This is a genomic window from Candidatus Accumulibacter necessarius, assembly GCF_036625085.1.
The window spans coordinates 1-115343 of sequence record NZ_JAZKUM010000009.1 but is presented as its reverse complement, the minus strand read 5'-3'; the positions used below and the strand labels follow the sequence as shown (position 1 = coordinate 115343).

Here is a 115343-nt window from a genome sequence, read left to right as displayed (position 1 = left end):
AAACGTGCGCGGCGACGGACAGGAACTGCATAGAAGACCGAGGGAGCCGAGGCGAGCTGGCACATGACAGCGAAGCCCACCGGTACGGCGCCTAAGGTAAATGCAGCGCTGGTGAGCGGAAACATCTCGTTCTTACCTGGGGAGACCTGATCGGTGAGCGATGTCTCGACGTTTCGCAGGAGCAGTGCGGACCGCTGCTATGGAAGAAGGTCCTGGCGTTGCGGCAAGCTGCCGGCCGCAGACGAGCGAACAGGGCAGCGAGCGAAGCGAAGAGGCCTGGCGCGGCGGCGAGCAATCGTCGTCGTCAGCGGTCAGGAGTCAGCAGAAGCCCTAGTAGGTGGCCGGGAGTCGGGCGGCTGCAGGGCCGAACAACGAAACACAAGGAACAGACGTGACGACCTCGACGGCATTGATGACCCCGACCGGGGGGAGATGGCGCGGCGGCTGGCGCGACCCGAGCCTTGAACCAAGACGAAGTGACCAACGTAACACCCGATCTACTCGACGCCGTACTGGCCCGCGACAACCTGTGGCGGGCGTGGAAGTGGGTGAAGGCCAACCGGGGAGCGCCAGGAATCGATGGCGTTCGCCTTGAGGACTTTCCCGCCTACGCCCGGAACCACTGGCTGGACGTGCGCGAGCAGATCGAACAAGGGCGATACGCCCCGCAGCCGGTGCGTCGGGTAGCCATCCCGAAGCCGGACGGGGGCGAACGGCTGCTGGGCATCCCGACCATCCTGGACCGGGTCATCCAGCAAGCCATCGCGCACGTCCTGACACCGATCTTCGAGCCGACCTTCTCGGCATCGAGCCCCAGGGCGGTCCGCTTTCGCCACTTTTGGCAAACATTCTGCTGGACCAGTTCGACAAGGAACTCGAAAGGCGGGGCCATCGCTTTGCCCGCTATGCGGACGATAGGGTCATTCTGGTCAAAAGCCAGCGGGCCGGGGAGCGCGTGATGCAGAATCTCACGCGTTACCTGGAGACCCGCCTCAAACTCAAGGTCAATCCTGCCAAGACCAAGGTGGCGCCGATGAGTGATTGCCGTTTCCTCGGATTCACCCTGCGCGACACGAAGACCCGCTGGAGCGACAAGGTGCTGTGGTGCAAGGCCCAGGGCTACTCGGCTCAAGTCACTTCGTCGAGCGCGCCAACTCGTTGAACCGCCCACTGCGGACCCGCACGGTGGGTGGTGTGGGGGCCGAAGGAGAGAAACCTCCGGCTACCCGATTGGGCCCCGCTCCGACCGGACGCTATTTTGCCGCAACGGCCAACACTGCTTGCGGATTCGTGCTCGCGATGGCCAGTAATGTACGAGCGGCACCGCTCGGCTGCTTGCGCCCTTGCTCCCATCCTTGCAAGGTGCGAACAGAAACACCCAGCAGTGCCGCAAACTGTGACTGTGACAGGCCGGTTTTCTTACGCGCCTCAATGACCGGCGACGTGACGACGGAAACTTGACCGGCTTTCATCTCGCGCACCGACTGCAAAAGCTCTTCCGCAAGGTCGCGCGTTGCTTCGTAGGCTTCAAGTTCAGCCTTGGTAAGGGGTTTATTCTTCAAGGGCACGGCGGATCTCCTTCAACTTGGGGCCGGTGAGGTTGTCGGTCTTCGCTTTCGCATACAAAGTGAGTAAGACCACCTCACCTTCAGTGAGGCGAGTGAAGTAAATCACCCGCACACCACCCGACTTGCCCGAGCCTGCTTGCCGCGAACGCACTTTGCGAATTCCGCCGGATTCGGGCACGACATCTCCAGCGGCTGGGTTCTCTGCGATGTACGCAGCAAACTCGCCGCGCTCCTCTTCGCTCCAATAGTGACGCCTTTGGCGTTCAAACAGTAGCGTTTCGACGACGCTGAGGATTTGTGGACTATACGCCTAAAGAGCATAGCCATACTTACTTATCAACAGGCCCAACGACTGATTTAACCGGCTGGCGCGGTTATATCGCGCAAGTCCAGGTTGAATGAAAAGTTGGGCCCTTAATCGACCCTGGCCCCTTTTGCCTCCCCTGCTGATGGTCCGGGCTTCGGCTTGGCCGGAGGCTTCGACCCGTCTGGTCTCGAGGTTGCGACTGAGTTCGTAGGTGTAGGTCGTGAGCCTGCCGTTGAAGTCGGTGCGGCTGGCGAGGTTGCCGTTGTCGTCGTAGGTTTGCGTAATTCTCTCGCCAGTGGGTGTGGTGAGTTCGCTATTCCACGGTCCCCTGGACATCCTTCCGGACGCCAGTCTCCCGGTTTGCTAAAAACCAAGAAACAGCGTAAGAACTAACCCGTCCGAAACCGCAAGAACGCCCACTTCTACTGGCCGCATTAGGCCGCGATTTGAGAGCGCCGAAGCTACAGCAACAGGTGGAGCGTCTTGCCCGCCTGCCCAAGGCGCAGCAGCGCGTGGTGATGCAGATGCTCGACGGCGTGCTCGCCCAGGTCGGCAGCCGCTGAACCCAACCGACAGGAGCAGAACGATGAGCGCTACCGAACAGGTGTTGATCGAGAAGATCAGGCAGTTGCCGCCGCAGCGACTGGCGGAGGTCGAGGACTTCGTCGATTTCCTGCGCACGCGCGAGGATGACCAACGCCTCACGCAGGCCGCCGCCCGTGCCAGCGAGGCGAGTTTTTCGGCGGTGTGGAACAACGACGAAGACGCCGCGTACGATCGGCTGTGACGATGGCGCACTCCTTCGGCGATGTGGTGTTGGTGCCGTTTCCGTTCACCGACCAGTCGGGGGCGAAGAAGCGGCCCGCGGTCATCGTGTCCAGAAGCGGCTATCACGCCGGCCGGCGCGATCTCACATCATGGCGATCACCAGCCAAGTGCGCCAGCCGCTGGGCTTCGGCGAGGCGCTCGTCGCCGACTGGCAGGTGGCCGGACTGATCAAGCCTTCGGTACTGAAACCCGTGTTCACAACCATCGATCAGGGGCTCGTCGTGCGCACCATGGGCGCGCTGTCCGCCAACGATCTGCGCTCTTTGCGAGAGGTCATCGGCAGGTTATAGGCTGAGCCAAACGCACGAAGGGCCGCAGCAAGCGGCCCTTCTCAATTCAGCGGCTACCCGCGCAGCGGGTGGGGGTGGCTTTTTACTTCTACTACTGACGATTAACATCCTGAATGGTGTCTTGGAGGGGGCGTCTCTCCGTACCATCTTGAAACGCGACTTCGTCCAGCGACAACCGGGCGGTGGGATGCTTGGCGATCCGTTTCCTGGACAGGGTGCTTTTACCCGCTCCAGCGTTTCCAAGTAGGATGATTTTCATGATGCTACTGGCTCTTCGGTATAGCGTTCGCGTGGAGCCGCTTGCCGAAGGCAAGGCGGCTCGAACGCCGCGTGTGCGCCCAGCATGGGCGCGATGTGATGGGGTGGAAGTCCTCTGTGGGAGTACCGACGTGACTTCATGATGAAGCCATGATAACCACTAGCCGAAGGCACGGGCAAGGTCGCGAGGACTTGTCTGAAGGGTGAACGCGGGGTTTGCAGGCGCACGCGCCTGCCCGCTTGAACGACGCGAGCGCTGTGAGCGGCTGCCAGCCGGAGCGCAAAAGTGCGAGGTGACGGACAGAAACTGCATAGAAGGCCTGTTCTGCGGGCGAGTTGGCACCCCAGACGAAGCCCACCGGATACGGCGGACAAGGTAAATGCAGCCCTTGCGCACGGAAACATCGCGTTCTTGCCTGGGGAGACCTGATCGGCAAGCGATTGCCGACGTTTCGCAAAAGTAGTGGGGATCGCTGCTCAACAGAATGATCCGGGCGTTGCGGCAGGCTGCCGGCCGCAGACGAGCGAACAGGCAGTGAGCGAAGCGAAGGCCGTAGCGCGACGGCGAGCAATCGTCGGCGTGACTGATCAGGAATCAGCAGAGGCCATAGTAGCTGCACCGAAAGGCAACGCGAAGGGCCGAACATGAACAGACAAGGAGGAGCCGTGAGTTACTCGAACCCGACAACGAACCCGACCGGGGGAGCTGGGGATCGGCGTGATCTTGCCCAGCCAGCCTTGCACGACGCCCCGAAGGAAGTTTGTTTGGGGAAGGGCTTGATTGGAAGAAGGAAAGATGAAAGAAAAAGAAAAAGGGGCCTGGCTCACACATCAAGTGACATCTGGTCCTGTGGCCCCATTTCCTCAAGCATTGCCTTCCGTGGCCGACCCCGCGGGCGAATTTCGCGCCGCTGTCCAGTGGCCCGTTCGATACTGTCGATAAACCGCGCATCCCCGAGCGGCTGCCCCTGATCCAGGGCCATGCGGATGTCGCTGATTGCGTCGTTATCCAGCTCGGGGCGGAACAAGGACCGATAGTTCGCCAGCCGGTCAGCCTCGTTTGCCCCCAGACTGGAATACACCGCATGCGGAGTCAGCAATGAGTCAGGTTGCCCCAGTCCGTTCGCCCGATAACTGCTCCAGCGATAATGCGCGGGGTCATCGACCATCGCTGCGCGCACGGGATTGAGTTCGATATAGCGCTGACAAAGAAGTAGATAGGCATCGGCCTGCACCAGAGAAGACTTGTAGCGGCTGTCCCACAAGGTGCCGGTGCGACGGTACGTCTTGTTGATGTACTGCACATAGCGCCGACCCAGCGAAATCATCAGCCGGGAGACAGCCTCGGATTCCGGGGGAGACAGCAAGAGGTGCACGTGGTTGGTCATCTGGACGTAGGCGTGCAGCGCGCAGCCGGTGGCTTTGCAAGCCTTGCCCAGCCATTCGCGGTAGGCAAGGAAGTCGTCCTCAGCGAAGAAGCAGGCGTCGCGGTTATGTCCCCGCTGAACGACGTGCAGGGGAAGACCTGGGAGATGAATGCGGGGGCGACGGGGCATGTCGTTGAGGATAGCAGGTTCTGCCAGTTAAATCGAGCCTGGCCCCTTTAGCTTTAGGCGCTGGGGGTCAACCGGCGGACGGCGATCCTGACGGTAGTCAGCGGCAAGAGCTACTGGCACCTGTCTCGGTCAAAGGCGACGCAAGTCGGGATGACGAACGATTGGTTGAGGGCACAAGGTCTGGTGAGTATCCCGAATCTTTGGATGAAGGCTCACGGGTACGCTTGAGAACGTCGTGTGCGCCCTGTTCATGAACCGCCCGGTGCGGACCCGCATGCCGGGTGGTGTGGGGAGGGCCGGTTAGACGCCGGCCCTTACCCGATTAGCCGTCACCCCGCGCGCTCGAACTGCCAAGCGATTCAATGGCTGCGGCAACTCGTTTGGTTGTTGAATGCTCAGCACCAAAGAGCCTGGTGTAGGTCTGGAGCGCCTCTTCGAAGAGCTGCATCGCTTGATCCTCATCACCCAATGCGTGAAGGACCGCTCCAAGGTTCGCGGTAGCCGCTGCAATTTCTGGCCCGTCTGAGGGGGATCCGCGCACTCTGGTGCGCGCAAGTTCTAGTAGCTCACGGGCCCGCATGTAGTCCCCGCTACGGGCATGCGTCATAGCGAGATTGTTGGCAGCTTGAGCTACTTCGCCGTGATGGGGGCCGTAAAGTGATAAGAGCGACTCAAAGACGCGCTCCTGTAGGTGTCGCGCGTCCAACAAGCGTCCTTGCTCCGTGTACAACGTCGCGAGATTGCTTAGTGTCGACAAAGTGCTCGGGTGATTGGGCCCGAGAACCCGTTCGCGGCCCTCAAGCGTACGCTCGAGAACCCGGGTTGCCTCTTCGAATCGGCCTAGGTCGCTTAGAGTTGCCGCGTAGTTGTTCGCCGAGCTGAGAGACTCCGGGTGATCAGGTCCAAGTGTCCGCAGTCGAGTCTCGTAGACGGTGTGCGCCAACTCGCTGGCCTCAGAAGAACGGCCAAGCCGTCCAAGCGCCGCGGACATGTTGCTCATTGCGGCCAGCGCCACGGGAGAGTCCCGTCTGAACATCGCAACGGTGCTCTGCAACAGATCAAGGGCTTCTTCGACGCGACCGGTTCGCATGGCCACAGTGGCAAGATTCGTGCGGTCGGCCGCGACGATCGAGTCAGCAGGGCCAAACACTTCTGTGTCGACCTCCAATGCCTGCCGAAAGCGGGCCTCCGCTTCTTCTAAGCGGGCGACATCGACCAGGACCGCACCGAGCTTGCGGTGTAGTTGAGCCACGGAGGGGTGTCGAGCGCCAAGGTTGGCCTCCGCCACCTTCAAGGCTTTCTCGTACCAAGGAATCGCACCGTCGGGATCGCCGCCTACCCGAAGCCTATCCCCCACTTCTTCGGGTTCGGCGAGATCACCGGTGCGATCATCCTCCGAGAGCGCGGCCGCCAAGCGGCTGGCTTGAACATGCGCGCTCGATCCCTCGCGAAGATCGATGCCCTGAACAGTTCTAAGTGCTAACGGCAGATCCTCCGGCGAAGACCCAGGCAGAAAGACAGGGATCACTTTCGGGCCAGACGAGTGCCGGTTGCGCGCAAGCGCACGGCGCAACTCCAGTGTCTGGGACTTGCTCGCGGGGGCACTACCCAGCAGATAGAGGACAACGTCGGCTGAGTCGATCGCGGATGATATGGCGCTGTCCCAAGATGACCCCGGGACAAGCGATTGCTCGTCAAACCAAATGTCGACGTCTGTCGACGCCAACATCTGTTGGAGGCGTCGCGCACTCGCTCGCTCATCTGCAGGGTAGCTCAGGAAGACCTTCAGGCCCTTTGTATTAGCCATCATGGAGCTCTTCCGTCAGTAAACCATAAGTCGAGGATTCGTCTTTCGTATTCAACAATTACTTCCTCGTGGACCCCCAGTGTTCTGAATCTCGCTAACTCTCGAATTCTGGCTTCGTACTTTGCAAGGTTGTCTTCCGCGGAAGCGGACTGACTTGGGGGCCAGCGGCCAATCGGCTCGCCTTTGATACCTTGACAGAGCACATGAAACGCATAGTCCTGATCCTGGCCATTGCGAAAGTCTGCCCAAGTCTTCAGTGATACAAAGGCCGGCACTTTGGACGGGTCGGCGTCGGGCAAGAGGACTGGGATTACGCGCAGTTCTGGCTTCCGGGTCTGCAGGTCTAGAGCGCGCTCAATCTCTTGCTGAAACCAACCATCCGGGGTTTTCGCCCCAAGAAAAATGGCACAGCTACTTGCCTCGTCCAGGCCGCGAACCATAGCCTGCTGCCAACTGTGACCGGGGACAAGCACCCACCGATCCAGCCAGACTTTCAACGCACGCTGGTCCTCTAGTCGTCTGGCGAGCGCCTCAACCCACGCTGAGTCGTCGTGTGAGTGGCTGAGAAACGCATCTGTCTTCACGGCGGGTAGTCTAGCGTCGATGGTGACGTGTGACGGCTAACGTTTAACATCACCGGCAGCAAAAAGCATAGCGAGGAACGAGCGGCGCTTTTTGCTGCCCGAGTGCATATGATTGTTAGCCGTATTTAGCGCATGAGTTGCGCATATGCGCCACTAACGACATTTGGAACACTGGCAGGATCAATAACGCTGAGCAATATCTTGAAGTTGCTACGGTAAGAGCCACCAGCCAACACGCGACGCCCCAATGGATTATTGTTGGCACCCGCAGACTGAATTAAAGTGGATATTTCCCTTGGAGAGAAGTTCTGAACCATTTGATCGTAGTACTTTACGGCTGCATTAGAGACACCATATCCGTTACCAACCCGACAACATCCAATAGTTTGAACATATTCTTCTTGTACGGTTTCAGGCACTGCGCCTTGCATTGATAATTCAAGCAAACGTTCAGCAAACGCCGGCTCGTTATAAAAATTATTCATTCCGTTATGAACGTTCCACAACCTTTCGACGGCCCGGGAGAAAATATGATGTTGCTCGGATTCGTTTAACAACCCAAACAAACCTAGCTTTTCGAAGAATTGCAGTGACGCGGCATGTTTGTCTTGATAGCCTTTTGCTACATATTCAGTGTGGCTATTTATTAATTCTGAGCGCATGGAAGCTGTAAAGCTGCTGATTAATCCGCTACAGATATCAAGCGAATTTAGACGTGCCTGCTCTGGAGTATTAGGATCACAATATATTCCATGCGTCATGGTTATAAGCATTTGACGCTGAGCGCTATGAGTTTCTGTCAACCTCTGAATCCAGATGCCACATTGGCTGCTGTTAAAACGCGGCCCTTTGATAGCAGAAATAAAGGCGCCAATATCAACGCCCTTGGGCGAAGCGGAGTCAGCAAGAGCATACCGGACACAACGATTTAGAAAAGCAGTAAATTCCCTGTCGTTAACCTTTCCCAGAGTGGGATGTGCCGCAGAGAAATTGTTTCTGACATCTCGGCATTGATCAAGAAAAAAGAATCCATCCTCGTCAATTATATTGAGCTTCAAACATAGCTCAAGCAGTCTGCTGTCTTGAAGTTCGAGTAAATGCTTTTCTTCGAAATCGTTTTGTCTTATTTGTGCGACAACAGGCAAACCAAATACTCGGATTTTATCCCGAAGGTGAAGGATGGCAGCATTCCATATGTAATTCATTGCTCCATCAAACAAACCTGTGCTCACAGCAACGCACATACGTGCGATTAACTCGCCTCGAAGCCTCTCGGGGATTTCGCGAAGTTCCCGAGGAAGATCGCGCCACGCATATTCAATTTCCTCGGCGCTTGCTAAGGCATTTCTCGGAATTCCCAGTGACTCAACAAGCTGCTCAATCGCAGGTAGAACTGCTGCGGGAAGTGAGGGTAACGTCGGTGCTTCCCTGACAATCAAGTTATTCATTTTTCGCCACCTTCTGTGATGATCTTGCGAACAGCTAACGTCTGCCTTCACCGGTGCGAAACCAGCAAGCGAAGCGCCGCTGGTTGAGCGTCCGGTGCAAGGCATGGTTCGGCGTCACTGCGATCAGGAGCGGAATCACGAATCGGTTTTCAGGTAGCACCTTACGTAGGTTCCCACTTCAGGTCGCAGTCACGATACCCCGGACGGCCAGCATTTATCCCACGCGACCGGAGGCCGTTCCGGACATACTCCATCCCGCTATCCGGATCCAAGTCCTTTAGCACAAGAGTGTGCCGGAAGCCGACATCTCCTACGGCAAAGAACAGCACGCTGCCCGAAGCACACGTCAACACCCGAGATACACCCATGCCTGGCCCAGCATTCCTTTGCGCCTGATCCAAATATATGCCGCCGTATCCCGCAATGGAGATTGCATGCAAAAGATAATCCCCAGGAGCCATCTCCCACATTGCGTACACATTGTCGTGAATTTCCAAGACTTGATTACCGAAAACCGATGGGAGCATCGCAGGATTCGCTGGGAGGCGGGGAATCGGGGAACCAGTCAGGGTTAGGACGACATCGACCCTCCTTGCTCTTCGATCTGTCCAGAGGTCGCTCTCGCGCACGACGTACACAGCACAGTATTCCGGACGCGACGGCAAGAAGCGTCGGGCCTGCTCATGCTCATCGCGAGACGCAATCGGTATGGAATTGTAACGCGCTGTACCTGCGTGCGGACACTCGGACAACCTTGCAGGTGGAACGCTCGTGCAACCGACGAGCATCGCACCTAAGATCACGCTCGGGAGCACATTGGGCCGGGTGGCAAGTAAAGCCAAGGACGAGTAGTGAAGATGAATCACGGGCTAGGCTGACGCCGAACGCAGAGCTAACCGGCGCTGCGCGGCTTTATCGCGCAGCGTCCATCGACCGAAGGGAGCGAGGTTGAGCGCCAGGTTAGGGTTTGTGTGCGTCATATAGTGCTTCCCATGTGAGCTGCCCCACGCCAGTTGCGTTGCTCGTGAATACGGTATCGATTGGGATGAGTTTGCCGAAGCCAAGAAATTTCTCACGATCTATCGACTGAAACGCGCGGCTATAAAATTTCACCGCTGATTCGGGGATCAGAATCGCGTGGCGACAGTTGGATCGATTGGTTCTGCCAGTTTCCTTGAGCAACTCTCCGAATATCTTATGCACCGTGTTGTGCTTATCCTTTGAGTCGTCGCTTTTTGCCTCAATAACCCAGTGCAGGTCTGTTTTGGACTTAAATTCAATATCGGCGAACTTCTTGGATTTGCAGTTCGTGTTGATAACGGAATCAATTTTTACGGTGTCGTCGGCGTGCTGCTCAAGATGAGTAACAAACTCATTGATGAGGTCTTGTTCTGGAGTTCGATTGGCCATCAACTATCCTTGATGAAAACCCTAACGTTTGAATTCACCGGCGCTGCGCGGCTTCATCGCGCAGCGGCCGGTGGAATGATGGGTTGGGCGTCATTGCAAACGGCCTAGAATTTCTTAGCACAGCCAGCGATTAAGTAATTGAGTGGAGAACCCTTCGAAAAGTAGTCGAGTACGTAATTTCGTTCTGCTGCCTTAAGAGATCTGGTTCCCATTGCAGATGTCCATGACAACCAGTCTGACTGTCCTGTCTTGAGAAACTCGTCGCGGATTTCTTTAAAGCCGAACCCTTGCTCAGGTATTTCTAGTACCTTGGCTCTGGCAATCTTGAAGTCCTGTGTTAGCTCAAATATTCGCATCAGAACATCGCCGTAGCATCCATGCCCAATAAGGTGATCCTCCACAATGCACGCTAACCAGAAGAGTTGATATTCCAGGAAGAAGGTTTCTTTTGTTAGATGTTCCAGAAGCACCGCAGCTAGTTCAGCTTTCTCCGATACGGTGGAACAGACAGAATGAATATGCTTGGTTAGGTTGGGAAACTTACGGAGAAGAACGGGAAGGTGTTCGAGAATGCTGTCGCTGTGAGAGCGAAGGAAGCCAAGGATTAGATCAGCATCTGCTTCCTCAAGTGCATCGTCCCTTAGAAGGCCAAGCAAGGCATTAACTTGGTCCTCGGTGAGGTTTGACGCCACTTCATTCTCAACAAGCACAAAATCCACACCTGATGCGCCATGTACCTCATGAATCTCGTCCGCGATTTCGATAAGAGATTCATGTAACGCTGAAAGCGTTTCTTCGACGTCGCCGATGCTCTTGTTGTAATAGGTCTTGCTGGGGTTGACGTTTAATCCAAACTGCCCCAACAACTGCTGTATCCGCAAGAAGTCTTGCCTTAGAACATCAGGGTCATCGTCGAATAAGGTGAAGTCGTCCATGAATCTGACCAGAACAGATGACTTCAATTGCGCAGATAGATCAACGACCTTGAGAAACTCATTACCAATCATTTTAGTCGGGTAGATGCCATGCGGGAGGAAATCAACACTCCTCCCGGCGTTGATTTCCCGGAGGCATTTTCCCAGCGCATTGCTATCGACCTCAGATACCCCCGGTCTCGCGGCAAACCAATGGGAGATGTCATGGTGATACAGGCAGTTGAAATACGAGGCGATATCGAACTGCAAGTTGTGCTTGAACTTTCCATTACTCTCAGCCAAACACAGCTTGTATGCTTTGTATGCGTTGTGGACCGATATATGTCCGCCCCCCATGAATCGATAGCCGAAGCTTCTTCTGGCGTTACTTACCTCAGGTCGAAAGATTGCCCTGTTGCGGTAGGTAATGTCATAGAGAAAATACTCAACGACGGGATCGAGTTTGACAGTGCGTCGAAGGTGGCCGCGTGGCTTTGTTGAGTAAACACGCTGCTGAGGCAAGAAGTTGTCTGCTGCCTGTTTCTCATCGAGGATCTTTTGATAGATGTACTCGGAGACCTCTTTTTCATGCTTTTCCGCGACGAGAAGATTCGTCTTCAATGGAAAGAGCGTGCCGGTGAAGTCAGCTTTGAGGAAGTCAAATGTGGCAGACATACGTTACTCGGCTATTAATGGGTGACGCCCAACGTTCAAGGTCAGGGACGCTGCGCGGCTTTATCGCGCAGCGTCCCTTGGAGCGCAGAGTTAGGCTATTGATTTGCATCTAATTCGACCCTGGTCCCTTTAAGTTCTTTCTGCTCAACGGGCCGGTGGACCGGATTGTTAGCACTCGCCGTTAAGAGCGAAATTGGGTTCATAGATCTGTACTAGGCAAAGCACGAAGTCCTTTGCCTTGGCAATGACATTCGTTGCTTCGGTCTCATCGCAAAATTCACCACGGTGGGCAATAGCGTTGCGTTTGTCATTGACGCTCGTCGCCAACTTGCAGAGTTTGCTAACTGTGGCATGATGCGCTTGCCCCTCAAGAAGTGGGAGCAGCAGTTTTCTGATCTTCCCGTCGAGCCCGTTCGCCCATTTCAGGAAGCTATCCACTAGCTTCGCGTCGAATTGACTTCGCGCAGAAAACTCGCAGCGAATGGCAAGATTTGCCGCAATCTCTGCCGCGGTCGCGGCCCTAATGACAGCAGCAGACCACTCCGCGCGAGTGTGGAGACCGCTCATCTTTCTCCACTGAGATTCGATCCGTTCAAGGTCGGTCCGTTGTTCGTATGGCTTTCGTTTGCTCAACCTAGGCCCCCTTCTTGGAAATGTTCTTCTTTAGGGTGCGTGCCTTACATGTACCGCCAATGGTATCTATAGAATTTCCAATGGCGTCAAGAACTAAGGTGTCGGCCAGAAAATACGCTTTGTAGCAACAGCGTGTGGAGCCGGCCACGACCCACAAATTGCCCTTGGCGTCCCCTGCGCTACAAACGTCATTAGCGAGTTGGTACGCTCCGTCAAGGCGTTTCGTTACAGGTAAGTCTTTGCGCTGATATGTCAGCGCAAAACTGCCTGTGCTATAGAACGTAAATTCTTCCCCCGACCGGCTTTCTGAGTCGCTCCATCGCCCGGCAATAGTTGCGGCATTGGCCGACTCGGCGGCCAGCGATAGTCGGGGGGCGATTGAGAGACAGAGAAGGCAGATGGTCAGATATCTATGCATATTGAGTGCGATCGCTTGAGAGTGCTAACGTAGAGCTAACCGGCGCTGCGCGGCTTTATCGCGCAGCGTCCAGCGACCGAAGGGAGCGAGGTTGAGCGCCGGGTTAAGCCTCACCTTGCAGCCCCCGTGATACACGTGAAGGAAGAACAAACATGATCTGCGCAAGCGTGGCGGCGAAAGACAATACACGTTGAGCGTCTTGCACAGTGGGTAGGCTAGCTGCTTCATCTGCGTGGCGCTGATCGTTTGCATCTAGCCTGACAGCATGAGCCCATGCTGCCATATCGCTTGTAATCACATGGTCAGCGGCTGCCTTATCGATTCGTGCATAGAGGCTTCCTTCCGCGTAGCCCTTCACTTTCAACATGGAATCCACTGCGCTTGCCGCAAGCATGACTGCCCCTGCTGGGGCATGCATGCTTTCTGAAGCTTGTTTTAAGTATGCACGGGGACGCTCTGGAATCTCAAGATCAACCGACTCGAACTTGGGGTAGAAGTCTTGGACTGGTTGATTGTGATTGGCTGCACAAGCGGAAACAACGCTGCCGCAAGTGCCACAAACGTAGATGGCCCAAATGAGTGGGCGTCCACCAGTGTGGTCATGAGTCTGAAGATGATGCTTGCGATGAAGATTCGGATTGGCGGTGCCACAGTGTGGGCAACGTTCGAGCTTCAGATTTTCGGAAAGTGTGAGCATAGGTGTGTGTTGTGTGGCTTAACATTTGGCTTGAGGGGCGGCCGGAGCCCGATGGGCGGAGCGTACCTGCAAGCCCAGCTTGCAGGCCGTCCCCTCGAAGCGATGGTTAGCCCTCACGCGGCACCCAGTACAGACTGAAGCGTTCTTGCGCCAGAGGGCGAAAACAACCAGCCGAGTGCTCCGCAGTTGAGCACAACGGTGACCCAAAAGGTGGCTTGAAAGGAAGCCTTCGCCGACTTGTGCCGAAGCAGCCGCTGTGCCGCCAAGGCGCCGGGCCACCCACCGAGAAGAGCGAATAAGTGCAACGTGCTTTCTTGTGTTCGCCATTGATTTCTTAAGGCGGCTGACTTGTCGAAGGCGTAAGCGAAGAAGGCCACGAGACTTGCAACAAGGTAGAGCGCAAGAACGACAACCGGGAGGCGACCGGCGATAACTGCCCCAACAACAAATGCTAGAAAGCAAACGGCAAATAGCGGGGGGATGTTGCTGCGACCGGGCGGGGCCGACGGAGTGGGCGTTTCACCGACAAACGCAACGGTATTCGCCTGCGCTCGGCCCTTACCGTCTATTTTGAGTTCGTAGGTTACGAGTTCGTTTCCTTTCGGTCGACGCTGGCGATTGGAAAAGGAACTGATGTGTACGAAGACTTTTTCCCCACCACCATTGGGTGTGATGAAGCCGAAGCCTTTGTCATCCGTCCATGTGGTGATACGACCTTGGTAGCGCATGGCAAGTGGGTATGAGGGCTAACGAATGAAAGGGACTTCCCCGTTCCGAGGCTGCGGCGGAAGCCACGAACGGCAACGAGTGCCATGATGGGAATTCGCAATCACATCAAAACCACGAAAGGGGAAGTCCATGAGCATTATCACAGTTGGAATCGATCTGGCCAAGAACGTCTTCGCCGTCCATGGGGTTAATGATAACGGCAAGGCCGCGCTGGTCAAGCCCAAGGTTGCCCGCGACAAACTGCTGGAACTGGTGGCCCAGTTGCCGCCGTGCGTGATCGGCATGGAAGCCTGCTCCGGCGCGCACCACTGGGCGCGGCTGTTTCGGCAGCATGGCCACACCGTGAAGCTGATGGCGCCCAAGTTCGTCAGTCCCTACCGCATGTCCGGCAAGCGCGGCAAGAACGATGCGGCGGACGCCGCCGCCATCTGCGAAGCCGTCACCCGGCCCCACATGCGCTTCGTCCCGGTCAAGGAAGAACACCAGCAGATCATCCTGAGCCTGCACCGCACCCGGCAGGGGTTCGTCGAAGAACGCACCGCCACCTATAACCGTCTGCGCGGCCTCATCAGCGAATTCGGTATCGTGCTGCCGCAAAAGGTCGCCAACCTGCGCCGCGACATCATCCTGCGCCTGGAAGACCTGCCCGGCTATGTTAATCAGTGCGTCGGCGATTTGCTGGCCCACGCCGACGCCCTGGAAGTCCGGATCGCGGACTACGACCGGATCATTGCCAAGGCCGCGCGCGAGGATGCGCGCAGCGAGCGCCTGATGCAACTGCCCGGCATCGGCCCCAATACCGCCAGCGCGATGCTCGCCAGCATCGGCAGTGGTCACGATTTCAAGAACGGTCGCCAGGTGGCGGCGTGGATCGGCCTCACCCCCGGCCAATACAGCAGCGGCGGGACGGCCCGCCTGGGACGGATCACCAAGGCGGGCGACCGCCACCTGCGCAGCCTGCTGGTGATGGGGGCGCGTGCCGTGCTCTGCGGCCTGGGAGACAAACAGGACCGGTTCAGTCGCTGGGCGCGGGCTCTGGTCGAACGACGCGGCTACTGGAAGGCAGTGGTAGCGATTGCCGCGAAGAATGCGCGGCTGGCCTGGGCGGTGCTGAAGTTCGGCGAGGAGTTCCGGCTGAAGCCGAGCACGGCCTGAAGTGCAGAGAAATGCGGCAGCAAAGGAAGAATATGAAAGGAACACAGGCGCCATCGCGGGAGCGGTGGCCAGGAATCACCGATGCACTGCATGCGTTGATGTGAAGCGGGTTGGACCCGCGCCGGGAGAGCCTGATCACTTCACGGGGAGAAATCATTCCCGACTAACGATGGAGGCCCCGGCGCGCGTCTTTCATCAGGGTCCGGGCGACATGCCCAACATGACCGGTTGTAGTTTCGCAGTCCGCCATCTTCTTGCATCAAGCATCAGGGCAGTACGGGTAAGGAACGAGGTCAAGGAAATGAAGCAGAGCTAAGAACGCGTGTCGCCGCTGGGTCTGCGAGGTTGGATGCGGAAAACCGTCGCATCCAACCTCGCACGAGCGCCACCCCCGCGGTTCGCCCATGCAGTATGGCTTTGAGGAAAAAAGCCAAGACAAAAGCTTCAAACCGCTTGCGTAAAGTGGGGAAGCCCTTGTAGTAGAAGTCACCGGCCTGCGCGGCTTTTTGCGCAGTTCCGGTGGACTGCCGGGTTAGCGACCTTAGTCCAGCACTGCAATAAGCCCAAGGTTTGCGAATTGTTCGAGGTACATTGGTGCATTGATAAACTCCGCTACGGTTTGAACGTCCTGCTGTTTTGACTTTCCCTGCGGCTTAAAGTCCAAAGATAAATGGTAGCTCGTGCTGTTAGGAAATTTGCTATTGAAATAGTAATGCAATCCTTGAGCAACAACTGATGCTGGAAAAACGTGAATGCAAGGCTCAACCTCGTTGCTCGACAGATCGACACAGCACACAAACCGCCTTTCGAGTGGGATCGCGTCTTCCCTAGGATGAGCGTATTTGCTTTGAAGGACCCACCGGCGCGGATAAGAAGCAGTTGACTTAACTTCAATGAATGCCACGTTTCCGCATTTATCAAAGGCAAGAATGTCGTAACTAATTGCATTTCCCCATTGCAAACTCACCATGTAGCCGCGTTGTGCAAGTCTTGACGCCACCAAAAATTCGCCCGTAAGGCGATTTAGATTTTTCCGTTCGTTTGAGACTCGCTCAGTAGTTTTCATTGGGCGCTAACGCCGGCGGTAAGCCGCGCCGGAAGGAGCGAAGCGAGTGGAGGGCACCAACCCGGCACGGGTTGGCGTCGGCTTGACCAACCGGTTAGGCTGGGGAGCGGAGGCAGGGTGTTGCACTTCAAATGTTAATCCGCGCCACACTGCTTACGCATCTCTGACTATCTCTGCTAGGTGGATCAGATTTTCCTTGAGTTGCCATGCGCGTTCAATATATGTATGTACGTCCGAGTCGAGGAGGTTGCTGCGCTCTAGTCGTGTTTCTTCGATCAGTTCGATGAACAACGCATAGATGTTGTGCGTCAGGTAGTTGCGCTGCTTGCAGAGCTCATTTAACCAGGTGATTTCGTTCTGGCCGATGGCGTTATGCTTTGCTGCGATCTTTACGAGTTTTCCTAGAGTAAGGCCTTCCACGGCATTGGGCACAGCCTTGCGCAAAAGTAGTCGTATTAATTCTGCCTCAAGCTGACCTGATGCTAAGGTGACTTGACCAAGTTCTGCACAGAACTCAGGACTTTCGTACAAGAGCTTGTAGAACTCAATTCCTCCGGTTGGGCTACCTTGATACACGGTGCTTCCTTGTGTGGCCTAACGTGATGTAGCAATCCTACTTGACGCAAAGCTTTGCGTCAGTATACTGTATGCATGTACAGCAAGCGGAAAATTCTCAGACAGATCAGTGAGGTTCGCCATGGACCCGTCCACTAAAATTTCCGGCAATTGCGTCAATGCCCTCTCGGCTCCGCCACCGCCCCGGCGGCTGCTCGATCAACTCAGCGACCGCATCCGTTTCAAGCACTATAGCATACGCACGGAGCAGGCCTATTGCGGCTGGGTACGACGCTTCATCCTCTTTCACAACAAGCGGCACCCTTGTGAAATGGGGGCGCACGAGGTCGAGGCGTTTCTTACTCACCTTGCGGTCGCCGGGCGTGTTTCGGCATCGACTCAGAACCAGGCGAAGAGCGCCTTGCTTTTCCTCTACAAGGAGGTGCTGGAGACTGAGCTGCCGTGGCTGGATGACGTTGAATCGGCGAAGGCTTCGAAGCGCTTGCCGGTCGTTCTCACGCCTGACGAAGTCCAGCGCCTGCTGGTGCTGATCGAGGGCACCGCCGGGCTGATCCTGCGGCTGCTCTACGGTACCGGCATGCGCATCATGGAGTGTCTGCGCTTGCGGGTGAAGGATGTCGACTTTGCGCGCGGCGAAATCCTCGTGCGCGAGGGGAAGGGTTTCAAGGACAGGGTGACGATGTTGCCCAATACGCTGGCCGCCCCGCTGAAAAGTCATCTGGCAAGGGTGAAGGCGCTGCACGATGAAGACCTTGCCGCAGGTTGCGGCGAAGTCTACCTGCCGTGGGCGCTGGCGAGAAAGTATCCGCATGCCGCATGCGAATGGGCGTGGCAGTATGTCTTCGTCGCCGCCAGGCGATCGGTCGACCCACGCTCCGGAGCGGTACGCCGACACCATGTCGAGGCCCAAAGCATTCAGCGCACAATGCGCAACGCGCTACGCCACGCCGGCATCAGCAAGCCGGCCACTCCGCACACCATGCGCCATTCGTTCGCCACTTGTCTGCTCGAAAGCGGCTACGACATTCGCACCGTGCAGGAGCTGCTGGGTCATTCGGATGTGGCCACGACGATGATCTACACGCACGTGCTCAACCGCGGTGGGCGAGGGGTTCGGAGTCCGCTCGACGCACTGGTGTAGAATGCGCGGGTGTGACTTTTCACGGGCATGCGCGGCCACCTTCGCAGGTCGGGTTGGCGCAGCGTAAGCGGACTTTTTTCCGTGGGATGTTGGCTTACGGCCTGCGGCCTAACCCAACCTACGACGCTACGACCCTAGCGTGCCGCGGCGCCCGGATACCCGTGTACCGGGCGCGACCGTGGAGCCTTGCCGCACAGGTCTGGCTCCTGTCGCCCATTTTCTTCAACCGATGATCCTCAGTCCGCTCCCCTTCTCCGCAAGCGCGAATGCCATCCCTGCCGGCTGACCCCTTCGCCGACTGCCTGGCACTCGATCAGCGCCGTTTGCGGTCGATGGCGCGCGACCTGCGGCACGTTTTCGGCAGCAAGCGCGATGCGCTGCAGGCGCAGCGCGACGAGTTGCTCGGCAGATCGCGCGCGGCCGTCGCGGCGCGCCGGGCGCGCCTGCCAAAACCGGAGTTTGCCGACGACCTGCCGGTCAACACTCGCCGCGACGAAATTGCGGCGCTGATCGCCAAGCACCCCGTGGTCATCGTCTGCGGCGAAACCGGCTCGGGCAAGACGACGCAGATCCCGAAGATCTGTCTCGAACTCGGCCGCGGAACGACTGGCCTGATCGGCCACACGCAGCCGCGGCGGATCGCCGCGCGGGCGACGGCGGCGCGCATCGCGCAGGAGCTGCAGAGCGAACCCGGCCGGCTGGTCGGCTACAAGATCCGTTTCAGCGACCGCAGCTCGCCCGATGCCTTCGTCAAGCTGATGACCGACGGCATCCTGCTCGCCGAGACGCAGGGCGACCCCTGGCTCGAACAGTACGACACGCTGATCATCGACGAGGCGCACGAGCGCAGCCTGAACATCGACTTCCTGCTCGGCTATCTCAAGCAGCTGCTGCCGAAGCGGCGCGACCTGAAGCTGATCATCACTTCGGCGACGATCGATGCCGAGCGCTTTTCGCAGCACTTCGGTGGCGCGCCGGTGATCGAGGTTTCGGGCCGGCTGTTTCCGGTCGAGCTGCGTTATCGCCCGTTGCAGAAGGCGCCAGGCGAAGCGGTGGCGAACGCGCCGAGCAGCGCCGCACCGGACGACGAGCGCGATCTCTACGACGCGATTGCCGACGCCTGCGACGAGCTGCATCGCGTCGGGCCGGGCGACGTGCTGGTCTTCCTGCCTGGCGAGCGCGAGATCCGTGACGCGGCCGAAGCGCTGCGCAAGCATCACCCGCCGCACACCGAGATCCTGCCCTTGTTTGCCCGCCTTTCGGCCGAGGAGCAGAGCCGCATCTTCAAGCCGCATGTCGGCCGCCGCATCGTGCTGGCGACCAATGTCGCCGAGACCTCGCTGACCGTGCCGGGAATCCGCTACGTCGTCGATTCGGGGCTGGCGCGCGTCAAGCGTTACTCGTATCGCAACAAGGTCGAACAGTTGCAGATCGAGAAGATCGCCCAGGCTTCGGCCAACCAGCGTTCCGGGCGCTGCGGCCGGGTGGCGGCGGGGGTGTGCATCCGCCTCTACGAAGAGCAGGATTTCGCCCTGCGGCCGGCGTACGCCGACCCGGAGATCGTGCGCTCGTCGCTGGCCGGCGTGATCCTGCGCATGAAGGCGCTGCGTCTGGGCGACGTCGAGGATTTTCCCTTCCTCGAGGCGCCGCCGCGCAAGGCGATCAGCGACGGTTACCAGTTGCTGCTCGAACTCGGTGCGGTGACGGCCGAACATGCGCTGACGCCGACCGGCCAGGAACTGGCGAAGATGCCGCTCGATCCGCGGCTCGGGCGGATGATCGTTGCCGCGCGCGACGAGGGCTGCCTGCGCGAGGTGCTGGTGATCGCCGCCGCATTGTCCGTGCAGGACCCGCGCGAGCGGCCGCAGGAGCGGCAGGGGATGGCCGACGCCGCGCACCGCAAGTTCGCCGACGAGAAGTCGGAGTTTCTTTCCTGGCTCAGGCTCTGGGACTGGTACCAGGCCGAGGTCGAACACCGCAAGTCCCAGCGCAAGCTGGTCGAGGCGTGCCACGAGAATTTCCTCTCGGCGCTGCGCATGCGCGAGTGGCGCGATATCCACAGTCAGTTGCACGCGCTGGCGGCCGAGCACCATTGGCAGGAGAACGCCTTGCCGGCGACCTACGACGCCATCCATCGCGCGCTGCTCGCCGGGCTGCTCGGCAACCTCGGTTGCAAATCCGAAGAGTCGGCGCATTATCTCGGCGCGCGTGGCATCAAGTTCCTGATCCATCCGGGCTCGGCGCTGCAGAAGAAGGCCGGCAAGTGGATCGTCGCCGCCGAGATCAGCGAGACCACGCGCCTGTTCGCGCGCTGCGTCGCGCGCATCGAGCCCGAGTGGCTGGAACGGGTCGGCGCGCATCTCCTCAAGCGCAGCTGGTTCGACCCGCACTGGGAAAAGAAGGCGATGCAGGCGATCGCTTTCGAGCGGATTACCCTGTATGGGATCGTCGTCGATGCCCGCCGGCGGGTGTGAACTTCGGGCCGCTGAATCCGCCGGCGGCGCGCGAGATTTTCATCCGCCAGGCGCTGGTCGGCGGCGAGGTCAGCGAGGAGTTCGAGCGTCGTTGGGGTTTCTACACGCACAACCAAAAGTTGATGCTCGACATCGAAACGCTCGAGCACAAGTCCCGCCGGCCCGACGTGCTGGTCGACGACGAGCTGATTTTTGCCTTCTATGACCGTCTGATCCCGCCGGATCTCTACAGCGGCGCAGCCTTCGACAAGTGGCGGCGCGAGGCCGAGCGCGAGACGCCGCGTCTGCTCTACCTGCAGCGCGAAGACCTGATGCGGCACGAGGCCGCCGGCGTGACCAGCGAGGCCTTTCCGCATCAGCTGCGGCTCGCCGGGGTCGATTACGAGCTGGCCTACCACTTTGAGCCCGGCAGTCCGCGCGATGGCGTGACGCTGACCGTGCCGCTGGCGCAGTTGAACCAGATTCCGGCCGCGCGCTGCGAGTGGCTGGTGCCCGGCCTGCTCAAGGAGAAGGTGGGGCAACTGGTGAAGACGCTGCCGCAGCGGCTGCGCGCCAAGCTGGTGCCGGTGCCAGAATTCGCCGCCGAGTTCGTGGCGCAGGTGCCGCCGGCAGACAAGCCGCTGGTTCTGGCGCTGATCCACTTCATTCTGCAGTCGCGCGGACTCAACGCGCGCGGCTGGGAAATCACCCCCGACGCTTTTCGCCCGGATGCCTTGCCGGCGCACCTGTCGTTCAACTTTCGCCTGGTTGACGAGAACGGGCGGCAGCTCGGGATGAGCCGCCAGCTGAACGAACTGCGCGCCGAGTGGGGGCGCGAAGCCAAGCACGAGTTTTCGGAGCTGCACGAAACGCCGGGCGAGTATGCGGGGATGCGCGACTGGACCTTCGACGAACTGCCCGAGCTGATGGAGGTGAGCGTCGGTAGCGGCCAGCGGGTGCTCGGTTACCCCGGTCTGGTCGACGACGGCGACAGCGTCTCGCTGCGCGTCTACGATACGCCGGCCGAGGCGCAGCAGGCACACCGGGCGGGGTTGCTGCGCCTGTTCATGCTGCAGTTCCGCGAACAACTCAAGTATCTCGAGAAGAACCTGCCCGGGCTCAACCAGATGGCGATGCAGTTCATGGCGCTCGGCACGCTCGATGAACTGCGGCGACAGTTGATCGACCTGAGCTGCGCGCGCGCCTGCCTGGGCGAACCCTGGCCGACCGATGCCGCGGGTTTTCGCACGCGCTGCCTCGAGGCGAAGCCACGGATCGGCCTGCTGGCGCAGGAGATCTGCCGTCTGGTCGGACAGATCCTCAGCGACTGGCAGGCACTGCAGAAGAAGCTGCCGGCCTTCAAGGCCTTTGCCACGACGGTGCAGGACATCGACGGGCAACTGGCGCGGCTCCTCAACCAGCGCTTCATCATCGAGACGCCTTTCGAGCGTCTGCAGCACTATCCGCGCTATCTGCGGGCGATTGCGCTGCGTCTCGACAAGCTGAAAGCGGGCGGTGCGTTGGGCGCGGCGCGTGATGCGCGCCTGCTGGCCGAGCTGGCGCCGCTATGGACCCATTACGAACGCCGTGCCAGTGTGCTTGCCAGGCAGGGCGTCAGCGACGCGCAACTCGAGCAGTTTCGCTGGCTGCTCGAGGAATTGCGCGTCCAGCTGTTCGCCCAGGAACTGCGGACGCCGGTGCCGGTGTCGAGCAAACGCCTGCAGAAGATGTGGGAAGGCTTTTGAGCGAGATGGTGGCGGGAAAACGCGTTGACCGCCGTCTGCCAGTGGCCAGGAAGGCCGGTCGATGAGGTTGAACTGGCCGCGGCGTATGCTGTCAATTGGACGGGACTGGCAGGTATGACGGTCAATGGCTCGACTGCACGCTGCCGGCAGGTTGATGGTTTCCTCCGCCAGCCATTCGGTGTTAATCCTTGCGGTTTCAATCCTTGTTTTCAACAGCTTTCGGAGAGCCTCATGAAGAGCGACGAAAAAATCATCAACATCCTGAACGCCCTTCTGGCCGGGGAATTGTCCGCCGTCGATCAGTACCTCATCCACGGCGAAATGTATGCCGACAGGGGCTTCACCCGACTGGCCGAAAAGGCGCTGCACGAATCCGAACACGAGCGCCAGCACGCCCTGGCGATCATCCAGCGGATTCTCTTTCTCGAAGGCACGCCCGACATGAGCAAGCGGAGCGTACTCAAGATCGGCAGGACCGTGCCTGAGATGCTCCAGTCGGATCTCGACTACGAATACCATGTCGTCGGCGAGCTGAAGAAGGCGATGGCCGCCTGCGAGAAGGCCCAGGATTACGTCACCCGCGATATGCTCGCCATTCAACTCGAAGACACCGAGATGGACCACGCTTATTACCTCGAAAAGCAGTTGCGCCTGATCGAGCTGGTCGGCCTCAAGAACTATCAACAGAGCCAGATCGACTCTGGCAACCCGGCATAGAGAGGCGCAGCGATGAAAGGTGACAAGAGAATTATCGGCGCCCTGAACAAGGTGCTGAAAAACGAACTGACGGCGATCAACCAGTACTTCCTGCACGCCCGCCTGTTCCGCCACTGGGGCCTGGAGAAGCTCAACGACTACCGCTACAAGCAGTCCATCCGGGTCATGAAGGAAGCCGACAAACTGATCGATCGCGTCCTCTTTCTCGAGGGGCTGCCCAACCTGCAGAGCCTTGGCAAGTTGCTGATTGGCGAAAACGTCGTCGAATGTCTGCAGTGCGACCTCAAGTACGAGGGCGAGCTCCAGCGCCCGCTGCTGATCGAGAGTATTGCGCTGTGCGAAGAGCTCCAGGACTACGTCAGCCGTGATCTGCTGGAAGACCTGATCGAACACTGCGAAGAGGCCATCGACTGGCTGGAGACGCAGCACAGCCTGATTGACGACCTGTCGCTGGCAAACTACCTGCAGGCACACATGGATGCAGGCGGCGACTGAAAGCGCCGGTGCGTGACCGCCCGCTCGTTGACCAGCTCTGCGATTTCCTCTTTTCCTGGAGAACTTCCTTGTATGTCTGCGTCTGCATGGCCGTCACCGACCGCCAGATCCGCGAAGCCGCCGCGGCTGGCGCCCGCAACTTGAAAGACCTGCGGCGCGATCTGGGCGTGACCAGCGAATGTGGCAACTGCGCGACCCATGCCCGGCGGTGCCTGGCAGAGGCGAACGAAAGTCAGCGCAAGGCGGCCAAGCCAAAGCGATTGCCAGAGATGGAGATACCGATAAGCGACAGCCGTCATCCCCGCGGAAGCGGGGAGCCACCGTTCGGCCCGTTGTAGAACAGACCCTGGACTGGATCCCCGCGTGGGCGGGAATGGGTGAACTCCCGCCCGCGGAGGACTGCAATCCCGGCTGTCGCCAAGCCCGAAGGCGCTTCGCGACGCCCTTGCGCCCTGCCGCCGAGCGTCTGACCGCCGTGGCATAATCGGCCGATGTTCTTCGCTTTCCCTCTCAACGGCAAGCCGGACTGGCTCAATCCACCGTGGATGACCATCATGCCGGCAGGATCGTGCGTCCCGATCAGGTCGAATACGCCCGGTGGCTTGAACAGCGGACGCGCTTCGACCAGGTGAAGGGGAGCGGTTTCACGGATCGCTGGTCCTCCAATCGCGCCGACTGGCGACCGGTGACCGCGCTGACCGCGACGTTCCTGCACGTTTCGGCAGCTCATCTGATCGGCAACTTGGTGTTCCTTTTCCTGTTCGGCTATACGGTCGAAGTGGCCCTCGGCCGGCGGCGCTACCTGGCCTACTTTCTCCTGGCCGGAATTGGCGCCGATCTGGCCGATCTGGCTGCCCGTTGGAACTCATTTGGCATAAGCATCGGCGCCTCGGGCGCGATCGCCGGCCTGATGGCCATGTACGTGAGCCTCTACGGCCGCCGGCGCATTCGCTTCTTCTACCAGTTCCTGCTCTACTTCGATTACGTCAAGGCGCCAGCGATCATTCTCCTGCCGGTCTGGATCGCCCACGAATTCCTGCAGCAGCAGCTCGACCGTCAGGGTGGCGTGGCTTACATGGCTCATGCCGGCGGCTTCGTCACCGGCGCGCTGCTGATCGCGTGGTACCGGTGGCGTCATCAGGTGACGATGGTCGAGCTGCCGGAAGCGGCCAGGGACGATGGCTTCAACGACGAAAAGGCCAGGGCCGAAGCCCTGATGCGCAAGATGCAACTTGACGCTGCGCGCGCCGCGTATGGCCGTCTGGTCGTCCTGCGTCCGGCTGACCGGGAATCGCTGACGAAATTCTTCAACCTCGCCAAACTGGTACCGGCGGACGAGGATTTTCACCGCGCCGCCCTGCGCATTCTCTCGCTGCGCGAAACGGATGCCGAAACTGACGAGCTGGTGCACGGCTGCTTTGCCACTTACTGGCGTACCGCCAAGCCGCGGCCGCGCCTGGGGCCCGACGTTTGCGCCCGCCTGGGTCAGCGCTTCGCGCGGATGGGCCGGATCGACGACGCGGCACGCCTTGCCGGCCTGCTGCAGCAAGCCGCACCAGCGCACGACGCCCTGCCGGGCTTGTTGCTGGCGCTGATTCATGGCGAACTGCGGCGCGACAAGCGGGCGCAGGCCAACGAGTATGCGGCGATGCTGGACAAGGGATTTCCAGGTTCCAGCGAAGCAAAGATGGCGGCTGGTCTGCTGCGTTAGGTGACTTCGAAAAGCGTGCATTCCGGAATTGCGATACGGCGACTTGCCGCCAACGCAACGCCGTCCCCTTGCAAGGCGCGGGAGACTGATCACGCGCTAATGATCCATCGCTGGCAATCGTCCTGGCCGGTCAGCCGCGACCGGGCTGCAGTTTCTCCAGGGCGGCCAGATAGGGCGCGGCGGCAGCGGTCACCGGATGCTCGGGGTACTTGTGCTGCAGCCCGCGCAGGATGGTCAGCGCGGTAGGATCCCGGCGCAGCAGTTCGCTCATCAGGCGGGCAGAGAGGAAATAGACGCTCGGGATATCCGGGTGGCGCGGGTGTCGCTTGTCAAAGCCACGAACCAGAGCGACCGTGGTGTTGGCATCCCGCCGGCGGAAGGCCGCCTCGGCCAGCGGCAGGACCGCATCCGGCCGTTCGGGCAAGAATGCCGCGTCCACGCCGCGCAGGCGCTTGAGCAGATCCAGGGCCTGCTCGGCCCGTCCCAGGCGGAGCAATAGGTTCAGATAAGCCTGGCCGTGCGCCAGCGCACGTTCCGTCCTGCCCGCTGCCAGCAACAGCGCCTGGTAGCGCTCCTGGATTGCCAGATCCTCCGGATACTGTCGTCGCTGCTCATCGGCAATATCGATCGCCGCATCCAGCTCACCTGTGGCGACCTTGCTCGCGACCGCCTCGGCCATCGGGTCAGCCTGGGCGATGGCTGGCCTGGCCGCGGGATTGCTTGCCGAGCGGGCGAAACTGATCCGGACCCTGAGCCCGAGCGCCTGATGAAAGTGGTAGAGGACGTAACCCATCATGGCGAACATGATCACGGTGAAGTAAAGCACCGTCCAGGTCAGGGCCGGCAAGATCAGCCAGTCAGCGAGCCGGGGGAGGAGCAGGCGCTGGGCGTAGGGTGCGCCCCCGCTGAGCAGAAACAGATAGAACAGCAGCAGCAGATAGGGCTTGCCCACCTGGCGCATGAGGAAAATCCATCGCACCGGATCCAGCGCCTGTCGCAAGCGGTTGGTGATTGACAGGGTCATGACGCTGGCCGGCAGTCCGACGTAGAAGAAAGCGAGCATCGTCCAGTGCAGGGTGGTGCTGACGGCGCCGACGAGAGCGATCAAGGTGCCCCATGTCAGGAAGATGGCGAGCAGATTCCAGGGCAGGTTCTTCCTCTCGGGGCCCGGCTGGAAGGTGGACCGCTCTCTGGCGGTAAGCCGACCCTGCGACACCGCCTCCATGATGCCGAAAGCCTGCCGTAGTCCCGCCAGCCAGACCAGGCCCCCGACCAGCAGAGCATCCAGAGGCGAGGGCAAAGGAGCGATGGGGGCCAACAGGGTGACCAGCGACAGGAGCAGCAGCTTGATCAGCACGTCCGTCTGGAAGGGGAATAGAAAGAACCAGGGCAGGCGTTGCCAGAAAGGGCTGATCGCCCCCGGGTCTTCGTAGATGACGGCTTGTGGTTCTGTCACGACAGGCTCCCCCTGGCACAGCCTGGCGCACGTCCAGGCTCTCGCGGATGGCAAGGATACACCGGCAGGAACGCTTTCCGTCCCCGTGGGCGGTGGGGAAGCGTCGTTGTTGCCTATCTGCACCTGGCCGGCGCAGGTCCATCCCCGCGGGTGCAGGGATGGGGCCGGAAGTCGCCTCCATGAGCCGGCATCACGTCAGGGCGAATCGGGTTTCCGCTTGAACTGCGTGGCGGCAGGAGACCAGCCGGATGAATGAAAAAATCTCACGCATCGCATGAGATTTTATCGTTTGCCGCCACGGGAACAACCACCTAGATTGGCTACCGTATGCTCGGGCAGACAAAACTGCTCAGGCCACACGGAAACAAGGACCGACCTCGGTTGCGACGCGATCGCTTACGTACAAAAGGAGAAGGAAAGTGGAAACGGGCATTCCGGTTTTGGGCGCAGGTATTACCATTCTTTTCATGGTTGCCTGTCTGGCATCACCCGCCGTCGGCATAGTCGTCGACTGGCTGGCTCGTCGTCGTCAGCAAGGCCTCGGGGTAGGATAAGCTGGCATCCTGTCAGTACTTTACGCGCGCAAAGTAGGTTTTTTCGGACGCATCGAGCGCCTGCCGCAGGGTCACGATTCCCATCTGGGCCAGCAAAGGCAGCATCTTGAGGAACACTTCGCCGGTCGTACAGGCATCGCCTAGCGCACTGTGGCGGCCGCTGATTGTGACTCCCAGCCGTTCAGCGATGGGCTCGAGTTGGTGTGAGTCCTGGTTGGCATGCAGCACGGCCGACAGCAGCAGAGTATCGAGCACTGGCTGACTGAAGACCATCCCGGTCTCGGCTTCCTTCAATTGCAGGAAGCGCATGTCGAAGGCAGCATTGTGCGCGACGAGCACGGTATCGCTGCAGAAATCATGGAAGGCCGGCAGGACGATGTCGATCTGCGGCTGTCCATGCACCATGTCATCGGTGATGCCATGGATCCGGATTCCTTCGGGTCGCAGAAAACGCTGCGGATCGACCAGTTGGTCGAAATTCTCGTGCCGCAACAAACGGCCGTTGACGATGCGTATGGCGCCAATCTGAATGATCTCGTCTCCAGCCGCTGGTTCAAGGCCAGTCGTCTCGGTATCGAATACCGTGTAGGTGAGATCGGCTAACGGTCGGTCAAGATCGATGCTTTGATCTCGGAAATGGAACAGGTCGAAATCGTAGTACTCCGGTCGCGTGGCGATGTCACCGATCATCTCGCTTTGCGGCATGGAGTCCGGCGAGGCAACAGGGAGCACGAAGCGAAAGAACGCACGATGCGCAGCCTTTTCACGCTCGTACCAGATCTCGCCGCCGTGGCGGTCAATGACATCGCGTAGTGACAGGGGCGAGCTTTCCTTGGCGAGGTGCATGGCATCGGTTTCCCAGGTGTAGAAGGTTTCCGACGACATGGCGTGCCCGGCCCAGATTAGATCCAGGTAGGCCAGCTTGCCGACAGGCTGTAGCCGGAAGCGCAGTTCCCTGATCTGATAATGATCGACCAGGCGGGATGCCAGGAAACAGATCGAGAACACCAGTGAGAAACTCTCGGCTCGCAGCCAGACGCCCTCGTCGATCTCTTCGGTCTTGGTGGTGAGTTTCAGATCTTCCTCGATACGGCGCTGGGCGGCGGCGATGATATCCATCCCCTGCACGTCTTCCAGCGGCCAACGCGTCTTCAGTGAATCGGCGAATTCGCTCATCGTTTGATCGAGACGCTGGCTCATTCGCACCACTTCGTCGCTGATGATGCTGACGAAGCGCTCGCGTATGTCTGCTTCCATATCCGGATAGTCCATCAGGTTGCCAACGGCCACTCGGATGTTGGCGAGGCTGCCTCGGCTACCATCGGTCAGCGACTGCAGCACCTGATCGCGACGGGATTCCTGCTCCAGGCTGCGGGTAATGTTCTCAACGGTCAGCACGTAGCCGCTCAGCTCGCGCTCGCGCAAAGGATCCCCGGTCGCCAGCACGGGTACCAGTTGAACACGCAGCAGTTGCCCGCCCCGTGCCGTCGTAATGAAGTTCGCGATCGCAGTCGCTGCGCCCTTGAGCAGGCGCTGGCGCACAACCTCCAGCGCGTGGTCGATCTGATTACGTTCAAGAATCGAGAAGATGGAACGGCCAAGGCCAATCAACGCGCCTCCCGCGACGGTCGTGCTGCCTTGCGCCAAGGCACGAAACTGCAGGCGAGCACGGCTGTTGTAGAGCAGAATACGGCCATCGAGATTGCACACGACCACCGCTTGCGCCAACTCAGACATCAGTGCGGCCAAACGGTTTTTTTCTTCCTCTACTGAGGCCTTGGCAGCAGCGATCTGAGCCTCGACATCGTCCATCAGGCCATCCCGCTGCTGGGCCAGATCGTTGGTTGCCTGGGCCAGCAATTGGACTTCGGGCGGCCCCTCCGCGGTGACCCGGAAGTTGCGGTTCGCCGACAGCATCAGGCGCAGGTTCTCCACCATCTTGAGCAATCCCTGGACGTACTGACGGAAGAGGTAACGGATGACCAGCAAACCCAGGACGAAGCCAAAAGTGGTCATCAGGGCGCCAAGCGACAGGTGTGGGAGAATCAACTGGACGAGCAGGGCTTGCTCGTCGGCTTGCGCACCTACCCAGATCAGGAGCGCCGTAATCACGAAGGGTCCGGTCATCAGCAGGCCGAGAATGATGACCGAGATGACAAAACGGGTACGCGCATTCATGTTCAGGAATCTTCAACGATTATCGGTAGCAGGACACGCATGAGGTTCTTCTCCAGGCAGCCGCATTCTACCGGCTATTGTCTCGAAACCCGTGCCCGGTGTGGACCATGCCGGGCAGAACGAGCCGGCACGCGTGCGGGCGCCTCGCGCTGCCACGGCCTGAAGAAAACCAGTTCGGGGGACTCAGCTCGGGCGGTGTCGGTCGGGCCGAGTCAGAAAGGGCTATTGCTGGCGATCAACGCCCGACATCCTGCCTCTGCAAGGGGATCGACGGCGTGAAGGTGGCGACCGTCATTTGACCATAGCAGGTCAAACTGACTATACTGCGGAAGTTTTTTTCGGTGCGCTCGGCGCAGTGAAGGCGATGCACCAGGACTAGGAACAAGCGACCGGATCGCCGTGGCGCGGCTAGGCTCTGAATTCGCGACCTTCCAGGCGCCGGCTCGAATATGAGGGTATATGGACTATCTTTTCTCAGTGGCTCTGATGGTGCACATCGTGGCGGCGATCGGTGTCATCGGTCTTGTCCTGGTGCAGCACGGCAAGGGGGCCGACATGGGTGCCGCTTTTGGTAGCGGCGCTTCGGGCAGTCTTTTTGGTGCCACCGGTTCGGCGAATTTCCTCAGCCGTGCCACGGCCGTACTGGCGACGATATTTTTTGTGACCAGCCTTTCTCTGGCTTATCTTGCCTCCAGCAAACCAAAAACGGCTGGCAGTGTGATGCAGGATGCGATAAAATCAGCGCCGGTTCCAGCACCTGCCACAGGGGGTGTTGACCAGGGAAAAAGCCCCGCGGATCCTGATTCTAAGGCGAAAGATATTCCCAGGTAATTTGGTTTCAAGGCAGGGGCGGGACGGGCAGTATTCCTCGATCGGATCGTCCTCTGTGTATCGCAGTGCCGACGTGGTGAAATTGGTATACACGCTATCTTGAGGGGGTAGTGACTTCGGTCGTATGAGTTCGAGTCTCATCGTCGGCACCAGGAGGAGCCATCCGGTGCGGGTGGCTGTAGTCTGAATTGAAGCGCTTGTGGGGCGGATCATGCTGGAAGGTTATTTCCCGGTATTTGTCTTCATACTGATTGGCGTCGCTTTCGGTATTGCGCCCGTCGTCACTGGTCTGATCGTTGCGCCGCATCGGCCGGACAGCGAAAAGCTTTCTCCCTACGAGTGTGGCTTCGAAGCCTTCGAAGATGCGCGCATGAAGTTCGATGTGCGCTACTACCTGATCGCCATCCTCTTTATCCTGTTCGACCTCGAAGTGGCCTTTCTGCTGCCGTGGGCGACAATCTTCAAGGAAATCGTCCAAACCGATTCGGTGAAGTGGTTTGGCTTCATCGAGATGCTGGTTTTTATCGCCATCCTGGTCGTGGGGTATGTGTACGCCTGGGCCAAGGGCGCTCTGGATTGGGAGTGAGCGATGGGCATTGAGGGGATTCTCCAGGAAGGCTTCGTCACCACGACGGCGGACAAGCTGATCAACTACGTCCGTACCGGGTCGCTGTGGCCGATGAGCTTCGGGCTGGCGTGCTGCGCCATCGAGATGATTCATGCCGGTTGCTCGCGCTATGATCTGGACCGCTTCGGCATCGTCTTTCGTCCCAGCCCGCGGCAGTCTGACGTGATGATTGTCGCCGGGACGCTGACCAACAAGATGGCACCCGCTCTGCGCAAGGTCTACGACCAGATGGCGGAACCGCGATGGGTGGTCTCGATGGGTTCCTGCGCCAATGGCGGTGGTTATTACCACTACGCCTACTCCGTGGTGCGTGGTTGCGACCGGATCGTGCCGGTCGACATCTATGTTCCGGGCTGTCCGCCGACCGCCGAGGCTCTGATCTACGGCTTGATTCAATTGCAGAACAAGATTCGTCGGAACAGCACCATCGCCCGCTGAGCAAACCCAAACCAACCGAGAGTGAGTCATGTCCGCCAAGCTGGAAGCGCTTAGTCATAACCTGCAAAAGCATCTCGGTGATCGAGTGAAGTCCCTGAAGATCGCGCTCGGTGAAGTGACCATCGAGGTCGATGCGGCCGACTACCTCTCCGTGATGCAGACTCTGCGTGACGAGCCCGAGTTGGCGTTCGAAGAGCTGATCGACCTTTGCGGGATCGACTATTCGGTCTATGCCAACGTGCCGCGAGAGGGCAAGCGCTTTGCCGCCGTCAGTCATCTGCTGTCGATTGCTCGGAACTGGCGACTGCGCGTTCGCTGCTTTGCGCCGGATGATGATTTTCCTTCTCTGCCTTCCGTAAGCTCTATCTGGAACAGCGTGAATTGGTTCGAGCGCGAGGCTTTCGACCTGTTCGGGATTGTTTTCCCGGGGCACGAAGACCTGCGTCGGATTCTGACCGACTATGGTTTTGTCGGACATCCGTTCCGCAAGGATTTCCCGATTTCCGGCTATGTCGAAATGCGCTATGACCCGGAACAGCAGCGGGTGACCTATCAGCCGGTGACTATCGAGCCGCGCGAGGTGACGCCGCGGATCGTCCGCGAAGCCACTTACGGGGATGTCGAAAATGCCTGAACTTCGCAACTTTACCCTGAACTTCGGACCGCAGCATCCTGCAGCACATGGCGTGCTGCGGATGGTTCTCGAGCTTGATGGCGAAGTAGTGATGCGCGCCGATCCACATATTGGCTTGCTGCATCGCGCGACCGAAAAGCTGGCCGAGAACAAGACGTGGATCCAGTCGTTGCCGTACATGGACCGCCTCGACTACGTTTCGATGATGTGCAACGAGCACGCCTATTGCATGGCCGTGGAAAAATTGTTGCAGATCGAGGTCCCACTCCGCGCCCAGTACATTCGGGTGATGTTTGACGAAATCACCCGTATCCTCAATCACCTGCTCTGGGTCGGCTGTCATGGTCTCGACGTCGGTGCGATGACCATGGTGCTGTACGCTTTCCGCGAGCGTGAGGATCTGGTCGATGCCTATGAGGCCGTCTCGGGTGCGCGGATGCACGCGGCGTATTATCGGCCGGGTGGCGTCTATCGTGATCTGCCTGACAGCCTGCCGCAGTACCAGGAATCGAAATGGAAGAGTGCTGCGCAGATCAAGCCCTTCAACGAAGCGCGCAGTGGCTCGCTGCTCGACTTCCTCGACGATTTTGTCAGTCGCTTCCCGAAGTTGCTCGACGAGTACGAGACGCTGCTTACTGACAACCGGATCTGGAAGCAGCGATTGGTGGACGTCGGTATCGTCTCGCCAGAGCGCGCTTTGCAGCGCGGTTTCAGCGGACCGATGCTGCGCGGTTCAGGTATTGCCTGGGATCTGCGCAAGAAGCAGCCCTACGAAGTGTATGACCGGCTGGACTTCGATATCCCGGTGGGTGTCACCGGCGATTCCTACGATCGCTATCTGGTCCGCATGGAAGAAATGCGGCAGTCGAATCGCATCGTCAAGCAGTGTATCGACTGGCTGCGGCAGAACCCGGGGCCCGTGATGTCGGACAACCACAAGGTTGCGCCACCGGATCGCGAAGCCATGAAGTCAAACATGGAAGAGCTTATTCACCACTTCAAGCTGTGCACCGAAGGTATCCACGTACCCGAGGGCGAAGCCTATGCAGCGGTTGAGCACCCGAAGGGAGAGTTTGGCATCTATCTGATGTCGGACGGGGCCAACAAGCCATATCGCCTGAAGATCCGCGCTCCGGGTTACGTGCACCTTTCGGCCATGGATGAGATGGTGCGGGGCCACATGCTGGCCGACGTGGTGACGATCATAGGTTCCCAGGACGTTGTTTTTGGCGAGATTGACCGCTGATGCTGACTTCAGAATCCCTTGCGAGAATTGATCGCGAAATTGCCAAGTACCCGGCTGACCAAAGGCAGTCGGCGGTCATGGCGGCCCTTGCCATTGCGCAGGAACAGCAGGGCTGGCTGTCGAGCGAAGCCATCGAGTCGGTGGCCAACTACCTCGGCATGGAACCGATTGCCGCCTACGAGGTGGCCAGCTTCTATAACATGTATGACCTGAAACCGGTCGGCAAGTACAAGGTCTCGGTGTGCACCAACCTGCCGTGCATGCTGAGCGGCGGCGTCGATGCCGGTGACTATCTGAAGAAAAAGTTGGGCATCGGATATAACGAAACGACGCCCGACGGCCTGATCACCCTCAAGGAAGGCGAGTGTATGGGCGCCTGCGGTGATGCGCCGGTGATGATCGTCAACAACCGTCGCATGTGCAGCTGGATGCAACCCGAGCAAATCGACAAACTGCTGGCGGAGCTCAAGTAATGGCGATCCTCGGTGCACTCAACCCGATGCTCAGCGTCGGTCTGGATGGCGACAATGCCTGGCGCCTGGCAGATTACGTCAAACGTGGTGGCTATACGGCGCTGCGGCGAATTCTTGAAGAAAAACTGCCGCAGGGCGACGTGATCAACGAGGTCAAGAAGTCGGTTCTGCGTGGTCGCGGTGGCGCGGGGTTTCCAACCGGCCTCAAGTGGAGTTTCATGCCCCGCTCGTTCCCGGGCGACAAGTACGTCGTCTGCAATTCGGACGAAGGCGAACCCGGCACCTTCAAGGATCGCGATATTCTGCGCTACAACCCGCATTCGGTGATCGAAGGGATGGCGATCGCCGCCTATGCGATGGGCGCTGCGCGTGGCTATAACTACATCCATGGCGAAGTGTGGGAGATCTATCAGCGATTCGAGGAAGCGCTGGATGAAGCACGGGCGGCTGGTTTTCTCGGTTCTGACCTCCTAGGTTCGGGTTTCAACTTCGATCTCTTTGCGCATCACGGCTACGGCGCCTATATCTGTGGTGAAGAAACGGCACTGCTGGAGTCGATCGAAGGCAAGAAGGGACAGCCCCGGTTCAAGCCACCTTTTCCTGCCTCGTTCGGCCTCTACGGCAAACCGACGACGATAAACAACACCGAAACCTTTGCCTCGATACCTTACATCATCAACCTGGGCGGCGAGACCTATCTCGAAGCGGGCAAGGCGAACAACGGCGGGACCAAGCTGTTCTCGGTTTCGGGGCACGTCAATCGGCCCGGTAACTACGAGATTCCCCTCGGGACGCCTTTCGCCACCCTTCTGGAAATGGCGGGTGGCATGCGCGGTGGCCGGCAACTGAAGGCCTGCATTCCAGGGGGGTCGTCAGCGCCGGTGGTGCCGGCTGCCGCGATGATGGACTGCACCATGGACTACGATTCGATCAGCAAGGCTGGTTCGATGCTGGGGTCCGGCGCGGTCATCGTCATGGACGAGACGACCTGCATGGTGAAAGCGCTCGAGCGGCTCTCATTCTTCTACTACGAAGAGTCGTGTGGACAATGCACCCCCTGCCGCGAAGGCACGAGTTGGCTGTACAAGGTGGTGCACCGAATCGAGCACGGAAAAGGTCGCCCCGATGACCTTGATCTGCTCTCGAGCGTCACCACGAACATCATGGGTCGCACCATTTGCGCGCTTGGCGACGCCGCATCCATGCCGGTACAGAGCTTCATCAAGCATTTTCGCGACGAGTTCGCGTACCACATCGAACACAGGAAGTGCCTCGTGCCCGTTGATGTCCAGCGCGCCGGCAGTGGCTTCTTTACGGCAACGGTTTAGGGTACGAGACGATGGAAATCGAAATCGACGGCAAGGTGGCCCATGTGCCTGACGGCAGTACCATCATGGATGCCGCGCAGCAGCTTGGTGCCTATATTCCGCATTTCTGTTATCACAAGAAGCTTTCGATCGCCGCCAACTGTCGCATGTGCCTGGTGCAGGTCGAGAAAGCGCCGAAGCCGCTGCCGGCCTGCGCAACACCGGTGACCAACGGCATGCGGGTGTTTACGCATTCGGAGCTGGCAGTCAAGGCCCAGAAGGGCGTGATGGAGTTCCTGCTGATCAACCACCCGCTCGACTGCCCAATCTGCGATCAGGGTGGCGAATGCCAGTTGCAGGATCTGGCGGTCGGCTACGGTGGCAGTGCCTCCCGCTTTCATGAAGACAAGCGGGTCGTCTTTCATAAGGACGTCGGTCCGCTGATCTCGATGCAGGAGATGGCCCGGTGCATCCACTGTACTCGCTGTGTTCGCTTTGGGCAGGAGATTGCCGGGGTGATGGAACTCGGCATGGCCAGTCGCAACATGCACTCGGAGATAACGACCTTCGTCGGCCGGTCAGTCGATTCAGAGCTGTCGGGCAACATGATCGATCTCTGCCCGGTGGGTGCGTTGACCTCCAAACCCTTCCGCTATTCGGCCCGCAGTTGGGAGCTGTCGCGGCGCAAGTCGATCAGCCCGCACGACAGTATCGGCGCCAACCTGACCGCGCAGGTCAAGAACAATGTCGTGCTGCGTATTCTCCCCCGCGACAACGAGGACATCAACGAGTGCTGGATCTCGGACAAGGAGCGCTTCTCGTACGAAGCGCTTAATTCGCCGGCCAGGCTGCGGAAGCCGATGGTTCGGGTGGACGGCGCGCTGCGCGAAGTCGATTGGAACGTCGCACTTGACTATGTCTCGCATGCGCTCAAGGACGTCGTCAGAAACAGCGGCGCCGAATCGCTGGCGGCTCTGGCATCACCGCAGGCGACGCTCGAAGAGCTGTATCTGCTGCAGAAGCTGACTCGTGGGCTTGGCTCAGGCAACGTCGACTTCCGGCCGCGGCGACGTGATTTTTCGGCCGACAGCAAGCTTGGCGGTGTGCCGTGGCTCGGCCTGAAACTGTCCGAAATCAAGGATCTCGACGCGGCAGTCGTGGTTGGCAGTTTCTTGCGCAAGGACCATCCCCTGTTCGCCCAACGTCTGCGTCAGCTGGCCAAGAAGTGGGGCAAGGTCAGCCTGCTTTCGGTGAGTGGTGACGATCCGCTCATCAAGTTGCACGCGCAAGTGACGGTCTCGCCTGCTGAACTGCCGCTTGCCCTGGCGGCGGTTGTCAAGGCGGTTGCTCAACTCAAGGGCGAGGCGGTGCCTGCGGGACTCGAAGCCGTCAAACCCTGCCCGACCAGCGAATCAATTGCCAAGAGCCTGCTCGAGGGTAACAAGCGGGCGATCTTTCTGGGTAACGCTGCCGAGCAGAATCCGCATGCGGCCCAACTGCACGCCCTGGCAAGCGAACTTGCCCGGCTGACCGGGGCCAGTTGCGGCTTCATCGGCGAAGCAGCGAACAGTGTCGGCGGTTACGTGGCGAAGGCCTTGCCGACCGCGCTCAACGCTTACGAAATGTTTGCCCAGCCGCGCAAAGCCTACATCCTGCTCGGCGTCGAGCCCGAACTGGATTGCCATCACCCGCAACAGGCGGTTGCAGCGCTCAAGGGGGCGGCACTGTTGGTTTCGCTGACGTCTTTCAGCGACGGTGCTGCGCGTGACTACGCCGATGTCCTGTTGCCGATCGCGCCTTTTACCGAAACCTCAGGCTCCTTTGTAAACACGGAGGGCCGTCTTCAAAGCTTCAATGGTGTCGTTCGCCCACTCGGTGATTCGCGTCCAGCCTGGAAGGTGTTGCGCGTGTTGGGGAATCTGCTCGGGCTGCCCGGTTTTGACCAGGACTCGAGCGAGCAGGTACGTGACGAGATCGTTCCGGCGGGTGAAGGCTTTGTCGATGGTCTGAACAACAGCATCAATGGCGTGCCTTTGTCTCTGCCTGCTGCGGTCGGTTTTCTGCAGCGCGTGGCTGATGTGCCGATCTATTTTACTGACCCCCTCGCGCGGCGTGCTCCGGCACTTCAGAAAACGCACGATGCCGTTGCGCCGACCGCGCGAATGGGTGGGCAAACCTTGCAGACGCTTGGTCTCACCGATGGAGCCACCGTGCGGGTTTGGCAGGGGAGCGGCGAGGCCGTTCTCACGGCACGTGTCGACGAGGCCGTGCCCGCGGCCTGCCTTCGAATCGCCGCGGCACATGTTTCGACGGCAGCGCTGGGTGACATGTTCAGTGCGATCAACGTGGAGCGTGCATGATGGTCGATGCGCTGCAGGAACTGTTAAAGGGTCTTTTTGGGTCGGCTTTTCCTTTGGTATGGACACTGCTCAAGATTGTTCTGATCATCGCGCCGCTTCTGCTTGCCGTTGCCTACCTGACGTTCTGGGAACGCAAGGTCATCGGCTGGATGCAAGTACGTATCGGACCGAACCGTGTCGGGCCCTGGGGACTGATTCAACCGATCGCCGATGGCCTCAAGCTGTTGCTGAAGGAGGTCGTGATCCCGACCGGATCCGACAAGGGCGTTTTCCTGATCGCGCCGATGTTCGCTTTTGCACCGGCGCTGGCCGCCTGGGCAGTGGTGCCGTTCAACGATACGCTGGTGCTGGCGAATGTTAACGCCAGCCTGCTCTACATCATGTCAATCACGTCGATCGGTGTCTATGGGATCATCCTCTCCGGCTGGGCGTCGAATTCGAAATACGCCTTCCTTGGCGGCATGCGTTCTGCGGCGCAGATGATTTCGTACGAAGTGGCCATGGGGTTGGCGCTGGTGGTGGTGCTGATGGTTTCAAACAGCCTCAACCTCGGGGATATCGTGAGGGGCCAGGGCCAGGGCTACTTTGCCGACAAGGGGCTCGGGTTCCTCTCGTGGAACTGGCTGCCGCTGCTGCCAATGTTTGTCGTCTATCTGGTGTCGATCGTTGCCGAGACCAACCGGGCGCCGTTCGACATGGCGGAAGGCGAGTCCGAAATCGTGGGTTTCCACGTTGAGTACTCCGGAATGGCTTTTGCGGTCTTCTTCCTTGCCGAATACGCGAACATGATCCTGGTGTCGACGCTGACGTCGATTCTGTTCCTCGGCGGCTGGCTGTCGCCGATCGGCTTCCTGCCGGACGGCATCCTGTGGCTCTTCCTTAAAATCTCCGCAGTGCTGTTCTTTTTCCTCTGGATTCGCGCCACATTTCCCCGCTATCGCTACGACCAGATCATGCGTCTTGGCTGGAAGGTGTTCATCCCATTGTGCCTGATCTGGCTCGTCGTCGTCGGCTGCTGGATGATGTCGCCGCTGAACATCTGGAAATGAGAGGCTAGCCATGGGTTCGATGAAGGAAATTTTCAACAGTCTCTTGCTCAAGGAGCTGTTCAAGGGGATGTCGGTCACCGGGCGCTACATGTTTGCCCGCAAGATCACCGTCCAGTATCCGGAAGAAAAGACACCGCAGAGCTTTCGCTTCCGTGGCCTCCACGCGTTGCGACGCTATCCGAACGGCGAGGAGCGGTGCATCGCGTGCAAGTTGTGCGAGGCGGTCTGCCCGGCGCTGGCAATTACCATCGAATCGGATCAGCGTGACGACGGTTCGCGCCGCACGACGCGTTACGACATTGACTTGACGAAATGCATCTTCTGCGGTTTCTGTGAAGAGGCCTGCCCGGTCGACGCCATCGTTGAAACGCGGATCTACGAGTACCACGGGGAAACGCGTGGTGACCTCTACTACACCAAGCCGATGTTGCTGGCCAATGGCGACCGCTACGAAGCGCAGATCGCAGCAGACCGCGAACTCGACTCGAAGTATCGCTGACAGGCCGACGCGATGGAATTCAAGACTTTCGTTTTCTACTTTCTCTCGGCAATTCTGGTATTTGCCGGGCTGCGCGTGATCACTGCACGCAACCCGGTGCACGCCGCGCTGTACCTGGTGCTCGCATTCTTTACTGCGAGCGGTGTCTGGATGTTGTTGCAGGCCGAGTTCCTGGCCATCGCACTGGTGCTGGTCTACGTTGGCGCGGTGATGGTTCTCTTTCTGTTCGTGGTCATGATGCTGGACATCAATCTGGATCGTCTGCGCGAAGGGTTCTGGAGCTATTTGCCGCTTGGTTCGATCATCGCGTTACTGATGGTCGCCGAAATGGGACTTGTACTTGGCGGGAATTACCTTGGGCTGTTCGAGAGTTCAGTCCCGCAGTCTAGTGCCGAATACAGCAATGTGCAGGCTGTCGGGCGACTGCTATTCACCGAGTACGTCTATCCCTTCGAGTTGGCCTCGGTGATTCTTCTTGTGGGGATTATCGCCGCCGTAGCGCTGACCCAGCGCGGGAAGCGGAAGAACAAGTCGGTCAGCCCCAGCCAGCAGGTTTTCGTCAAAGCCGGGGATCGCGTACGCGTGCTGCAGATGCCCGCCGAGAAGAGCGACTGACGACGCGTTCGAGGCAATCACCAAGACTCAGAATAAGACGGAGTGGCGGCGGCGACGCCCCACCTCATGAAGAAGGAATCAGGGAGGCACCTTGCTTACACTGTCCCATTTTTTGATCCTGGGCGCGATCCTGTTCGCGATCAGCGTCGTCGGCATCTTCCTCAACCGCAAGAACCTCATCATCATACTGATGTCGATCGAGCTGATGCTGCTGGCGGTGAATCTGAATTTCATCGCCTTCTCCCACTACTTGCAGGATCTTGCCGGGCAGGTGTTTGTCTTCTTCATCCTGACCGTTGCCGCCGCCGAGTCGGCAATCGGGCTGGCGATTCTCGTGGCGCTGTTCCGCAACCTGAAGACCATCCACGTGGATGATCTGGACAGCCTGAAGGGTTGAACATGGAAATGCAAAAGCTCTACCTGCTGGTTCCACTGGCGCCGCTTGTCGGTGCCATCATTGCAGGTCTGTTCTGTCGCGTGATCCCGCGCTGGGTAGCGCATACGGTGACCATCGCCGGCGTGGCGATCGCCTGCATCGCGTCGTTCGTGATCTTCAGGGACGTGATGGCCGGCAACACCTACAACGGACCGGTTTACCAGTGGCTGACCTCGGGCGACTACCATTTCGAGGTTGGTTTTCTGATCGATCAACTGACCGTGACGATGATGCTGGTCGTTACCTCGGTGTCGCTGATGGTGCATATCTACACCATCGGCTACATGCAGGACGATCCCGGCTATAACCGCTTCTTCAGCTACATCTCCCTGTTCACCTTCTCCATGTTGATGCTCGTGATGAGCAACAACTTCATGCAGTTGTTCTTCGGTTGGGAGGCTGTCGGCCTGGTTTCATACTTGCTGATCGGCTTCTGGTATACCCGGCCGACGGCGATTTTTGCCAACCTCAAGGCCTTCCTGGTCAACCGGGTGGGTGACTTCGGCTTCATCCTGGGCATTGGCCTGGTGCTGGCCCACTTCGGCACGCTCGATTACGCCGCCGTTTTTGCCAAGGCGCCGGAACTGGCCGCCCATACCCGGCTTGCGCTGTTTGGCGAAGGCGAGGGGGTCGCGCTGATGACGGCGATCTGCATCCTGCTGTTCATCGGAGCGATGGGCAAGTCGGCGCAGGTTCCCTTGCATGTCTGGCTGCCCGACTCGATGGAAGGTCCGACCCCGATCTCGGCGCTGATCCACGCGGCCACGATGGTCACCGCCGGCATCTTCATGGTCGCGCGCATGTCTCCGCTCTTCGAGCTGTCCGACACGGCGCTATCCTTCGTCATCATCATCGGTTCGATCACCGCGCTGTTCATGGGTTTCCTCGGCATCATCCAGAATGACATCAAGCGGGTGGTGGCCTATTCGACGCTGTCACAACTCGGCTACATGACGGTCGCCCTCGGTGCTTCGGCCTATTCGGTTGCCATCTTCCACTTGATGACACATGCTTTTTTCAAGGCGCTGCTCTTCCTCGCCGCTGGTTCGGTGATCATCGGCATGCACCATGATCAGGACATTCGTAACATGGGTGGCCTGCGCAAGTACATGCCGATTACCTGGATCACCTCCCTGATCGGTTCGCTGGCGCTGATCGGCACGCCGTTCTTCGCTGGCTTCTATTCCAAGGATTCAATTATCGAGGCGGTTGCGCTTTCGCATATCCCGGGCGCCGGATTCGCCTACTTTGCGGTAATGGCGGGAGTGTTTGTTACCGCTTTCTATTCGTTCCGGATGTATTTCCTGGTGTTTCACGGCGCGGAGCGTTTCGGTCTTGCGGCGCCACACCACGAAGACCATGCTGCGCACTCGAAGGCAGAGCAGCATGCCGAGCCCGATGGTTCGCATGCCGACCAGGATCACCATGCGGACGATGCGCATGATGAACACCATCACGGTCTTGCTCCGGGTGAGAAGCCGCATGAGACGCCGTGGGTGGTAACGCTGCCCCTGATCATGCTGGCCATTCCCTCGGTGATCATCGGCTACATCGGGATTGGCCCCATGCTCTTTGGCAACTTCTTCAAGGACGCCATCGTCATTGATGCCGAAGCACATCCGGTCATGACCGAGCTCGCAACCCATTTCCACGGCGCGTTCGCAATGGCTACGCACGCGCTTACCACGCCAGTGTTCTGGCTGGCATTCACGGGCGTGGCGCTGTCCTGGTTCTTCTACATGAAACGTCCGGATATCCCGGAAGCGATCAAGGCCCGTTCCGGTTGGCTTTATTCGCTGCTGGAAAACAAGTACTACTTTGACAAGTTCAATGAGGTGTTCTTTGCCGCAGGCGCGCGCCTGCTTGGGCGGGGCCTCTGGAAGGGTGGCGACGCTGGCCTGATTGACGGCATCATCGTCAACGGCTCCGCACGTTTCGTGGGTTGGTTTGCGACCGTGGTTCGCTTGTTCCAGACCGGCCACATCTACCACTACGCTTTTACGATGATTATTGGCGTGTTCGTCTTGATGACCCTTTGGGTCACGCGCGCCTGAGCTAGAGAAAGACTGGGAACGATATGTCAGGCACGCCGCTTCTCTCTCTTGCCATCTGGGTTCCGATTCTCGCCGGTTTCGTTGTTCTGGCTACGGGCTCCGATCGCAATGCACCGCTGGCAAGGATGCTGTCGCTGATTGGTGCCGTTGCGGGCCTGCTGGTGACGATCCCGCTGTACACGGGTTTTGACATGCGCACCCCGGCGATGCAGTTCGTCGAGCTTGCCACCTGGATCCCACGTTTCAATGTCAACTACCATCTCGGCGTCGACGGCATTTCGATGCCCTTCGTGATCCTCAACAGTTTCATCACAGTCACCGTTGTTCTGGCTGGCTGGCAGATCATCGACAATAAGGTCGCGCAGTACAACGCGGGCTTTCTGATCATGTCCGGTCTGTTGAACGGTATTTTCTCGGCCCTTGACGGCGTCCTTTTCTACGTGTTCTTTGAGGCCTCACTGATCCCGCTATATCTGATCATCGGTATCTGGGGTGGCCCCAACCGTGTCTACGCGGCGTTCAAGTTCTTTCTCTTTACGCTCTTTGGTTCGCTTCTCTTTCTCCTCGCGCTGCTTTACCTGTTCATCAACTCGGGTGGCAGCTTCGCGATCCTTGACTGGCACCAGCTGCCTATCGGGATGAGTGCCCAGACCTGGCTGTTCCTGGCCTTTCTGGTCGCCTTCGCTGTCAAGGTGCCGATGTGGCCGGTGCATACCTGGTTGCCCGACGCGCACGTCGAGGCGCCGACCGGCGGCTCCATCGTCCTGGCTGCCATCGCGCTGAAGCTTGGCGCCTATGGTTTCCTCCGTTTTTCGCTGCCGATTGCGCCGGATGCCTCGCATGAGCTTTCGGGCTTGGTCATTGCACTGTCACTGATCGCGATTATTTATATCGGCTTTGTCGCTCTGGTTCAGGAGGACATGAAGAAGCTGGTTGCCTATTCGTCGATTGCCCATATGGGTTTCGTCACGCTCGGTTTCTTCATGTTCAGCGCGATGGGGATCGAAGGCGCCTTGGTCCAGATGATCTCGCACGGTTTCGTATCGGGCGCGATGTTCTTCGCCATTGGCGTCATGTATGACCGCGCGCATTCGCGTCAGATTGCCGACTACGGCGGCGTGGTCAATACGATGCCCAAATTTGCCGCCTTCTTCATGCTTTTTGCCATGGCCAACGCCGGCCTTCCGGCGACCTCCGGCTTTGTCGGCGAGTTCATGGTCATCCTCGCGGCAGTCGATTACAATTTCTGGGTGGCCTTCGCCGCTGCCTCGACGATGATCGTCGGTGCTGCTTACACACTGTGGATGTACAAGCGCGTGGTGTTTGGCGCGGTGGCAAATCACCACGTGGCCGATCTGACCGACATCAACGCCCGCGAGTTTCTCGTTTTCGTCCTCTTCGCCATCGGTGCGCTGGGCATGGGTCTTTATCCCCAACCGTTTACTGAAGTCATGCACAGCTCGGTCAATGAGTTGCTGCGTCACGTCGCCCTCAGCAAGATCCAATAATTGGTAGCCGCTATGACTCTTGCCGAAATGCAGTTCCAGATGCCGGACCTCCGCCTTGCCAGCGCGGAGATCTTCATGTTGCTGATGGCTTGCCTGATCCTAATCCTGGACCTTTTTGTCAAGGACAGGAAAAGGACGGTGACGTTCGTTGCCACGCAGTTGACCCTGATTGGAGCGGCCGTGGTTACCTTTGCCACGAGTTCGGGTGAAATTGCCTACACGTTCAGCAACATGTACGTCGGTGACCTGATGGGTGACCTGCTGAAGCTGCTTCTTTACCTGACAGTGATTGTGGTTCTGTTTTATTCGCGAGGCTACATCCTCGAGCGGGAACAGATGGCCCGCGGCGAGTATTACTCTTTGGTACTGTTTGCGACCCTCGGCATGATGGTCATGATTTCAGCCAACCATCTGGTCACTGTCTATATCGGTCTCGAGTTGCTGTCGCTCTCTCTCTACGCCCTGGTGGCGATGAATCGTGATTCGGTACCGGCAACCGAAGCCGCGATGAAGTTCTTCGTTCTTGGCGCGCTGGCTTCCGGTCTCCTGTTGTACGGCATGTCAATGATCTACGGAGCGACTGGTACGCTGGAGATCACGACCATCGCCGAGCGCCTTTACACGGGGCAGGCGGACAAGTCAATCCTCGTGTTCGGCTTGGTCTTCCTGGTTTCCGGCCTGGCCTTCAAGCTCGGCGTCGTCCCTTTCCACATGTGGATTCCCGACGTCTATCATGGCGCGCCGACGGCGGTCACGCTTTTCATTGCCACGGCACCTAAGCTGGCTGCCTTTGCGATGGTCATCCGCCTGTTGGTGAACGGGCTGATTGTCCTTGCCCAGGACTGGCAGACGATGCTGATCCTGCTCTCGGTTCTGTCAATGGCCATCGGCAACATTGCCGCCATTGCGCAGACCAACCTGAAGCGGATGCTGGCCTATTCGGCGATTTCGCACATGGGCTTCATGCTGCTCGGAATGGTGACCGGCGTTGTTGGTGGCGACGCGCGCTTTGCGCTCAACGCCTACAGTTCGTCGATGTTCTATGTCATCACCTACGTACTCACCAGTGCCGGCACTTTCGGCATGATCCTGCTGCTGGCGCGAGGTGGTCTCGAATCCGATGAACTCGAAGACTTCAAGGGACTCAACAAGCGCAGCCCGTGGTTCGCCGCCGTGATGATGATGATGATGTTCTCAATGGCCGGGGTGCCGTTCTTCGTCGGATTCTTTGCCAAATTCTCGGTGTTGCAGGCCGTGGTCGCCGCTGGCTACCTTTGGCTGGCCATTGTCGCCGTCCTCTTCTCTCTGATCGGTTGCTTCTACTACCTGCGTGTGGTCAAGATCATGTACTTTGATCAACCGACCAATACAGCGCCAATCGTCGCACCGATGGACATGAAGATTCTGATGTCGGCGAACGGCCTGGCCGTGGCGTTGCTGGGGATCTTCCCGCAGGCGCTGATGTCACTATGCGCTTTCTCGCTCTTGCGGTCGCTCTGATTGGTTTGGCCACTTGATCCGAACGCCCCGCCAGTCGGGGCGTTTTAATTGGGAGTTGCGGAATGCACAACGATGACCGTCACCTCTACGAGGAGCTATTGGAGAGCACGCAGATCTTCCGCGGCAAGCTGCTTGACCTGCGTCGCGACCGGGTACGCTTGCCGGATGGCAAGGAGTGCCAGCGTGAATACGTCCGCCATCAGGGGGCGGTAGCGGTGATTGCGCAACTCGCCGATGGACAGCTCCTTTTTGTCCGTCAGTATCGCTATCCACTAAGCCGGTCCTTCCTTGAGCTGCCTGCCGGAAAGATCGATCCGGGCGAAGAAATCCTTGCCACGGGTAGGCGCGAATTGCTCGAGGAGACCGGATACAGCGCGGCGGAATGGCGTCATCTCGGTGTGATGCACCCCTGCGTCGGGTATTCTGATGAGCGAATCGAGATTTTTCTTGCCCGTGGTCTGCAGCGCGAAGCGGAACCGACGCTCGACAGCAGCGAGTTCCTTGATGTGCTCAGCCTGCCGTTGGCTGATGCGCTGGCAGCGGTGCGCGCCGGGGCGATTACCGATGCAAAGACCATCACCGGGCTTCTCTGGGCGGAAAAGGTGCTCCTTGCCGGCTGGTAACTGACCGATCCGGCAGCAGATTGGCCGTAGCCCCAGGAAGGAAGAACCTCTTCGGCGGTATACCGGAGGCGCCCGCCGCATTGGCCGGCCATGGACCGCGCAAGGCAAATGGCCCAGAATTCATCTCTTGCGGCCGCTGCGAAGCCCAATCGGAGACACCTTGGAGATCCTGACTGCCTATCTTGAGCGACTGACGGTGTCCCGCCGCATGCTCGGCTTTGCAGTCCTCGCCATGCTGGCGGTGCTGGCCGTCGGTCTATCCATCTTTCCTCAGTTGCAGACTCTGGCCGAGATCAACCGTAGTTTCTACCACTATCCACACAGCAGCCTCAGTACCGTCAAGGACATGCAGTACGAACTGCTGAGAATGCGGCACCTCCTGCGTGATCTCCTGCGGGAAGAAGACCAGGAAAAGCGGGAACAACTGGAGCGCGAGCTTGGTCGCTGCGACGCTCGATTCTTCGATGGGGTGCGTGGCTTGCGAGCGTCCTATGCGGGGGAGCAGCAGGACGTGACGGATGCGCAGGCGCTCTATGAAGAGTTGGTGGCGTACCGGGCAGTGACCCTCGAACATTCGGGATCCGGTGCTTCGGATGCCGCACGGCGGCGAACGTTTGATTCCGCTCCGGGTAATCCGGCGCCGCTCCTGGCAGAACGACTTGATCAGATCAGCAAATCCTCGTCTGCGAGTGCCTTGGCCATGCACGAGCGCGCGATCGAAATCTATCGCGACGAACGGCAACAGGCGATCTACTTTGTTGCCGGGTGCCTCATCCTGCTGCTCCTTTCCGCATTCATTCTTGCTCGCTCGATTGCTCTCCCACTGCGGCGGCTTCGCGACAGCATTGTGAGCCTGTCGGAAGGGAAGCTGGGCCAGGCGATTCCCTGCCAGAATCAGCAGAACGAGATCGGCGAGATTGGGCGCGGAGTCGCCATCCTGCAGGATGTTTACCAAAGGATGGCGGCGCAACGCTGGATACGGACAAACATCGCTTCGATCTCCCGCGAACTGCAACAGGCCGGCTCTTTTACCGAGCTTGCCCGGAAGCTCATGGAAAGCCTGAGTCCGCTGCTCCGTGCGGTGGAAGGAGCGTTTTTCATCGTGACTGAAGATCGCCAGATCTTGAAGCTGATCGCCACGTATGGCGCCGATCGCACCCACGAATCAGAGGTGATCAGAGCCGGTGAAGGCCCAGTTGGGCGCTGTGCCGTAGAGGGCACGCCGCTGCTGGTTGGCGACTCCCTTGCGGCCAACGACGGCTTGAGTCCTGGGCAGACGTCGGCGCCGGCGAAGGCCGTTCTGCTGGTACCGGTGATGCGCTCCGGGCGGTCGTTGGCAGTGATCGAGCTGGCCGCATCCAGATCGTTCTCCGAGGATGAAAGGTTGGTCCTCGACGGTTTGCTGCCGATCGTCGCGATGAGCCTTGAAATCATCGAGCGAAGCACACGCACCCAGAGGCTGCTGGAGGCGAAGCAGGAACAGGCGGCACAACTGGAAAAGCAGGCTGTCGAACTGGCAGCCATGGAGGAGCACAGTAGACTGATCCTGGGGTCGGTGAGCGACGGCATTCTCGGTCTCGATGGCGACGGGCGCCTCATCTTTGCCAACCCGGCCGTTCTTGGCTTGCTCGGCTATGGCAGGGAAGAGCTTCTCGGTACGCCTTTTCACGCGCGGGTACACTACGCGTACCCTGACGGAGCGGCCTTTCCCTATGAGCGCTGTCCGATGTATCTGACGTCGCTGGACGGGCTAGCTCGCAAGGTGGATAACGAGGTGCTGTGGCGCAAGGATGGTACGCCGCTGCTGGTTGAATATGCCACGACTCCCTTTTACAAGGCCGGTGTTCTGGTGGGTACGGTGGTGGTCTTGCGCGACATCACCGAGCGCCGGGCAGCCGAGGAACGGATCCGCCAAGCCCATGAAGAACAGACCGCAATCTTTGCCACCGCAAGCCTCGGCATCGCCTTTATCAGGAATAATACCTTCGTCAATGTCAACCGGCGGCTTGAGGAACTGCTCGCCTATGCTCCCGATGAACTGATTGGTCAGGCGACCCGGGTTTGTGTGCCCGACGAATACCCTGACAGTATCGGCGAGTCCGACGACGACCTGATGCGCGGTGACATCATCAAACGCGTGATGGAACTTCAGCGCAAGGACGGGTCGCGCTTCTGGTGTCGAATCAGCGGCCGAGCGGTCGATGCTGCGAAGTTGGCGCAGGGAACGGTATGGATGTTCGAGGATGTGACCAAGGAGCGCGAAGCGGCCGAGGCGATGCAGCGCTCAAAGGAACTGGCTGAAGAAACGACCAGGATGAAGAGCAGCTTTCTGGCCAACATGAGCCACGAGATTCGCACTCCGATGAATGCCATCATCGGCATGTCGCATCTGGTTCTCAAGACTGACCTCACGCCGCGCCAGCGCGACTACGTGAAAAAAATCCAGGATTCCGGCCAGCATTTGCTCGGGATCGTCAATGATGTCCTCGATTTTTCCAAGGTTGAGGCCGGCAAACTGACGGTTGAGCAGACGGAGTTCGCGCTCGAAGAGGTGCTCGACACCGTCGCCAACCTGATCGTTGGCAAAGCGAGCGCCAAGGGTCTTGAAGTGGTTTTTGACGTCGATCCCGCGGTGCCGTCGCTGTTGATTGGCGATCCGCTGCGTCTGGGGCAGGTGTTGATCAATTACACCAACAACGCGATCAAATTTACCGAGGAGGGTGAGGTTGATATTCGCGTCAGCGTTCGCGAAAACGGTGGCGAGAACCTCTTGCTGCACTTTGCCGTCCAGGATACGGGGATAGGGTTGACCGAGGAGCAGATGGGGCGCCTGTTCCAGAGCTTTTCCCAGGCAGATATCTCGACCACCCGGCGATTTGGCGGTACTGGGCTGGGCCTAGCGATTTCCAAAAAGCTCGTTGAACTGATGGGCGGTGACGTCGGTGTGCGCAGCGAACATGGCAAGGGCTCGACATTCTGGTTTACCGTCCGCGTAGGCCGGGCCGTGCAGGCAACACGAACGCTCCTGCCCAGTCCTGACCTGCGCGGTCGGCGAGTCCTGGTGGTTGACGATAACGATAGCGCGCGGGGCGTCATCCGCGATCTACTGACGGCGATGACTTTCGTCGTCAGCGATCGCTCTTCTGGCCAGGCGGCCGTTGAGGCCGTATCCATGGCGGCAGCAGCGGAACCGTACGAGATCGTTTTTCTCGACTGGCTGATGCCAGGAATGGACGGCATCGAGACCGCTCGCCAGATTCTCTCACTGGGGCTGTCGCCCTCTCCGCATCTGGTCATCATCACCGCCGACAGCTCTGAGCAGTTGCTCGGGCGCGCCACGGCAGCCGGCATCAGGGACATTCTCCTCAAGCCAGTCAATGCCTCCCTGCTGTTCGACAGCGCCATTCGCCTGATTGGTGGCGGGCAGGGCGAGTCACTTGGGCAATTGACCTCTCCGGCGCTGGCAGACCCGCGCCTCTCTGCCATCGAGGGTGCGCGCGTCCTCCTGGTCGAGGACAACGAACTGAACCAGGAGGTTGCAAGCGAGTTGCTTGCCAGCGCCGGTCTTGTCGTCGACCTGGCCGAGGACGGTGCGGTGGCGGTCAATAAGGTCCGTGAGGGCGCCTACGACATCGTGTTGATGGACATGCACATGCCAATCATGGATGGGGCGACGGCAACGCTGGCGATCAGGAAGCTCGCTGAGTACTCGGACCTGCCGATCGTCGCCATGACGGCCAACGCCATGCCGTCTGACCGGCAAAAATGTCTCGCGGCGGGCATGGTCGATTTTGTTGCCAAGCCGATTGAGCCGGACGAACTCTGGGAAGCACTGCTCAGATGGGTCAAGCCGAAGCATCCGGCGCAGCGGCCGCCTGGAAGCACGGAATCCGATCGGCAATTCGAAGCGGCGCGGCATGTTCGTGGCCTCGACACGGTCAATGGCCTGCGACGTGTGCTCGGCAAGAAAGATCTCTACTTGTCGATGTTGCGCAAGTTTGCCGCCGGACAACAGCATGTGGCCGCCGAAATCGCCGCCGCTCTCGACGCTGGCGACTGGGGCACGGCTGAGCGTCTGACGCACACGCTCAAGGGCCTTGCCGGCAATATCGGCGCCAACGGACTGAGAGCCGAGGCGGAACGACTGGAATCAGCAATCAGCCAAAAACGAGAGCGAATCCACGTGGATGTGCTGCTTGAATCTGCCGCTAGAATGCTGAGGGTACTGATCAGCGACCTGGTCGCCTGGCTGCCGTCGGAAGCGATCGGCGAGGAGGCGACAGCCGTCGATCGGTGGCGGCTGAGTCGGGTGTGTCGCCAGTTGGCGGCGTTGCTCGCCGAAAGCGATGCCGAAGCGGGCTACGTTCTTGATGCCGAGGCAGCGTTGCTGAAGGCCGCTTTTGGCGGCAGCTATCGGACGCTTGAGAGTGCTGTTCGGGGCTTCGAGTATGAAGCCGGCCTGGCAGCGCTACGGGCGAGCGCCGGTGCTGCCGGGATCGCAATTTGAACAGGGTAGATGCTGGTATGGATACTCACTACTTCAACGATAGGGCCACCGTCCTCGTGGTCGATGACACGCCGGATAACCTGTCGCTGATGTCGGCGTTGCTCAAGAATAGCTACAAGGTCAAGGTCGCCAACCACGGCGACAAGGCACTCAGGATTGCCGCGTCGGCAACGCCCCCCGATCTGATTCTGCTCGATGTCATGATGCCCGACATCGACGGCTATGAGGTGTGTCGACGGCTGAAAGCCAGCCCACGGACGCGCGACATCCCCGTCGTCTTCCTGACCGCGAGATCGGAAGTGGAGGACGAGCAGAAGGGCCTGGCGCTGGGTGCGGTTGACTACATTACCAAGCCCATCAGTCCGCCGATCCTGATGGCGCGCGTTGCGACGCAGTTGTCGCTCAAAGCCAGCGCCGATTTCCTGCGTAGCCAGAACGACTTCCTTGAAGCCGAAGTGGCCCGACGAACCAGCGAACTCGAGGCGATTCAGGACGTCACTATTCTTGCCATGGCATCGCTGGCCGAGACCCGGGATTCGGAAACCGGCAAACATCTCCTGCGCACCCAACGGTACGTGAAGGCTCTGGCGGAGAAGTTGCGGCCCCATCCACGCTTCTCGAATTTCCTCACCGATCAGAATATCAAGGTGCTATTCAAGTCGGCACCCTTGCACGATATTGGCAAGGTCGGCATACCGGACCGCATTCTGTTGAAGCCGGGGCGTTTTGAGCCGCAGGAAATGGAGATCATGAAAAACCATACCCTGCTTGGTCGGGATGCCATTCAGCTTGCTGAGGACTGGCTGGGCAAGCCTGTCGAGTTTCTCACCATTGCCAAGGAGATCGCCCTTTGTCATCAGGAAAGATGGGACGGCAGCGGCTATCCGGGAGCCATTGCCGGTGACACGATCCCGGCGTCCGCTCGCCTGATGGCGGTGGCCGACGTCTACGATGCTCTTATCAGCCGGCGGGTCTACAAGGATCGAATGACACACGAGCAGGCGACCCAGATCATCGTCGAGGGTCGTGGAAGCCATTTCGACCCCGACGTCGTCGATGCCTTTGTTGAGATAGCGGACGAGTTCTGGTCGATTGCCCAGCGCTATCCCGATTCGGACGACGATCTGCAAAAGAAAATAGACTTTCTGGCGCAGGCTGTTGCGGTGGATGCCTGACGGACAGGGAAACTCTCTCCACCCCGGCCAATGGGTAGTCCAGCCGTGCGGCAACTCTGGCCAAGGCGCGCAGTGCCTGCGAGGGCGCCGGGTAACGGCGACGCCCGCAGCGAGTGGCGATCCTTCCGTCAGCCGCCGTGCTGAAGTTTGTCCCCCCGATCTGCGAGTTCGCCCGGTTGGCCAAGGAGTACCTTGAGAGCTGTCCGGAGTTCGGCAACCTCGAGTTCCAGCCGGGCGACTCTCTCAACCAGTCCGGTCTGTTCCTCGACATCCGTGTGCGAGGCGGCCCCACACAACAGATGTGCCCAACGATGTTCGCGCGAGCCTGCCTGCCGGGGCAACCTGATGACCAGCGCGCCGCTGCTGCGCCCGGCCAATTCTTCCAGGTAAGCCTCCACCGATGAGCTGTCGTCGAAGCGGTAAAGGCGCTCGCTGTTGGCGCGCAATTCGCTGACGGTTTGCTCGCCGCGCAGTGCCAGGGTCGCGAGTAACGCGACGCTCGCTGCGGGAAGGCCATACACCCTGCCGAAGTTCTGCGCATAGCGCAATACGCGACCGGAGGCCCCATAGGTTTCCAGCACCAGAACGCGGCTGCGCAGATCTTCGAGTGCCGCCTGGACCTCACTTTCCGCTACGCTGATCACCGGGTCGCGTGCGGATTTCTGATTGCAGCCGGCGGTCAGACTGTTCAGTGTCAGAGGATAGGTGTCAGGGGTCGTCTTTTCTTTTTCGATCAGCACGCCAAGTATCCGCGCCTCAAGAAAACTCAGTACTCGTGGACTATCGGGAGATTCCGCCATGGCTGGCTCCGTTTCGGGTTGGGCAGAGTCTGACGGGCCGGTCCAGGCGCCCAGACTTCCGCTTTGCGGTGGCCGGGGTTGACTGCAGCAACGCTGCAGGACTTCGGAGCTCTGGCAGCGTCCTTGTTCAAGCGAACAACTGCCCGTGCTCCCGCGAGTCATGGAAGCCGACACGGCCCCACTTCTCGCTCGTCACCTCGAGGTTGTAGCGCGTGCTCGCCAGGTAAACCGGATTGCCGTCCACATCCTTGGCCATGCGGTGGAGTTGCTCGCGCTCGAAATTGCGTCGCGTGGTGTCGTCGGGAAAAGTCAGCCAGCGCGCAGTGTAGATGTCGGCCGACTCGAAAATCGCGTCGACCTTGTACTCGGTCTGCAGACGCTGGGCGACCACCTCGAATTGCAGGTTACCTACCGCGCCGAGCAGCAGCGCGCCGCTGGCGAGGTTCTCGAATACCTGGATCGCCCCCTCTTCGCCGAGCTCCTTCAGGCCCTTGAGTAACTGCTTGCTCTTCAGAGGGTCACGCAGCCGCGCAGCGCGGAAGAGTTCGGGCGAGAAGTAGGGGATGCCCTTGAAGCCGAGAGTCTCGCCTTCGCTCAGGCAGTCTCCGATGTGCAGGTTGCCATGGTTGTGAATGCCGATGATGTCACCGGCGACGGCGTCCTCCATCAGGAGACGTTCGTTGGCCATGAAGGTCAGCACGTTGCCCAGCTTCATCTCACGATCGAGACGAATGTGTCTGACCTTCATGCCCGGCGCGTAGCGACCGGAGCACACGCGGAAGAAGGCAATGCGGTCGCGGTGTTTCGGGTCCATGTTGGCCTGGATCTTGAACACGAAGCCGCTGAAGGCAGCCTCCCCGGGTTGCACCAGGCGCGTACCGCCGTCGCGCTCCTGTGGCGCCGGAGCCCAGTCGAGCAGGGCCTGCAGGATCTCCTGGACGCCGAAGTTGTTGATTGCCGAGCCGAAAAACACCGGGGACTGCCGCCCGGCGAGAAAGCCGACCAGGTCGAAAGGGCTGCTCGCGCTCTGAATCAGGTCAACATCCTCGCGCAGCTTGTCGACCTCTGCCGGGAACTGGGTATCAAGCAGCGGATTATCCAGGCCATCGAGCCGCTGCGATTCGCTACGGCGCTCCTCGCCGGCGGCAAAGTGCAGCAGGCGGTCATCGAGAAGATGATATACCCCGCGAAAAGTCTTGCCCATGCCAATCGGCCAGGTGATCGGTGCGCACTCGATGCCGAGCACGGATTCAATTTCCTCGAGCAGTTCGAAGGGCTCGCGCACTTCACGGTCCAATTTATTGACGAAAGTGATGATTGGCGTATTGCGCATGCGACAGACGTTGAGCAGCTTGATGGTCTGCGCCTCAACGCCCTTGGCGGCGTCGATCACCATCACCGCCGCGTCGACGGCGGTGAGGACGCGGTAGGTGTCCTCGGAAAAATCCTCGTGGCCAGGGGTGTCGAGCAGGTTTATGGTGTGCTGTTGGTACTCGAACTGCATCACCGAGCTGGTCACCGAAATGCCGCGTTGCTTTTCCACTTCCATCCAGTCCGAAGTGGCATGGCGGGCGCTCTTGCGCCCCTTGACCGTACCGGCGAGCTGGATGGCACCGCCGAAAAGCAGTAGCTTTTCGGTCAGCGTTGTCTTGCCGGCGTCGGGGTGCGAAATGATCGCAAAGGTGCGACGCCTGGCGATATCACGCAGGATTTCGGGTGGGAACCGGCTTTCGTTCGACGACTCGCTGAGGGTGGTACTCATGAGGGGACTTTCATGCGGCAACAAAGCAAAAGCCGCCGGTCGGGACCTTGAAGGCTGGCCCGCTGGCGGTGCGCAGGCCGAACTATAGCAGACTCGGCTCAGGCTGGAGCGGCCCTGCCTGTTGGCAAAGGGCATGACTTTCTGCGGCCGGTCGAGTGATGAAGGTTGCTCGGATTACCGGTCTCGCCTTATCGCCGGTCCAGGTTACACGCCAATGAAGCGATAGCCAACGCCCACTTCAGTGAGAATGTGCTTCGGTCGCGTGGGGTCCTCTTCGACCTTCTTGCGCAAATAACCCATGTAAACGCGGACGTAGTGGCTGTCTTCGACATGCGAGGGGCCCCAGACGTTCTTCAGCAGTTGGCGATGGGTCAAAACGCAATCAGGATTGCCGATCAGATAGCTGAGCAGCCGATATTCGATCGGCGTCAGGTGAATGGGCACGCCGTTACGCTCGACTGTACGGCGCACCAGGTCCACGCGAATCGACCCGAATTCGGCGAGTGGTGTGCCGGTGGCGCCTCGGCTGCGACGGCGCAATTGCGCACGTACGCGGGCGAGCAATTCGGCGGTACCAAAGGGTTTCGTCAGATAGTCGTCAGCGCCGCCATCGAGCGCGGCTACCTTGTCGGTCTCGGCGCTGCGTGCCGAAAGCACGATCACCGGTATCTCCGACCAAGTCCGCAGATCACGGATGAAGTCGACGCCGTCACCGTCGGGCAGACCCAGATCGAGCACCACCAGGTCAGGGCGTCGGGTGCCGGCCTCGATCAGGCCGCGCTGCAGGCTGTCGGCCTCGAATACCTGGAACCCCTGGCTTTCGAGCGCCAGCTTGATGAAGCGGCGAATGTTGTTTTCATCTTCAACGACGACGACGGTGACCAGTGGCTCTGTCATGACGTTATCTATCTGCTAGCATCAAAGTCGTCGATGTTGATCATCGGGTTGGTCGGTCAGGGCGTGCCGCCGTCTGCCGGAACCACGATTTCTTCGGCGGTCGTCGGCGGCATGCCGCGCGGCAGCGAAAAGACGAAACGAGCACCGCCGCCAGCCCGGTTCTCGGCATGAATGCTGCCGCCGTGCGCCGCGACGATGGCGCGGCAGATGGCCAGACCAAGACCTACGCCCGGTGTCGCGCTCTCGCGTGCGCCACGTTCGAACTTCTCGAAAATGGCTTCCTCCCGCCCTTTTGGAAAGCCCGGACCGCTGTCGTCCACCCACACGTCGACCTCGCTGCCGCGCACCGCCGCGTTGATGCTGATGTGCGTGCCGGCCGGGGTAAACTTGGCGGCGTTTTCAAGAAGATTGCACAGCACACGCTCGATCAGCACGGCATCGATCTCGATCAGTGGCAGGTCATCGGGCAGGACGGCGCTCACAGAATGTGCCGCGAGGGGTGCCGCGGTAGCCATTAGCGCGCTTCCGACGATTTCCTCCAAGGGCTGCCACTGGCGGTTGAGCTGAATCTTTCCGGCCTGCAGGCGCGCCATGTCCAGCAGTTTGTTGACCTTGACGCTCATGCGCAGCGCTTCCTCCTTCAATGTTCCGGCAAGCCTGGCCTGGTCATCGGTTGGCGGCGGCTGCGTCAGCCTGATCGACTCGGCCAGCCCCACCAGCACACTCAGCGGCGTTCGCAGATCGTGCGAGATCGCCGCCAGCAGCGAGTTGCGCAGGCTCTCGGATTCCATTTGCAGCAGCGTGGACTGCGCCACCTCGACATAGTGCATGCGCTCGACGGCAATCGCCACCAGACTGGCAAAGGTATCGAGCTGCCGGCGGGCTTCCGGTCCCTGCACGCGCAGCGGATCACGCGGCGCGATGGCGAGCACGCCGCGCGTCCGCATCGGCGCCTTGAGTGGCAGGTAAAGCAGTGGGCTGCCCGGCAAGGTGTCGGTGGACAGTCCTGCCGCCTCGCCGTGATCGAAGGCCCAGCGTGCGACGCCCTCGTCGACGATCGGTGGGCTGCCGCTGCGACCTTTGGCGCTGACCGTCTCCACCTGCAGGTGATCCCCCGCATCGGTCAGGAGCAAAGCGGCCTGGGCACCGAACTCGACCGACAGAAAGCGATCACAGGCCTCGGCGATCTGCATCGGTAGCAGAGCTGCCGAAAGATCCCGTGCCATTTCGTAGAGCGCGCGGGCGCGCGCTTCGCGCTGGGTCGCCACGTCGGCGTGCTGCTTGTAGCGGGCGGTCAGCTGGCCGGTGATCAGCGCCACGCTGAGCATCACGGCGAAGGTCATCAGATACTGAGCATCGCTGACGGCGAAGGAAAAACGCGGTGCCACGAAGAAGAAGTCGAAGGCGGCAACGGCCAGAAACGAGCTGGCGACCGCCGGGCCGCGGCCAAGACGCATGGCCACGATGAGTACGGCAAGCAGGAACAACATCGCAATGTTGGTGAGCTCGATGACTCCGGCAAGCGGCGTTGCCAGCCCCGTGGCAACGGCGCAGATTGCCGCTGCCTTGAGATACGCCAGCCAGTTGCCGGGCGCCGGTGCGGCGGTCGACGGCGAAGCGGCTGCACGCGCGTCTTCGTTGCGCGCCACCTGAATCACGTCGAGGTCGGGCGCGGCTTGGCCAATCCGGTCGGCCATCGAACGGTACCAGGGTCGCCAGGGTCGGGGGTGATCGCGTCCGACCAGCAGGCGCGACAGGTTCTGCTCGCGAGCGTAATCGACAAGCGCAGCGACGGGGTCGTCAGCCGAGAGCGTCGCTGTTTCAGCACCGAGGGAAGCGGATAGTTCGAGCGCGCGGAGGATGCGCTGCCGTTCCACCTCAGGCTCCGGTCCCGAGGTTTGCGTGTGCACATGAATGGCGTGCCAGGGGGCCTCCAGGCGCCCTGCCAGGCGCGCCCCGGTGCGCACCAGTCGCTCCGCCCCCGTGCCCGATCCGATGCACACCAGCAGTGCGTCGCGCGTTTGCCATACCGTGGCCACCGAGGTTTCGCGGCGGTAGGCCAGCATTTCGTCGTCCACGCGGTCGGCCGTGCGGCGCAGGGCCAACTCGCGCAGGGCGATGAGGTTGCCCTTGCGAAAAAAGTTGCGAATCGCCCGCTCAGCCTGTTGCGGCAGGTAGACCTTGCCCTCCTTCAAGCGCTGCAGCAGGTCGTCGGGCGGTAGATCGACCAGTACCACTTCGTCTGCTTCGTCAAAGATCCGGTCGGGTACCGTCTCCCATACACGAATGCCGGCAATCCCGCTGACCACGTCGTTGAGGGTCTCGAGATGCTGCACGTTGACCGTGGTGTAGACGTCGATCCCTGCCGCGAGCAAGTCATGGATGTCCTGCCAGCGTTTGGGATGACGAGAGCCGGCAACGTTGGAGTGAGCCAGTTCGTCCATCAGGATCAACGCCGGGCGCCGCGCCAGCGCGGCGTCGAGATCGAACTCCTTCAGCACACTGCCGCGATAGGGGATCTCACACAGGGGAAGCCGTTCGAGACCGGTGATCAGCGCCTCGGTTTCCTTGCGGCCGTGGGTCTCGACGACGCCGATGACCACATCGGTGCCAAGTTCCTTTTGCCGTCGCGCGGCACCGAGCATGGCGTAGGTCTTGCCGACGCCGGCAGAGGCGCCGAAGAAAATCTTCAGCTTGCCGCGGGCAGCTTTGGCTTCCTCCTCCTGAACACGCGCCAGGAGTTGATCGGGGTCAGGACGCCCGTCGCTCGTCATAGCCAGCCCATGCGCCGAAAGCGGAGGTAAAGAAATGTCGTGGTGCTGGCGATGATCGTTAGTGCAATGGGATAGCCGTACTCCCATTGCAACTCGGGCATCCACTTGAAATTCATCCCCCAGATGCCGGCAAAGGCGGTGGCGACGGCAAAGATCCCAGCCCATGCGGCGAGGCGTTTGGCGACATCGTTCTGTTCGATGGCCACCGACGAGAGGCTGACCTGGATGGCGGTGCCGATGGTGTCGCGCAGGGTGTCGAGTTGGGCATTGATGCGTGCCAGGTGATCATGGACGTCACGGAAATAGTGGCGGCTCTTGGCGGAGACCGGCGGCACGCGGCCGGCGGTGAGCTTGGCAACGGCTTCCAGCAGCGGCGCGACGGCGTGCTTGACGATCGTCAACCGACGTTTGAGGTCATACAGCCGTTGGATATGCAAGCGCGCCGCCCCCCTGTCGAAGATGTGCTCCTCGATGTTCTCGAGTGCCGACTCGATGGCATCGACGATCGGGAAGTAGCGGTCTACCGCCGCATCCATCAGGGCGTAAAGGACGAAACCCGAGCCCTCCTTGAGGACCTCCGGCTCTCGTTCGCAGCGTTCGCGTACGCCCAGCAGGTGCTGCTTGCTGCGGTTACGGACCGACAGGATGAAATTGCGACCGACAAAGATAGCCACTTCGCCGACGGTGATCTCGCCATGCTCCATTTCGAGCAGGTGAATGACGGCGAACAGGTCGTCGCCATACTCCTCGATCTTCGGCCGCTGGTGACCGTGGTTTGCGTCTTCGATGGCGAGTGCATGCAGGTCGAATTCCTCGCGCATCTTGTCGAGTTCGGCCAGCGTTGCATCGCGCAGGGCAACCCAGACGAAGCAATCGGGCTCCTTGAGGTAGTCACTGATTTCATCAATATCGATATCGGCAAGCTTCTTGCCTTCGCGGTAGGCAACGCAGTTGATCAGCATGGGCTGGACTCCATCGAAAGGCTTCCTGCATTTTCCGCGTTTTCAGGGCCATACGGTCATGTATCTCGGGCGAGGTTGAGCCCGTTCAGCGCTTTATCGCGTCAAGGGCGAGGTTGAGCCTGAGGACATGTACGCGTGGCTCGCCGAAGACGCCGAGGTCGAGGCTTTCGCTGTGCTGCGCGATGAGCTGACGCACGGTCTGCGGATCAAGCTGGCGGGAACGCGCGACGCGCTCCGCCTGGTAGTCGGCTGCCGCCGGGCTGATGTGCGGGTCGAGACCGCTCGCCGAAGCGGTGACCAGGTCAATCGGTATCGGCCGCGGGTTGCCGGGGTCGGCGGCGCGCAGCGCCTCGATTCGGGCCTTGACCGCGGCAGCCAGCGCCGGATTGAGCGGTCCGAGATTGGACCCGGACGAAGCGGCCGCGTTATAGGGCTGCGGTGCGGTTGCCGATGGCCGGCCCCAGAAGTACCTCGGCTCGGTGAAGTTCTGCCCGATCAGTTCGGAGCCTATTGGTTTGCCTTCCCTGATGATCAGGCTGCCGCTGGCGGCAGCCGGGAAAGCCAGTCGGGCAACGCCGGTGACCAGCAGCGGATAGAACACCCCGGTAATGATCGATAGTAGAACGAACAGCGAAATGGCGGGACGAAGCAGCTTTTTCACGACTATCTCCTCAGGTAAGACCGGCGGCGGCCAGTGCCATGTCGATCAGCTTGATGCCGATAAAGGGTGCGACGAGCCCCCCCAGGCCGTAGATGGCCAGGTTGCGGCGCAGCAGGCTGGCGGCGCCGACGGCGTGATAGCGGATCCCCTTCAAGGCCAGTGGAATCAGCGCAATGATGATCAGGGCATTGAAGATGACCGCCGAGAGAATAGCCGAGGACGGACTGGCCAGCCCCATCACATTGAGCGCCGACAGCGCCGGGTAGGTACTGACGAAGGCGGCGGGAACGATCGCGAAATACTTGGCCACGTCGTTGGCGACGCTGAAGGTAGTCAGCGCACCGCGGGTCATCAGCATCTGTTTACCGGTCTCGACGACTTCGATCAGCTTGGTCGGGTTCGAGTCGAGGTCCACCATGTTGCCGGCTTCCTTGGCCGCCTGTGTGCCGGTGTTCATCGCCACGGCAACATCCGCCTGCGCCAGTGCCGGGGCATCGTTGGTGCCGTCGCCGGTCATCGCTACCAGGCGGCCCTCGGCCTGGTACTGGCGGATCAGCGCCAGCTTGGCTTCCGGCGTGGCTTCGGCGAGAAAATCATCGACACCTGCCTCGGCGGCGATCGCCGCGGCCGTCAGACGGTTGTCACCGGTGATCATCACCGTCTTGATCCCCATCTGGCGCAGTTCGGCGAAGCGCTCCTTGATGCCACCCTTGACGACGTCCTTCAATTCGACGACGCCGAGCACGCGCTTGTCATCGGCAACGACCAGTGGTGTGCTGCCACGCCGCGCCGCAGCTTCGACCGCCGTCAGCACCGATGCTGGCATGGCGCCGCCGATGGCCTCGACATGCTGGCGGATGGCGTCGGTGGCCCCCTTGCGAATCTTCCGGCCATGCACATCGACGCCGCTCATCCGGGTCTGCGCCGAGAAATGCACGAACTGCGCCTCGAGCGCGTGCACATCGCGCTCGCGCAGATTGAAGCGCTGCTTGGCGAGAACGACGATGCTGCGGCCTTCCGGCGTTTCGTCGGCGAGCGACGCCAGTTGCGCGGCGTCGGCGAGTTCGCTCTCGCTGACCCCGTCGGCGGGCAGGAAGGCAGCCGCCTGGCGATTGCCCAGGGTGATCGTGCCCGTCTTGTCGAGCAGCAACACGTCGACGTCGCCGGCGGCTTCGACCGCGCGGCCCGAGGTGGCAATGACGTTGGCCTGCATCATGCGGCTCATGCCGGCGACGCCAACGGCCGAAAGCAGGCCGGCGATGGTCGTCGGAATCAGGCACACGAGCAGCGCGATGAGGACGGTAATACTGACCGGCGAACCGGAACCGGCAACGTGCACGCTGAACTTTGAAAACGGCAGCAGGGTTGCGGTGACTCCGAGGAAGACGATGGTCAACGCCGCCAGCAGGATCGCCAGCGCAATCTCGTTTGGCGTCTTCTGCCGCTTCGCCGTTTCGACCATGGCGATCATCCGGTCGACGAAGGTTTCGCCGGGATTGACGGTGACGCGCACGACCAGCCAGTCGGAGAGCACGCGCGTGCCACCGGTGACCGCCGAGAAGTCGCCACCTGATTCGCGGATCACCGGCGCCGATTCGCCGGTGATTGCTGACTCGTCGACCGAGGCGACGCCTTCGATCACCTCGCCGTCGGCGGGGACGGTTTCGCCGGCAGTGACCAGCACGACGTTGCCGACCCGCAGGTCGTCAGCGGGTACCGTGTGCCATTCGGCGTCCGGGCGCGGCGCGTGCAGCCGCTTCGCCCAGGTTTCCTTCTTCAGTCCGCGCAGCGACGCCGCCTGCGCCTTGCTGCGTCCTTCGGCCAGAGCTTCCGCGAAGTTGGCGAAGAGCACCGTGAACCACAACCAGATCGCAACGCCGAGGATGAACGCCGTCGACTCCTGACCCGGACCGCTCAGCGCGGGGATTGCCGCCAGCGTTGTCAGCAGCGACCCGATGAAGACGACAAACATCACCGGATTGCGCCACTGCACGCGCGGATCGAGCTTGCGGAATGAGTCGGCGATGGCCGGTATGAGCAGCGCTGGGTCGAACAGGGAAAACGTCTTGCGTGTCATGAAATTCTCCAGCGAATCAGGGGGCCGACCACAAAACCAGGTGCTCGACCACCGGTCCGAGCGCCAGCGCCGGCACATAGTTGAGCAGACCGACCAGCAACACCACGCCGATCAGCAGCGTGACGAACAGCGGGCCGTGCGTCGGTAGCGTGCCGGCGGTCACGAAGATCCGCTTCTTGGCTGCCAGCGACCCGGCCATCGCCAGCACCGGGATGATCACCCCGAAGCGGCCGAACCACATCGCCGTCCCGAGCAGGCCATTATAGAAAGGCGTGTTGGCGGACAGCCCAGCGAAGGCGCTGCCGTTGTTGTTGGCTGCCGACGACAAGGCATAGAGAATTTCGGCAAAGCCGTGCGCACCCGGGTTGGCGATACCGGCGCGGCCGGCCTCGGTCATCACCGCGACAGCCGTGCCGACCAGCACCAGCAGGGGCGTGGCGAGAATGGCGATCGACGTCATTTTCATCTCGTGCGCCTCGATCTTCTTGCCCAGGTATTCGGGTGTACGCCCGATCATCAGGCCGGCGATGAATACCGCCAGCACGGCGAAGATCAGCATGCCGTAGAGGCCGGAACCGACACCGCCGAACACGACCTCGCCGAGTTGTATCAAGACCAGCGGCACGGCACCGCCGAGCGGCGTGAATGAATCGTGCATGGCATTGACCGCACCGCAGGAAGCGGCCGTGGTGATGGTTGCGAAGAGGGCCGAATCGGCAATGCCGAAGCGCGTCTCCTTGCCTTCCATGTTGCCGTCGGTCAAGGCGGTAGTACTCACGCTCGCCGACTCGTCGGCGCCGAACTTCGCCAGCAAGGGATTGCCCTGCTGCTCGAAGCCGATTGCGGCGATGGCAAAGGTGACGAAGAGCAAGACCATCGCGGCCAAAACCGTCCAGCCTTGGCGTTCGTCACCGACGATGCAGCCGAAGGCAATGCATAGCGCGCCGGGAATCAGGAAGATCGACAGCATCTGCACAAAGTTCGTGAGTGGCGTCGGGTTCTCGAAGGGGTGGGCCGAGTTGGCGTTGAAGAAGCCACCGCCGTTGGTGCCGAGGATCTTGATCGCCTCCTGCGAAGCGACCGGACCCATGGCCAGGGTTTGGATGGATGTGGACGCTGGCTCCGTCACCGGGTTGCCGTTCTCGTCTTTCAGCGCTTGGCCGTCGGTGCCGAGTCTGGGTGTCTCGTAGTTCGTTACTTGCAGCGTCGTCACGTCCTGATAGGCGGCAAAGTTCTGGATCACGCCCTGGCTCGCCAGAAAGAGCGCGAAGAGCAGAGACAGCGGCAGCAGAATCCAGGTCGTGGCGCGGAACAGGTCCGTCCATGCATTGCCGATGCCAGCCGCCGAATGGCGCGCAAAGCCACGAATGAAGGCAATCGCGACAACGATGCCGGTGGCCGCGGAAAGAAAGTTCTGCACCGTCAGGCCCAGCATCTGGACCAGGTAGCCCATCGTCGACTCGCCGCCATAGCCCTGCCAGTTGGTGTTGGTGACGAAACTGACTGCCGTGTTGAAGGACGAATCGGGGCTGACATTGGCCATCTCCTGCGGATTCAACGGTAGCCAGAGTTGCAGGCGCTGCAGGGCATAGACGGCGAGCAGGCCAAGCGCGTTGAACAACAGCACGGCCAACGCGTATTTCAGCCAACCCATGTCTTCATCGCGCCGGACACCGCACACTCTGAAGACTGCGTCTTCGAAGCCGCTGACAAGGGTCTGGCGACGCTCCATCATCATCACCCTGGAGATGTAGATTCCCAGTGGTCTGACCAGGAGCAGCAGTACGGTCATGAAAAGACCGAGCAACAACCAGGCATGGTTGTTCATGAAAAATCCTCCGGAAAGAGCAGTGCCGCAATCAGGTAGATCAGCAGGCTGCCCGCAGCGATGCCGGCGAGAAGGGTCAGCAGGCTCACGCGCGTTCTCCCGTCAATCGCGCGCAGCCCTTGGCGAATGCCGCGGCGAGCCCGGACAGGGTGGCCAGTGCGACAAGATAGACGACGTCCATTACAGTGCTCCATTTAGGTGTTTCGACAGTTGAATGCTAGGGTGGTGGGCATCAAGATGGTCGAAAAAGGAGTGTGGCCGTTGGTAAAGAAACCATAAAAATTCTGGGGCAGGGCGCTCGTCAATGGGGAACCACGTCCCTCTAAAGGCAGTGTCGGCCTCGCCGTTGGCCAATGCGAGCGATCGACGATGCGCACCGTTCGACCGGGTGTTCCGGCGTGCGGGAGAGACCAGTCGCCAGCGGGCTGCAGATAGCTGTTCTTGCCGCGTTGCTCGAAGTCTCGGGATCATTCGTCCGCTGGCGGGCGGGTGTCTGATGGCGTATACACAAGCTGGACGTGCGGGAGGTGGTCGACGTTCTCGGCAGCTGGCTGCTGTCGATCCTGGATGGGCAGCGCTACCTCTACAAGCCCGAGCAAACGTCTGCAGTCAAGGGTCTGATCGAGCGGCTCTGGCGGCGAGGCGACTGGCAGGGCGTGGGCCAGGGCTTTGACGACAACGCTCAGTCCTTACTCCGGACGATCCAGCTTGGTCGACAGCACGATGGTTGAAAAGGTGTCGACCACGCCCTTGATGGCGCGAATCTTGTCGATGATCGCATCGAGTTCCTGGGTCGATTCGGTCGTCAATATCGCGCACAAATCGTAGCGCCCACTGATCGAATAGAGCTTGACGATCTCATGCCGCCGGGTCAGTCCCTTGATGACGTCGAATTCGGTCTTGGAGTCGCTCGAGATCAACACCATCGCCCGAATGCTCGAATCTTTCTGCCGTTTCTTGACGCTCACCGTGTAACCCGAAATGACGCCGCTGTCCTCCAGCGCCTTCAGGCGCAGTTGCACGGTGCTTCTGGCACAACCCAGTGACTTGGCTAGCGTGACCACCGGCAGGCGGGCATTGACCTTGAGCAGTTCAATCAGCTGCTGATCGAGGTTGTCCAGGGTTCTTGCCATTCGTTTTCCTTCACATTGCCGCAGGATCAGTCAGTATGACTGATTTTTTTGCAATGTTTCAGGCAAATTGCCTGTTTCTGCCGGCGCGACTCGTCCCTAAACTGCGCCTCTGTCGTCGCCTTGATCGAAATTCAATCAATCGCACCGGAGAGGAAACTCGCATGCTGCAGACAATCGAATTCAATATCCAGAACAAGTTGCTCACCCGGGAAGCTCTGGCTGCCTACGATCCGTCGGCAGAATCGTGGCAGAAGCAGTTTGCGCGCCGTTACACGCACCACTGTGAACTCAACGACATCCTCAACAACGTCGAGAACGTCGATCAGACCGTCTATGGCAAGTTCGCCGTGTCGATCACGCCTTACGTGGCGCAGCTGATGGATCGCGAGGATCCGGCGTGCCCCATCCGTCTGCAATACATGCCGACTTTTGCCGAAGAGACGAAGCCCGGCTTTGTCACCATGCTTGATCAACTCGGCGAAGAAGGCGATACCGTCCCCGGTACCAGTATCGTGCACCGCTACCCGCGCCGCGTGCTGTTCCTCGTTTCCAATGCCTGTGCCACGCTGTGCCGCTTCTGCACTCGCAAGCGCATGGTGTCGCAGCCCACCGGTTCCGTGCACAAGGACGAGATCGAACGGTCGATCGACTACATCGCTGCCAACACGCAGATTCAGGACGTGCTGCTCTCGGGCGGTGATCCGCTGACCTTCAGCGACGAGCGACTCGACTACATCCTCGGCGAAATCCGCCGTCGCGCGCCACACGTCCGCTTCCTGCGCATGGGCTCGCGGATGATCGTTCAACTGCCGACCCGGATCACGCCGGAACTCTGTGCCGTGCTCGAAAAGCACCGTTTGCAGATGGTCAATACGCACATCAACCACCCCAAGGAAATCACCCCGCTGCTGCGCGAGCGCGTCAAGCTGCTGCAGAAGGCCGGCATCATGATGGGTCTGCAAACTGTCTGCCTGAAAGGCGTCAACGACGATGTTGACGTAATGCGCGAACTGTTCCTGCAGGCGATCGAAATGGGTATTCGTCCCTACTTCTACTTTGTCAGATTCGTATTCGCCTTCCTGTGATCTGCGTTTGTCATGTGCTAGAATGCCATACGTCGTGATTGTTTAATCTATTCATGGAGTTGTAAATGACAATGTCAACTCCATTACGTCGATAGCATATCTTCGCTGGTCGCTTCGGCACTCGAGCACTTCGATTCGCACTTCGCGCCCTATCTCCATTGCTTTCGAAGCCGGACCCGTTCGGTAGAAGACACCGCGCGCCGGTATCTGCACGGGCTGTTCCAGAGTTCGCGCCGTAACCTGGAGTGCATGGCGGAAACCGTATCCGACAGCCGCTATCAGCCACTGCATCATATGCTTAGCGAATCCAATTGGGATCGGCGCGCGGTGCGTCGGCAACTGGTGGTCGATGCCAACGCCCACTTCGGCTATCCCAGCGCTCTACTCCTGGACGAGAGCGCGTTCGGGAAGAAGGGAAACATGTCCGCGGGCGTGGCGCGGCAGTGGAACGGTCGCTTGGGGAAGGTCGATAACTGTCAGGTGGGCGTCTTCGCGGCGGTGACGCGCGATGGCGTAGCAAGCGTGGTGGATGCCGACTTGTATCTGCCGGAGAAGTGGGCCAAAGATACGACACGTTGCGAGGCGGTGGGGGTGCCTGAGGAGGCGCAGACGTTCCGCACCAAGGGCGAGATCGCTCTGGACATGGTAATTCGCCTGAGGCGGGAAGGCTTGCACTTCTCTTTCGTCGCCTTTGATGGCGGCTACGGGCACTTGCCCTGGCTGCTCGGGGAACTGGATGTCGAGGGAGAGATCTTCTTCGCTGAGGTGCATTCGGATCAGGCGATCTATCTCCAGGATCCCGCACCCGCGGTGGCGGCTCGTCGTTCGTCGAAGGGTCGAGCGCCCCGTCGGCTGCGGACCACGGCGGTGCCCATGACGGTGGCCGCGTGGGCAGCCACGCAGTCGGCATCCGCCTGGGGGCGTCTGTCGATCCGTGACGGCGAGAAGGGCGAGGTGATGGCCGACTATCTCACCCAGCGGGTGTGGGTCTGGGACGGCGAGGCGCCGTTGGCGAGCCGTTGGCATCTCCTGGTACGACGGGAACTCGATGGGACGAAACTCAAATTCGGCCTGTCCAATGCCAAGCCCAGGGCGTCTTTGCGCCGCTTGGCGGAAATGCAGGGAGCGCGCCATTTCGTCGAGCAGTCCTTCCGAGAGGCCAAGAGCGCCTGCGGCATGGCCGAGTATCAGGTCCGCCGCTGGCAGGCGTGGCACCATCACATGGCCCTGGTCATGATCGCCACCATGTTCCTGGCCAAGGAGCGCCTGGCCCATCGCGAGACGGCTGAACTGCTCTCCTGCCGTGACTTGATAGAGATCATGCGCCATCGGCTGCCTACCAAGATCGTCACCGACGAAGACCTCGCGGCATCCATCATCGATAGGCATCGACGGCGGCACAAAGCCATGGAATCCGCCTACAGAAAGCAAGCCGCCATGCTCTCAGCATTAGATTGAAAGACAATCTGACAAAGTAGAACTACTACGTCTACTCGACCGACATGGTTGAAGGTGCCCACCACTTCATCGTGCCGTACCAGCGCATGCTGGAACTATACGAAGGTCTCCGTGGCTGGATCAGCGGTCCGGCGGTTCCGACGTTCATCGTCGATGGTCTCGGAGGCCTCGGCAAGCTGCCGATCATCCCGAGCTACGTCAAGGAAGAAGAGTTGCCGGATGGATCGGGCACGACCGTGAAGTGTCGCAACTATGCCGGCAAAACGGTCGAGATGCCGGGGCTGGGCCGCGACTACGCGCTACCGACGCACAGCAACTGATCGCCGCCAGACACCGGTCGCGCCGCTGCGACCGGTTTGGCGATGCTCCCCTTCTTGAGGTCTGACGAGCTTTACTACCAGGTCTACTACCATGCAACACGGCTCCCCCTACGGCACGCATCGCGTGCTCGAACCGATCGGCGTGCTCCCCCAGGGCGCGTGGAGGATCGACAATTCAATGGCGATCTACGACAACGAAATCCTGATTGACGTTACGGCCCTGAACATCGACGCAGCCAGTTTCAGCCAGATCAAGCAGGAAGCTGCCGGTGACCTCGCGAGGATCGCCAGCACTGTGCTTGGCATCGTTGAACGGCGTGGCAAACATCATAATCCGGTCACCGGATCGGGCGGCATGCTGATCGGGCGGATTGCCCAGATTGGCCCGGCACTGGCCGGCAAGGTGGACCTGCGCGTGGGCGACAGGATCGCCACCCTCGTTTCACTGTCGCTGACGCCGCTGCAAATCAAGACAATCAGGAAGGTCCACCTTGACAAGGACCAGATCGAGGTCGAAGCGCAGGCGATTCTTTTCGCAACCGGCCTTTACGCCAAGCTGCCTGACGACATTCCCGAGAAGGTCGCCTTGGCGGTTCTCGACGTGGCGGGGGCGCCGGCGCAAACCGCGCGCCTCGTTCGCCCCGGCGACACCGTGGTGGTGGTTGGCGGTGGTGGTAAATCGGGTATGCTATGCGTGTACGAGGCGCGAAAGCGCGCCGGCCCGGCGGGCTGCGTGATCGGCGTGTCGCCATTTGCAACCGACTGTCAGCGCATGCGCGAACTCGGCTGGGTTGACCACGCCGTGCAGGTTGATGCGACCGATGCCTTGGCCATGATGGAGGCGATCGCCAAGGTGACTGCTGGCCACATGGCCGATGTGGTGATCAACTGCGTCAATATCCAGAATACCGAAATGGGCAGCATTCTGGCCACCCGCGACCGCGGCAAGGTCTACTTCTTCTCGATGGCGACAAGTTTTACTGCTGCCGCACTCGGTGCCGAAGGTGTCGGCAAGGATGTAGACATGATCGTTGGCAACGGCTACGCCAGGGACCATGCAGTGTACGCACTGGCCCTGCTGCGCGAAAGCCCGAAGCTGCGCCAGCTATTCGAAGCGTCGTACGTCTAGGCGTCGCGTGGGCCAACAAGCTTTTCAGTTGAACCGACAGGCGGCCATGAGCACCAGCGCCCTCTGGAACCAGATCCGAGAACGTGGCCTGGCGACGCTGGCCGTCGTGGGAATGACCAAGAACACCGGCAAGACGGTGGCCTTGAACCATCTTCTCGCTTGCGCTGCCGAGACTGGCGTGGCTATTGGCGTGACCTCGATCGGGCGTGATGGAGAAGACCGCGACCAGGTCTTCTTCACTCCGAAACCGCCGGTACTGGTCTGGTCGGGTAGCGTCATCGCCACCGCCCGCGACACGCTGCTACGTGCCAAAGTGCGCTGGAAGCTCCTTGCCGCCACCGGAGTGGGCAGCCCGATGGGCGAAATCGTCATCGTCCGCGCGCTGGACCACGGCGAAATGGAGATAGCCGGCGCGTCGCGCAGTTCCGATCAGCAAGAAATCATCGCGCAATTGAGACAGTGCGGTTGCGCGCTGATCATCGTCGATGGGGCTCTCGGTCGCAGCCAGCACGCCTCGCCGGCCATCGCCGACGGAATCATTCTGGCCACCGGCGCAGCCATCGGCGGTGGCGTTCGAGACGTCATCCGCAAGACCCGCGACCGACTGGTGATGCTGACTATCCCCCAGGCCGCGCCGGAAATTCTGGCGCGCTGCCAGGCCGTGTTTGAGTCAGGCGGCGTTGGTATCTGGGACCGCAGCGGCGGACCCCTGTTCCTCGCCGATATCGCTACGCTCAACGCCGGATCGACGCTGGTCGAATTTGCCAACCGGGAACTCGGCACGATTGCGGTCAGCGGCGCGGTAGGTAAGGCTCTCTGGCTGACGGTCGACGCGCTCCTCGCGCGACACCCCGGTCTGACGCTCGTGGTTGCCGACGGCACAAAGCTGTTCATCGAACACGCCGATGTCCAGCGGTTTCGCCAACAAGGTGGCAGCTTGCTGGCTTGTCGCCGGATCCATATTGCCGGCATCACCTTGAATCCATGCTCGCCGCATGGCCACCATCTCGTTGCTCAAGAACTGCTCGGCGCCGCCCGCCTGGCCTTTCCCGAATACGAGGTCAGTGACGTGATTCTCGAACGAGTACTGACCGAAACAGGAGTCTGTTGATGACGCGTTTGCATCTGGATCAGGCACAAATCGACCGCGCGCGTGACTCGGCGCGGCGCATTGCCCGCAGTGTCTTCGAGCAAATGAAGCCGTTCACCACGACGACGGTCGAGCGCGCCACGCTGCGTCTGCTCGGCATCGATGGCGTCGATGAAAACATGGTGCCCCTTCCGAATCGTCTGGTCAGCCATTTGCAGGAGCAGGATTTGCTGCAACATGGTGCCGCGCCCATCGTGGTCGGTGCCATGATCGAACGTGGCTGTACGGCGCAGCAGGTCGCCGAAGCCGTGGCCGACGGCAAGCTGACGATGCGGCGCCACAAGGGTGAAGAGGCGATCCGCGCAGCCACCGAAGCTGAAGCCCGCAAGATGTGCGAGCATATCGCTCGGCAGCGCGCACGGCGCGACAGCGAAATCAAATCGGTTGGCGAAAGCCGCAGGCCGTGGCTCTACCTGATCGTCGCCACCGGCAACATCCACGAAGACGTGATCCAAGCTCGTGCGGCTGCAGAGCAGGGTGCCGACGTCATCGCGGTGATCCGCTCGACCGGCCAGAGCCTGCTCGACTATGTGCCCCACGGCGCGACCACCGAAGGTTTCGGTGGCACCTACGCTACCCAGGAAAACTTCCGCCTGATGCGCGCGGCGCTTGACGAAGCGGGCGCCAGGGTCGGTCGCTACATTCGCCTGACCAACTACTGCTCGGGTTTGTGCATGCCGGAAATCGCGGCCATGGGCGCGATGGAACGGCTCGACATGATGCTCAACGATTCGATGTACGGCATCATTTTCCGGGACATCAACATGCAGCGGACTTTCATCGACCAGTTCTTCTCGCGGATGGTCAATGCCTACGCCGGGATCATCATCAACACCGGCGAAGACAACTACCTGACAACGGCGGATGCCTGCGAAGCAGCGCACACCGTGCTGGCTTCGCAACTGATCAACGAGCAGTTTGCCTATCTGTCCGGCCTCAAGCCGGAGCAGATGGGGCTGGGGCACGCCTTCGAGATCAATCCCGAGATGGAGAACGGCTTCCTCTGGGAGATTGCCCACGCGCAACTGGTCCGCCAGGTCTTTCCCGAGGCGTCGCTCAAGTACATGCCGCCGACCAAGCACATGACCGGCAACATTTTCCGGGGCCACATCCAGGATGCGCTGTTCAACGTTGCTAGCACGCTGACGCAGCAGGATATTCACCTGCTTGGCATGATGACCGAGGCCATCCACACGCCGTTCATCCAGGACCGTTTCCTCGCCGTGCAGAACGCGAAGTACGTCTTCAATACCATGCGCGATCTGCACGCCGAAGTCGAATTCAGGCGCGGCGGTCAGATCGAGAGGCGCGCACAGAGCGTGCTCAGCGAGACCGAACAGATTCTGGCCGACATCGAAAGGATGGGTCTGCCGCAAGCGATCAGCAAAGGCATGTTTGCCGAAATCTCCCGCAAGCCGGACGGTGGCAAAGGTCTCGACGGGGTGATTGCCAAGTCCGGCGACTACTTCAACCCGTTTCCGAACCTGATGCTTGAAGGAGGGCTCTGAGATGGCCGAAAATCTGGTCAAGCCCTATGGCGATACCCTCAACGACGGCCGCGTCCAGCTCTCCTTCACCCTGCCCGTCGCCCTCGATGACGCCGCCAAGGAAGGCGCCAGGCAACTGGCGATGATGATGGGCCTCGCAGAACCCGCGGTCGTGCACGCCGAAGACATGGGTCAGGACTTCAGCTTCTTCATCGTCTATGGTCAGTGCAAGCACCAGGTCGACCTGTCAAGCATCAAGGTTTCCCGGCCGGAGTTCGAGACCCTCGACAAGGACGGCATCAACCGGCTGATCGCCGAGAAAATGCGCCGCAGGATGGTCGTCATCGGCGCCTGCATCGAATCCGATGCCCACACCGTCGGCATCGACGCGATCATGAACATGAAGGGTTACAACGGCCACAAGGGTCTGGAGAGCTATCACGAAATGCGCGCCATCAACCTCGGCGCGCAAGTCGATTCGGAGGAGCTGGTCAGCAGGGTCATTGAAGAAAAGGCCGACGTCATCCTGGTATCTCAAATCGTGACGCAGAAGAACATCCACCTCGACAACCTGACCAGGCTTGCCGATCTGCTCGAAGCCGAAGGTTTGCGTGACGGGGTCATCCTGATCGTCGGCGGTCCGCGCATCAGTCACGAGCTGGCCAAGGAACTCGGTTACGACGCCGGCTTTGGTACCAGAACCTACGCCGAGGATGTGGCGTCGTTCGCCATCCATGAATGGATCAAGAGAAACTCAGCCTGAGGAAATCACCATGCAAGAACTGACCAGCCTGATACGTTTGCGCATCAGCGCGCACGACGCCCACTACGCCGGCGGACTCGTCGACGGGGCAAAAATGCTGCATCTGTTTGGCGATGTCGCCACCGAGCTACTGATCCGCAGCGACGGCGACGAGGGCTTGTTCGTCGCTTACGACAGTATCGAGTTTCTCGCCCCCGTACATGCCGGTGATTTCATCGAAGCCACAGGTCGCATCGTGTCGATCGGCCATACCTCGCGCAAGATGGCCTTTGAAGCACGCAAGATCATCGCAGCTGCCGGCATCGCCGGTCAGCCGTCGGCCGCCGACGTCCTGGCCGAGCCCGTCATCGTTTGTAGAGCCTCCGGCACCTGCGTGGTTCCGGCGGACTGCCAGCGTATTCGACGCTGATCAAGGCGCTACAATGGAAAAACTGATCATTACCGCCGCCCTGACCGGCGCCGAAGTGACCAGGGAACAGCAGCCGGCCTTGCCAGTCATGCCGGACGAGATTGCCGCTGCCGCCGAAGCCTGTGTCAGGGCAGGTGCGTCCATTGTTCATCTGCACGCACGTCGTCCCGACGGTACACCGACCCAGGACAAGGCGGTCTATCGCGAGATCATCGCGGCCATTCGTGCCCGTTGCGACGTGATCATTCAGGTGTCGACCGGCGGCGCAGTCGGCATGACGCCCGCAGAGCGACTTGCGCCGGTGACACTGGCTCCCGAAATGGCTACCCTATCGATGGGCTCAGTCAATTTTGGCAGTGATGTTTTCCTCAACCATCCGGCAGACATGACGGTGTTCGCGCGCACGATGAGGGAACACGGCGTCAAACCGGAACTGGAGATTTTCGATTCGGGCATGCTCACCACTGCAGAGCGCTGGATCAAGCAAGGATTGCTTGATCCAGCTGTGCATGTCGACCTCGTGCTCGGCGTTCCCGGCGCCATGGCCGCCACGCCCGAGTCGCTGATGTTCCTCCGCGCGCAACTGCCGGCCGGTGCGACGTGGACAGTGGCCGGCATCGGGCCGGCCCAGCTGCCGCTCGGGGCGATGGCCATCCTGCTCGGTGGCCATGTCCGTGTCGGCTTCGAAGACAACATCTTCTTCCGCAAGGGTGAACTGGCGGTCAGCAATGCCCAGCTGGTCGCTCGCATTGCCAGGATCAGTCACGAAATGGAGCGTCCCGTGGCGACGCCCGACGAAGCTCGGGCCATCCTCGGACTCGCGCGTCGGCTCAACCATTAGACTGCGTTAGCCGGTTCAGCGACCACCGTCAGCGCAGAGAAGATGCGCTTGGCCAAATCTGTTTCAGCTTCCTGGCACGACTCCCCTGGCCGGCCGGCACTTCACGCTTTCTTCAGTGGGTTGCGATGTGCATGGTGGCACTCCTGTAACACGGCACCGTGCGCAAAGAAAAGCGTTGATTAAGGCTGGCTTTTTTGCCACCATTGGCCTGTCTAAACCATGGAGGAGTAAGAAAAGGTGAAAAAAGCTCTGCTGTTGTCGGCGCTGCTGGCGCTCACGTCTATCGGTGTGTCGGCCAAAGATTGGACTGTAATCCGCATGGCATCCGAAGGCGCCTACCCCCCGTTCAATGAAACGGGTTCCGATGGCGCGTTGAAAGGCTTCGACATCGACATTGGCAACGCCTTGTGCACCGAGATGAAGGCGAAATGTACCTGGGTGAAACAGGAATGGGATGGCATGATCCCCGCCTTGATCGCGCGCAAGTTCGACGCCATCGTCGCCTCCATGTCGATCACCGAGGAGCGAAAGGCCAAGGTCGACTTCACCAACAAGTACTATGCCTCGCCGGTCGTTCTGATCGCCAAGACCGGGTCGCCGCTGAGACCGGATCTGGCGAGCCTGAAAGGCAGGAAGGTCGCGGTTCAGCGTGGCACCGTTTCCGACAATTTCGCCACCAAGTACTGGGCTGGCCAGGGTGTGGAAATTGTCCGCTATGCCAAGCAGGATGAGGCCTACCTGGATCTCAAGTCGGGCCGGGTCGATGCGACCTTTGCCGACTACTGGGAAGCCTACGGCGGCTTCCTGACCAAGCCGGAAGGTTCTGGCTACAGCGTGGCCGGCGACCAATACTTCGGCAAGAACGCCGAAGAGCGCGCCGTCATCGGTGAAGGCATCGGCATCGCTGTCCGCAAGAAGGACCAGGACCTCAAGGCGCAACTGAACAAGGCACTCGCCACGTTACGCTCCAGTGGCAAGTACGATGAGATCCGCAAGAAGTACTTCCCGATGGACATCTACGGCAACTGATGTCCCTCATCGAAACGCCGGCCGCTGACGCGGCCGGCGTTTCTTATGCTTCCGCCCGGCTGTAGCACTCGCGTAACCCGAGGGAGAACTCGCCGATGGATGTCCTGATTGAATACTCGCCGAGCCTGCTGGCCGGCGCCTGGGTTACTCTCAAGGTTGCCATTCTGTCGCTGATGCTTGCTGTCTGCACTGGCCTGTTGGGCGCCGCCTGCAAGTTATCCAGGCTGGCGCCGTTACGCTGGTGGACCGCGCTCTATACCACGGTCGTACGCGGTGTTCCCGATCTGGTGATGATGCTCCTGGTTTTTTACGGTGGCCAGGTCTTGATCAATCAAGTCAGCGACTATCTCGAATGGGAGATGATTGAACTCAACGCCTTTGCCGCCGGCGTTTTGACCATCGGGTTCATTTTTGGCGCCTATTTCACTGAAACCTTTCGCGGCGCCTTCCAGGCCGTCCCGGCGGGTCAGATGGAGGCCGGCCGGGCCTACGGGATGAGTGGCTGGCAGACCTTCTGGCGTGTCCTTTTTCCGCAGATGCTGCGTTACGCGCTCCCGGGCATGGGCAACAACTGGCTGGTCCTGCTGAAGAGTACCGCCATCGTATCGATGATCGGCCTCTCGGACATGACCTGGCTGGCTGACCAGGCGGGGCGCTCGACCCACCAGCCATTCACGTTCTATCTTGCGGTCTGCGTCCTGTACCTCGCGATGACCAGCGTCTCGAATGCTGTGCTGCAACGGCTGGAACGGCGCTACAACGTCGGCGTCAGAGAAGCGAACGTCTAGGAGCGACTCATGGAATGGTTTGATCTGACAGTCGTGACCGGCAGTTTGCCCGAATTCTGGCGCGGGCTCTGGATGACGCTCCATCTGACCGGCATCGCACTGATCGTCGGTTTCGCCTTTGCGGTTCCGCTGTCGATCGCTCGCGTGTCGAAGAACCCCTGGGTGAGTGCTCCGGTGCGCGCCTACACCTACTTTTTCCGCGGCACGCCAATGCTCGTCCAGTTGCTGCTGGTCTACTACGGCATCGGTCAAAGCGAATGGATGCAACGAATGTGGGAGACTGGTAATCCATTCTGGCTGCTCTTCCGCGATGCGTATTTCTGTGCCCTGTTGGCGTTCAGCCTCAACACCTGCGCCTACCAGCTCGAAATGTTTGCCGGGGCGATCCGCAATACGCCGAATGGCGAAGTCGAAGCTGCCAAGGCAATGGGCATGACGCGCAGCACCGCGTTGCGCAGGATCATTCTGCCGTCGGCCTTGCGCCGGGCGCTTCCGCCCTTCAGCAACGAAGTGATTCTGATGCTGCAAGGCTCGGCGATTGCCAGCGCAGTGACCCTGGTTGACCTGACCGGGGCCGCACGCAACGTCTACTCGCGTCATTACGCGCCGTTCGAAGCCTTTATTTTTGCCGGGCTCCTCTACCTTGTTGTGACCTTTGTTCTGGTTGGCCTGTTCCGCGTCGCTGAAAACCGTTGGCTGGCCCACCTGCAACCGCGCCGCAGTGCCAGCAGCGCGAAGAAAGACTGATCGGAAAGACTGCCATGACCAACACGGCGAGTAAAGAACTCCTGCGCATCGAAAACCTGTACAAGCAGTACGGCGATAACGAAGTACTCAAGGGTGTGTCGCTCAAGGCGAACTCCGGTGACGTCATCAGCATCATCGGATCCTCCGGTTCCGGTAAGAGCACCTGGCTGCGCTGCATCAACTTCCTCGAGCAGCCGACTTCCGGCAAGATCATTGTCGCTGGCGAGGAAGTCAAACTGCTGCCCGGCACCAGGGATGCCCTCAAGGTTGCCGACCAGAAGCAACTGCAGAAGATCCGTACCCGTCTGTCGATGGTTTTCCAGCACTTCAATTTGTGGGGCCACATGACGGTGCTGGAGAACGTCATCGAGGCGCCGATCCACGTGCTTGGCCTGTCGAAAAAGGAGGCGATGGCACGTGCCGAGCGCTATCTCGAACGTGTTGGCGTCTGGAGATTCCGCGATACCTATCCGGCGCACCTGTCAGGCGGCCAACAACAGCGGGTGGCGATTGCGCGTGCTCTGGCGATGGAACCGGAGGCGCTACTGTTTGACGAACCGACCTCGGCACTTGATCCGGAACTGGTTGGCGAAGTCCTCAAGGTGATGCGGTCGATCGCCGAGGAGGGTCGCACCATGCTGGTCGTGACCCACGAAATGGGCTTTGCGCGCGAAGTCTCCAACCACGTCATCTTTGTCCATCAGGGGCGGGTTGAGGAAGAGGGCGACCCCAGGGAAGTGTTGACCAAACCTGCCAGCGAACGTCTGCAACAGTTCCTGTCAGGCAACCTCAAGTGACGGGAATAGCTGGCGCCGGGCTTCCGCGACCAGGCGACGGGCTTTACGGGTAACACCAACCGCCGATCGAGAGCGGTGGATACACGTGGGTGGCGCCCCTTTTCTTGCAAGTCGGCTGAGGACCATCGTCGGTACAGCAAGACCGCGTGAGCGGGAAAGCCATTACCCCCGTACGTCTGCAAATGAATACTCGTCTCGGTGGTCTGAATCCCTTTGACTGCTGACCAACACCCGGCCCGCCTCGACTCATGACGGGACGCGGTTGATGGTTTCGAGCAGTGCGCGGCCAGAGCGGAAGGCGAAGGTTTCAGTGCCCGACGCCCCAGCTCATGCATACAGCACGGCAAGGATAATAAAAAATGGCGCAATACACTGTTTAAACGTTGTTTTGTTGAAATCTACTGCCCATTATCCAGGGGCATGGAAATTGACGAAGCGGCATTCGCCTCGCCATCCGCCAGCGGCTTACGATACACGGTATGGCGTTTCCCGCCGGAATCGTCGCGGGTCAACACTCCCTGTTCAACCCAGCGCTTGAGCATTTTCGAGGCCTTGAGGGTGTCGACCGCAGCAATCCGGCAAAGATCGCTGTTCGCTAGGGCGCCGTTGCGCTCCATCCAGTCACTCACCTGCTCCCAGACCGGCGGACGCTCCTCGTTGAGCAGGCTGACGACGACGGCAGGTTGCGCCGCGTCGCGGTTCTCGCTGTAGAACGGCGGATAGAGATTGGCCGCGCGCATCTCAGCGAACATCATGCGTACGCCTTCGCCGGCATCGACATTGGGGGGCTCGGGAAACTCGCGCAGGTTGCGCGCGATGAGGGGGTTGCGCGCAAAAGAGCCAGCCCGGTTGACATTGGCCGGCGTGATCGTCCCGGGGAACAGGCCGGGACTTTCGATCTCGATGCGGTTGTCGAGAATGCGAATGTGAATGTCGCGGTTGAGTCGGTAGTCGCGGTGGATCACGGCATTGGTAATCGCTTCCTTGATCACCCGCTCGGGATAGCGATGCACGGTCCTGAAGCCGGACGCCGCGAGGGTAAGGCCGGCCGCCAGTTCATCCAGCACGTACGCGCTGGTCTGGGCGATCTGCAATGGCAGGGGGCCGGAGATGGTCTTCGGTGCCTTGATCAGGTTTGGTACCGCACCGGGTTCGATACGGCTACCCCGGTAATGAAACACCCGCACGTCCGCGCGGGTCTGCTGAGCAGCCAGCAGGCAGAGGTGGCACCCCTTTTTCCCGCAAGTCGGCTGAGGACCATCGTCGGTACAGCAAGGCCGCGCGAGCGGGAAAACCATTACCCCCGATACGTCTGCAAATGAATACTCGTCTCGGTGCTCTGAATCCCTTTGATCAACCGGACCCGCTCGAGGACCGACGACAGCTCTGACAAATTGGCCGCGCGCAGGCTGGCGAGCAGGTCCCAGCGCCCGTTCGTATCGTGGATGCCGGCAACGCCGGGTTCGCCCAGCAGGCTGGCGATGACGGCGCGAGTTTCGTTGCCTTCGACGGCAATGCTCATCCAGGCGTTAATCTCGTTCGGCTGCGCGTCGGGCCGCAGGCGAACCGTGTAGCCGACGATCACGCCGTCATCCTCGAGTCGCCTGATGCGGTTGGTGATGGTTCCGCGCGACACTTTGAGCCGGTGCGCCAGTGCGGCGACCGTGAGGCGAGCATCGGTACGCAGCAGGCCGATGAGTTGCTGGTCAAGTGCATCCATTTTGATCAGTCCGTCAGTCTATGTCGTCATTCTGCTAATAATCTCACGGAATCGATACAAATTTGGTGATTCTGTTTGGCGTCGTCTTCCTTCAATATTTGCTCATCGCAATAGCCAAACAAAGGAGACAGCCATGTTGAACCACACCACGCTCAAGAAAGAAGCCGGCCGACGCGTCAACACGCAATTTCTGAGCGCCGAGCGCGTGGCCGAAATCATCAACAGGAAGGGCATCGCCGAATGTATTGCCGGTGTCGCGACATACATCGAAGAGGATTTCCTGCGCTGGAACGATTTCGACAAATGCGCCCGTGTTGCCAATCACTCTGCCGTCGGTGTGATCGAACTGATGCCGGTAGCCAATGCCAGAACTTATGCCTTCAAGTATGTGAACGGCCACCCCGCCAACCATCGCTACAACCTGCCGACCGTGATGGCCTTTGGTGTTCTCGCCGACGTGGAAACCGGGACTCCGGACCTGGTCAGCGAACTGACACTCACCACGGCGATTCGCACGGCTGCCATGTCAGCCGTCGCGGCCCGTGCCCTGGCCCGTCCGGAGAGCAAGACCATGGCCTTGATCGGCAATGGGGCGCAGAGCGAATTTCAGGCCCTGGCCTTTCATCACCTGCTCGGTATCGAGACATTCCATCTCTTCGACATCGATGCCAACGCCACGGACAAACTCGTCGCCAACCTGACCCGTCTCGGCCTCAAGACCAGGCGCTTCAGCGATACCAGGAAGGCTGTCAAAGGTTGTGACATCGTGACGACAGTCACCGCAGACAAGACCAACGCCACCATCCTGACGCCGGACATGATCGAACCCGGCATGCACATCAACGGCGTCGGCGGCGATTGCCCGGGCAAAACTGAACTGCACGCCGACGTGCTGCGCCAGGGTCCGGTGTTCTGCGAGTTCGAGCCACAGTCGCGTATCGAAGGCGACATGCAACAGATGCCGGCTGACTTCCCGGTCACCGAACTGTGGCAGGTCTTGTCCGGTGAAAAGGTCGGTCGCAGCTACGCGGACCAGGTCACCATTTATGATTCAGTGGGTTTTGCCCTCGAAGACTACTCCGCGCTGCGTTACATGCGCGATGTGGCGGCCGAACTCGAAATGACGGAGACCATCTCCCTCATTCCGACGCTGGCCAACCCGAAAAACCTCTTCGGCTTCATCGCCGACAAGCGCGACGCGCAAGGTCCGGTTCGGGCCGCCGTGGCGTTGGCCGCCTGATCGATTGCCCAGGACCCTGCAGGCCTCAATGACCACACTTCCCGTCAGCCCCATCGGCATTCCCGCCGCCGTTGGCATTGACCATCGAGTTCATCGTCGAGTCCTCGTTCAGTTCGACGGCCGTCACGGAATTGAATGCCAGTCCGGTGGCGTTGACTCCGATCCTGCGGCGAGCTTCCTTGCAGCCCATGGCCTCGCCGACGAGCGCAAAAAGCCGACCGTGAGGGCCTGCAGACGGGCCTCCTCGTTGATGCGCACGGTTTCGCATCTCCCGGACTCGCGGCCACGGCCAGGACGGCGCGAGTCACGGTACACCATTGCATGATCCGCATGCCTTGGGTAGTATCGGATCGGTGGTCGTCATGATGTCTGAGTTAAGCAGTCCATCATTTGGAAGTGGTCAGGCGGCCGCCGGTGTCCCCCGCGTTCGCCTCGGCAAGCATACAGTCGCCTGTGCCGGACGAGTTCTGCGGGAGCTTCCATTGGCCCGTCAAACCCGCATGGAAGACCACGATAGCGAATATGCCCACCGCCCTGCAGATTCGGAGGCCCCGGATGAAACTGACTGCTCGCTGCTTCGCCGTGCTCGTTCTGATGCTCTTGGCCTTGCCGCAGGTCGAGGCCGCAGAGGTCTTGAACGGTGTGAAATCGCGTGGCCAACTGCGCTGCGGGGTGAGCGAGGACATTCCCGGCTTCTCCGAGCGGGACGCCAATGGACAGTGGCGCGGGCTGGAGGTGGACTTCTGCCGTGCGGTCGCTGCGGCGGTGCTGAACGACCCGGAAAAAGTGGACTTCGTACCGCTCCAGACCAGCGCACGGTTTCCCGCGCTGCAGACGCGCAGGGTCGACCTGTTGCTGGCCAACACCACGTGGACCCTCACCCGCGAGGCCGTATTGAGGGTGCGCTTTCCCGGCATCCTCCTTTACGATGGCCAGGGCTTCATGGTCGCTGCTGCCGTCAAGGTGGCAACGCTCGCCGACCTCGATGGTGCGACCATCTGCGTCGAGAAGGGAACGACGCACCAGCGTACCCTGGAGGCCCACTTCAAGGAGAACGGCAGGTCGGTCAAGCCTCTGCTCATGGCATCGGCCCAGAAAGCGGCGGCAGCCCTGTTCGCCGGCCAATGCCAGGCCTATACCGCGGACTCTGGCGAACTGGCGGCCATGCGTCTGCGTGCGCCCGGTGGTCCAGGGTCCTTCGTGATCCTGCCCGAACGTATCTCCCGGGAACCGCTCAGCCCGGTCGTCTGGGGCGGCGATCCGGAGTGGGCGACGGTGATCCGTTGGGTTCTGAACATCCTGATCCTGGGGGAGGAATACGGCGTCACCCGTGACAGGCTCGATGTGGCGATCAAGGAAAACAGAAATCCGCTGCTGCGGCAGAACCCCTACGAGGGCGAGATGATCGCACGGTCGATGGGGATCGAGCCACAGTGGGGGATCCGGGTCCTGCGGGCGGTCGGCAACTATGGCGAGGTCTACGAGCGCAACGTCGGGCGTGACAGTCCGCTCAAGATCGAGCGCGGTCTCAACCGCCTGTGGACGCACGGAGGACTCCACTATTCTCCACCGATCGACTGAGTGATGTACGGATGACAGATTTTCAGATCAATCTCACCATCGCTGTCTTTGCCGCAGTCATCCTCTGCATCGCCTTCGATCTTGTGGACATGGTGGTCGCCGCACTGCTCGGGGTGAGCACCCTGATCGTGTTCGGGATCCTCGAAGGTAGCGATCTGATGCCGATCGTGCACACCGCCGGCGGGCCGCTCTCCCTGCTTTTCGGTGGCATGGTGGTGGCGCGGGTGATCGGCAAGACGGGAATCTTCGAGCGGATCGGTGATTTGTTCCTGCGCGCCACAGGCGGCAGCGGCAGGCGGCTGCTTCTGCTGATCGTCGTGCTGGTCGCGCCCTTATGCGCCGTTCTGCCGAATGCCACCGCCGTCATCCTGGTGGCGCCGATCATCGTCAGCGTCTGCCGAGGCGCTCAAGGTCGACATCGTCGGGCCCCTTATCATCACGGCCATCGTCAGTAACGCCGCCGGGATGCTCACCCTGGTAGGCGACCCCGCCACTTTTCTGGTCGGCAGCGCGATCGGGCTGTCCTTCCTCGACTATCTGCGGATGGTCAGCCTGGGTGGCGTGCTGGCCGTGCTCGCGGTTGTGCCGCTGCTGCCGTTGTTGTTACCGAAGATCTGGGAGGCGCGGGTGATCCTGCCGGAGGAGCGTCCACCCGTTACCATCGAGCGACCCGGTTTCCTGGTACTGTCGCTGCTCGTGCTGTTGCTCATGGTGACCCTGTTCATGATCGGGGAGTCCCTGCCGACGCGCATCGTCCCGCCCCAGGTGGCGATCATCGGTGCGGCCCTGGCGCTGCTCGTGGTCTATGGTGTGCGCATCGAGCCGGTCGGCGAGGTGATCCGCGCTGTCGACTGGAAGACGATCCTGTTTCTCGGCGCCATCTTCACGCTGGTCCAGGCCTTCATCAAGACCGAGTTGCTGCAGGGCTTGTCGATCCAGGTCTACCAGTGGTTCGGTGCCGATTTGATGCCTGTGGCTTTCGTCTTGCTGGCCGGCATCGGAGTCCTGTCGAGCCTGCTGGCCAATATCCCGGTGGTCGCCGCCGCACTGGTCATGGTCACCGGCTACCTGGTGGCGGCCGGTGCCGCTCCGGAGGTCGCGCTGGCTCCCGGTTTTGTCCATTGGCCGACGGCCACGCTGCCGGTGTTCGTCGCGATGATGTTCGGTGGCACCCTCGGTGGCAACGCGACACTGATCGGCGCCTCGGCCAATGTCGTCGCCATCGGCATCTGCGCCTCGCATGGCAGTCGCGTGAGCTTCATGCAGTTCCTGCGGATCGGGCTGCCCATCGCGGCGCTGCAGTTGTCGGTCGGCGCGCTCTATGTTCTGGCGCTGGCCGCAGTTCTGGATTAGTTCCGCAGCCCAGATAGCGCGGAGGGGATGTACCTGAGCTTGCGCCTGCGCGTCCGGACTCTCCATGACCTTGCTCATGATGTACCTGCCGAAGACAAGGCACAGGTCTTCCCCACGCGTGTAGCCGTGAAAGGTGCAGTGTCGAACATCCGCAGGACGAACATGGCATGGCCCTGCACATGGCCTGGGGGAGCACGTTGCCGGCGCCCACGCGCTCCATCGCGCGCCCGTGCCGGTCAGTCAAGTTCCTGCCTCGACCGCGGTGCCCGCCTGTCTCAGTGCAGCGCTCGAACGAATAATGAATTTCTCGAAAGTGAAGCGTCGAGCAGGAAGCGGCTGTTGAGCAGGTAGAACTCATGCGGATCGAAACAGATAACCGGCCCGAACGTTAGCGAGGTCACCCTGTTGCCCCACAGCACCTGCTGCGCGGCGATTGGCAGCGTGAAGCCGAGGAAAATCGCCACAGCGGTGACCAGGGCCTGCGCGAAATTGGTCGGAACGAGAAACAGGATCGCCTTCACCAGGCGGAGCTTGTGCTCGGGGCTGGCGCGAGAACACATCGACGTCGCTCACCGCTTTCTCCAACGCTGCCTGATTCATTTCCTGGATCTCGGCGCCGGCTGTCTACCCACGGTCTGCTGTCGGTCGCAGTTGTCCACGATGACTTCCGGCGCTCCCTTTACGAACAGCACTTCCCTGCCGACGGCCGTCGCCAGACCTGTTGTCGGCGGTACCGTTACTCAGTAATGATTTGGGCACGCATCATTGAATCCGTTGCGATACTCGAAGCAGCCCCAGGGAACCCGGACGCCAGGATTTTCAGTATCACTCGCCGCACAACAGGCGAATGCGGCGCTCGGCGAGCGTGAAGGCCTCGTCGGTGTCGGCTTTCAAGGCCTGCTGTTTTGCCTGGTCGCAGGCACTGGCGGCCTGCACGTCGTCGACCGTGGTGGCCGTAGCACCGGGTTGTCCCGTCGGCATGGCTGCGCAGCGGTCGTCGGACACCAGCCGGATGTTGCTGAAGTGGCCCTGTTCGATCGCCACGCAGTCACCGACGCGCTTGCCCGCCTGGTCGGAAATGATGCGGGTGCTTGTCATGCCGCCAATCAGGACCGTGTATTCGAAGGCCTGCGATCGGCCAGCGAGGTGGCCGACCCCCCGACCGGCGGCTGCACCACCGAGGGTGCGCAGGGCACGGTTGCTACCGGACTGCCCGCTGCCCGTGGCCAAGCCGATGCCGCCGCCCAGGATGGTGCCGACGTTCTGGGCGGTGGTGTCGGTGACGGTGGTGGCAATAACCTTGGTGATGCGTCCGTACTGCACGCGCGATTGGGCGTCGGCAACTGTTGGCAGCAGCGCCAGTGCCAGTGCGGCAGCCGCCGCCGGGGCATGGATGAATGGAATTCGGTTCATTGACTTGCTCCAGAGTATTTGAGGGTGAGGGGAAGGAGCCGAGGCGGCCCGCTGGCACCGCCTGCGGGGCTGCGTTCAGGGGAGGGACTCTTGAGCCTGGCGAACTCTTGCTGCTTGATCGTGTCGGCATCGAGCGGCGCCTTGGCGTCAGCGATCTGTTCGGCGGGCGATGTCCCGGCTACCTGCTTTATGTAGGACTCCGCCGCGGACCGCGAGCGCTCGGAGGAGGCGGGCTGCCGTTCGGCCATCCCTTGGCCACGAGTGACCATATACACCAGTGCGGTCACCATCGGCACGAAAGCAGGCAAATGCGCCACAGGGGCTTGGAGCCACCGCCGAGTGCGCTGTCCTGGAAGAGGTCGGAAATGATCCGGAAGAGGATCAGGAGACAGGCCACGAAAAGGAAGGTCGACGCGATCAGCCAGATGAAATCCCCAAAATTGCTCATTGCGAAAACCACCTTTCCATCAAGGAAAGCAAGAAATCGAAGGTGAGCTCCGCGGAATGCGGGCCCGCGTATTGTGCCTTTGATGCAGCCGCGCAGCAACTTGGGTCGGGGACTCGCGCAAGACACTCGCACCCCGTCGGTGCGAGTAAGGCCGGCCGGGTCAACGCGCCGGCCACGCAGCGCTACAGCGCCGGCTGTACCTGGCGCGGGAACCTCTCGAAGCCGATTACCCACTCCGGGGAGCATCAATGTGCTTCCCCTGCGAGCGTCTCGTGCTGCGGAAAGGGTAACAGGCAGGCCATGGCGATTTCTGGAAGCGATCTCGGGGGGGCTTGGCGCCGCACGCGGCTTCCCTGGCCGAGCTGTTGGGGTGTCGCTATTCGTTCGCGAGCACTATTGCGGGTAGACAAACTCGACACGCCGCATCTTGGCGCGGCATTCACTCGAACGACAAGCCCGCGCCACCTTTTCTCGCCCGACGGCGTAGCGAAGCAACTGTTTTCTTGGCACACCGTGTTTGCGTAGGAGTTGATAAACGCTACTCACCCGCTGCTCCGCAATCGCCAGATTGTACGACGCGCTACCCAGATCATCGGTATGCCCGACCAGTGTCACCACCAGTTTCGGGTCGGCCAGCAGGCGCTGCGCTTGCTGCCGCAGTTTGTAAAGCTCCGCAGGATCGACCGCCGTCGATCGCCTGGCGAAGAAAATGCTGCGCTCGATGTCGACAGTGCTGATGAGTTGCTCGTCAGTGACTGCCGGTGCCGCTTGATCGGGCAGCGTTGACGGTGGCTCAAGCGAGGGTGGTTCGCCCGGCAGCGTACCGGCGCAAGCGGCCAGGATCAGGACCGACAGTGTCGACGAGCGAAGTCCGGTGCGCGCCATGCTAGGCACCTTCTGCCCCGGACCGCCTCACCATCTCCGCCAGCGGCACGCCAGCACAGGACTCATCCTTGCCGGGCAGGTGGACAATCAACTCATCCAGGTTGATATGCAATGTTTTCAACACCACACTCGGCAGCCGGGAAAGGGCGTCCGGCAGGATACCTTCCGCAGGTCCCGGCAACAGGGAAAGGGCCGAGATACCCTTCGGCGCCAGGCGCAAGCCCACCCGGCGCTGGTCCCCATGGTGGCGGCTCTTCGTCAGACATTCCTGCCCCACCAGCTTGTCGACCAGCAGACTGCAGGTGGATTGATGAATCCCCATGCGAATTGCCAAGTCGCTGATCCCGATCCCCGGGTGGCGCTCGACTTCCTGGAGAACCCACATCTGGGAACCGGACAGACCACAACGCTCCTCGACCAGACGGAAATGCTGGCGCAGGGATCCAAAAATCAGCCGGAATTGCTGCAGCACTTCCATTGTCAGCAGCGACGGCGGGGTATCAGGGTTCGTTTTCAAAGTATAGATCGAGAATAGGGTTGCACCAGTCGGGGACATGAATTACATTGAAATACAATGTTGTTTTTGCCGATTGCCCTAGTGTATTTCATTTCAACGAGGATTCAGTGGGCCTAGCCCCTCCTTTCTGCTGCTTTTTCATGCTCAACTCCGTCCAGCTCTTCGGTCTGGTTCTGCTCGGCGGCCTGGCTGCCGGTGAGCTGTCACGACGCCTCCTTTCCCTGCCGCGCACGACGGGCTATGTCGTCTTTGGATTGCTGATCGGCCAAAGTGGCTTGAACTGGATCACGCCGCTCCACGTAGACTCGGCACAACTGTTGATTGACCTCGCGCTTGGTCTGATCCTGTTCGAACTCGGTTATCTGGTGCCACGCACCGGTGCTCGGGACGGCCTGAACCGTCTGCTGGCCGGAATCGGGATCGCCCTGGCATCCGGCCTGCTGATGTTCGCGGTCTTCACCTTCTGGGGATTCAGTCCCCGTGCGGCCATCTTTGTCTCGGCACTTTGTCTGGCCACCTCGCCAGCAATCACCATAGCCACCTGCAGCGACGTCGGCGCCAAGGGGGAACGCACCGGGCTGCTGTACACCATGGTGGCGATCAACGGCGGGGTCGCCTTCACCGCTGTCGCACTGATGACGCCTTTCCTGACCGATGCAGCGACACTGGGCGACGCAACACGTCTCGCCGATGCGCTGGACAGCATCGGCGCCTCGCTGCTGCTCGGCGGCGTCTGCGCCGGTCTGGTCCTGGTCGCCGCTGGGAGGCTTGGCAGACAGGTCGAACACCAGCATCTGCTGATTCTCGGTTGCATCGTGCTTGGCGTCGGCACCGCCATCCACCTTGAGGTTTCCGTATTCCTGCCGATGTTGATCTTCGGCATCCTGGTGCAAACCTGCGACCGCAAACAAAAGGTCGTCGCCATCCGTATTGCCAGCGATGCACGGGTCTTCATGGTCGTCACTTTCGTCCTTGCCGGTGCTGCGCTCGATATTGTCTACCTGCAGCAGTTCTGGCCGGAGGCGCTGCTGATTGTGCTGATTCGCCTCACCGGTCAGTTTCTGGCAGCACGGCTCGCCGGCAGGCGTCTGGGGCTCTCGCAGCGAGAGAGTCTGCTGCTGAGTGTCGGCCTGCAGCCAATGTCGAGCGTCGCACTGGTGTTGCTGGTCAACACCCAGATGCTGTATTCGGGCATGCCGCCGATGCTGGTCGGTATCCTGATGGCCACCATCCTGCTGATGCAGTTGTTTGGGCCACTGGCTACTCAAACCGCCATCAAGGGCTTTGGTGAAGCGACCCGGCTCGTACCAAAGCGCCTTGATACGCCGGCTACGCCGTCCACCTGAGGAGAATGATCGCCATGAGCAGACGTCCACTTCGCATCGGGCTGTCGGCCCGCATCTACCACCCGCAACCCGGCGCGACCGGACTGCAGTCCAAGTCGTTGCAATACCTGGAGCAATCGGTCGCGCACTGGGTCATGTCGCGCGAGGTAATGGTCTTCATGATTCCCTCGGTCAGTGGCGACGGCATTGTTCACCGCAGCAGCATCCGCCTCTCGGACTATCCACAGTATCTCGACGGCCTGGTGTTGCAGGGCGGCGCGGACATCTGCCCGCAGTGTTACGGCGAGGAACCGCTCCACCCGGACTGGGCCGGCGACCGCCTGCGTGATGCCTACGAGATGGAGCTGTTCCACGAATTCGTCGAAGCCGGCAGGCCAGTTCTCGGAATATGCCGTGGCGCGCAGTTGATCAATGTCGCGCTGGGCGGCACCCTCTACCAGGACATTGCCACCCAGGTGACGCCGGCAGGCGTTCACGTACACGCCGATTACGACCGCCACTTCCACGACATCGTTTGGGACGCCGGTTCCGGTCTCGCACGCCTGTACCCGAAGATGACGCGCGGCAGCACCGTCTCCATTCATCATCAGGCGATCCGGGCGCTGGGCCGGGGTCTGCGTGTCGAGGCGCGCGGTGCTGATGACGAAATGGTCGAGGCCGTCCGGCTCGAAGGCAAGCCCTACGTTCTCGGTCTCCAATGGCACCCTGAGTTTCATCCGCCCGGCTCCCCGACGCTGCTCGACTGCACGCCGATTCTGGACGAGTTCCTGAACGCTGCGCGAGGCCGGCTATGGTGATTAGCGCTCGCTCGCCCAAGACCCGACGAGTTCCCGTGTCGCGCGCTGACCAGGGCCATTCTGGCGACTCCCTCGGCCATGCCTGACGACCTGCTCGCCCCCCTGCGCAGAGGCTGGGAGGCCCTGCTCGAACGTCTCTTCTTCCTGCCACCGTTTCCGGAAAGCATTGACTCGCTGGCCTTGTTCAGTCTGCTACTGGTCGTTGGGCTGCTGATCGGTGAGTGGTTGCACGCCCGCGTCGGCTGGCCGAGGGTGATCGGCTATGTGCTCGCCGGTACCATCTTTGGGCCGTCACTGCTTGGCTGGATCAGCATTGAGGCGTTGGCGCAGGCGCGGCCGATAGCGGATGCGGCCCTCGGGCTGCTGATGCTCGAGGTCGGCCGACGCCTCGACCTCGGCTGGCTGCGACACAATCCGGAACTGCTACGCAGCACGCTGATCGACATCAGCCTCTCCTTCAGCCTGATCTTTTCCTTCGCCCTCCTGCTTATCGGGCAAAGCCCCGCCTGGGCGGCCGCCACGGCCGCAGTCACGATGGCTTCAGCGCCCGCCGTCGTGTTGCTTACGATCGAGGAGTCCAAAGCGCAGGGCGTGGTAACGGAACGGATCGTCCTGCACACGGCGATCGCTTCAGCGGCCTCCTTCGTCGTGTTCACGCTTGTCCTCGGCGTCATCCACGCCGAGCAAAGCGAGGACTGGCTGAATGCCGTGGTCCACCCGCTGTGGGTTGCCGTCGGCGCGCTGCTCATCGCCTGGCTGGTTGCCGGTCTGGCGCTGCTTATCGCCCGCTTGCTGCCGAAGCGTTCGCTGGCCCAGGTCTTCACCCTTGTCGCCAGCGCCTTGCTGGCCGTTGGCCTGGCCCGCATGCTGGCGGTCCCGGTCTTTCTGACGCTGTTCCTGATGGGTGTCCTGCTGGCGCAGATCGATGAGCGACAGACGCTGCGCTACACCGCACTCCCCGAAGGCCACTGGCTGCTCGCCATCATTCTCTTTGTCATCGTTGGCGCCTCGCTGCCGTGGCAGGAGTTCACCTGGCTGACCGGGCTGCAGGCGATTGGACTGCTGCTGGTTCGTGCCGCGGCCAAGGCTGCAGCGCTGGCTGCTGCCGGCGGCAGCCTGCCGCTGCCAAAGCGGCTGCTGGTCGCCATCGGCATCCAGCCGCTGTCGGCAACGGCTGTCTTCATGGCCTATGAAATCGCCGCACTGTACCCGGAGATCGGTCGTTCGGCGCTGGCTCTGTCGCTCTTCGCCGCAGCGCTCATGGAACTCGCCGGACCGGCGCTGTGCCGCATCGCGCTGCGCAAGTCAGGGGAAACCGCTGGTAGCGAAAACGGCAAGGGAGGTATCGGATGAGCAAGTCTCTGGGGGAATTCAGGCATAGCGAACCGCTGACGCTGGGCGTCGAACTGGAACTGCAACTGCTGTCCCGGCGTGACTTTGACCTGACCCGTGGCGCGACCGACCTGCTGGCCAGCCTCGACTACGACGGACGTTTCGGCGAAATCAAGCTGGAGATTACCGAGAGCATGATCGAAGTCAGTACCCTGCCACAGGCAAGCGCAGAGGGGATCGCCGCCGATCTCGCGGGCCTGCGCGAGATCCTGCGGGTACATTGTGCGCGCAACAACATTGCCGTCAGTGGTGGTGGCACGCATCCCTTCCACCGCTGGCCGGAACGGCGCATCTGTAGCGGCGAGCGCTTTGACGCGTTGTACCAGCGCTACGGCTACCTCGCCAAGCAGTTCACTGTCTTCGGCCAGCACATCCACGTCGGCTGCACTTCGGCCGACGACGCGATCTGGCTGACGCAGGCGCTCGGCGTGTATGTACCGGTATTTGTCGCTCTCTCGGCTTCGTCGCCATTCGTTGACGGTGTCGATACCTTTTTCCAGTCGGCCCGTCTCAACGCCGTCTCGGCCTTTCCGCTCAGCGGGCAGTGCCCGCCGCTCGCCAACTGGGAGGAGTTCGTCCGCTATTTCGGCATGCTGCAAGCCTGCGGCATCGCGGCCAGCATCAAGGACCTGTACTGGGACGTGCGGCCCAAGCCGGAATTCGGAACGGTCGAGATTCGCGTCTGCGACACGCCACTGAGCATCGAGAGTGCCACCGCCCTGGCGGCACTGGCACAGGCGCTGAGCCGCTGGCTGCTGCGCACGCGGCCGGATCTGCAGGTAGCGCGGCAGGTGCATGTCGCGCGTTACAACAAATTCCAGGCCTGCCGATACGGCATGGCGGCGATGATTTCCGATCCAGTCGCGCTCGGCCAGCGGCCGCTGCGGGAAAGTCTCGCCGAGCTGCTGGAATTGCTGGCCGCAGATGCCCGCGAACTCGGCTGTACGGCATGGCTCGATCACCTGCAGCCACTGCTCGCCGACGATGCGACCGACGCCGCCTGGCTGCGCGGCATGCAGCGACTGCACGGCAACCTGAATGACGTGGTGCGCGAAGCAGCCGAACGATTGCTCGCCCGCCCAGCAGCGAACGAACCCCGGGAGATCTCACGATGAAACGTCGGCTGACGATGCTTGCGCTCCTCCTTGCCACTACCATTTCTACCACCGGGGCAGCTCCGAGCTGCCAGTTTGACGTGGTCGCGGCTGGCAGCGGAGAGATCGGTCAATGGATCGACAGAGACAACTGGCTGGCAGTCGATAATCAGCGCGTCAGCCTGCAGGCAGCCGACGTATTCATGCCCGCCCGGCGGGTTCGCCCGGCCGCCGGCGGCGAAGCCCTGCGCGCCGCACCGCGCCCGCTCGATATCGACCGCCTGGAGACCACCGACCCCTTTGATGGCCGCAAGCGCGACCTCGGCTTCCTGCTCGACAGCCGCCTCGAGGCCGACGGGGTCCTTGTCCTTCACAACGGAAAAATCCTCAGCGAACGGTACCGCAACGGCTTGAGCGCCGGCGAGCCACGCCTGCTGTTGCAGACGACGAGACCGTTACTGGCCCTTTTGGGCGCGATGAGTGTCGCCCAGGGCAAACTCACGGGAGACAAGGCCGTCACCCGTTTCGTCCCGGCCCTGAACAGCCAGTCGGGCTTGCGCAAGCTCTCGGTTCAGCGCCTGCTGCAGGGTCAGGAACGGCACGCCTGGGCACCGCAAGAGCTGGCGCAGTGGCGCCAGGCCGGGGGCTGGACAAGCAGTCAGCGGGCGACAGGCATCCGTTCGTGGCTCTCTCAGCCCGGCCGCTGGGACAAGCCACTGGTCGAGCAGGAAGTTCCCCCATTCGCTGGCAGTCCGGACGACGACCTGCTGGCTTGGTTGCTGGCCGAGAGTAACGCCATCCCGCTGGCCCGTCTGTTCTGCGAGCAGTTGCTGATACGCAGTCGGCATGAACATCCGGTGTTCTGGTTGACAGACTCACAAGGTATCGAACTTGCCGACGGTCTGGGTCTCTCGCTGCGCGACTTTGGCCGCCTGGGCCAGTTGCTCCTCGATGCCCGCGTCAGCCGCAGTCGCAGCCGAATCCCCGCCTGGTTCGTCGAGACGCTCACTGCCTCGTCAGGCATCCGCAGTCAGGAAGTGCCCGGCCTGCAGAAGGGCAGCGAGCAACGCTATGGCTTCATGCACCTCGGCGGCAAACCCAACCGGGTGGCCATCATCGGTCCCCATGGCACCAGCCTGTATGTCGATTTCGACCGACGGCTGGTAATCGCGGTGTACGCCACCTACCCGATAATGGGCGCGCCGGCGCTGCTGGCGACCCTTGAGCAGTTCTGGAAAGTCGTCGACCAGGCGGCCAGCCAGACACGGCAACGCTGAGCATGATGCGTACCTGTCGCGGTCGGCTACGAAAAACCGGCTGCGCTGCCTGCGCGATGTGGCGGCCGAACTCAAAATGACGGAGACTACTCCCTCATTCCAATGTTGGTCGACCAGAAGAACCTGTTCGGCTTTCTCGCCGACAATCGCGCTGCGAAAGACCCGGTTCTGGCCGCCGCGGCGTTGACCTTATCTGATCCATTGCCAAGGAGTCTCAAGACCTCGATGACCATACTTCCCGTCAGCCTGATCGGCGTTCCCACTGATGTGGGCGCTGGTACCCGGGGCGCCAGCATGGGGCCGGAGGCGCTGCGCGTTGCCGGCATCGCCAGGGCGATCGCCCAGTTTGGCGTCGAGGTCCGGGACTGCGGCAATCTCGGCGGGCCGGCCAATCCCGACCTGCCGGCGGTCAATGGTTTCCGTCACATGCGCGAAGTCGTGGCTTGGAACCGCAGCGTGCACGCTGCGGTCCATGCCGAACTGAAAGACGGGCGCCTCCCGATCATGCTCGGCGGGGACCACTGCCTGGCCATCGGTTCGATCAGCGCCGTGGCGCGGCACTGCCGTGAAACCGGAAGGCATCTCCGCGTGCTGTGGTTCGACGCGCACGCCGATTTCAACACCGCGACGATGACCCCCAGCGGCAACATCCATGGCATGCCCGGCGCTTGCCTGTGCGGTCATGGCCCATCGCAACTGACGGAAATTGGCGGCCACGTCCCCGCCATGTCGCCGCAGGATATCCGCGAGATCGGCATCCGCAGTGTAGACGAAGGGGAAAAGCGCTTCCTGGCCGAAATCGGCATTGAAGTCTTCGACATGCGCTATGTCGACGAGGTTGGCATGCGCCAAACCATGGAGCAGGCGCTGGCCGGCGTGGGTCCGGCAACGCACCTGCACGTCAGCCTCGATGTCGATTTCCTTGATCCGGAAATTGCACCGGGAGTGGGTACCACGGTACGCGGTGGTCCGACCTATCGCGAGGCGCAGCTGTGCATGGAAATGATCGCCGATACGGGACGGCTGTGCTCGCTCGATATCGTCGAACTCAACCCGGCGCTTGATCTGCGGAACATGACGGCCGAACTGGCGGTGGATCTCGTCGAGAGCCTGTTCGGCAAGAGCACGCTGATGCGCATGCACAAATAGCTTCTGCTCAAACCCCGGGCACGATCACGCCAAGGCCTTGCCGTCAGAGCGTCGGCCAGGTCGCTGTTCAGGAAGGGCTCGCGAGGTGGCGAAAACCGCTCGTCAACCGCCGCGCGCTCGTCCGTTTGTCCGGGCCTGATGTGCAGCCAGAGTCATTGGTGCAACCTGGACGACGATGATGCAGACAAGAATTAGGGCACAGCCAGCAACACCGCTTGCGTTCAGGCGATCCCCCATGAGGAGGAATCCGAAGAGCGCAGCGAAGACCGTTTCGGCCGACAGGATGATCGCGGCGTCGGCCGGCTGCGCGTAGCGCTGCCCGACTACCTGGGCAGTGAACCCGATGGCCACCGAAACCGCGCCGGCATAGACAATCGGCAGCAAAGCCTGGCGAATGCCGGCCAGGGTGATCACTTCGCTCAGCCCGGCGCAGAGCAGGCTGATCAGTCCGCAGACCAGGAACTGTCCGCAGGCGACCAGGAATGGCGCCGCGATGCGGTCGGCGATGCGTCCGACAAAGAGCAGGTGCAAGGCCCAGAAAACGGAGCTGGCAATTACCCAGGCATCGCCGACCAATGGGTCGAGCGCTTCGGCGCCGGAGAGCAGCCAGGTCCCGCCCAGGCAGCCGAGCGACGTCGGCCATACCGACCAGTGGGGTCGCGTCCTCAGAATCAGCCAGGCCAGCAGCGGTACCAGCGGCACGTAGAGCGCGGTGAGAAAGCCGGCGTTGGTGACCGTGGTGCTGGCGATGCCGATCTGCTGCAGAGCCGCGCCGAGCATCAGGAGCAAACCCAGGGCACTGATGCCAAGCGCGTCTGCGGGCACTAGTCGGGCCCCTCGCGCGGCAAGCAATTGCCACTCCCGCCAGGCGAGCGGCAGCACGATGGCCGTTCCGAGAAGGAAGCGGATGCCAGTGAAGGTTAGTGGCCCGACGCCGGCCATTCCCTCAGCCTGGGCGACAAAGGCCGAACCCCAGATGACGGCGACGGCGAGTAGCAGGAGATTGGCCTGAGAGCGATTCAAGATGGCACTTCCGCGACGAAACCAGCCAGTCTAGCCGATAACGCTTCGGGAATCCTGTCGTCGCTTACAGACCCAGGGTCATTGCACTGACGGGGTCGCCCCCTGCGGCGAGAATCTCTTCGAAGCGCCTGACGTAGGGCGTGCACTCGTGGACGTCGTCGATGATCAGTCTGGCGCGTGGCTGCTCGCGGTGGAAGCAAACGAGTGCGTGCTTGCCATCGGCGATCAGCAGGGAATCCTTGAGCGTATCCAGATGTGGCGGCGATTGAGTGATCGTCAGCGTCGGCGCATGGACCTTCAGCAGATCCATCAGCTGCGGGCTGTATTGCCTGACGAAATCGGGCTTCTGTACGACGATTGCCAGTCGCTTGTGGTATTCGTGCGCAGTCAGCACTGCCCGCAGCGGAGCAATCCTCTGCGGGCGTTCAAGCTTCAGTGACGACAGGTCTTCATCGAAGATCTGCAGCGTGCTGGTGGACAGTTCCAGGACTTCCTGTACCGCGTTGTCGTATTCTGTCCAGGTGGTTATCAGTCTGCTGGTCATCGTTGGCGGTCCATTTGCCCCTGCCGGCAACGGCTGCTCGGGCGCTTGGTACTGTGCTTCCGGAATCACATCGCCGTCACCCCATAACTGTCTGATGTGGCCGGTGCCGTTCAGACTCGCATCATACACATGCACTGAGTGTACGCAAGCGCGATGCGGCGGCTGATCGGCTCGTGCCTGACCCTCTGTAGGTTAGCCACCATCGACTGGATGTGAATCTCGCCAAGAGAGCCGACCAGACATTCGGGATAGAATCACACGTTTTCTCTGCGGAAGTGTCGCATGCCTACTGGAATCATTGAATCGCTCGATCACGAGGCGCGGGGAGTTACCCGGCTGGATGGCAAGACGGTTTTCGTCGAGGGCGCCTTGCCGGGCGAATCCGTGGAGTATGCAAGCTACCGCAGGAAACCCACCTATGAGCTGGCACGGACGCTGCGGGTTCTGGCCTCGTCGGCGGAGCGGGTGACGCCGCGCTGCCCGCACTTCGGTGTCTGCGGTGGCTGCAGCATGCAGCATCTCGATCCGGCGGCGCAGGTCGCAGCCAAGCAGCGCCTGCTCGAGGACAATCTCTGGCATCTTGGCCGGATCAAGGCGGATCAGCTCTACGCGCCGATTTACGGTCAACCCTGGGGCTATCGCTATCGAGCCCGCCTTTCCGTCCGTTTCGTGCTCAAGAAAGGCGGCGTACTGGTCGGCTTCCACGAAAGGAAAAGCAGCTACGTTGCCGACATGCGGCAGTGCGAAATACTGCCGCTGCATCTGTCGGTGCTGTTGCTGCCGCTGCGCGACTTGATCGGCCAGCTATCGATTCGGGACCGCCTGCCACAGATCGAGGTGGCGGTGGGGGAGCGCATGACGGCATTGGTGCTGCGCATCCTCGAAGCGCTGAATCCGGATGACGAAGCCTTGCTGCGCGGCTTCGCCGATCGCCACTCGGTGGTTTTCTACCTGCAGCCGCAGGGTCCGGCTACGGCCTATCGCTTCTATCCGTCGTGGCGGGCCTCGGCTGTCCTACCTCCTCCCGGACTTCGCGGTCGAACACTACTTTTCGCCGACCGAGTTTACCCAGGTCAATCACGCGATCAACCGCGTGCTGGTGCGCCGCGCTCTGAGCCTCCTCGATCCGCAGCCGGGCGAGCGCGTTGCCGACATGTTCTGCGGGCTGGGCAACTTTACGCTGCCGATTGCACGTTCCGGTGCGTGTGTGATGGGTGTTGAGGGCAGCCCGAACTCGTTCGCCGTGCGACCGAGAACGCTGCTGCGAATGGCCTCGACGGTCTGGCCGAGTATCGCGTCGCCAATCTGTTCGAGACCACGACGGAAACCCTGGCCGCCCTTGGGCGTTTTGACAAGATGCTGATCGACCCGCCGCGCGAAGGGGCTCTGGAGCTGATCAAGGCGCTCGACAGCGACGGGCCGCGGCGTATCGTCTATATTTCATGCAGTCCGGCGACGCTGGCGCGCGACGCTGCCATACTGGTTGCGCAGAAAAACTACCAGCTGCGCGGCGCCGGCGTGATCAATATGTTTCCCCATACCTCGCACGTCGAGTCGATCGCCCTTTTTGAACGCAGCGCAGCCATCTGAGCTGCTCAGGCCGGGCGCGGCCTGAGCCAGCCGCCGAATGGCCGCGCCAAATTACCAGGAGCGCACCCTGCCGGTGTCGAGATGAACGAATTGGCTGCGCGTAGAAGCCGACTCCGCCGACACCCTGAGATGGCGGCGTCGCGCAGATCGTCAAGCGGCACGCCGGCAATGCGGATGTCGATGGCCTTGCCCAGCATGTGCAGACTCTGCTTTGCCACACCGCCACCACCCGTGTGCGCAGCCTGGTATTGGTCTCGGCGCAGCGGTAGCCGGAAATGACCTGGAAAGGCTGCTCGCAGGCAAGTTCCTGTTTTACCTTGAAAAGCAGGTCGAACAACTGCGGGTCGATGCTGCCGACCTCGCCCGAGTAATGGTCGCGCAGGAAAAAAGTTCAGGCGGTTCAGTGCCTCGGGGAGATAGCTGCTCGCCGACTGCGAAAGCGACGGAGAGACGTTCGCCGGTATGGGTGTGATCGAATGCGAGGCTGGCGGGCATTCGGCAGCGACGCCAGTGCCGGCTTTGCCAGCGGCAGCGCGGCGCCGGCAACCATCAGTCGGCGGCGTGACCGAGAAACAGGCGGCGCGAGTGCTTGAGGTTTCAGCATGACTGCTCCATGTCAAGGCTAATCGGTTGATTCTGCTGCAATTTCGCTTTCATGGGAAGCCCGGACGGCGATTTGCCGCTGGCGCAGGGCAGTCGTCGAGAAGCGGGTCCTGGCCGTAGATGTCCGGGAAGAAATGACACTCGCCCGTCCCGGACGACGCCGTGCTGTAGGCGATGATCACCGGCAAGGCTTCCTGCAGGCGGATGGTCGTGGACTTGCCTTTGCGCATCGCCTGCACGATGCGCGCTTCGGTCCATTCCGGTTCATCGGCGAGGACGAACTTCGCCAAAGCCACAGGCGCCTCGACGCGAATGCAGCCGTGACTGAAGTCGCGCCGGTCGCCGTTTGAAGAGTTGCACGTGTCGGTGTGTGATGGAGATAGATGTTGTCCTGGTTGGGAAAAACGAACTTGATGTCGCCGAGGGCATTGCCTGCCCCCGGTCGCTGGCGGATGCGCATCTGGCCACGCTGGACAGCGTCGAGAGCCCCCGCCGAGAATCCACTGACGACGCGGCCGTCGCTGCCGACGAATTCGAAGCCCTGGCGGTCGAAATAGCCTGGGTCGCGGCGCAGCCTGGGCAGGGTCTCGCCCCGGGCGATCGAGGGGGCACGTTCCAGTAGGGGCTGAACTCGATGAAGCGCATCTCGGCATCGAAGAGCGGCGTAGGGTTCTTGCGTGCCGTGCCGACAATGACCTTCATCGCGACGCTGATCTCGATCCTGCCGTCACGCATTCGTAGGCCGCAGCATGAACTCCGGAAGGTTGACCACGATCGCCCGCGGCGCTGCAGCAGGGCGTCCAGCGCAGCCGCTCGAGCGCCAGTTCGAGCTGCCGGGCGCGGGTTGCGGGTGGTACATTGAGTTGCTCGTAAGTATCCTTCGCGATTACGCCATCCGGCCTGATCGCATGTCGTTCCTGGAAGGACTTGACGCCCGCGACCAGCGCTCCTTCGTACAGTGCTGGCAGCGCGGTGGCGGCGGGCAGGTCGCCGAGCAGTCGCAGCCGCTCGCCGAGTGCCGCGATGCCGCCGTATTTCTGGCCGGGGGATAGCTTGCCGGCGGGCAACGGCGGCAAGCTTTTCTGCCAGGCGGGATGGCTGATCAGTTCCTGGTAGCGGGCAAGTGCCTCCCGCAAGCCAGTGTATTGCTGCAGGGCGGGTGCAACGCAACCCGTCCCGCATGCAGATCGGCGAGATAGCGCCGTATGGCTGAGGTCAGCGCCTGGTCCAGCCGGATCAAGCTGTCTCCCGTCAGGGGCGACCCACGGCTGGCGCTCTCGATTGCGGCGCGCAACCACTCGGCGTGGTAGTCACCCGCTTCCAGCCCCTCCTGGGCGGCATTGGCCAACAGGTTGACGGCCTGATAGGCCGCCACCCGCGGGCGCTCTTCAACGAACCATAGCGGCGCCGCGGAAGCGGCAGGGAAACTGCTGGCCGACGTTGGCTCGGTGCTCGCTTCGGCTGCCAGTTCCGATGCGAGTCCGATTGCCAGGGCTGCGGCCAGCGAAAGCCATGGCCGGCGGCGGTGAGTGAAGGGCTTGGAGACCGGCGGCGAGGTGGCTGGCATAGGGTTTGGCGGAGTATTGCAAGCTGCGCATTATCTACCATCGCCAGCGCATTCGTTCAATCCACGCGGTTGATTTCCTCAACCCGGGCCCTTTTCCCTGTGGCGGGAAAAGGGCCGTTGATCAGTCGCTGAAGCGATCCTCGCATCAAGCGCTGACGCCAAGTGCAGTTCACTTCTTCCTGACTTCTGACGACGGCGAAGCTGCGGTCGACGATGTTCCACTGAACGGCGCTGCCGGTACGGCTGGTTTCTGAGGTTGCTTCGGCTTTTTTGCTTCGCGGTTTCCGCGTAACTGACTCTTGGCCATGGAGGGACTCCTGTAAGCTGCTGCAGTTGCATGCCGGATGGCCTGGACCAGCATACGCGCTATTGCACCGGACAGGGGGCTGAGCTGATCTTTTCCGGAAATTTCCGCCGCGCCTTCGCCCTGGTCTTCGCGACAGGATCAGCCCTGGACGCCAGTGTAGGCGACGTAAGCCTGGTACGCTGCAACCACGGCCAGAACCAGGAAGAAGGCGCCACTGATCCGATGCAGCAAAACCAGCGGAATTTTCTGCAGGATGGTGCGCCCCGCCACAATTCCCAGGGCCGAGGTCGCGGCCAGCGCCAAGGTGGCGCCCAGCCAGACCGCAGCCGGCACGTGTACGCTGCTCAAGGCAACGACGGCGAGTTGCGTCTTGTCACCGAATTCAGCCACGGTCAGCAAGACGAAAGTGGTGAAGAAAATGCCATGCCCACTTTTCTCCTCGACTGCTTCATCGTCATCGTCCGCTTTGGCACGCAGGGCATGGATGCCAAAGGCAGCAAAGAGGATGGCCACCGTCACGCCCACCACATATTCCGGCAACCAGGTGGCGATGGCGACGCCGAAGACGACCGCAAGCGTATTCAACACCGCAAAAGCGGCCAGCGCGCCAAGCATGACCGGCATTGGCCGATGTCGGGAGGCCAGGGTCATGCAGACCAGCTGACTCTTGTCGCCGATTTCGGCGGCGGCGATCAAGGCAAAGCTGGTTAATGCCGTAGCCGAGAGCTCGACCATGCTGCCGGTGCCCAGCAGCGACGAGACGTACGGTAGCAGTCCCTGTGGATTGTCCATCCGATTCTCCAGGAGAATTCCCTTTCGGTGCCTGCGCGAAAGGGATGGCTCGGGTGGCGAATGCAGGTAGGAACGCCATGAAAAACCGCGTGATTATAAGCCCCGTGTCGTCTCGAGGGTGGGCGGCACGGTCCTGATTCGTTCTTTTGGCCTCGTGGCGCAGCGGTGGTCGCCGCGTCCTGTCAGGCGGGTCGGGTCTCGATATGCTCGATCATCAACTGCGGCGTCTGGACGCCGTTGAAGTCGTTGATCGCCAACCGGTAAGCCGCGCGGATGCTGCTCCCCGGTGCCTGGGCGAAGTTGAACTGGATGGCATCGAGAGTCTGTATTCCTTTGCGCAGGCGCAACTTGAGGTGTTTGTCCTTGAGAATACGCTGGCTCTCAACGACGAACTCATCCTCGAAAAGCGGTGCCGGAAAGCCCTGGCCCCAGACCTCGGCTTCGAGCAGTCGTGCCGTGGCGATCGAGAAGTAGGCGGCTTCCAGGCCGCCGTCGGTTTCCAGCGTCCGCGCGCGATCGGCGGCAGCCAGCAACTCGTCGGCGACGTGCGCAAACAGCTCGCGAAAGCGCGCAAAGTCGCTTTCTCTCATGGTCACGCCGGCGGCCATGGCGTGGCCGCCAAAGCGTAGCAGCAGTCCCGGCGCTCGTCTGGACACCAGATCGAGGGCATCGCGCAGGTGGAGACCCGGGATCGAACGACCTGAGCCCTTGATTTCGCCGCCCTCGCCGCGGGCAAAGGCAAATACCGGACGATGCAGCTTCTCCTTGATCCGCGCGGCGACGATGCCGACGACGCCCTGGTGCCAATCGCCATTGAACAGCGACACAGCAGCGCCCGTTGCCGCCTCGCCAGCCAGTTCGCCGGCAGCTTGTGCGAGCTGGGTCAGCGCCTGCTCCTGCATGCCCGCTTCGATTTCTCGTCGCTCGCGGTTGAGCGCGTCGAGCTGTTGCGCGATGTTCATCGCGCGCCCGTCGTCGTCGGTAATCAGGCATTCAATGCCCAGCGACATGTCGGACAGGCGACCGGCGGCATTGAGCCGCGGGCCGATCATGAAACCGAGGTCCAGACTTGAAGCCTGCGCCGGGCTGCGTCCGGCCGCGCGAAAGATGGCGCGCAGGCCGGTCGTCAGTCGTCCCTGGCGGATGCGCTGCAGGCCCTGGCTGACGAGTACACGGTTGTTGTGGTCGAGTCTGACGACATCGGCGACCGTGCCGAGTGCGACGAGGTCGAGTAGCGAGGCGAGCTTGGGTTCGGAGCGTCCGCTGGCTTCCGAGAACCACTGGCGGTTGCGCAACTCGGCGCGCAGCGCCAGCATCACGTAAAACATCACACCGACGCCGGCCAGGCACTTGCTCGGGAAGCTGCAGGCGGGCAGATTCGGGTTGACGATACAGTCGGCCGCCGGCAGGTGGTCACCCGGCAGGTGGTGGTCGGTGATCAGCGTGGCGATTCCGAGCTGCCGGGCACGCGCAACGCCCTCGACGCTGGCGATGCCATTGTCGACGGTGACGATCAGGTCCGGCCTCTTGGTGGTTGCTGCCAGTTCGACGATGTCGGGCGAGAGGCCGTAGCCGTAGGTGAAGCGGTTCGGCACCAGATAATCGACCTCCGCGCCGAAGGCACGCAGCGCTCGAATGCCGAGGGCGCAGGCGGTCGCGCCATCGCAGTCGTAGTCGGCGACGATGAGGATCCTCGCCTGTCTGGCGATGGCGTCGGCGAGCAACACCGCCGCCTCGGCAGTATACGCCAGCCTGGTCGGCGGCAGCAGCGACTGGAACTCGTAGTCCAGCTCGCTCCGCGCGACGATGCCGCGCCCGGCGTAGATGCGGGCCAGCAGCGGGTGCAGGCCCTGTTGCTCGAGTTGCCACTGGATGCGCGGCGAGATGGCGCGGCGGCGGATGTCGGTCACTGCTCGCCCCTGGCCAGCGCTTGCGCGGTGGCCGCCAGTGAACGCGGCCGACGCCACAGTTGCCACTGGGCACGGCGGTCGCTATGCCAGGTCAACGCGGCATAAGCCGTTGAGGCTACGAGACGCAGGCCCTGGATCTTGCCGCCGGCGAGCGCTTTCTGCAGCGGCGCGAACCAGCGGGTCTCGAGGTTGAGCAATCCTGCGCGGTAGGCGTCGGCGTCTTCGTACTGCACTGGCGATTGCAGCGAATCGAGGACGAGCAACTGGCGGCTGCCGCGAGGTGCCTGGGCCAGTAACGTGCCGGCGTTGCCAGGGACGGCATGCACCGGTACGTTGAAAGCGCGACCCAGGCCGCGGGCCAGCACGTTGTCGCTCCAGACGCCGGCGAAGCCTCTGCTGGCGCCGGCCGGCAGCTGGCCAGCGCCCCACAGCCAAAGGCTGTTGATCGTCGACCGGCCTTCGTCCTCGCGCCTCTCATTGGCTGGATGCTGGTGCAGGACCATCTGCGCCTCGTTGAGCAGCTGGCGCAGCCAGCGTGCCTCTGGGGTTTCCGGCAATTGCCGGCCGACGCTGCGGCCGGCAACGGCGGACAAGGGCAGAACGTCGAAACGGCCGAGGTCGGTGCCAGCAGCCAGCTGCAGATACCAGCGATCGGCGGCGGTGGCGTGGAAAGTGCCGACATCGGCGAAGTGACGGTTGAGTTCGCCGACGATGGCACGCGCCTCGGCGAGTTCAATGCCGAGGCTGCCGCCATCCGCAAGAATCAGGCGCTCCTGGTGCAAGCGCAGATGCACCGGGTCGGCGCACAGCCAGCAAGCGTCGACGGTGGTCGGGCCGCAGCTCTCGCCGAGCACCCGGAAAGCGCCGTAAGCGGCGTTTTCGGCGACACCGAAGGCATCGCAGAGCGTCGCTTCCATTGACTGTGGTGGACAACGGCTCAACTGGCTGCGTGCGATCAAGGTGCCCAGGCCCGCGCAGGGCAGTCGGTCGAGGCTATCGTGGTCGTCGGGTTCGGGCCAGACGAGTTCGGGAACAACCAGGGTGAGCTGCATGCGCGTGGGTGGATTGGACGGTCGCTGAAGGGGATTGGCGGGGTATCGGCGGTAGACCTCTGCGTGCTGTCAGCGATGAACCAGCCGCTGTCGGAAGAGTGTAGCATAGCGGCCTTGTCGCTTCGGCGCTTCGAACTGCCCCCCACTGAGATGAGTTTCTCCCGCTGATGGCCCTTCCCTACGAGTTGCTGATCGGCCTGCGCTATACGCGAGCCAAGAAGCACAATCACTTCATTTCGTTCATTTCGCTGATCTCGATGTTCGGCATCGCCCTCGGCGTTGCCGCGCTGATCGTCGTGCTGTCGGTGATGAATGGATTCCAGACCGAGCTGCGGTCGCGCATCCTGGCCGTCGTCTCGCATGTCCAGATCACCGGCGCCGGCGGCGAGATGGTTGGCTGGGAAAGGGTTGCGTCGATGGCAGCGGATGAGCCGCACGTCATCGCCACCGCGCCTTTCGTGCAGGCACAGGGCATGCTGGCGTATGGCGAATCGGTCCGTGGGGCCATGGTGCGCGGCATCCTGCCGGACCAGGAAGACAAGGTCGCCGACTTCCGTCCGCACATGAAGAGTGGCGAACTCGACGCCTTGCTTCCCGATAGCTTCAACATCGTCCTTGGCTCGGAGCTGGCGCGTGCGCTCGGCGTCTTCGTCGGCGACCGGGTGACGCTGATCGCGCCGCAGGGGGTGGTGACGCCAGCCGGCGTCGTGCCGCGCCTGAAGACCTTCAACGTGGTCGGCCTGTTCGAGGTCGGCATGTACGAGTACGACAGCGGCCTGGCGCTGATCCACCTCGCCGATGCGCAGCGCCTGTACCGCATGGCTGACCGGGTTTCCGGTGTGCGCCTGAAACTCGACGATCTCTTCGTTGCCCCACGCGTCGCACGATCGCTGGCTGGCAAGCTGGACATCAATGCCTTCATCAGCGACTGGACGCGCAGCCACGCCAATTTCTTTCGCGCCGTGCAGATCGAGAAGAACATGATGTTCATCATCCTGTCGCTGATCGTTGCGGTGGCGGCGTTCAACATCGTCTCGACACTGGTCATGGCGGTGACCGACAAACAGTCGGACATCGCCATTCTGCGTACGCTCGGCGCCAGCCCGGGCAGCATCATGGCGGTGTTCATCGTGCAGGGCGCGTTGATCGGCTTCATCGGTCTCGGGCTCGGTGTAGCCGGCGGCGTCGCCCTGGCGCTCAATGTCGATGTCGTCGTGCCGTTCATCGAGCGGATCCTCGGCACGCAGTTCCTGGCCAAGGAGGTCTATTACATCTCCAACCTGCCTTCCGAGCTGCAGTGGCGTGACGTGACGACGATCACCGGCGTCGCCTTCGTCCTGGCGCTGGTGGCGACGATCTACCCGAGCTGGCGGGCGGCACGGGTCAATCCGGCGGCGGCGCTGCGCTATGAATGACCTGGTTCTCGCCTGTCAGGGGCTACGCAAGATTTTTCGGCAGGGCGACACCGACGTCCCCGTACTGTTGAGTGTCGATCTGGAAGTTCGCGTTGCCGAGCGGGTGGCGATTGTTGGCTCGTCCGGTTCGGGCAAGAGCACGCTGCTGCACCTGCTGGGCGGCCTCGATGCAGCCAACGGCGGGCAGGTGCAGCTGATGGGGCACGACCTGGAAGCGATCGATGACGCGCAGCGCGGCCAGTTGCGCAATCGCCACCTCGGTTTTGTTTATCAGTTTCATCATTTGCTGGCGGAGTTCACGGCACTCGAGAACGTCGCCATGCCCTTGTACATCCGGCGCCTGCCGAAAGCCGAGGCGGAAGCGCGTGCGGCGGCAGTGCTCAACGAGGTCGGACTTGGCCACCGCTTGCGGCATACCCCGTCGGAGCTGTCAGGTGGTGAGCGGCAGCGGGCGGCGATCGCCCGGGCGCTGGTCACTGAGCCGGCGTGTGTGCTGGCCGACGAGCCGACCGGCAATCTCGATCGGCAAACTGCGGCCGGTGTTTTCGAGTTGATGCTGGCACTCAATCGTTCGCGGCAGACGAGCTTCGTGATCGTCACCCACGACCCGGCACTGGCGGCTCGCGCTGAGCGTATCCTGACGCTGCGCGACGGACGTTTGTATTTGTCCGGCGATTGATCGGCGGGTTTCCGCTCCTCAAGTTCCGGCGCCCGATGCCGATCACCCTAGCTGACGACCTCAGAGACCTCTCACCATGAAGACTCTTTTTGCCCCGGCCATTGCCCTGCTCAACCGCGTCGGCTACACGAAAAAGTTTGCGATCATGGGTGCGCTGGCCCTGGTGGCGAGCGCCGTCCTGGTGCTCAACCTTTACCAGAGCCTGTATCGGGTGATCGACCGTTCGCAGCAGGAGCTGGCCGGCGTCGAGATGATCAAGCCGATCGCCCGCGTGGTGCAGTACCTGCAGGTGCATCGTGGACTCTCCTCTGGCGTCCTCAGCGGCAACGAGGAGATGAAGGAGCAGCGTGCAGCCAAGGAAAAGGAAGTCAGCGCAGCCTTCAAGGCGGTTACTGCCCGGCTGGCGCCCGAGCTCGCCGCGAGCACAGCCTGGAAGACCGCGGTGGAAGCCTGGGCTTTACTGGAGAAGGAGGGGCTTGATCTGATCCAGCGCGAGAATTTTCTGGCGCACAATCGCCTGATTGACGATCTGCTGGCTTTCCAGGCGGCTATCGCCGATCAATACGCGCTGACCAACGATCCGGACATCGACTCGGCCTACCTGATCGATACGGCGGTCGACAAGTTGCCACAGGCGCTTGAGCGCATGGGCCAGTTGCGGGCGCTGGGGACCGGCGTGCTGAGCAGGAAGCAAGCGTTGGTGTTGTCGCAACAGGTCGAGTTTACGGTTCTTCTGGCGGAACTCAATGCCTCGGTCAACGGGCTGCGCCGCAATCTCGAGAAGACCTCGCGCTACAACCCTGGCCTGCAATCGGCACTCGCCGCTTCGATCCGGGACATGGGCGAGGCGGCCGACAAGGTCAGCGCGCTGGTGAACCAGGATATCCTTTCGGGGACCTACGCGACCCCTCCAGAGGACTACTTCGCCCTCACCACCGGCTCGCTCGAGAAGGGCTACAAGGAAATGTTCGAAACCCTTTTCCCGACGCTCGAGCAACTGCTGCAGCGGCGCATCGACCGCGCGCAGCGCAACCTCACCCTGAGCATCGCGCTGGCAGGGGTGATCCTGCTGCTCTACGCCTATGTCTCGATCGGCTTCTATTACGCGACCATCAGCAGCCTCAACCGCCTGGTCGAGAATACCCGCACGATCGCCACCGGTAACCTGGACGTGCGCGTCGACCTGGGCACCCGGGATGAACTGAAACTGGTTGGTGACAGCCTGAACGAGATGGTGGGCGCTTTTGGCGCTGTCATCCGAAAGGTGCACCACGGTGCCAACGAAGTGCTCGAGGCGACCACGAAGCTTGCCGGATCGGCAGCGGACATAAATCGTGGCAGCGAGAAGCAGAGCCAGGCTGCCTCGACCATGGCCGCCGCGATCGAACAGATGAGGTCATAGAGCATCTGTCGGCCAATGCGCAGGATGCCAACCGGATATCAGATGAGGTCGGGAATAGAGCATCTGTCGGCCAATGCGCAGGATGCCAACCGGATATCCGGTCGGGCGGGGGAGTTGTCGGCCGATGGCAGTCGTGTCGTCGGCAATGTCGTGCACGAGATCGAGCGGATCGCCGAGGTGGTCAACCAGTCGGCGGCTATCGTTGCCGATCTGGGCGGGCGCTCGGAGAGGATCTCGGCGATCGTCAACGTGATCAAGGAAATCGCCGACCAGACCAACCTGCTGGCGCTCAACGCGGCCATCGAGGCGGCGCGGGCTGGCGAGTCGGGTCGCGGCTTCGCGGTGGTTGCCGACGAAGTGCGCAAGCTGGCCGAGCGGACTGCCCGTTCGACACAGGAGATCTCGCAGATGATTGCGGCCATCCAGAGCGGCACGCGCGATGCCGTGGCGAGCATGAATCTGGGCGTCAGCCGGGTCGCCGAAGGCGTTGCGCTGGCGACGCAGGCGGGCCAGTCGATCAGCGAGATTGGCAGCAATGCGGCGCAGGTGGTGGAAAAGGTCGCCGATATTTCGAAGGCGCTGCATGACCAGAGCGTAGCGAGTACCGGGATCGCTCGCAACGTCGAGAGCGTCGCCCGCATGGCCGAAGAAAACTGCGCTGCCGTGGCCGGCAATGCCGCCACGGCCGTGCAGCTCGAGCGCCTGTCGGCAGACCTGCAGGGCGAGGTGCGTCGTTTCAGGCTTGGCTGAAGAGGGTTCGCGTCGGTAGACGCGATGCTTGTATAGCCTGTAGTGCATGTTTTCTAATGCGACATGCGCAGCAATATCCTCGCTTTCGCCATCGGCATTGGTCTGCTTCAGATGCAGGCGACGTTACCGGCCTTGTCGCCTCTCGCCGGTGTTGTGCTGGCTGCGCTGGTCCTGCTCTGGCTTGGCCGCCGGCAGCCCAGGGTGGCGCGGGTGATCGCGGCGGTGGCCTGCACGCTGGCCGGGTTCTTGTGGGCGACAGTGCTGGCCGAGCACCGGCTGCGTGATCGACTGCCGAGCGAGTGGGAGGGCCGTGACGTGCAGGTGGTCGGTGTCGTCGCCTCCCTGCCGCACGGCTTCGAACGTGGCGAGCGGTTCGCGTTTGACGTCGAGGCGGTGGAAACCCCCGGCGCCCGTTTGCCACGGCGGATCATGCTCTCCTGGTATCACGGCTGGCTTGAAGATGAATGGCGCGACGGACTGGCGATTCGCCCGGCCGAGCGCTGGCGGTTCACGGTTCGCCTGAAACGTCCGCACGGCAACGCCAATCCGCACGGTTTCGACTACGAGGCCTGGCTCTTCGAGCGCGGCCTGCGGGCCACGGGGTATGTGCGCCCGCGGGCCGTCGCGCAGCGTCTCGACGACTTTGTCGCGCGGCCAGCCTACGTCATCGAACGATTACGCGACCGGCTGCGCCGGTCTTTTTCCGAAGCGCTGGGCGATGCCCCCTATGCCGGGGTGCTGGTCGCACTGGCGGTCGGCGACCAGCAGGCGATTCCGGCCGAACAGTGGCGTTTGTTCAGGCAGACGGGCGTGATCCACCTAATGTCGATCTCCGGCCTGCACGTGACCATGGTGGCGGCGCTGTTTGCTGCCGTCATCGGCTGGCTCTGGCGGCGCGGTGAGTCGCTGATGCTCCTCGTGCCAGCACAGAAAGCAGCGATCGCTGCGGGCTGGCTGGCGGCTTTCGTTTACGCGATGATCGCCGGTTTTTCGGTGCCGACGCAGCGGACGCTGTACATGCTGACGGTGGTAGCGCTGGCACTTTGGTCGGGCCGCAACCTGGGCGCCAGTAGGAGCCTGTTGCTGGCGCTGCTGCCGGTGCTGTGGCTCGATCCGTGGGCGGTCCTGGCGCCCGGCTTCTGGCTCTCCTTCGCTGCTGTTGGCCTGCTCTTCTTCGTCGGCACGGCACGAGTGGGTGTCGCACGTGGCTGGCGATCGGCACTTGCCAACTGGGGGACGACGCAGTGGGCGGTGACGATTGGCACGCTGCCGTTGCTGCTGTTGATGTTTCAACAGTTCTCGCTGGTATCGCCACTGGCCAATGCCGTCGCCATCCCGCTGGTCAGCTTCGTGATCACGCCGCTGGCGCTGCTGTTCGCCGTCATTCCCTGGCCGCTGCTGCTGTCCATCGCTCATTGGCTGCTCTCGGGTCTGATGGCTTTTCTTGCCTGGCTGGTGGTCTGGCCGGTCTGGGAACAGCCGGCGCCGTCGCTGGCCGCGACCCTGCTGGCCGTGTTCGGCGTCATTTGGCTGCTGCTGCCGCGCGGCTTCCCGGCACGCTGGCTCGGTCTGAGCCTGCTGTTGCCGGCGCTGCTCTGGCGGGCCGAACGGCCGGCAGCGGGCGAGGCCTGGGTGGACGTGCTCGATGTTGGCCAGGGGCTGGCGGTGGTCGTACGCACGGCCGGGCATACCCTGCTCTACGACACCGGGCCACTGTACAGCGCCGAGTCGGACGCCGGCCAGCGGATCATCGTGCCCTACCTGCGGGCGCACGGGGTGCAGCGAATCGACACGCTGGTCGTGACGCACCGCGACAAGGACCATTCGGGCGGCGTCGTCGCCGTTGAGGAAGCGCTGCCGATCGGTCGCCGCCTGTCGTCGATGCCGGAACTGCAGCCCGAGCCCTGCGTCGCCGGTCAGACCTGGGAGTGGGACGGCGTTCGCTTCACCATGCTGCATCCGGCCGCCGCCGATTATGAGCGCCCGGCCGTCAGGAGCAACCACATGAGCTGCGTGCTGCGGGTAGAAAATGCCTTCGGCGGCGTGCTGCTCAGCTCGGATATCGAGGCGCGCGACGAACAGGCCTTGCTCGGCCGGGCGCCGGCCCTGCTGCGCAGCGAGATACTGCTGGTGCCGCACCATGGCAGCGGCACGTCGTCGACCGCCGAGTTCATTGCCGCTGTCGGTGCCCGGGAAGCGATCATACCTGTCGGTTATCGCAACCGCTTCCAGCACCCACGGCCTGATGTCGTCGAACGCTATGCCGGCAGCCGGGTGTGGCGAACGGATCGGGACGGTGCTGTGCAATTGAAGCTGGCCAGCGGGTTGCCGCTTTCCTCGTATCGAACGGCGTATCGCCGCTATTGGCATGGGCAGTAACGGACGCGGCGGGGGCGCTGGCTGTCGGTTTGCATTGTTTTCGTCGCTCTTGCCCCCGGATCCGCCAAACGCCTTCTGTAGACAGCGGTTTCACACAGGCTTGAGCTTCGCCAAGTAATCCTGATGGAATTCGCTGTTTGATGCCTCACCGGTCGGACACGCTTGAAGCGCGAGAGTGCTATCGGGTTGAATCGACCACGGTCTTACCTGCCTTGCCATCACGTCATGATCGCCTGAGCAATCGGTGGGGGTTGCTCCTCCAAAATCACAAAAGGCGGTGGTGCTGCTGCAATATCGCAGGGTTGTCGATAGGCGCTCGCGAGCGAGCGTGTGGGCAACCCGCGTTCATGCCGCCGACGGTTCATGGCCGGGCTGATAGTCCCGCGCGTGGGCCAGTAGCGCCCAGACGAGTCCATTCGACAGCGTCGATCAACCGATAGTGGGACCTCGAAGGTGTGACTCTGCCGGGGATGCGAAGCCGGACACTACGAAGCGAAGCCGTTCTGACACCGAACGCTCCTCTTGTTGCCGAATGTGGGAAAATAGAACGGCAACGACCAGATCAAGTCACGTCCTTGATCCGCAGAGTCGCCAGCGGATTCGGCGATAGTCGATCACGTATACGCACAGGTTGCCAACAGCTGCCGCATGGATGCTGCTTTGCGACGCGTTGTGGATAATTGTTGGATGCTGCGTTGAGCCGATGCGGGTTCCTGACACCAACGAAGTGCAAGAGCAGGTGCTGCCGAGGGCATCTCAAGGATCCCGGTCTTTTCTGGTCTTGTCACCAATAATGCCTCTCACAAGCCGCTTCCTGCCAGGTTGGCTCAGGAACTACCGACGGGAAAGACTCGGCGCCGATCTCTTGGCGGGCTTGGTCGTGACGGTGCTGGTCATACCGCAAAGCCTGGCCTACGCCTTGCTGGCAGGTTTGCCACCACAGGTGGGGCTTTATGTCAGCATCTTGCCGGTGATCGCCTATGCCTTGTTGGGCAGCAGCATGGTGCAATCGGTCGGGCCGGTGGCCATTACCGCCATAATGACCTATGCCGTCCTGAGTCCGCTGGCTGCGCCGGGGTCGCCCGAGTACATCGGACTGGCCGCCGCCTTGTCGCTGGTTTCCGGCGCGATGCTGCTGGCCTGCGGGGCAATGCGTCTGGGCTTTCTTTCGCAGTTGCTGAGCCGGCCGGTGGTCAGCGGTTTCATTTCCGGTTCGGCCGTATTGATCATCGTAAGCCAGATGAAGCACCTCCTGGGGCTATCGCTGCACGGGGCCAATGCCTGGCAACTGCTTGCCGATCTGCTTCGCCTGTTCCCCGGCAGCCACTGGCCGACGCTGGCGATCGGCACGGCGGCACTGCTGACGCTGGCCTTCGTCCGCAGCGGGCTGACCGGGACGCTTGTCCGGCTGGGGGTCAGTATCGGCAAGGCGACGTTTGTCGTTCGCCTGATGCCATTGCTGGTTGTCCTGCTGGCGACCGTGGTGGTGATTGCTCTTGACCTCGATCGCCGTCAGGGCGTGGCTGTCGTTGGCACGGTGGTCGAAGGGCTGCCGGGTTTCGAGTTCGTCTTCCCCGCTTTCGATACCTTGAAGAGGCTCCTCGTCCCCGCCGCGGTGATGGCACTGATCGGTATGGTGCAGGGGATTACGCTGGCACAGACCATGGCGATCAAACGCCGGGAGCGGATCGATGCCAACGCCGAGCTGCTGGGGCTTGGCGGCGCCAATGTCGTCGCGGCTTTCTCGGGTGGAATGCCGGTCGGTGGGGGTCTCTCCCGCTCGGCCATCAACGTGGCTGCCGGTGCCCAGACGCCTTTGGCGAGCATCGTATCGGCCGTGTCAATGATCGCCGTGGTGGCGGGGGCAGCCCATTGCTTTGCCCGCTTGCCGCTGGCGGTTCTCGCCGCGACCATCGTGATGGCAGCTTACACGATGATCGATATCCGGGGCCTTCGCCAGGCCTGGGCTTACGATCGCGCCGACGGACTGGCCTGGCTGGGCACGGCCGGTGGCGTGCTGGCCTTCGGGCTGGAAGCCGGCATCGGGTTGGGCGTCTTGCTTTCCATGGGGACCTTGCTGCTGCGGGCCAGCACGCCGCATATCGCGGTGATCGGCAGGATTCCCGGTAGCGAACACTTCCGCAACGTCGAACGGTACCAGGTGCAGACGATTCCCGGCGTGCTCTTCCTGCGCATCGATGAAAGCCTGTTCTTCGGCAATCTCGGGGCCGTCGAACTGCGCTTGAATCAGGTACTGGAGCAGTCGTCCGGGATCCAGCACCTGGTGCTGGTGATGAGCGCGGTCAACCGGATGGATGCGACGGCGGTTGAGGTGCTGGCCGAAGTCAACCGTGACCTCGCCGAACGGAACACCCGGCTCCACCTGGCCGAGGTCAAAGGGCCGGTGCAGGATCGATTGGTGCGTTCCGAGCTGTGGGCGTCGCTTTCCGGCGAAGTCTTCCTGTCAGCCAATGAGGCCTTTGAGAAGCTCGGCGGGCAGCTTGAGTGATTTTCTTCCCGAACGCCGTGATGGCGAAAGGTGACCGGCAGATGACCTGGAACCCCGAGCAATACCTGAAATTCGCTGCCGCCCGCCAGCGGCCGGCGCTCGACCTGTTGGCGAGACTGGCAGGTGAGCCGGCACGGATCGTTGATCTCGGCTGCGGCGCCGGAAACATCACCCGGTTGCTCGCCGAACGCTGGCCCCACGCGCAGATCACGGGGGTCGACAGTGATCCGGCGATGCTTGCGAAAGCCGCTGCTGCGGTCTCGGCGATCCGGTGGCAACGCGCCGAAATTGCCGGTTGGCGGGCAGAGCAGCCGCCCGACCTGATTTTTTCGAATGCGGCCTTGCACTGGTTAAGCGATCACCCGTGCCTGTTGCCCGAGCTCATTGGGCAACTCGCCGCCGCTGGCGTGCTGGCGGTGCAGATGCCGTCCAATTTCTCCGCGCCGTCGCACCTAATCCTGCTCGCGCTGGCTGCCGAGCCTCGCTGGCGCGAGCTGCTGGGCGACGTCTGCATGGGCAGCGTCCTGTCGGCCGTTGAATACCAGCGGTTGCTGATGCCGCATTGTCGCCATCTGGAACTGTGGGAGACCACCTATTGGCAGGTACTCAACGGAAACGATGCCGTCATCGAGTGGATGAAGGGTTCGACACTGGTTCCCTATCTGGCGCGGCTTGCACCGGCGACGGCCGACGATTTTCTCGCCGCCTATCGGGAAAGGCTGCGCGCTGCCTATCCGCCAGCGGCGGATGGACAAACGCTTTTTCCTTTCAAGCGAATCTTCTTCGTGGCGCAGCGCTGAGCAGGGATGGCGGGCCTCGATCACTCGCTGCTGCTCGGCCTGGCGCTGGCCGCGCTGTTTGCCGGCTTCATCGATTCGGTGGTCGGCGGAGGGGGTCTGATCCAGATTCCGGCCCTGTTCAATGCCCTGCCGCAGGAACTGCCGGCGACCCTTTTCGGCACCAACAAGTTTTCCAGCGTTTTCGGCACCAGCAACGCTGCCTGGCGCTACGCTCGTCGTGTCGAGATGCCCTGGCGCACGACGTTGCCGGCAGCTCTGGCTGCCTTCGCCTGTTCCTATCTCGGCGCCATGGCAGTCGCCTGGTTGCCACCGGCGATGTTGCGCCCGCTGATCCTGCTGCTGCTCATCGGGGCTGCCGCCTACACTTTCGGGCGCCGCGATTTCGGGGCGCTTCATCAGCCCCAGCACAAGGGCCGGCAGGAGTTTGCCTATGCCCTGTTGCTGGGCGGTGCGATCGGTTTCTACGATGGTTTCTTCGGGCCGGGAACAGGCAGCTTCCTGATTTTTCTTTTCGTTCGCTTTTTCGGCTTTGACTTCCTGCACGCCTCGGCCGCTTCGAAAGTGGTCAATGTCTCGACCAACCTCGCTGCGCTCGCTTTTTTTATCCCGCATGGCCACTTCCTGCCCCTGCTGGCCGTTCTGATGGCGGTCTGCAACATCCTTGGTTCCTTTCTCGGCACGCATCTCGCATTGCGCCATGGCAGCGGTTTCGTCAGGAAGGTTTTCCTGTGCGTCGTGAGCCTCTTTATCATCAAGTTTGCCCACGATACCTTCGTTTAGTCTTGTCTCGCGGTCGCTGCGGCCGCACAATGATTGCTTGCCGAACGCCATGTCGGGCTGACGGCTTTACACCGAGAATAGTGTTGGGGGGACGATGAAAATCAAACTATCGATCAGCAAGCTCTTTGTTCTTGTGGCGGCCGCCTTTGCCTCTGGCGTCCACGCGGATATCAACGTCGGCGTGACGCTTTCCGCAACCGGGCCAGCTGCCTCGCTGGGTATCCCCGAGAAGAACACCGTGGCGCTGTTGCCAGCGACCATTGCCGGTCAGAAGGTGAATTACATCGTTTTCGATGATGCTTCCGATACCACCACGGCGGTCAAGAACACCCGCAAGCTGATTGCCGAGAACAAGGTCGACGTGGTCATCGGCTCGACGACCTCGCCCAATTCGCTGGCGATGATCGATGTGGTCGCGGAAGCCGAGACGCCGATGATCGCCATGGCAGCTTCGTCGCGAATCATCGAGCCGATGGATGGCAAACGTCACTGGGTCTTCAAGACGCCCCAGAACGATGCCCAGATGGCAACGGCGATCGTGCAGCACATGACCGACAACAACGTCAAGACGGTGGCCTACATCGGTTTTGCCGACGCCTACGGTGAAGGCTGGTGGAACGAGTTCTCGAAGATTGCCGAGGCGCGCAAGATCCAGATCGTCGCCAACGAGCGCTTCAATCGCGCCGATACGTCGGTGACCGGCCAGGTACTGAAGACCATCGCCGCCAAGCCCGATGCGGTGCTCATCGGCGGCGCCGGTACGCCGGCCGCCTTGCCGCAGAAGTCGCTCAAGGAAAGGGGTTACAAGGGCATCATTTACCAGACGCATGGGGTGGCCAACGCCGACTTCCTGCGGGTCTGTGGCAAGGACTGCGAGGGCACCTTCCTCCCGGCGGGTCCGGTGCTGGTGGCCGCACAATTGCCTGACAGCAATCCGATCAAGAAAGCGGCACTGGAGTATGTCGTCAAGTACGAGGCGGCAAACGGCAAGGGCACGGCATCGACCTTCGGCGCTCACGCCTGGGACGCCAGCAAGCTGCTCGTCAATGCCGTACCGGCAGCGCTGAAGAAGGGACAGCCGGGGACGCCGGAGTTTCGCAAGGCGCTGCGTGACGCGCTCGAAAACACCCGAAACCTCACTGCCGCGCACGGGGTTTTCAACATGAGCCCGCAGGATCATCTCGGCTTTGACCAGCGGTCGCGGGTAATGGTCAAGATCGAAGGGGGCAACTGGAAGCTCGTGCAGTAAGGTTTCGGCTTTTGCGCGCTGCCGGCTGTTGTCTCCGCGGTTGACCGAGGTCAGCAGCGGGGCTGGCAAGCTTGTCCCGATCCCCGTTGGCGACGACGTCTGGCGGCCCGGCAGCCGGCAGCCGGGCTTGCGGTGGCTGGGGTATCGACTGGAACAGTTCTGATGGATTTGCAGATTGCATTGCTGCTGGGGCAGGACGGCCTGTCCAACGGCGCCATTTACGCGCTGCTCGCGCTGGCCCTGGTCCTGGTTTTTGCCGTGACGCGAGTGATTTTCATCCCGCAAGGCGAGTTCGTTGCTTTCGGCGCCCTGACGCTGGCCAGCCTGCAGGCTGGCAGGTTGCCGGGAACGATCTGGTTGGTGCTGGCCCTGGGCACGGTGATTGCCTTGATCGACGGTTCCCGGGCGCTGCGTTGTCGGCAGTTCAGGCGGATTCCCTGGATTGTCCTGGTAAATTGCGGGATACCGTTGCTGCTCGCCGGCGTCCTCTTCGCCGTTTCCGCGGCCAGCTTGCCCTTGCCGGTGCAGGTGTTGCTGGCGCTGATGCTGGTCGTTCCACTCGGGCCGATGATCTATCGCCTGGCCTACCAGCCGGTTGCCGAAGCCTCGGTGCTCGTCCTGCTGATCGTCTCGGTCGCGGTGCACGTGACCCTGATCGGTATCGGGCTGCTGTTCTTCGGAGCCGAGGGCTCGCGCACGCCGGCGTTCACCGACGTCAGCTTCGAACTCGGCGATACGCTCCTGCAGGGGCAAACGATCCTGGTCGTGGTCGCCAGCGTGGTGCTGATTGTCGCGCTCTATTTCTTTTTTGAACGGACCATTTACGGCAAGGCGCTGCGCGCCACGGCGATGAACCGAACCGGCGCGCGCCTGATGGGCATTTCGGGGACCCTGGCCGGGATGCTGTCGTTTACGCTGGCGGCATCGATCGGGGCGTTCTCCGGCATTCTGATTTCGCCGATCACGACGATCTACTATGACTCGGGTTTCCTGATCGGTCTCAAGGGCTTTGTCGGCGCGATCATTGGCGGCCTGGCGAGCTATCCGGTGGCCGCCGCCGGCGCCATCCTGGTCGGCCTGCTGGAATCCTATTCGTCCTTCTGGGCCAGCGCCTTCAAGGAGGTGATCGTCTTCACGCTGATCATCCCGGTATTGCTCTGGCGCTCGCTGAAGACACGGCACGTGGAGGAGGAATGAGGCATCCGTCGCACGACACGGCTTTCCTGTTTCTGTTCATCGCCGCCCTGGCGGTAGCACCGCTGTTCCTGCCCGAATTCTACGTGACACTGCTCAACTACATCGGCCTTTACGCAATCGTTGCGCTCGGACTGGTCATGCTGACCGGTGTCGGTGGTCTGACGTCATTCGGGCAGGCCGCTTTCGTCGGCCTTGGCGCGTACACTTCCGCGTACCTGACGACCGTTCATGGCGTTTCGCCATGGCTGACGCTGCCGGCGGGCCTGCTGGTCACGGCCGTCGTCGCGGGCTCGCTCGGCCTCGTGACGCTGCGCCTTTCCGGGCACTTCCTGCCCTTGGGGACGATCGCCTGGGGGATCAGTCTGTACTATCTCTTCGGTAACCTCAATGCGCTCGGTGGCCATACCGGCATTACCGGCATTCCGCCGTTGCAG

105 protein-coding genes, 1 tRNA gene and 4 pseudogenes are annotated in these 115343 nt (G+C 61.2%); 66 read left to right on the top strand and 44 right to left on the bottom strand.

The genetic code is table 11. From position 1 onward, the window contains the following. The first annotated feature begins 461 nt into the window (after positions 1 to 461). Positions 462 to 959: a hypothetical protein gene (locus V5B44_RS21600; RefSeq protein WP_434735513.1), complete on the top strand. Its 498-nt coding sequence runs from the start codon at positions 462 to 464 to the stop codon at positions 957 to 959. Then, positions 848 to 1162, top strand: a complete 315-nt coding sequence (locus tag V5B44_RS26880) for a reverse transcriptase domain-containing protein (protein WP_434735511.1) — start codon at positions 848 to 850, stop codon at positions 1160 to 1162. The genes V5B44_RS21600 and V5B44_RS26880 overlap by 112 nt, the downstream gene beginning before the upstream one ends. Positions 1163 to 1253: 91 nt before the next feature. Here V5B44_RS26880 and V5B44_RS21595 read toward each other — a convergent pair whose 3' ends face one another. Then, entirely contained in the window at positions 1254 to 1568 is a 315-nt protein-coding gene (locus tag V5B44_RS21595; protein ID WP_332361115.1) for a helix-turn-helix domain-containing protein, read from the bottom strand. Further along, a complete protein-coding gene (locus V5B44_RS21590; protein WP_332361184.1) occupies positions 1552 to 1863 on the bottom strand; it encodes a transcriptional regulator in 312 nt (103 codons plus the stop codon). Before V5B44_RS21590 ends, V5B44_RS21595 begins: the two co-directional genes overlap by 17 nt. A gap of 598 nt (positions 1864 to 2461) precedes the next feature. Between V5B44_RS21590 and V5B44_RS21580 the strand changes: the two genes are divergently transcribed. After that, a complete protein-coding gene (locus V5B44_RS21580; RefSeq protein WP_332361113.1) occupies positions 2462 to 2662 on the top strand; it encodes a toxin-antitoxin system, antitoxin component, Xre family protein in 201 nt (66 codons plus the stop codon). 130 nt (positions 2663 to 2792) lie between these two features. Further along, on the top strand, positions 2793 to 2993 hold the full coding sequence (locus tag V5B44_RS21575) for a toxin-antitoxin system, toxin component, MazF family protein (protein ID WP_332361112.1): 201 nt from the start codon (positions 2793 to 2795) through the stop codon (positions 2991 to 2993). Between the two features lie 1082 nt (positions 2994 to 4075). Here the strand turns inward: V5B44_RS21575 and V5B44_RS21570 are convergent. From V5B44_RS21570 to V5B44_RS21530, 9 genes are all read right to left on the bottom strand, one after another. Continuing rightward, positions 4076 to 4807 carry a transposase gene (locus tag V5B44_RS21570; protein WP_332361111.1) on the bottom strand — a complete coding sequence of 244 codons (732 nt, stop codon included), beginning with the start codon at positions 4805 to 4807 and terminating at the stop codon, positions 4076 to 4078. 322 nt (positions 4808 to 5129) lie between these two features. Beyond that, entirely contained in the window at positions 5130 to 6617 is a 1488-nt protein-coding gene (locus V5B44_RS21565; protein WP_332361110.1) for a tetratricopeptide repeat protein, read from the bottom strand. Continuing rightward, positions 6614 to 7198, bottom strand: a complete 585-nt coding sequence (locus V5B44_RS21560; RefSeq protein WP_332361109.1) for a toll/interleukin-1 receptor domain-containing protein — start codon at positions 7196 to 7198, stop codon at positions 6614 to 6616. Before V5B44_RS21560 ends, V5B44_RS21565 begins: the two co-directional genes overlap by 4 nt. Before the next feature lie 125 nt (positions 7199 to 7323). Continuing rightward, a complete protein-coding gene (locus V5B44_RS21555) occupies positions 7324 to 8646 on the bottom strand; it encodes a hypothetical protein (protein ID WP_332361108.1) in 1323 nt (440 codons plus the stop codon). A 960-nt stretch (positions 8647 to 9606) separates the two neighbouring features. After that, positions 9607 to 10056, bottom strand: a complete 450-nt coding sequence (locus V5B44_RS21550) for a hypothetical protein (protein WP_332361107.1) — start codon at positions 10054 to 10056, stop codon at positions 9607 to 9609. A 104-nt stretch (positions 10057 to 10160) separates the two neighbouring features. Beyond that, the gene (drt5, locus tag V5B44_RS21545) at positions 10161 to 11645 is read right to left on the bottom strand and encodes an antiviral reverse transcriptase Drt5 (RefSeq protein WP_332361106.1); all 1485 of its coding nucleotides are present in this window, start codon (positions 11643 to 11645) and stop codon (positions 10161 to 10163) included. A 168-nt stretch (positions 11646 to 11813) separates the two neighbouring features. Beyond that, positions 11814 to 12212 carry a hypothetical protein gene (locus V5B44_RS21540; protein WP_332361105.1) on the bottom strand — a complete coding sequence of 133 codons (399 nt, stop codon included), beginning with the start codon at positions 12210 to 12212 and terminating at the stop codon, positions 11814 to 11816. A 587-nt stretch (positions 12213 to 12799) separates the two neighbouring features. Next, positions 12800 to 13393 (bottom strand): DUF4145 domain-containing protein, encoded by a 594-nt coding sequence (locus V5B44_RS21535; protein ID WP_332361104.1) that lies wholly within the window; start codon positions 13391 to 13393, stop codon positions 12800 to 12802. Between the two features lie 113 nt (positions 13394 to 13506). Then, complete coding sequence (locus tag V5B44_RS21530; RefSeq protein WP_332361103.1) at positions 13507 to 14121, bottom strand: cold shock and DUF1294 domain-containing protein; 615 nt, start codon at positions 14119 to 14121, stop codon at positions 13507 to 13509. A 130-nt stretch (positions 14122 to 14251) separates the two neighbouring features. Between V5B44_RS21530 and V5B44_RS21525 the strand changes: the two genes are divergently transcribed. Next, a complete protein-coding gene (locus V5B44_RS21525; protein WP_332361102.1) occupies positions 14252 to 15277 on the top strand; it encodes an IS110 family transposase in 1026 nt (341 codons plus the stop codon). A gap of 541 nt (positions 15278 to 15818) precedes the next feature. On the opposite strand, the gene V5B44_RS21520 is transcribed toward V5B44_RS21525, so the two are convergent. Together V5B44_RS21520 and V5B44_RS21515 are read right to left on the bottom strand one after the other, a co-directional pair. After that, positions 15819 to 16343, bottom strand: coding sequence for a hypothetical protein (locus V5B44_RS21520; protein ID WP_332361101.1), 525 nt, complete (start codon positions 16341 to 16343; stop codon positions 15819 to 15821). Positions 16344 to 16496: 153 nt separating this feature from the next. Continuing rightward, positions 16497 to 16919, bottom strand: coding sequence for a hypothetical protein (locus tag V5B44_RS21515; RefSeq protein ID WP_332361100.1), 423 nt, complete (start codon positions 16917 to 16919; stop codon positions 16497 to 16499). Positions 16920 to 17040: 121 nt separating this feature from the next. Here V5B44_RS21515 and V5B44_RS21510 point away from each other — a divergent pair, with 121 nt between their 5' ends. The 6 genes and pseudogenes from V5B44_RS21510 (at position 17041) to V5B44_RS21485 (ending at position 25181) form a co-directional block, all read left to right on the top strand. Then, the gene (locus tag V5B44_RS21510) at positions 17041 to 18060 is read left to right on the top strand and encodes an integron integrase (protein ID WP_332361099.1); all 1020 of its coding nucleotides are present in this window, start codon (positions 17041 to 17043) and stop codon (positions 18058 to 18060) included. A 266-nt stretch (positions 18061 to 18326) separates the two neighbouring features. After that, a pseudogene (hrpA, locus tag V5B44_RS21505) lies at positions 18327 to 22258 on the top strand (ATP-dependent RNA helicase HrpA). Positions 22259 to 22489: 231 nt separating this feature from the next. Next, a complete protein-coding gene (bfr, locus tag V5B44_RS21500; RefSeq protein WP_332361098.1) occupies positions 22490 to 22975 on the top strand; it encodes a bacterioferritin in 486 nt (161 codons plus the stop codon). A 12-nt stretch (positions 22976 to 22987) separates the two neighbouring features. Beyond that, complete coding sequence (bfr, locus tag V5B44_RS21495) at positions 22988 to 23470, top strand: bacterioferritin (protein ID WP_332361097.1); 483 nt, start codon at positions 22988 to 22990, stop codon at positions 23468 to 23470. Between the two features lie 8 nt (positions 23471 to 23478). Then, positions 23479 to 23808: a (2Fe-2S)-binding protein gene (locus V5B44_RS21490; protein ID WP_434735506.1), complete on the top strand. Its 330-nt coding sequence runs from the start codon at positions 23479 to 23481 to the stop codon at positions 23806 to 23808. A gap of 203 nt (positions 23809 to 24011) precedes the next feature. Next, positions 24012 to 25181, top strand: a complete 1170-nt coding sequence (locus V5B44_RS21485) for a rhomboid family intramembrane serine protease (RefSeq protein ID WP_332361096.1) — start codon at positions 24012 to 24014, stop codon at positions 25179 to 25181. Between the two features lie 130 nt (positions 25182 to 25311). Here the strand turns inward: V5B44_RS21485 and V5B44_RS21480 are convergent, their stop codons facing one another. Beyond that, positions 25312 to 26637 (bottom strand): hypothetical protein, encoded by a 1326-nt coding sequence (locus V5B44_RS21480; RefSeq protein ID WP_332361095.1) that lies wholly within the window; start codon positions 26635 to 26637, stop codon positions 25312 to 25314. A 419-nt stretch (positions 26638 to 27056) separates the two neighbouring features. Here V5B44_RS21480 and V5B44_RS21475 point away from each other — a divergent pair, with 419 nt between their 5' ends. Beyond that, a complete protein-coding gene (locus V5B44_RS21475) occupies positions 27057 to 27191 on the top strand; it encodes a hypothetical protein (protein ID WP_332361094.1) in 135 nt (44 codons plus the stop codon). A 12-nt stretch (positions 27192 to 27203) separates the two neighbouring features. Here V5B44_RS21475 and V5B44_RS21470 read toward each other — a convergent pair whose 3' ends face one another. Then, positions 27204 to 29369 carry a 3'-5' exonuclease gene (locus V5B44_RS21470; protein ID WP_332361093.1) on the bottom strand — a complete coding sequence of 722 codons (2166 nt, stop codon included), beginning with the start codon at positions 29367 to 29369 and terminating at the stop codon, positions 27204 to 27206. 459 nt (positions 29370 to 29828) lie between these two features. Here V5B44_RS21470 and secG point away from each other — a divergent pair, with 459 nt between their 5' ends. The 19 genes from secG to V5B44_RS21375 all read left to right on the top strand — a co-directional run bounded on the left by secG (position 29829) and on the right by V5B44_RS21375 (position 51252). Then, entirely contained in the window at positions 29829 to 30200 is a 372-nt protein-coding gene (gene secG / locus V5B44_RS21465; RefSeq protein WP_332361092.1) for a preprotein translocase subunit SecG, read from the top strand. A 67-nt stretch (positions 30201 to 30267) separates the two neighbouring features. Next, a tRNA-Leu gene (locus tag V5B44_RS21460) sits at positions 30268 to 30352 on the top strand. A 59-nt stretch (positions 30353 to 30411) separates the two neighbouring features. Further along, a complete protein-coding gene (locus tag V5B44_RS21455; RefSeq protein WP_332361091.1) occupies positions 30412 to 30786 on the top strand; it encodes an NADH-quinone oxidoreductase subunit A in 375 nt (124 codons plus the stop codon). A 3-nt stretch (positions 30787 to 30789) separates the two neighbouring features. Continuing rightward, a complete protein-coding gene (locus V5B44_RS21450; protein ID WP_332331874.1) occupies positions 30790 to 31266 on the top strand; it encodes a NuoB/complex I 20 kDa subunit family protein in 477 nt (158 codons plus the stop codon). Between the two features lie 28 nt (positions 31267 to 31294). After that, a complete protein-coding gene (locus V5B44_RS21445) occupies positions 31295 to 31900 on the top strand; it encodes an NADH-quinone oxidoreductase subunit C (protein WP_332361090.1) in 606 nt (201 codons plus the stop codon). Further along, positions 31893 to 33146 carry an NADH-quinone oxidoreductase subunit D gene (locus V5B44_RS21440; RefSeq protein ID WP_332361089.1) on the top strand — a complete coding sequence of 418 codons (1254 nt, stop codon included), beginning with the start codon at positions 31893 to 31895 and terminating at the stop codon, positions 33144 to 33146. Before V5B44_RS21445 ends, V5B44_RS21440 begins: the two co-directional genes overlap by 8 nt. Beyond that, positions 33146 to 33619 carry an NADH-quinone oxidoreductase subunit NuoE gene (gene nuoE, locus V5B44_RS21435; RefSeq protein WP_332361088.1) on the top strand — a complete coding sequence of 158 codons (474 nt, stop codon included), beginning with the start codon at positions 33146 to 33148 and terminating at the stop codon, positions 33617 to 33619. Before V5B44_RS21440 ends, nuoE begins: the two co-directional genes overlap by 1 nt. A 26-nt stretch (positions 33620 to 33645) precedes the next feature. After that, entirely contained in the window at positions 33646 to 34947 is a 1302-nt protein-coding gene (nuoF, locus tag V5B44_RS21430) for an NADH-quinone oxidoreductase subunit NuoF (protein ID WP_332361182.1), read from the top strand. A gap of 11 nt (positions 34948 to 34958) precedes the next feature. Further along, positions 34959 to 37286: an NADH-quinone oxidoreductase subunit NuoG gene (gene nuoG / locus V5B44_RS21425; RefSeq protein WP_332361087.1), complete on the top strand. Its 2328-nt coding sequence runs from the start codon at positions 34959 to 34961 to the stop codon at positions 37284 to 37286. Next, complete coding sequence (gene nuoH, locus V5B44_RS21420) at positions 37283 to 38335, top strand: NADH-quinone oxidoreductase subunit NuoH (RefSeq protein ID WP_332361086.1); 1053 nt, start codon at positions 37283 to 37285, stop codon at positions 38333 to 38335. The genes nuoG and nuoH overlap by 4 nt, the downstream gene beginning before the upstream one ends. Positions 38336 to 38345: 10 nt before the next feature. Next, positions 38346 to 38834 carry an NADH-quinone oxidoreductase subunit NuoI gene (gene nuoI, locus V5B44_RS21415; RefSeq protein ID WP_332361085.1) on the top strand — a complete coding sequence of 163 codons (489 nt, stop codon included), beginning with the start codon at positions 38346 to 38348 and terminating at the stop codon, positions 38832 to 38834. A gap of 12 nt (positions 38835 to 38846) precedes the next feature. Beyond that, complete coding sequence (locus V5B44_RS21410) at positions 38847 to 39449, top strand: NADH-quinone oxidoreductase subunit J (protein WP_332361084.1); 603 nt, start codon at positions 38847 to 38849, stop codon at positions 39447 to 39449. Between the two features lie 91 nt (positions 39450 to 39540). Further along, positions 39541 to 39846 carry an NADH-quinone oxidoreductase subunit NuoK gene (gene nuoK, locus V5B44_RS21405; protein WP_332361083.1) on the top strand — a complete coding sequence of 102 codons (306 nt, stop codon included), beginning with the start codon at positions 39541 to 39543 and terminating at the stop codon, positions 39844 to 39846. 2 nt (positions 39847 to 39848) lie between these two features. After that, positions 39849 to 41939 carry an NADH-quinone oxidoreductase subunit L gene (nuoL, locus tag V5B44_RS21400; RefSeq protein ID WP_332361082.1) on the top strand — a complete coding sequence of 697 codons (2091 nt, stop codon included), beginning with the start codon at positions 39849 to 39851 and terminating at the stop codon, positions 41937 to 41939. A 23-nt stretch (positions 41940 to 41962) separates the two neighbouring features. Then, the gene (locus V5B44_RS21395; protein WP_332361081.1) at positions 41963 to 43447 is read left to right on the top strand and encodes an NADH-quinone oxidoreductase subunit M; all 1485 of its coding nucleotides are present in this window, start codon (positions 41963 to 41965) and stop codon (positions 43445 to 43447) included. A gap of 27 nt (positions 43448 to 43474) precedes the next feature. Beyond that, complete coding sequence (nuoN, locus tag V5B44_RS21390; protein ID WP_332361181.1) at positions 43475 to 44947, top strand: NADH-quinone oxidoreductase subunit NuoN; 1473 nt, start codon at positions 43475 to 43477, stop codon at positions 44945 to 44947. A 62-nt stretch (positions 44948 to 45009) separates the two neighbouring features. Next, entirely contained in the window at positions 45010 to 45570 is a 561-nt protein-coding gene (locus tag V5B44_RS21385; protein WP_332361080.1) for an NUDIX hydrolase, read from the top strand. Between the two features lie 160 nt (positions 45571 to 45730). After that, a complete protein-coding gene (locus tag V5B44_RS21380) occupies positions 45731 to 50077 on the top strand; it encodes a response regulator (RefSeq protein WP_332361079.1) in 4347 nt (1448 codons plus the stop codon). Positions 50078 to 50094: 17 nt separating this feature from the next. Beyond that, a complete protein-coding gene (locus V5B44_RS21375; RefSeq protein ID WP_332361078.1) occupies positions 50095 to 51252 on the top strand; it encodes a response regulator in 1158 nt (385 codons plus the stop codon). 128 nt (positions 51253 to 51380) lie between these two features. On the opposite strand, the gene V5B44_RS21370 is transcribed toward V5B44_RS21375, so the two are convergent. The 9 genes from V5B44_RS21370 to V5B44_RS21330 form a co-directional block, all read right to left on the bottom strand. Then, positions 51381 to 52052 (bottom strand): YceH family protein, encoded by a 672-nt coding sequence (locus V5B44_RS21370; RefSeq protein WP_332361077.1) that lies wholly within the window; start codon positions 52050 to 52052, stop codon positions 51381 to 51383. A gap of 127 nt (positions 52053 to 52179) precedes the next feature. Beyond that, positions 52180 to 53814, bottom strand: coding sequence for a peptide chain release factor 3 (locus V5B44_RS21365; protein WP_332361076.1), 1635 nt, complete (start codon positions 53812 to 53814; stop codon positions 52180 to 52182). Between the two features lie 204 nt (positions 53815 to 54018). Next, positions 54019 to 54711 (bottom strand): two-component system response regulator KdpE, encoded by a 693-nt coding sequence (gene kdpE, locus V5B44_RS21360; protein ID WP_332361075.1) that lies wholly within the window; start codon positions 54709 to 54711, stop codon positions 54019 to 54021. A 56-nt stretch (positions 54712 to 54767) separates the two neighbouring features. After that, a complete protein-coding gene (locus tag V5B44_RS21355; RefSeq protein WP_332361074.1) occupies positions 54768 to 57485 on the bottom strand; it encodes a DUF4118 domain-containing protein in 2718 nt (905 codons plus the stop codon). Next, positions 57482 to 58447, bottom strand: coding sequence for a magnesium/cobalt transporter CorA (gene corA / locus V5B44_RS21350; RefSeq protein ID WP_332361073.1), 966 nt, complete (start codon positions 58445 to 58447; stop codon positions 57482 to 57484). The genes V5B44_RS21355 and corA overlap by 4 nt, the downstream gene beginning before the upstream one ends. 85 nt (positions 58448 to 58532) lie before the next feature. After that, positions 58533 to 59108 carry a potassium-transporting ATPase subunit KdpC gene (kdpC, locus tag V5B44_RS21345; protein ID WP_332361072.1) on the bottom strand — a complete coding sequence of 192 codons (576 nt, stop codon included), beginning with the start codon at positions 59106 to 59108 and terminating at the stop codon, positions 58533 to 58535. A gap of 10 nt (positions 59109 to 59118) precedes the next feature. Continuing rightward, positions 59119 to 61185 carry a potassium-transporting ATPase subunit KdpB gene (gene kdpB, locus V5B44_RS21340; protein WP_332361071.1) on the bottom strand — a complete coding sequence of 689 codons (2067 nt, stop codon included), beginning with the start codon at positions 61183 to 61185 and terminating at the stop codon, positions 59119 to 59121. A 16-nt stretch (positions 61186 to 61201) separates the two neighbouring features. Beyond that, positions 61202 to 63013 (bottom strand): potassium-transporting ATPase subunit KdpA, encoded by a 1812-nt coding sequence (gene kdpA, locus V5B44_RS21335; RefSeq protein WP_332361070.1) that lies wholly within the window; start codon positions 63011 to 63013, stop codon positions 61202 to 61204. Further along, positions 63010 to 63102: a potassium-transporting ATPase subunit F gene (locus V5B44_RS21330; protein WP_332361069.1), complete on the bottom strand. Its 93-nt coding sequence runs from the start codon at positions 63100 to 63102 to the stop codon at positions 63010 to 63012. Before V5B44_RS21330 ends, kdpA begins: the two co-directional genes overlap by 4 nt. A 429-nt stretch (positions 63103 to 63531) precedes the next feature. Between V5B44_RS21330 and V5B44_RS21325 the strand changes: the two genes are divergently transcribed. Further along, a complete protein-coding gene (locus V5B44_RS21325; protein ID WP_332361068.1) occupies positions 63532 to 63744 on the top strand; it encodes a hypothetical protein in 213 nt (70 codons plus the stop codon). Here V5B44_RS21325 and V5B44_RS21320 read toward each other — a convergent pair. Continuing rightward, positions 63703 to 64146 carry an Lrp/AsnC family transcriptional regulator gene (locus V5B44_RS21320; RefSeq protein ID WP_332344220.1) on the bottom strand — a complete coding sequence of 148 codons (444 nt, stop codon included), beginning with the start codon at positions 64144 to 64146 and terminating at the stop codon, positions 63703 to 63705. The two genes, V5B44_RS21325 and V5B44_RS21320, sit on opposite strands and share 42 nt — an antisense overlap. Before the next feature lie 161 nt (positions 64147 to 64307). On the opposite strand from V5B44_RS21320, the gene V5B44_RS21315 reads away from it, so the two are divergent. From V5B44_RS21315 to V5B44_RS21255, 13 genes are all read left to right on the top strand, one after another. Continuing rightward, complete coding sequence (locus V5B44_RS21315) at positions 64308 to 65231, top strand: KamA family radical SAM protein (protein WP_332361067.1); 924 nt, start codon at positions 64308 to 64310, stop codon at positions 65229 to 65231. 96 nt (positions 65232 to 65327) lie between these two features. Next, positions 65328 to 66689 (top strand): IS701 family transposase, encoded by a 1362-nt coding sequence (locus V5B44_RS21310; protein ID WP_332360054.1) that lies wholly within the window; start codon positions 65328 to 65330, stop codon positions 66687 to 66689. A 44-nt stretch (positions 66690 to 66733) separates the two neighbouring features. Then, positions 66734 to 67009: a hypothetical protein gene (locus V5B44_RS21305; RefSeq protein WP_332361066.1), complete on the top strand. Its 276-nt coding sequence runs from the start codon at positions 66734 to 66736 to the stop codon at positions 67007 to 67009. A 91-nt stretch (positions 67010 to 67100) separates the two neighbouring features. Further along, positions 67101 to 68138, top strand: coding sequence for an L-erythro-3,5-diaminohexanoate dehydrogenase (locus tag V5B44_RS21300; protein WP_332361065.1), 1038 nt, complete (start codon positions 67101 to 67103; stop codon positions 68136 to 68138). A 46-nt stretch (positions 68139 to 68184) separates the two neighbouring features. Next, entirely contained in the window at positions 68185 to 69249 is a 1065-nt protein-coding gene (locus V5B44_RS21295) for a hypothetical protein (RefSeq protein ID WP_332361064.1), read from the top strand. Continuing rightward, the gene (locus tag V5B44_RS21290; protein WP_332361063.1) at positions 69249 to 70796 is read left to right on the top strand and encodes a lysine 5,6-aminomutase subunit alpha; all 1548 of its coding nucleotides are present in this window, start codon (positions 69249 to 69251) and stop codon (positions 70794 to 70796) included. Before V5B44_RS21295 ends, V5B44_RS21290 begins: the two co-directional genes overlap by 1 nt. 1 nt (position 70797) lies before the next feature. After that, positions 70798 to 71538, top strand: a complete 741-nt coding sequence (locus tag V5B44_RS21285) for an OAM dimerization domain-containing protein (protein ID WP_332361062.1) — start codon at positions 70798 to 70800, stop codon at positions 71536 to 71538. A 10-nt stretch (positions 71539 to 71548) separates the two neighbouring features. Continuing rightward, positions 71549 to 71947, top strand: a complete 399-nt coding sequence (locus V5B44_RS21280) for a hotdog domain-containing protein (RefSeq protein WP_332344214.1) — start codon at positions 71549 to 71551, stop codon at positions 71945 to 71947. Between the two features lie 13 nt (positions 71948 to 71960). Then, the gene (locus V5B44_RS21275) at positions 71961 to 72788 is read left to right on the top strand and encodes a 3-keto-5-aminohexanoate cleavage protein (protein ID WP_332361061.1); all 828 of its coding nucleotides are present in this window, start codon (positions 71961 to 71963) and stop codon (positions 72786 to 72788) included. A gap of 237 nt (positions 72789 to 73025) precedes the next feature. Continuing rightward, the gene (locus tag V5B44_RS21270; protein WP_332361060.1) at positions 73026 to 73817 is read left to right on the top strand and encodes an ABC transporter substrate-binding protein; all 792 of its coding nucleotides are present in this window, start codon (positions 73026 to 73028) and stop codon (positions 73815 to 73817) included. A gap of 95 nt (positions 73818 to 73912) precedes the next feature. Then, positions 73913 to 74605, top strand: a complete 693-nt coding sequence (locus V5B44_RS21265) for an ABC transporter permease (protein ID WP_332361059.1) — start codon at positions 73913 to 73915, stop codon at positions 74603 to 74605. Between the two features lie 9 nt (positions 74606 to 74614). Further along, positions 74615 to 75352 carry an ABC transporter permease gene (locus V5B44_RS21260; RefSeq protein ID WP_332361058.1) on the top strand — a complete coding sequence of 246 codons (738 nt, stop codon included), beginning with the start codon at positions 74615 to 74617 and terminating at the stop codon, positions 75350 to 75352. A 14-nt stretch (positions 75353 to 75366) separates the two neighbouring features. Continuing rightward, positions 75367 to 76149, top strand: coding sequence for an ABC transporter ATP-binding protein (locus V5B44_RS21255; protein WP_332361057.1), 783 nt, complete (start codon positions 75367 to 75369; stop codon positions 76147 to 76149). A gap of 398 nt (positions 76150 to 76547) precedes the next feature. On the opposite strand, the gene V5B44_RS21250 is transcribed toward V5B44_RS21255, so the two are convergent. Then, on the bottom strand, positions 76548 to 77336 hold the full coding sequence (locus V5B44_RS21250) for an ATP-binding protein (protein ID WP_332361056.1): 789 nt from the start codon (positions 77334 to 77336) through the stop codon (positions 76548 to 76550). Positions 77337 to 77446: 110 nt separating this feature from the next. Beyond that, on the bottom strand, positions 77447 to 77869 hold the full coding sequence (locus tag V5B44_RS21245) for an Lrp/AsnC family transcriptional regulator (protein ID WP_332361055.1): 423 nt from the start codon (positions 77867 to 77869) through the stop codon (positions 77447 to 77449). Between the two features lie 133 nt (positions 77870 to 78002). Between V5B44_RS21245 and V5B44_RS21240 the strand changes: the two genes are divergently transcribed. Further along, positions 78003 to 79109 (top strand): ornithine cyclodeaminase, encoded by a 1107-nt coding sequence (locus V5B44_RS21240; RefSeq protein ID WP_332361054.1) that lies wholly within the window; start codon positions 78003 to 78005, stop codon positions 79107 to 79109. Between the two features lie 25 nt (positions 79110 to 79134). Here the strand turns inward: V5B44_RS21240 and V5B44_RS21235 are convergent, their stop codons facing one another. Next, positions 79135 to 79299, bottom strand: coding sequence for a hypothetical protein (locus tag V5B44_RS21235; RefSeq protein ID WP_434735505.1), 165 nt, complete (start codon positions 79297 to 79299; stop codon positions 79135 to 79137). Between the two features lie 365 nt (positions 79300 to 79664). Here V5B44_RS21235 and V5B44_RS21230 point away from each other — a divergent pair, with 365 nt between their 5' ends. Both V5B44_RS21230 and V5B44_RS21220 read left to right on the top strand, forming a co-directional pair. Next, positions 79665 to 80690: an amino acid ABC transporter substrate-binding protein gene (locus V5B44_RS21230; protein ID WP_332361053.1), complete on the top strand. Its 1026-nt coding sequence runs from the start codon at positions 79665 to 79667 to the stop codon at positions 80688 to 80690. A gap of 11 nt (positions 80691 to 80701) precedes the next feature. Then, positions 80702 to 82043 (top strand): annotated as a pseudogene (locus V5B44_RS21220) (SLC13 family permease). 275 nt (positions 82044 to 82318) lie between these two features. Here the strand turns inward: V5B44_RS21220 and V5B44_RS21215 are convergent. The 5 genes from V5B44_RS21215 to V5B44_RS21195 all read right to left on the bottom strand — a co-directional run bounded on the left by V5B44_RS21215 (position 82319) and on the right by V5B44_RS21195 (position 85306). Then, positions 82319 to 82564, bottom strand: coding sequence for a hypothetical protein (locus V5B44_RS21215; protein WP_332361050.1), 246 nt, complete (start codon positions 82562 to 82564; stop codon positions 82319 to 82321). A gap of 304 nt (positions 82565 to 82868) precedes the next feature. Then, positions 82869 to 83456, bottom strand: coding sequence for a hypothetical protein (locus V5B44_RS21210; protein WP_332361049.1), 588 nt, complete (start codon positions 83454 to 83456; stop codon positions 82869 to 82871). 283 nt (positions 83457 to 83739) lie between these two features. After that, positions 83740 to 83904, bottom strand: a complete 165-nt coding sequence (locus V5B44_RS21205) for a hypothetical protein (RefSeq protein WP_332361048.1) — start codon at positions 83902 to 83904, stop codon at positions 83740 to 83742. A 393-nt stretch (positions 83905 to 84297) separates the two neighbouring features. Further along, the gene (locus V5B44_RS21200) at positions 84298 to 84789 is read right to left on the bottom strand and encodes an OmpA family protein (RefSeq protein WP_332361047.1); all 492 of its coding nucleotides are present in this window, start codon (positions 84787 to 84789) and stop codon (positions 84298 to 84300) included. A gap of 1 nt (position 84790) precedes the next feature. Further along, positions 84791 to 85306, bottom strand: coding sequence for a MarR family winged helix-turn-helix transcriptional regulator (locus V5B44_RS21195; RefSeq protein ID WP_332361046.1), 516 nt, complete (start codon positions 85304 to 85306; stop codon positions 84791 to 84793). Between the two features lie 140 nt (positions 85307 to 85446). On the opposite strand from V5B44_RS21195, the gene V5B44_RS21190 reads away from it, so the two are divergent. From V5B44_RS21190 to rocF, 6 genes are all read left to right on the top strand, one after another. Beyond that, positions 85447 to 86652 carry a cation:proton antiporter gene (locus tag V5B44_RS21190; protein WP_332361045.1) on the top strand — a complete coding sequence of 402 codons (1206 nt, stop codon included), beginning with the start codon at positions 85447 to 85449 and terminating at the stop codon, positions 86650 to 86652. A 14-nt stretch (positions 86653 to 86666) separates the two neighbouring features. Further along, positions 86667 to 87449: a gamma-glutamyl-gamma-aminobutyrate hydrolase family protein gene (locus V5B44_RS21185; RefSeq protein WP_332361044.1), complete on the top strand. Its 783-nt coding sequence runs from the start codon at positions 86667 to 86669 to the stop codon at positions 87447 to 87449. A 78-nt stretch (positions 87450 to 87527) separates the two neighbouring features. After that, positions 87528 to 88802 carry a cation:proton antiporter gene (locus V5B44_RS21180; RefSeq protein ID WP_332361043.1) on the top strand — a complete coding sequence of 425 codons (1275 nt, stop codon included), beginning with the start codon at positions 87528 to 87530 and terminating at the stop codon, positions 88800 to 88802. Further along, positions 88799 to 89956 carry a YbdK family carboxylate-amine ligase gene (locus V5B44_RS21175; protein ID WP_332361042.1) on the top strand — a complete coding sequence of 386 codons (1158 nt, stop codon included), beginning with the start codon at positions 88799 to 88801 and terminating at the stop codon, positions 89954 to 89956. The genes V5B44_RS21180 and V5B44_RS21175 overlap by 4 nt, the downstream gene beginning before the upstream one ends. Next, positions 89953 to 91212 (top strand): hypothetical protein, encoded by a 1260-nt coding sequence (locus V5B44_RS21170; protein WP_332361041.1) that lies wholly within the window; start codon positions 89953 to 89955, stop codon positions 91210 to 91212. The genes V5B44_RS21175 and V5B44_RS21170 overlap by 4 nt, the downstream gene beginning before the upstream one ends. Positions 91213 to 91437: 225 nt before the next feature. Then, complete coding sequence (gene rocF / locus V5B44_RS21165) at positions 91438 to 92361, top strand: arginase (protein ID WP_332361040.1); 924 nt, start codon at positions 91438 to 91440, stop codon at positions 92359 to 92361. A 102-nt stretch (positions 92362 to 92463) separates the two neighbouring features. On the opposite strand, the gene V5B44_RS21160 is transcribed toward rocF, so the two are convergent. Together V5B44_RS21160 and V5B44_RS21155 are read right to left on the bottom strand one after the other, a co-directional pair. Next, positions 92464 to 93384, bottom strand: a complete 921-nt coding sequence (locus V5B44_RS21160) for a DMT family transporter (RefSeq protein ID WP_332361039.1) — start codon at positions 93382 to 93384, stop codon at positions 92464 to 92466. 64 nt (positions 93385 to 93448) lie between these two features. After that, entirely contained in the window at positions 93449 to 93928 is a 480-nt protein-coding gene (locus tag V5B44_RS21155; RefSeq protein ID WP_332361038.1) for a hypothetical protein, read from the bottom strand. 282 nt (positions 93929 to 94210) lie between these two features. Between V5B44_RS21155 and rlmD the strand changes: the two are divergent. Then, a pseudogene (gene rlmD / locus V5B44_RS21150) lies at positions 94211 to 95518 on the top strand (23S rRNA (uracil(1939)-C(5))-methyltransferase RlmD). A gap of 5 nt (positions 95519 to 95523) precedes the next feature. Here rlmD and V5B44_RS26875 read toward each other — a convergent pair. From V5B44_RS26875 to V5B44_RS21110, 9 genes and pseudogenes are all read right to left on the bottom strand, one after another. Further along, the gene (locus V5B44_RS26875) at positions 95524 to 95715 is read right to left on the bottom strand and encodes a hypothetical protein (protein WP_434735510.1); all 192 of its coding nucleotides are present in this window, start codon (positions 95713 to 95715) and stop codon (positions 95524 to 95526) included. Next, a pseudogene (locus tag V5B44_RS26870) lies at positions 95673 to 95855 on the bottom strand (DUF882 domain-containing protein); the annotation flags it as partial. The pseudogene V5B44_RS26870 and the gene V5B44_RS26875, both read right to left, overlap by 43 nt. A 316-nt stretch (positions 95856 to 96171) precedes the next feature. Further along, positions 96172 to 96417: a hypothetical protein gene (locus V5B44_RS21140; protein ID WP_332361037.1), complete on the bottom strand. Its 246-nt coding sequence runs from the start codon at positions 96415 to 96417 to the stop codon at positions 96172 to 96174. Further along, on the bottom strand, positions 96300 to 96695 hold the full coding sequence (locus V5B44_RS21135; RefSeq protein ID WP_332361180.1) for a hypothetical protein: 396 nt from the start codon (positions 96693 to 96695) through the stop codon (positions 96300 to 96302). The genes V5B44_RS21140 and V5B44_RS21135 overlap by 118 nt, the downstream gene beginning before the upstream one ends. A 124-nt stretch (positions 96696 to 96819) precedes the next feature. Then, positions 96820 to 97257, bottom strand: a complete 438-nt coding sequence (locus V5B44_RS21130; protein WP_332361036.1) for a hypothetical protein — start codon at positions 97255 to 97257, stop codon at positions 96820 to 96822. Further along, positions 97224 to 97688 (bottom strand): hypothetical protein, encoded by a 465-nt coding sequence (locus tag V5B44_RS21125; protein WP_332361035.1) that lies wholly within the window; start codon positions 97686 to 97688, stop codon positions 97224 to 97226. Before V5B44_RS21125 ends, V5B44_RS21130 begins: the two co-directional genes overlap by 34 nt. A gap of 445 nt (positions 97689 to 98133) precedes the next feature. Then, positions 98134 to 98787, bottom strand: coding sequence for a TMEM165/GDT1 family protein (locus V5B44_RS21120; protein WP_332361034.1), 654 nt, complete (start codon positions 98785 to 98787; stop codon positions 98134 to 98136). Positions 98788 to 98969: 182 nt separating this feature from the next. Further along, positions 98970 to 100697 carry a single-stranded-DNA-specific exonuclease RecJ gene (gene recJ / locus V5B44_RS21115; RefSeq protein ID WP_332361033.1) on the bottom strand — a complete coding sequence of 576 codons (1728 nt, stop codon included), beginning with the start codon at positions 100695 to 100697 and terminating at the stop codon, positions 98970 to 98972. Continuing rightward, positions 100694 to 101749, bottom strand: coding sequence for a hypothetical protein (locus tag V5B44_RS21110; protein WP_332361032.1), 1056 nt, complete (start codon positions 101747 to 101749; stop codon positions 100694 to 100696). The genes recJ and V5B44_RS21110 overlap by 4 nt, the downstream gene beginning before the upstream one ends. 167 nt (positions 101750 to 101916) lie before the next feature. Here V5B44_RS21110 and V5B44_RS21105 point away from each other — a divergent pair, with 167 nt between their 5' ends. From V5B44_RS21105 to V5B44_RS21055, 11 genes are all read left to right on the top strand, one after another. Then, the gene (locus V5B44_RS21105) at positions 101917 to 103164 is read left to right on the top strand and encodes a lipoprotein-releasing ABC transporter permease subunit (protein WP_332361031.1); all 1248 of its coding nucleotides are present in this window, start codon (positions 101917 to 101919) and stop codon (positions 103162 to 103164) included. Continuing rightward, positions 103157 to 103843, top strand: coding sequence for a lipoprotein-releasing ABC transporter ATP-binding protein LolD (gene lolD, locus V5B44_RS21100; RefSeq protein WP_332361030.1), 687 nt, complete (start codon positions 103157 to 103159; stop codon positions 103841 to 103843). Before V5B44_RS21105 ends, lolD begins: the two co-directional genes overlap by 8 nt. A 76-nt stretch (positions 103844 to 103919) precedes the next feature. Further along, positions 103920 to 105245 (top strand): methyl-accepting chemotaxis protein, encoded by a 1326-nt coding sequence (locus V5B44_RS21095; RefSeq protein ID WP_332361029.1) that lies wholly within the window; start codon positions 103920 to 103922, stop codon positions 105243 to 105245. A 42-nt stretch (positions 105246 to 105287) separates the two neighbouring features. Further along, complete coding sequence (locus V5B44_RS21090; protein WP_332361028.1) at positions 105288 to 105995, top strand: methyl-accepting chemotaxis protein; 708 nt, start codon at positions 105288 to 105290, stop codon at positions 105993 to 105995. 63 nt (positions 105996 to 106058) lie between these two features. Further along, a complete protein-coding gene (locus tag V5B44_RS21085; protein WP_332361027.1) occupies positions 106059 to 108374 on the top strand; it encodes a DNA internalization-related competence protein ComEC/Rec2 in 2316 nt (771 codons plus the stop codon). Positions 108375 to 109167: 793 nt separating this feature from the next. Then, positions 109168 to 110883 (top strand): SulP family inorganic anion transporter, encoded by a 1716-nt coding sequence (locus tag V5B44_RS21080; protein WP_332361026.1) that lies wholly within the window; start codon positions 109168 to 109170, stop codon positions 110881 to 110883. A 41-nt stretch (positions 110884 to 110924) separates the two neighbouring features. Then, positions 110925 to 111683, top strand: coding sequence for a methyltransferase domain-containing protein (locus V5B44_RS21075; protein WP_332361025.1), 759 nt, complete (start codon positions 110925 to 110927; stop codon positions 111681 to 111683). A gap of 6 nt (positions 111684 to 111689) precedes the next feature. Further along, positions 111690 to 112463, top strand: coding sequence for a sulfite exporter TauE/SafE family protein (locus V5B44_RS21070; protein ID WP_332361024.1), 774 nt, complete (start codon positions 111690 to 111692; stop codon positions 112461 to 112463). A 94-nt stretch (positions 112464 to 112557) separates the two neighbouring features. Beyond that, positions 112558 to 113712 carry an ABC transporter substrate-binding protein gene (locus V5B44_RS21065; RefSeq protein WP_332361023.1) on the top strand — a complete coding sequence of 385 codons (1155 nt, stop codon included), beginning with the start codon at positions 112558 to 112560 and terminating at the stop codon, positions 113710 to 113712. Between the two features lie 162 nt (positions 113713 to 113874). Then, positions 113875 to 114909: a branched-chain amino acid ABC transporter permease gene (locus V5B44_RS21060; RefSeq protein ID WP_332361022.1), complete on the top strand. Its 1035-nt coding sequence runs from the start codon at positions 113875 to 113877 to the stop codon at positions 114907 to 114909. Then, the coding region (locus V5B44_RS21055; protein ID WP_332361021.1) for a branched-chain amino acid ABC transporter permease at positions 114906 to 115343 on the top strand (438 nt) is incomplete at its 3' end. The genes V5B44_RS21060 and V5B44_RS21055, both read left to right, overlap by 4 nt.

Bases quoted from the DNA above. Each gene is read 5' to 3' on its own strand.
- V5B44_RS21175 (WP_332361042.1), top strand. From the start codon at position 88,799: ATGAGCAAGTCTCTGGGGGAATTCAGGCATAGCGAACCGCTGACGCTG.
- secG (WP_332361092.1), top strand. From the start codon at position 29,829: ATGGACTATCTTTTCTCAGTGGCTCTGATGGTGCACATCGTGGCGGCG.
- V5B44_RS21555 (WP_332361108.1), bottom strand. From the start codon at position 8,646: ATGAATAACTTGATTGTCAGGGAAGCACCGACGTTACCCTCACTTCCC.
- bfr (WP_332361098.1), top strand. From the start codon at position 22,490: ATGAAGAGCGACGAAAAAATCATCAACATCCTGAACGCCCTTCTGGCC.
- V5B44_RS21185 (WP_332361044.1), top strand. From the start codon at position 86,667: ATGAGCAGACGTCCACTTCGCATCGGGCTGTCGGCCCGCATCTACCAC.
- rocF (WP_332361040.1), top strand. From the start codon at position 91,438: ATGACCATACTTCCCGTCAGCCTGATCGGCGTTCCCACTGATGTGGGC.
- nuoI (WP_332361085.1), top strand. From the start codon at position 38,346: ATGGGTTCGATGAAGGAAATTTTCAACAGTCTCTTGCTCAAGGAGCTG.
- V5B44_RS21275 (WP_332361061.1), top strand. From the start codon at position 71,961: ATGGAAAAACTGATCATTACCGCCGCCCTGACCGGCGCCGAAGTGACC.
- kdpB (WP_332361071.1), bottom strand. From the start codon at position 61,185: ATGACACGCAAGACGTTTTCCCTGTTCGACCCAGCGCTGCTCATACCG.
- V5B44_RS21125 (WP_332361035.1), bottom strand. From the start codon at position 97,688: ATGCCAGCCACCTCGCCGCCGGTCTCCAAGCCCTTCACTCACCGCCGC.
- V5B44_RS21080 (WP_332361026.1), top strand. From the start codon at position 109,168: ATGCCTCTCACAAGCCGCTTCCTGCCAGGTTGGCTCAGGAACTACCGA.
- nuoL (WP_332361082.1), top strand. From the start codon at position 39,849: ATGGAAATGCAAAAGCTCTACCTGCTGGTTCCACTGGCGCCGCTTGTC.
- V5B44_RS21410 (WP_332361084.1), top strand. From the start codon at position 38,847: ATGGAATTCAAGACTTTCGTTTTCTACTTTCTCTCGGCAATTCTGGTA.
- V5B44_RS21525 (WP_332361102.1), top strand. From the start codon at position 14,252: ATGAGCATTATCACAGTTGGAATCGATCTGGCCAAGAACGTCTTCGCC.
- V5B44_RS21355 (WP_332361074.1), bottom strand. From the start codon at position 57,485: ATGACGAGCGACGGGCGTCCTGACCCCGATCAACTCCTGGCGCGTGTT.
- V5B44_RS21095 (WP_332361029.1), top strand. From the start codon at position 103,920: ATGAAGACTCTTTTTGCCCCGGCCATTGCCCTGCTCAACCGCGTCGGC.
- V5B44_RS21510 (WP_332361099.1), top strand. From the start codon at position 17,041: ATGGACCCGTCCACTAAAATTTCCGGCAATTGCGTCAATGCCCTCTCG.
- V5B44_RS21255 (WP_332361057.1), top strand. From the start codon at position 75,367: ATGACCAACACGGCGAGTAAAGAACTCCTGCGCATCGAAAACCTGTAC.
- V5B44_RS21210 (WP_332361049.1), bottom strand. From the start codon at position 83,456: ATGAACCGAATTCCATTCATCCATGCCCCGGCGGCGGCTGCCGCACTG.
- V5B44_RS21240 (WP_332361054.1), top strand. From the start codon at position 78,003: ATGTTGAACCACACCACGCTCAAGAAAGAAGCCGGCCGACGCGTCAAC.
- nuoF (WP_332361182.1), top strand. From the start codon at position 33,646: ATGCTCAGCGTCGGTCTGGATGGCGACAATGCCTGGCGCCTGGCAGAT.
- V5B44_RS21235 (WP_434735505.1), bottom strand. From the start codon at position 79,299: ATGGGCTGCAAGGAAGCTCGCCGCAGGATCGGAGTCAACGCCACCGGA.
- V5B44_RS21455 (WP_332361091.1), top strand. From the start codon at position 30,412: ATGCTGGAAGGTTATTTCCCGGTATTTGTCTTCATACTGATTGGCGTC.
- V5B44_RS21450 (WP_332331874.1), top strand. From the start codon at position 30,790: ATGGGCATTGAGGGGATTCTCCAGGAAGGCTTCGTCACCACGACGGCG.
- kdpA (WP_332361070.1), bottom strand. From the start codon at position 63,013: ATGAACAACCATGCCTGGTTGTTGCTCGGTCTTTTCATGACCGTACTG.
- V5B44_RS21520 (WP_332361101.1), bottom strand. From the start codon at position 16,343: ATGAAAACTACTGAGCGAGTCTCAAACGAACGGAAAAATCTAAATCGC.
- V5B44_RS21550 (WP_332361107.1), bottom strand. From the start codon at position 10,056: ATGGCCAATCGAACTCCAGAACAAGACCTCATCAATGAGTTTGTTACT.
- nuoE (WP_332361088.1), top strand. From the start codon at position 33,146: ATGCTGACTTCAGAATCCCTTGCGAGAATTGATCGCGAAATTGCCAAG.
- V5B44_RS21320 (WP_332344220.1), bottom strand. From the start codon at position 64,146: ATGGCAAGAACCCTGGACAACCTCGATCAGCAGCTGATTGAACTGCTC.
- V5B44_RS21395 (WP_332361081.1), top strand. From the start codon at position 41,963: ATGTCAGGCACGCCGCTTCTCTCTCTTGCCATCTGGGTTCCGATTCTC.
- V5B44_RS21540 (WP_332361105.1), bottom strand. From the start codon at position 12,212: ATGAGCGGTCTCCACACTCGCGCGGAGTGGTCTGCTGCTGTCATTAGG.
- bfr (WP_332361097.1), top strand. From the start codon at position 22,988: ATGAAAGGTGACAAGAGAATTATCGGCGCCCTGAACAAGGTGCTGAAA.
- V5B44_RS21260 (WP_332361058.1), top strand. From the start codon at position 74,615: ATGGAATGGTTTGATCTGACAGTCGTGACCGGCAGTTTGCCCGAATTC.
- V5B44_RS21315 (WP_332361067.1), top strand. From the start codon at position 64,308: ATGCTGCAGACAATCGAATTCAATATCCAGAACAAGTTGCTCACCCGG.
- V5B44_RS21285 (WP_332361062.1), top strand. From the start codon at position 70,798: ATGGCCGAAAATCTGGTCAAGCCCTATGGCGATACCCTCAACGACGGC.
- V5B44_RS21180 (WP_332361043.1), top strand. From the start codon at position 87,528: ATGCCTGACGACCTGCTCGCCCCCCTGCGCAGAGGCTGGGAGGCCCTG.
- V5B44_RS21375 (WP_332361078.1), top strand. From the start codon at position 50,095: ATGGATACTCACTACTTCAACGATAGGGCCACCGTCCTCGTGGTCGAT.
- V5B44_RS21090 (WP_332361028.1), top strand. From the start codon at position 105,288: ATGAGGTCGGGAATAGAGCATCTGTCGGCCAATGCGCAGGATGCCAAC.
- V5B44_RS21365 (WP_332361076.1), bottom strand. From the start codon at position 53,814: ATGAGTACCACCCTCAGCGAGTCGTCGAACGAAAGCCGGTTCCCACCC.
- V5B44_RS21085 (WP_332361027.1), top strand. From the start codon at position 106,059: ATGCGCAGCAATATCCTCGCTTTCGCCATCGGCATTGGTCTGCTTCAG.
- V5B44_RS21120 (WP_332361034.1), bottom strand. From the start codon at position 98,787: ATGGACAATCCACAGGGACTGCTACCGTACGTCTCGTCGCTGCTGGGC.
- V5B44_RS21290 (WP_332361063.1), top strand. From the start codon at position 69,249: ATGACGCGTTTGCATCTGGATCAGGCACAAATCGACCGCGCGCGTGAC.
- V5B44_RS21205 (WP_332361048.1), bottom strand. From the start codon at position 83,904: ATGAGCAATTTTGGGGATTTCATCTGGCTGATCGCGTCGACCTTCCTT.
- V5B44_RS21300 (WP_332361065.1), top strand. From the start codon at position 67,101: ATGCAACACGGCTCCCCCTACGGCACGCATCGCGTGCTCGAACCGATC.
- V5B44_RS21535 (WP_332361104.1), bottom strand. From the start codon at position 13,393: ATGCTCACACTTTCCGAAAATCTGAAGCTCGAACGTTGCCCACACTGT.
- V5B44_RS21370 (WP_332361077.1), bottom strand. From the start codon at position 52,052: ATGGCGGAATCTCCCGATAGTCCACGAGTACTGAGTTTTCTTGAGGCG.
- nuoN (WP_332361181.1), top strand. From the start codon at position 43,475: ATGCAGTTCCAGATGCCGGACCTCCGCCTTGCCAGCGCGGAGATCTTC.
- V5B44_RS21445 (WP_332361090.1), top strand. From the start codon at position 31,295: ATGTCCGCCAAGCTGGAAGCGCTTAGTCATAACCTGCAAAAGCATCTC.
- V5B44_RS21245 (WP_332361055.1), bottom strand. From the start codon at position 77,869: ATGGATGCACTTGACCAGCAACTCATCGGCCTGCTGCGTACCGATGCT.
- drt5 (WP_332361106.1), bottom strand. From the start codon at position 11,645: ATGTCTGCCACATTTGACTTCCTCAAAGCTGACTTCACCGGCACGCTC.
- V5B44_RS21305 (WP_332361066.1), top strand. From the start codon at position 66,734: ATGGTTGAAGGTGCCCACCACTTCATCGTGCCGTACCAGCGCATGCTG.
- V5B44_RS21440 (WP_332361089.1), top strand. From the start codon at position 31,893: ATGCCTGAACTTCGCAACTTTACCCTGAACTTCGGACCGCAGCATCCT.
- V5B44_RS21190 (WP_332361045.1), top strand. From the start codon at position 85,447: ATGCTCAACTCCGTCCAGCTCTTCGGTCTGGTTCTGCTCGGCGGCCTG.
- V5B44_RS21565 (WP_332361110.1), bottom strand. From the start codon at position 6,617: ATGATGGCTAATACAAAGGGCCTGAAGGTCTTCCTGAGCTACCCTGCA.
- V5B44_RS26875 (WP_434735510.1), bottom strand. From the start codon at position 95,715: ATGCTGGGCAAGGCCATCGACATCCGCATTGCCGGCGTGCCGCTTGAC.
- nuoH (WP_332361086.1), top strand. From the start codon at position 37,283: ATGATGGTCGATGCGCTGCAGGAACTGTTAAAGGGTCTTTTTGGGTCG.
- V5B44_RS21065 (WP_332361023.1), top strand. From the start codon at position 112,558: ATGAAAATCAAACTATCGATCAGCAAGCTCTTTGTTCTTGTGGCGGCC.
- V5B44_RS21265 (WP_332361059.1), top strand. From the start codon at position 73,913: ATGGATGTCCTGATTGAATACTCGCCGAGCCTGCTGGCCGGCGCCTGG.
- corA (WP_332361073.1), bottom strand. From the start codon at position 58,447: ATGCTGATCAACTGCGTTGCCTACCGCGAAGGCAAGAAGCTTGCCGAT.
- V5B44_RS21060 (WP_332361022.1), top strand. From the start codon at position 113,875: ATGGATTTGCAGATTGCATTGCTGCTGGGGCAGGACGGCCTGTCCAAC.
- V5B44_RS21385 (WP_332361080.1), top strand. From the start codon at position 45,010: ATGCACAACGATGACCGTCACCTCTACGAGGAGCTATTGGAGAGCACG.
- kdpE (WP_332361075.1), bottom strand. From the start codon at position 54,711: ATGACAGAGCCACTGGTCACCGTCGTCGTCGTTGAAGATGAAAACAAC.
- V5B44_RS21105 (WP_332361031.1), top strand. From the start codon at position 101,917: ATGGCCCTTCCCTACGAGTTGCTGATCGGCCTGCGCTATACGCGAGCC.
- V5B44_RS21530 (WP_332361103.1), bottom strand. From the start codon at position 14,121: ATGCGCTACCAAGGTCGTATCACCACATGGACGGATGACAAAGGCTTC.
- lolD (WP_332361030.1), top strand. From the start codon at position 103,157: ATGAATGACCTGGTTCTCGCCTGTCAGGGGCTACGCAAGATTTTTCGG.
- V5B44_RS21570 (WP_332361111.1), bottom strand. From the start codon at position 4,807: ATGCCCCGTCGCCCCCGCATTCATCTCCCAGGTCTTCCCCTGCACGTC.
- V5B44_RS21575 (WP_332361112.1), top strand. From the start codon at position 2,793: ATGGCGATCACCAGCCAAGTGCGCCAGCCGCTGGGCTTCGGCGAGGCG.
- V5B44_RS21110 (WP_332361032.1), bottom strand. From the start codon at position 101,749: ATGCAGCTCACCCTGGTTGTTCCCGAACTCGTCTGGCCCGAACCCGAC.
- V5B44_RS21470 (WP_332361093.1), bottom strand. From the start codon at position 29,369: ATGAATGCGCGTACCCGTTTTGTCATCTCGGTCATCATTCTCGGCCTG.
- V5B44_RS21070 (WP_332361024.1), top strand. From the start codon at position 111,690: ATGGCGGGCCTCGATCACTCGCTGCTGCTCGGCCTGGCGCTGGCCGCG.
- V5B44_RS21075 (WP_332361025.1), top strand. From the start codon at position 110,925: ATGACCTGGAACCCCGAGCAATACCTGAAATTCGCTGCCGCCCGCCAG.
- V5B44_RS21230 (WP_332361053.1), top strand. From the start codon at position 79,665: ATGAAACTGACTGCTCGCTGCTTCGCCGTGCTCGTTCTGATGCTCTTG.
- V5B44_RS21280 (WP_332344214.1), top strand. From the start codon at position 71,549: ATGCAAGAACTGACCAGCCTGATACGTTTGCGCATCAGCGCGCACGAC.
- nuoG (WP_332361087.1), top strand. From the start codon at position 34,959: ATGGAAATCGAAATCGACGGCAAGGTGGCCCATGTGCCTGACGGCAGT.
- V5B44_RS21580 (WP_332361113.1), top strand. From the start codon at position 2,462: ATGAGCGCTACCGAACAGGTGTTGATCGAGAAGATCAGGCAGTTGCCG.
- V5B44_RS21295 (WP_332361064.1), top strand. From the start codon at position 68,185: ATGAGCACCAGCGCCCTCTGGAACCAGATCCGAGAACGTGGCCTGGCG.
- V5B44_RS21170 (WP_332361041.1), top strand. From the start codon at position 89,953: ATGAAACGTCGGCTGACGATGCTTGCGCTCCTCCTTGCCACTACCATT.
- V5B44_RS21200 (WP_332361047.1), bottom strand. From the start codon at position 84,789: ATGGCGCGCACCGGACTTCGCTCGTCGACACTGTCGGTCCTGATCCTG.
- V5B44_RS21155 (WP_332361038.1), bottom strand. From the start codon at position 93,928: ATGACCAGCAGACTGATAACCACCTGGACAGAATACGACAACGCGGTA.